Source organism: Arenimonas sp. (assembly GCF_041913985.1).
In the GTDB taxonomy this organism is placed as follows: Bacteria; Pseudomonadota; Gammaproteobacteria; order Xanthomonadales; family Xanthomonadaceae; genus Arenimonas.
Genome location: NZ_JAYSEG010000012.1, coordinates 1 through 84699, shown reverse-complemented (window position 1 = coordinate 84699; position 84699 = coordinate 1). Strand labels below are relative to the sequence as shown.

At 69.8% G+C, this 84699-nt stretch carries 83 protein-coding genes and 6 tRNA genes; 51 read left to right on the top strand and 38 right to left on the bottom strand.

Going from position 1 to position 84699, the window contains the following annotated elements; all coding sequences use genetic code 11:
• Positions 1-113: 113 nt before the first annotated feature.
• Positions 114-524: a hypothetical protein gene (locus tag ACE3Q2_RS06130; RefSeq protein ID WP_374473401.1), complete on the top strand. Its 411-nt coding sequence runs from the start codon at positions 114-116 to the stop codon at positions 522-524.
• 10 nt (positions 525-534) lie between these two features.
• Here the strand turns inward: ACE3Q2_RS06130 and ACE3Q2_RS06125 are convergent, their stop codons facing one another.
• Positions 535-1668, bottom strand: coding sequence for a PQQ-dependent sugar dehydrogenase (locus tag ACE3Q2_RS06125; RefSeq protein ID WP_374473400.1), 1134 nt, complete (start codon positions 1666-1668; stop codon positions 535-537).
• Positions 1669-1700: 32 nt separating this feature from the next.
• The gene (locus tag ACE3Q2_RS06120; RefSeq protein WP_374473399.1) at positions 1701-2291 is read right to left on the bottom strand and encodes an arylesterase; all 591 of its coding nucleotides are present in this window, start codon (positions 2289-2291) and stop codon (positions 1701-1703) included.
• Between the two features lie 93 nt (positions 2292-2384).
• On the opposite strand from ACE3Q2_RS06120, the gene ACE3Q2_RS06115 reads away from it, so the two are divergent.
• Together ACE3Q2_RS06115 and ACE3Q2_RS06110 are read left to right on the top strand one after the other, a co-directional pair.
• Positions 2385-3086 (top strand): ABC transporter ATP-binding protein, encoded by a 702-nt coding sequence (locus ACE3Q2_RS06115; RefSeq protein WP_231696112.1) that lies wholly within the window; start codon positions 2385-2387, stop codon positions 3084-3086.
• Positions 3083-5578, top strand: coding sequence for an ABC transporter permease (locus tag ACE3Q2_RS06110; RefSeq protein WP_374473398.1), 2496 nt, complete (start codon positions 3083-3085; stop codon positions 5576-5578). Before ACE3Q2_RS06115 ends, ACE3Q2_RS06110 begins: the two co-directional genes overlap by 4 nt.
• 3 nt (positions 5579-5581) lie before the next feature.
• On the opposite strand, the gene ACE3Q2_RS06105 is transcribed toward ACE3Q2_RS06110, so the two are convergent.
• Together ACE3Q2_RS06105 and ACE3Q2_RS06100 are read right to left on the bottom strand one after the other, a co-directional pair.
• A complete protein-coding gene (locus ACE3Q2_RS06105) occupies positions 5582-6070 on the bottom strand; it encodes a DUF456 domain-containing protein (protein ID WP_374473397.1) in 489 nt (162 codons plus the stop codon).
• Between the two features lie 67 nt (positions 6071-6137).
• Entirely contained in the window at positions 6138-6641 is a 504-nt protein-coding gene (locus ACE3Q2_RS06100) for a fasciclin domain-containing protein (protein WP_374473396.1), read from the bottom strand.
• Between the two features lie 181 nt (positions 6642-6822).
• Here ACE3Q2_RS06100 and ACE3Q2_RS06095 point away from each other — a divergent pair, with 181 nt between their 5' ends.
• Positions 6823-7659, top strand: a complete 837-nt coding sequence (locus ACE3Q2_RS06095) for a serine aminopeptidase domain-containing protein (protein ID WP_374473395.1) — start codon at positions 6823-6825, stop codon at positions 7657-7659.
• Here the strand turns inward: ACE3Q2_RS06095 and ACE3Q2_RS06090 are convergent.
• Both ACE3Q2_RS06090 and ACE3Q2_RS06085 read right to left on the bottom strand, forming a co-directional pair.
• Positions 7649-8047 (bottom strand): cytochrome c, encoded by a 399-nt coding sequence (locus ACE3Q2_RS06090; RefSeq protein ID WP_231696117.1) that lies wholly within the window; start codon positions 8045-8047, stop codon positions 7649-7651. The genes ACE3Q2_RS06095 and ACE3Q2_RS06090 overlap by 11 nt on opposite strands.
• Positions 8048-8117: 70 nt before the next feature.
• Positions 8118-8582, bottom strand: a complete 465-nt coding sequence (locus tag ACE3Q2_RS06085) for a glycine zipper 2TM domain-containing protein (protein WP_231696118.1) — start codon at positions 8580-8582, stop codon at positions 8118-8120.
• A gap of 89 nt (positions 8583-8671) precedes the next feature.
• Here ACE3Q2_RS06085 and ACE3Q2_RS06080 point away from each other — a divergent pair, with 89 nt between their 5' ends.
• Positions 8672-9457: a ThiF family adenylyltransferase gene (locus ACE3Q2_RS06080; RefSeq protein ID WP_374473394.1), complete on the top strand. Its 786-nt coding sequence runs from the start codon at positions 8672-8674 to the stop codon at positions 9455-9457.
• Between the two features lie 17 nt (positions 9458-9474).
• Here the strand turns inward: ACE3Q2_RS06080 and ACE3Q2_RS06075 are convergent, their stop codons facing one another.
• The gene (locus ACE3Q2_RS06075; protein WP_231696120.1) at positions 9475-10236 is read right to left on the bottom strand and encodes a TatD family hydrolase; all 762 of its coding nucleotides are present in this window, start codon (positions 10234-10236) and stop codon (positions 9475-9477) included.
• Positions 10233-10475 (bottom strand): DUF6116 family protein, encoded by a 243-nt coding sequence (locus ACE3Q2_RS06070; RefSeq protein ID WP_231696121.1) that lies wholly within the window; start codon positions 10473-10475, stop codon positions 10233-10235. Before ACE3Q2_RS06070 ends, ACE3Q2_RS06075 begins: the two co-directional genes overlap by 4 nt.
• Positions 10476-10614: 139 nt before the next feature.
• On the opposite strand from ACE3Q2_RS06070, the gene ACE3Q2_RS06065 reads away from it, so the two are divergent.
• The 4 genes from ACE3Q2_RS06065 (at position 10615) to ACE3Q2_RS06050 (ending at position 15788) form a co-directional block, all read left to right on the top strand.
• Positions 10615-11298, top strand: coding sequence for a glycine zipper 2TM domain-containing protein (locus tag ACE3Q2_RS06065; protein ID WP_374473393.1), 684 nt, complete (start codon positions 10615-10617; stop codon positions 11296-11298).
• Positions 11299-11439: 141 nt separating this feature from the next.
• Positions 11440-12603 (top strand): acyl-CoA dehydrogenase family protein, encoded by a 1164-nt coding sequence (locus ACE3Q2_RS06060; protein ID WP_231696122.1) that lies wholly within the window; start codon positions 11440-11442, stop codon positions 12601-12603.
• Positions 12604-12610: 7 nt separating this feature from the next.
• On the top strand, positions 12611-14872 hold the full coding sequence (locus tag ACE3Q2_RS06055; RefSeq protein ID WP_374473392.1) for a thiamine pyrophosphate-dependent enzyme: 2262 nt from the start codon (positions 12611-12613) through the stop codon (positions 14870-14872).
• Positions 14873-14888: 16 nt separating this feature from the next.
• On the top strand, positions 14889-15788 hold the full coding sequence (locus tag ACE3Q2_RS06050; protein ID WP_374473391.1) for an adenylate/guanylate cyclase domain-containing protein: 900 nt from the start codon (positions 14889-14891) through the stop codon (positions 15786-15788).
• Between the two features lie 15 nt (positions 15789-15803).
• Here the strand turns inward: ACE3Q2_RS06050 and ACE3Q2_RS06045 are convergent, their stop codons facing one another.
• Together ACE3Q2_RS06045 and ACE3Q2_RS06040 are read right to left on the bottom strand one after the other, a co-directional pair.
• Positions 15804-16691, bottom strand: a complete 888-nt coding sequence (locus ACE3Q2_RS06045; protein ID WP_374473390.1) for a phosphate/phosphite/phosphonate ABC transporter substrate-binding protein — start codon at positions 16689-16691, stop codon at positions 15804-15806.
• A 67-nt stretch (positions 16692-16758) separates the two neighbouring features.
• The gene (locus ACE3Q2_RS06040) at positions 16759-17628 is read right to left on the bottom strand and encodes a folate-binding protein YgfZ (protein WP_374473389.1); all 870 of its coding nucleotides are present in this window, start codon (positions 17626-17628) and stop codon (positions 16759-16761) included.
• A gap of 24 nt (positions 17629-17652) precedes the next feature.
• Between ACE3Q2_RS06040 and ACE3Q2_RS06035 the strand changes: the two genes are divergently transcribed.
• From ACE3Q2_RS06035 to ACE3Q2_RS05915, 25 genes are all read left to right on the top strand, one after another.
• A complete protein-coding gene (locus ACE3Q2_RS06035) occupies positions 17653-17829 on the top strand; it encodes a DUF1674 domain-containing protein (RefSeq protein WP_374473388.1) in 177 nt (58 codons plus the stop codon).
• Between the two features lie 57 nt (positions 17830-17886).
• Positions 17887-18288, top strand: a complete 402-nt coding sequence (gene sdhC / locus ACE3Q2_RS06030; protein WP_231696127.1) for a succinate dehydrogenase, cytochrome b556 subunit — start codon at positions 17887-17889, stop codon at positions 18286-18288.
• Complete coding sequence (sdhD, locus tag ACE3Q2_RS06025) at positions 18285-18662, top strand: succinate dehydrogenase, hydrophobic membrane anchor protein (RefSeq protein ID WP_374473387.1); 378 nt, start codon at positions 18285-18287, stop codon at positions 18660-18662. Before sdhC ends, sdhD begins: the two co-directional genes overlap by 4 nt.
• A 7-nt stretch (positions 18663-18669) precedes the next feature.
• Positions 18670-20460, top strand: coding sequence for a succinate dehydrogenase flavoprotein subunit (sdhA, locus tag ACE3Q2_RS06020; protein ID WP_374473386.1), 1791 nt, complete (start codon positions 18670-18672; stop codon positions 20458-20460).
• 19 nt (positions 20461-20479) lie between these two features.
• Positions 20480-21262, top strand: a complete 783-nt coding sequence (locus tag ACE3Q2_RS06015) for a succinate dehydrogenase iron-sulfur subunit (protein WP_043800942.1) — start codon at positions 20480-20482, stop codon at positions 21260-21262.
• A 10-nt stretch (positions 21263-21272) separates the two neighbouring features.
• Positions 21273-21521: a succinate dehydrogenase assembly factor 2 gene (locus ACE3Q2_RS06010; protein ID WP_374473385.1), complete on the top strand. Its 249-nt coding sequence runs from the start codon at positions 21273-21275 to the stop codon at positions 21519-21521.
• The gene (locus ACE3Q2_RS06005) at positions 21484-21933 is read left to right on the top strand and encodes a hypothetical protein (RefSeq protein ID WP_374473384.1); all 450 of its coding nucleotides are present in this window, start codon (positions 21484-21486) and stop codon (positions 21931-21933) included. Before ACE3Q2_RS06010 ends, ACE3Q2_RS06005 begins: the two co-directional genes overlap by 38 nt.
• 6 nt (positions 21934-21939) lie before the next feature.
• Positions 21940-23184, top strand: a complete 1245-nt coding sequence (locus ACE3Q2_RS06000; RefSeq protein ID WP_374473383.1) for a lipoprotein-releasing ABC transporter permease subunit — start codon at positions 21940-21942, stop codon at positions 23182-23184.
• Complete coding sequence (lolD, locus tag ACE3Q2_RS05995; protein ID WP_374473382.1) at positions 23177-23881, top strand: lipoprotein-releasing ABC transporter ATP-binding protein LolD; 705 nt, start codon at positions 23177-23179, stop codon at positions 23879-23881. The genes ACE3Q2_RS06000 and lolD overlap by 8 nt, the downstream gene beginning before the upstream one ends.
• Before the next feature lies 1 nt (position 23882).
• Positions 23883-26402 carry a DNA internalization-related competence protein ComEC/Rec2 gene (locus ACE3Q2_RS05990; protein WP_374473381.1) on the top strand — a complete coding sequence of 840 codons (2520 nt, stop codon included), beginning with the start codon at positions 23883-23885 and terminating at the stop codon, positions 26400-26402.
• Positions 26290-26916, top strand: a complete 627-nt coding sequence (locus tag ACE3Q2_RS05985) for a MotA/TolQ/ExbB proton channel family protein (protein ID WP_231696135.1) — start codon at positions 26290-26292, stop codon at positions 26914-26916. Before ACE3Q2_RS05990 ends, ACE3Q2_RS05985 begins: the two co-directional genes overlap by 113 nt.
• Positions 26913-27335: a biopolymer transporter ExbD gene (locus ACE3Q2_RS05980; protein ID WP_231696136.1), complete on the top strand. Its 423-nt coding sequence runs from the start codon at positions 26913-26915 to the stop codon at positions 27333-27335. Before ACE3Q2_RS05985 ends, ACE3Q2_RS05980 begins: the two co-directional genes overlap by 4 nt.
• A complete protein-coding gene (msbA, locus tag ACE3Q2_RS05975; RefSeq protein WP_374473380.1) occupies positions 27332-29086 on the top strand; it encodes a lipid A export permease/ATP-binding protein MsbA in 1755 nt (584 codons plus the stop codon). The genes ACE3Q2_RS05980 and msbA overlap by 4 nt, the downstream gene beginning before the upstream one ends.
• Entirely contained in the window at positions 29083-30075 is a 993-nt protein-coding gene (lpxK, locus tag ACE3Q2_RS05970) for a tetraacyldisaccharide 4'-kinase (protein WP_231696138.1), read from the top strand. The genes msbA and lpxK overlap by 4 nt, the downstream gene beginning before the upstream one ends.
• Positions 30068-30841, top strand: a complete 774-nt coding sequence (kdsB, locus tag ACE3Q2_RS05965; protein ID WP_374473379.1) for a 3-deoxy-manno-octulosonate cytidylyltransferase — start codon at positions 30068-30070, stop codon at positions 30839-30841. The genes lpxK and kdsB overlap by 8 nt, the downstream gene beginning before the upstream one ends.
• A 17-nt stretch (positions 30842-30858) precedes the next feature.
• A complete protein-coding gene (locus ACE3Q2_RS05960; RefSeq protein WP_374473378.1) occupies positions 30859-31320 on the top strand; it encodes a low molecular weight protein-tyrosine-phosphatase in 462 nt (153 codons plus the stop codon).
• A gap of 28 nt (positions 31321-31348) precedes the next feature.
• The gene (locus tag ACE3Q2_RS05955; RefSeq protein WP_374473377.1) at positions 31349-32770 is read left to right on the top strand and encodes a redoxin domain-containing protein; all 1422 of its coding nucleotides are present in this window, start codon (positions 31349-31351) and stop codon (positions 32768-32770) included.
• The gene (uvrC, locus tag ACE3Q2_RS05950; RefSeq protein WP_374473376.1) at positions 32767-34608 is read left to right on the top strand and encodes an excinuclease ABC subunit UvrC; all 1842 of its coding nucleotides are present in this window, start codon (positions 32767-32769) and stop codon (positions 34606-34608) included. The genes ACE3Q2_RS05955 and uvrC overlap by 4 nt, the downstream gene beginning before the upstream one ends.
• Positions 34609-34627: 19 nt before the next feature.
• Positions 34628-35188: a CDP-diacylglycerol--glycerol-3-phosphate 3-phosphatidyltransferase gene (gene pgsA / locus ACE3Q2_RS05945; protein ID WP_231696143.1), complete on the top strand. Its 561-nt coding sequence runs from the start codon at positions 34628-34630 to the stop codon at positions 35186-35188.
• A 57-nt stretch (positions 35189-35245) separates the two neighbouring features.
• A tRNA-Gly gene (locus tag ACE3Q2_RS05940) sits at positions 35246-35321 on the top strand.
• 81 nt (positions 35322-35402) lie between these two features.
• Positions 35403-35476 (top strand) — tRNA-Cys (locus ACE3Q2_RS05935).
• Between the two features lie 74 nt (positions 35477-35550).
• A tRNA-Leu gene (locus ACE3Q2_RS05930) sits at positions 35551-35637 on the top strand.
• A gap of 15 nt (positions 35638-35652) precedes the next feature.
• The gene (locus ACE3Q2_RS05925; protein ID WP_374473375.1) at positions 35653-37284 is read left to right on the top strand and encodes an FMN-binding glutamate synthase family protein; all 1632 of its coding nucleotides are present in this window, start codon (positions 35653-35655) and stop codon (positions 37282-37284) included.
• A 51-nt stretch (positions 37285-37335) separates the two neighbouring features.
• Positions 37336-37410, top strand: a tRNA-Val gene (locus ACE3Q2_RS05920).
• 337 nt (positions 37411-37747) lie between these two features.
• Positions 37748-38314, top strand: a complete 567-nt coding sequence (locus ACE3Q2_RS05915) for a Panacea domain-containing protein (protein WP_374473374.1) — start codon at positions 37748-37750, stop codon at positions 38312-38314.
• 489 nt (positions 38315-38803) lie between these two features.
• Here ACE3Q2_RS05915 and ACE3Q2_RS05910 read toward each other — a convergent pair whose 3' ends face one another.
• The 14 genes from ACE3Q2_RS05910 to ACE3Q2_RS05845 form a co-directional block, all read right to left on the bottom strand.
• On the bottom strand, positions 38804-39760 hold the full coding sequence (locus ACE3Q2_RS05910; RefSeq protein WP_374473373.1) for a hypothetical protein: 957 nt from the start codon (positions 39758-39760) through the stop codon (positions 38804-38806).
• Positions 39761-40536: 776 nt separating this feature from the next.
• Entirely contained in the window at positions 40537-43284 is a 2748-nt protein-coding gene (locus tag ACE3Q2_RS05905; protein WP_374473372.1) for a class I SAM-dependent DNA methyltransferase, read from the bottom strand.
• 566 nt (positions 43285-43850) lie between these two features.
• On the bottom strand, positions 43851-44267 hold the full coding sequence (locus tag ACE3Q2_RS05900) for a hypothetical protein (protein WP_374473371.1): 417 nt from the start codon (positions 44265-44267) through the stop codon (positions 43851-43853).
• A 365-nt stretch (positions 44268-44632) separates the two neighbouring features.
• Positions 44633-44932 carry a sigma factor-like helix-turn-helix DNA-binding protein gene (locus tag ACE3Q2_RS05895; RefSeq protein ID WP_374473403.1) on the bottom strand — a complete coding sequence of 100 codons (300 nt, stop codon included), beginning with the start codon at positions 44930-44932 and terminating at the stop codon, positions 44633-44635.
• 95 nt (positions 44933-45027) lie between these two features.
• A complete protein-coding gene (locus ACE3Q2_RS05890; protein WP_374473370.1) occupies positions 45028-46233 on the bottom strand; it encodes a hypothetical protein in 1206 nt (401 codons plus the stop codon).
• 259 nt (positions 46234-46492) lie between these two features.
• Entirely contained in the window at positions 46493-47899 is a 1407-nt protein-coding gene (locus tag ACE3Q2_RS05885; protein ID WP_374473369.1) for a replicative DNA helicase, read from the bottom strand.
• The gene (locus tag ACE3Q2_RS05880; RefSeq protein ID WP_374473368.1) at positions 47889-48491 is read right to left on the bottom strand and encodes an ATP-binding protein; all 603 of its coding nucleotides are present in this window, start codon (positions 48489-48491) and stop codon (positions 47889-47891) included. Before ACE3Q2_RS05880 ends, ACE3Q2_RS05885 begins: the two co-directional genes overlap by 11 nt.
• 157 nt (positions 48492-48648) lie before the next feature.
• Positions 48649-49449 carry a YdaU family protein gene (locus ACE3Q2_RS05875; protein WP_374473367.1) on the bottom strand — a complete coding sequence of 267 codons (801 nt, stop codon included), beginning with the start codon at positions 49447-49449 and terminating at the stop codon, positions 48649-48651.
• Positions 49439-49684, bottom strand: a complete 246-nt coding sequence (locus ACE3Q2_RS05870) for a hypothetical protein (RefSeq protein WP_374473366.1) — start codon at positions 49682-49684, stop codon at positions 49439-49441. The genes ACE3Q2_RS05875 and ACE3Q2_RS05870 overlap by 11 nt, the downstream gene beginning before the upstream one ends.
• Positions 49685-49968: 284 nt before the next feature.
• Entirely contained in the window at positions 49969-50151 is a 183-nt protein-coding gene (locus ACE3Q2_RS05865) for a helix-turn-helix transcriptional regulator (RefSeq protein WP_374473402.1), read from the bottom strand.
• A gap of 294 nt (positions 50152-50445) precedes the next feature.
• Positions 50446-50676 (bottom strand): hypothetical protein, encoded by a 231-nt coding sequence (locus ACE3Q2_RS05860; protein ID WP_374473365.1) that lies wholly within the window; start codon positions 50674-50676, stop codon positions 50446-50448.
• 21 nt (positions 50677-50697) lie between these two features.
• A complete protein-coding gene (locus tag ACE3Q2_RS05855; protein WP_374473364.1) occupies positions 50698-51885 on the bottom strand; it encodes a tyrosine-type recombinase/integrase in 1188 nt (395 codons plus the stop codon).
• Between the two features lie 230 nt (positions 51886-52115).
• Positions 52116-54608, bottom strand: a complete 2493-nt coding sequence (locus ACE3Q2_RS05850; protein WP_374473363.1) for a cation-translocating P-type ATPase — start codon at positions 54606-54608, stop codon at positions 52116-52118.
• Positions 54592-55449, bottom strand: coding sequence for a hypothetical protein (locus ACE3Q2_RS05845; protein ID WP_231696146.1), 858 nt, complete (start codon positions 55447-55449; stop codon positions 54592-54594). Before ACE3Q2_RS05845 ends, ACE3Q2_RS05850 begins: the two co-directional genes overlap by 17 nt.
• A 152-nt stretch (positions 55450-55601) precedes the next feature.
• On the opposite strand from ACE3Q2_RS05845, the gene ACE3Q2_RS05840 reads away from it, so the two are divergent.
• Positions 55602-55922: a hypothetical protein gene (locus ACE3Q2_RS05840; protein ID WP_231696147.1), complete on the top strand. Its 321-nt coding sequence runs from the start codon at positions 55602-55604 to the stop codon at positions 55920-55922.
• Positions 55923-56002: 80 nt separating this feature from the next.
• Here the strand turns inward: ACE3Q2_RS05840 and ACE3Q2_RS05835 are convergent, their stop codons facing one another.
• Positions 56003-56296, bottom strand: a complete 294-nt coding sequence (locus ACE3Q2_RS05835; protein ID WP_231696148.1) for a DUF1244 domain-containing protein — start codon at positions 56294-56296, stop codon at positions 56003-56005.
• 37 nt (positions 56297-56333) lie between these two features.
• Between ACE3Q2_RS05835 and folD the strand changes: the two genes are divergently transcribed.
• The 8 genes from folD (at position 56334) to tadA (ending at position 64487) form a co-directional block, all read left to right on the top strand.
• Positions 56334-57209, top strand: coding sequence for a bifunctional methylenetetrahydrofolate dehydrogenase/methenyltetrahydrofolate cyclohydrolase FolD (folD, locus tag ACE3Q2_RS05830; RefSeq protein WP_231696149.1), 876 nt, complete (start codon positions 56334-56336; stop codon positions 57207-57209).
• 30 nt (positions 57210-57239) lie between these two features.
• Positions 57240-58118 carry a TRAP transporter TatT component family protein gene (locus ACE3Q2_RS05825; RefSeq protein WP_374473362.1) on the top strand — a complete coding sequence of 293 codons (879 nt, stop codon included), beginning with the start codon at positions 57240-57242 and terminating at the stop codon, positions 58116-58118.
• Between the two features lie 17 nt (positions 58119-58135).
• Positions 58136-59125, top strand: coding sequence for a TRAP transporter substrate-binding protein DctP (gene dctP, locus ACE3Q2_RS05820; RefSeq protein ID WP_231696151.1), 990 nt, complete (start codon positions 58136-58138; stop codon positions 59123-59125).
• Entirely contained in the window at positions 59125-59622 is a 498-nt protein-coding gene (locus ACE3Q2_RS05815; RefSeq protein ID WP_231696152.1) for a TRAP transporter small permease, read from the top strand. The genes dctP and ACE3Q2_RS05815 overlap by 1 nt, the downstream gene beginning before the upstream one ends.
• Positions 59619-60899 (top strand): TRAP transporter large permease subunit, encoded by a 1281-nt coding sequence (locus ACE3Q2_RS05810; protein WP_231696153.1) that lies wholly within the window; start codon positions 59619-59621, stop codon positions 60897-60899. Before ACE3Q2_RS05815 ends, ACE3Q2_RS05810 begins: the two co-directional genes overlap by 4 nt.
• A 72-nt stretch (positions 60900-60971) precedes the next feature.
• On the top strand, positions 60972-62429 hold the full coding sequence (gene guaB, locus ACE3Q2_RS05805; RefSeq protein WP_231696154.1) for an IMP dehydrogenase: 1458 nt from the start codon (positions 60972-60974) through the stop codon (positions 62427-62429).
• A gap of 16 nt (positions 62430-62445) precedes the next feature.
• On the top strand, positions 62446-64014 hold the full coding sequence (gene guaA / locus ACE3Q2_RS05800; RefSeq protein WP_374473361.1) for a glutamine-hydrolyzing GMP synthase: 1569 nt from the start codon (positions 62446-62448) through the stop codon (positions 64012-64014).
• On the top strand, positions 64011-64487 hold the full coding sequence (gene tadA / locus ACE3Q2_RS05795) for a tRNA adenosine(34) deaminase TadA (RefSeq protein WP_231696188.1): 477 nt from the start codon (positions 64011-64013) through the stop codon (positions 64485-64487). The genes guaA and tadA overlap by 4 nt, the downstream gene beginning before the upstream one ends.
• Before the next feature lies 1 nt (position 64488).
• Here tadA and ACE3Q2_RS05790 read toward each other — a convergent pair whose 3' ends face one another.
• Positions 64489-64956: a DUF2721 domain-containing protein gene (locus tag ACE3Q2_RS05790; protein WP_374473360.1), complete on the bottom strand. Its 468-nt coding sequence runs from the start codon at positions 64954-64956 to the stop codon at positions 64489-64491.
• A gap of 65 nt (positions 64957-65021) precedes the next feature.
• Between ACE3Q2_RS05790 and orn the strand changes: the two genes are divergently transcribed.
• Positions 65022-65585, top strand: a complete 564-nt coding sequence (gene orn / locus ACE3Q2_RS05785) for an oligoribonuclease (RefSeq protein WP_231696157.1) — start codon at positions 65022-65024, stop codon at positions 65583-65585.
• Positions 65586-65591: 6 nt separating this feature from the next.
• Here the strand turns inward: orn and ACE3Q2_RS05780 are convergent, their stop codons facing one another.
• The gene (locus ACE3Q2_RS05780; RefSeq protein ID WP_231696158.1) at positions 65592-66491 is read right to left on the bottom strand and encodes a mechanosensitive ion channel domain-containing protein; all 900 of its coding nucleotides are present in this window, start codon (positions 66489-66491) and stop codon (positions 65592-65594) included.
• The gene (gene ppsA / locus ACE3Q2_RS05775; protein WP_374473359.1) at positions 66491-68863 is read right to left on the bottom strand and encodes a phosphoenolpyruvate synthase; all 2373 of its coding nucleotides are present in this window, start codon (positions 68861-68863) and stop codon (positions 66491-66493) included. Before ppsA ends, ACE3Q2_RS05780 begins: the two co-directional genes overlap by 1 nt.
• A 161-nt stretch (positions 68864-69024) precedes the next feature.
• Between ppsA and ACE3Q2_RS05770 the strand changes: the two genes are divergently transcribed.
• The 5 genes from ACE3Q2_RS05770 (at position 69025) to ACE3Q2_RS05750 (ending at position 71396) form a co-directional block, all read left to right on the top strand.
• Positions 69025-69846 (top strand): pyruvate, water dikinase regulatory protein, encoded by an 822-nt coding sequence (locus ACE3Q2_RS05770; RefSeq protein WP_231696160.1) that lies wholly within the window; start codon positions 69025-69027, stop codon positions 69844-69846.
• A 41-nt stretch (positions 69847-69887) separates the two neighbouring features.
• Positions 69888-70385 (top strand): DUF1249 domain-containing protein, encoded by a 498-nt coding sequence (locus ACE3Q2_RS05765; RefSeq protein ID WP_374473358.1) that lies wholly within the window; start codon positions 69888-69890, stop codon positions 70383-70385.
• A gap of 43 nt (positions 70386-70428) precedes the next feature.
• Positions 70429-70504, top strand: a tRNA-Ala gene (locus tag ACE3Q2_RS05760).
• Positions 70505-70524: 20 nt separating this feature from the next.
• Positions 70525-70600 (top strand) — tRNA-Glu (locus ACE3Q2_RS05755).
• 76 nt (positions 70601-70676) lie between these two features.
• Positions 70677-71396 carry a 4'-phosphopantetheinyl transferase superfamily protein gene (locus ACE3Q2_RS05750; protein WP_374473357.1) on the top strand — a complete coding sequence of 240 codons (720 nt, stop codon included), beginning with the start codon at positions 70677-70679 and terminating at the stop codon, positions 71394-71396.
• Here the strand turns inward: ACE3Q2_RS05750 and ACE3Q2_RS05745 are convergent.
• On the bottom strand, positions 71342-71749 hold the full coding sequence (locus ACE3Q2_RS05745) for a MerR family transcriptional regulator (protein ID WP_231696163.1): 408 nt from the start codon (positions 71747-71749) through the stop codon (positions 71342-71344). The two genes, ACE3Q2_RS05750 and ACE3Q2_RS05745, sit on opposite strands and share 55 nt — an antisense overlap.
• Before the next feature lie 151 nt (positions 71750-71900).
• Here ACE3Q2_RS05745 and ACE3Q2_RS05740 point away from each other — a divergent pair, with 151 nt between their 5' ends.
• A complete protein-coding gene (locus ACE3Q2_RS05740; RefSeq protein WP_374473356.1) occupies positions 71901-74903 on the top strand; it encodes an autotransporter outer membrane beta-barrel domain-containing protein in 3003 nt (1000 codons plus the stop codon).
• A gap of 19 nt (positions 74904-74922) precedes the next feature.
• Positions 74923-75918 carry an NADPH:quinone reductase gene (locus tag ACE3Q2_RS05735; RefSeq protein WP_374473355.1) on the top strand — a complete coding sequence of 332 codons (996 nt, stop codon included), beginning with the start codon at positions 74923-74925 and terminating at the stop codon, positions 75916-75918.
• An 18-nt stretch (positions 75919-75936) separates the two neighbouring features.
• Here ACE3Q2_RS05735 and ACE3Q2_RS05730 read toward each other — a convergent pair whose 3' ends face one another.
• From ACE3Q2_RS05730 to ACE3Q2_RS05690, 9 genes are all read right to left on the bottom strand, one after another.
• Positions 75937-76422, bottom strand: a complete 486-nt coding sequence (locus ACE3Q2_RS05730) for a DUF411 domain-containing protein (protein WP_374473354.1) — start codon at positions 76420-76422, stop codon at positions 75937-75939.
• Positions 76423-76439: 17 nt separating this feature from the next.
• Positions 76440-77753 carry a multicopper oxidase family protein gene (locus tag ACE3Q2_RS05725; protein WP_374473353.1) on the bottom strand — a complete coding sequence of 438 codons (1314 nt, stop codon included), beginning with the start codon at positions 77751-77753 and terminating at the stop codon, positions 76440-76442.
• Complete coding sequence (locus ACE3Q2_RS05720) at positions 77750-79330, bottom strand: TolC family protein (RefSeq protein WP_231696168.1); 1581 nt, start codon at positions 79328-79330, stop codon at positions 77750-77752. The genes ACE3Q2_RS05725 and ACE3Q2_RS05720 overlap by 4 nt, the downstream gene beginning before the upstream one ends.
• 96 nt (positions 79331-79426) lie before the next feature.
• Complete coding sequence (locus ACE3Q2_RS05715; protein WP_374473352.1) at positions 79427-79762, bottom strand: CopL family metal-binding regulatory protein; 336 nt, start codon at positions 79760-79762, stop codon at positions 79427-79429.
• Positions 79763-79844: 82 nt separating this feature from the next.
• Entirely contained in the window at positions 79845-80333 is a 489-nt protein-coding gene (locus tag ACE3Q2_RS05710; protein ID WP_231696170.1) for a macro domain-containing protein, read from the bottom strand.
• A 90-nt stretch (positions 80334-80423) separates the two neighbouring features.
• Positions 80424-81074: a glutathione S-transferase family protein gene (locus ACE3Q2_RS05705; RefSeq protein ID WP_374473351.1), complete on the bottom strand. Its 651-nt coding sequence runs from the start codon at positions 81072-81074 to the stop codon at positions 80424-80426.
• Between the two features lie 64 nt (positions 81075-81138).
• Entirely contained in the window at positions 81139-82395 is a 1257-nt protein-coding gene (locus ACE3Q2_RS05700; RefSeq protein ID WP_374473350.1) for an MFS transporter, read from the bottom strand.
• On the bottom strand, positions 82392-82841 hold the full coding sequence (gene cueR, locus ACE3Q2_RS05695) for a Cu(I)-responsive transcriptional regulator (protein WP_231696172.1): 450 nt from the start codon (positions 82839-82841) through the stop codon (positions 82392-82394). The genes ACE3Q2_RS05700 and cueR overlap by 4 nt, the downstream gene beginning before the upstream one ends.
• Before the next feature lie 13 nt (positions 82842-82854).
• Positions 82855-84699, bottom strand: a 1845-nt coding sequence (locus ACE3Q2_RS05690) for a copper-translocating P-type ATPase (RefSeq protein ID WP_374473349.1), incomplete at its 5' end; no start/stop codon positions are given.

The window sequence follows — 84699 nt, the reverse complement described above, 5'->3', positions numbered from 1 at the left end:
TGCACTTCATGACCTCATTGTAATCTATGAGGCTATGTTTGTGTGGTTTTTAGTATGTCTGCTGCCTGGGCACCACGCTGCGCCAGGCCGGTTCGCGCGAGGCCTTCCTGGCCGTGGACCGTGAGCTCGTGCTGCGGCTGGGCGAAGTGGCGCGCCGCCTGGGCGCACGCCACGCCATCCTGGTGTCCTCGGTGGGCGCCAGCGCGCAGTCGGGCAATTTCTACCTGCGGGTGAAGGGCGAGGCCGAGCGCGGCCTTGCCGAGCTGGGCTTTGAACGGCTGGACCTGCTGCGCCCCGGGCTGCTGCTGGGGGAACGCGCCGAGCGGCGCCGGGCCGAGGGCCTGGGCCAGCACCTGGCGCCACTGGCGAATCCGCTGTTGCTGGGCGGCCTGCGTCGCTACCGCGCCATCGCCGCCACCGACGTGGCGGATGCCGCGTTCGCACTGCTGCGGCGAGGCGACGAGCCCGGCCGCTTCGTGCACGAATTCGATTCGCTGCGCGCGCTGTCGCGCGGCGCCGCCTGAGGCGCGCCGCTTACTTCGCAACCAGCCCGACGCGCAGCAGCTTGCCCTTGGGCGCGTCGGTCAGCAGGTAAAGGTAGCCGTCCGGCCCCTGGCGCACGTCGCGGATGCGCTCGCCGAGGTCGGTGAGCAGGGCTTCCTCGTGCACCACCTTCTCGCCGTCGAGCTCCAGGCGCACCACGCGCTGGAAGGCGAGGGCGCCGACGAACAGGTTGCCCTTCCAGGCCGGGAAGCGGTCGGCGGTGTAGAAGGCCAGGCCGCTGGGCGCGATCGAGGGCGTCCAGTGGTGGATCGGCTGCTCCATGCCGGCCATCTCGGCCTTGCCCGAACCGATCGGCGCGCCGCTGTAGTTCACGCCCAGGGTGATCACCGGCCAGCCGTAGTTCTTGCCCGGCCCCGGCACGTTGAGCTCGTCGCCGCCGCGGGCGCCGTGTTCGGTCTGCCAGAGCTTGCCGGTCTGCGGATGCAGGGCCGCGCCCTGCACGTTGCGGTGGCCGTAGGACCAGATCGCCGGGATGGCATCGTCGCGGCCGGCGTAGGGATTGTCGGCGGGGATGGAGCCGTCGCGTTCGATGCGGAAGATCTTGCCCTGGCCCTTGTCGAGCAGCTGCGGGTTGTCCCAGTTGCCGCGGTCGCCGCTGGTCACGTACAGGCGGCCCTCGCGGTCGAACACCAGGCGCGAGCCGAAGTGCTGGCCGGCGTCGAGCTTGGGCAGCTGGCGGAAGATCACCGACACCTCCTGCAGCGCGCCGTCCACCAGCTTGCCGCGCGCCACGGCGGTGCCGGCGCCGCCGTCGCCCGGTTCGGCGAAGCTGAGGTAGATCCACGGCGCCTTGTCGAAGTCCGGGTCCACGGCGACGTCGAGCAGGCCGCCCTGGCCGCGTGCCCACACTTCCGGAACACCGGCCACCGGCTCGGAGAGCCGGCCGTCGGCGTCGACGATTCGCAGGCGGCCCGGACGCTCGGTCACCAGCTTGCGGCCGTCGGGCAGGAAGGCCAGGCCCCAGGGGTGCTCCAGGCCTTCGGCGACGGTGCTGACTTCGAGGGTGCCCTTTTCGCTGGGGAACTGGCTGGCGGCTTCGGCCGGGCCACGCGCGCCGCAACCGGCGATGGCGGCGGCGAGCAGGACGGCGAGGGGAGTCTTCATGGACGGGCTCCGGTGTCGTTCTGGGAGGGGATTCAGCGCAGCAGCGGCTCGAGCGCCGGCCACACGTGGTCGCGCAGGCGCGGCTGGGCCTCGGCGACGGGGTGCAGGTTGTCGGCCTGGAAGGCCTCGCGCTCGGTGGCGATGGGTTCGAGCAGGAAGGGCAGCAGGGCCGCGCCGTGCGCCTTCGCCAGTTCGGCGTAATTGCGTTCGAAGCCCTGGGTGTACTGCGGCCCGTAGTTCGGCGGCAGGCGCATGCCCACCAGCAGCACGCGGGCGCCGGCCTGCTTGGCGGCGGTGATCATGCGTTCGAGGTTGGCGCGGGTCTGGGCCAGGTCCAGGCCGCGCAGGCCGTCGTTGGCGCCGAGTTCGATCACCACCACGGCGGGCTGGTGCCGCGCCAGTTCGGCGGCGATGCGGCTGGCGCCGCCGGCGGTGGTTTCGCCGCTGATGCTGGCGTTGGCGACGCGCCAGCCGGGGTGGCTGGCCTGCAGCTTCTTGCCCAGCAGCGCCACCCAGCCCTGCTCGGGGGCCAGGTTGTAGGCGGCCGAGAGCGAGTCGCCCATCACCAGCACCGTGCGTTCGGCCGCGGCCGCCCACGCCGGCAACAGCAGCGACAGTGCCATCAGTAGGGCCATGACTCCCCGTTGAACCCCGGTGCGCCATGCTCCATATCGTGTATTCATTCCACCGACTCCTGAATTCGAATCGAGGACAGCATGGCCGACAGCCCCGGAACGCCCGCCAACCCGCGCGACGCCCTGCACGTGGAGCGCCTCGGCAAGCGGGTGCCGCTGCCCTCGGGCGACCTGACCATCCTCGATGGGGTCGGTTTTACCATCCCCCGGGGTGAAGCGGTCGCGATTGTCGGCGCCTCCGGTTCAGGCAAGAGCACGCTGCTGTCGCTGCTGGCCGGCCTGGACGTGCCCAGCGAAGGCGAGGTGCGGCTCGACGGCGAGCCGCTGTCGCGCCTGGACGAGGACGGCCGCGCCCGCGTGCGCGGCGAGAAGGTGGGCTTCGTGTTCCAGAGTTTCCAGCTGCTGCCCTCGCTCACCGCGCTGGAGAACGTGATGCTGCCGCTGGAGCTGCGCGGGGACGACGACGCGGAAGGCCCGGCCCGCGCCATCCTGGGCCAGGTGGGCCTCGCCGAGCGCCTGGGCCACTACCCGCGCCAGCTTTCCGGCGGCGAGCAGCAGCGCGTGGCGCTGGCCCGCGCCTTCGTCACCCGGCCCTCGGTGCTGTTCGCCGACGAACCCACCGGCAACCTCGACACCCGCACCGGCCAGGCCATCATCGAACTGCTGTTCAAGCTCAACCGCGAGGCCGGCACCACCCTGGTGCTGGTCACGCACGACGAGCAATTGGCCGCGCGTTGCCGCCGCGTGCTGCGCCTGGATTCCGGCCGGCTGGTGTCGGCATGAAGTGGGCCGGCCTGGCCTGGCGCCAGTTGCGCCGCGACCTGGCGTCGGGCGACGTGCGCATCCTGCTGGCCGCGCTGGTGCTGGCGGTGATGGCGGTGTGCTCGGTGGGCTTCGTCACCGACCGCGCGGAACGCGCGCTGGCGCTGGAAGCCAACCGCCTGCTGGGCGGCGACGTGGTGCTGCGCGCCGACGAACCCATCGGCGAAGCCTTGCTCGAAGCGGCGAAGGCCCCGGGCCTGGCGCAGGCGCAGACGCTGTCCTTCAATACCATGGTGCGCGCCGGCGAGTCGCTCAAGCTCGGCGACCTCAAGGCCATGGGCCCCGGCTTCCCGCTGCGCGGGCGCTTCCGCATCCAGGACCGCGCCGGCGGCCCCGAGGCCGACGCACCGGACGTGCCGGCGCCGGGCACGCTCTGGCTCAGCCGCGCCGGCGCCGACGCGCTCGACGCGAAGGTGGGCGACACCATCGGCATCGGCATGAGCGAGCTGCGCCTGGCCGCGCTGGTGGTGCAGGAGCCCGACGCCGCGCTCGACTACTTCAACACCGCGCCGCGCGTCTTCATCAACCTGGCCGACCTGCCGGCCACCGGCCTGGTGCAGGAAGGCAGCCGCATCACCTACCGCCTGGTGGTGGCGGGCGAGGCGGGCGCGGTGGAAGGCTTCACGGCGTTCGCGCGCGAGAACCTCGGCCGCGGCCAGCGCCTGGAAACCGCCGGCGAGGCGCGCCCGGAGATCCGCCGCGCGCTCGACCGCGCCGACCGTTTCCTGGGCCTGGCCGCCCTCATCTCGGTGGTGTTGGCGGCCGTGGCCGTGGCCATGGCCGCGCGCCGCCACAGCGCCCGCCACCTGCAGGGGTCGGCGGTGATGCGCTGCCTCGGCGCCAGCCAGTCCACGCTGGTGGGCATCCACGTGGGTGAACTGCTGCTGCTGGGCCTGCTGGGCAGCGGCATCGGCGTGGCCCTGGCCTTCGGCCTGCAGTGGCTGGTGGCCGACTGGCTGCAGGAGGCGCTGAAACTCTCGATTCCCGGCGCCAGCTGGCGCCCCGCGCTGGAAGGCCTGGGCGTGGGCCTGACGGTGTTGCTGGCCTTCGGCGTGCCGCCGGTGCTGGCGCTGCGCCGCGTGCCGGCGCTGCGCGTGCTGCGCCGCGACCTCGACCCCACCGAGCCCAGCGCCTGGGTGGTGGCCCTGGCGGGCCTGGCCGGCCTGGCCGCGCTGCTGTGGTGGAAGGCCGGTTCGGCCACGCTGGGCACGGCCATGCTGCTGGGCATCCTGGCCACGGTGGCGGTGCTGGCCGCGCTGGCCTGGGCGCTGATCGCTTTGCTGCGCCGGCTGCGTTCGCGCCTGCGCGGGCCCTGGCGCTACGGCCTGGCCAATGTCAGCCGCCGCGCGGGGGCGTCCATCGCCCAGGTGTCGTCGCTGGGCCTGGGCCTGATGGCCCTGCTGCTGCTCACCTTCGTGCGCACCGACCTGCTCGACCGCTGGCGCGACGCCATGCCGGCCGACGCGCCGAACCGCTTCATCATCAACGTGCAGCCCGACCAGGTGCCTTTGGTGCGCGAGTTCCTGCAGGGCCAGGGCATCGCCGAACCGGAGCTGTTCCCGATGATCCGCGCGCGCCTGAGCGAGGTGAACGGCCAGCCCGCCAGCGGCGCCAACTACGAGGAAGGCAGCCGCGCGCGCCGCATGGCCGAGCGCGAGTTCAATCTGTCGGTGGCCGAGGCGCTGCGCGCCGACAACTTGGTGACGGCGGGTGAGTTCTGGACCGGCACGCCGGCGAGCCCGGAGCTGTCGGTGGAAGAGGAGTTCGCCGAGTCGCTGGGCTGGAAGGTCGGCGACGAGGTGGCCTTCGACATCGCCGGCGCGCGCTACGCCGGCCGCATCACCAGCCTGCGCCGGGTGGACTGGGAGAGCTTCCGGCCGAACTTCTTCGTGCTCGGATCGCCCGGTTCGCTGGACGGCTACTCGGGCAGCTTCATCACCGCCGTGAAGGTGGCGCCGGAAAAGACGCGCTTCACCGCCGAGCTGGTGTCGGCCTTCCCGAACCTGTCGGTGATCGACGTGGACGCGGTGCTGGCGCAGGTGCGCGGCACGGTGGAGCAGGTGTCCACGGTGGTGGAGGCGGTGTTCGCCTTCTCGCTGGTGGCGGGCCTGCTGGTGCTGCTGGCGGCGGTGAGCGCCAGCCAGGACGAGCGCCTGCTCGAGGGCGGCGTGATGCGCGTGCTGGGCGGCCGTGGCGGCCAGTTGCGGCTGGCGCAGGCTTCGGAGTTCGCGGCCATCGGCCTGCTGTCGGGGCTGGTGGCGGCCATTGCCGCCTCGGTGCTGGCGGGCGTGGTGGCGCGCCAGGTTTTCGAGCTGCCGTGGAGCCCGGACTGGGCGCTGGCGGCCACCGGCGGCGCGGCGGGCATGCTGGCCGCGCTGCTGGCGGGAATGTGGGCGACGCGGCGGGTGGTCAACGCGCCGCCGTCGGTGACGCTGCGCGAACTGCAGTCCTGAGGCTCAGTCCACCAGCAACGCCAGCCCGAACAGGCCGAGCATCGCGAAGGCCAGGCCGAGTTTGAAGATCGCGCCGAGCAGCAGGCCCATCCAGGTGCCGAAGCCGATCTTCGAAGCGTGTTTCCATTCGCGGCCGTGCGCGATTTCCCCCAGCGCGGCGCCCAGGAAGGGCCCGGCCACCAGGCCAGGCAGGCCGAAGAAGATGCCGATGAAGCCGCCGATGCCCGCGCCGAACAGGCCCTTGTTCGAGGCGCCGACGCGGCGCGCGCCGGCGAGGCTGGCCAGCAGGTCCACCACGATCGACACCAGCACCAGCACGCCCAGCACCGCCAGGGTCCAGCCGCCGATGTGGCGGAAGCCGCCGGCCCAGGCGGCCAGCAGCATGCCCGCGTACATCACCGGCAGGCCCGGCAGCACGGGCAGCACCGTGCCGAGCAGGCCGACCACGATCAGCGCGCCGGCCACCACGTACCAGGTCGTGAGCAGGTCCATGGCCGGAGCATAACAAGCGAACGGCCCGCCGAAGCGGGCCGTCCGGGGAACGCGTGGAGCGCGGCGGTCAGTCCGGCAGGATCACGGTGTCGATCACGTGGATCACGCCGTTGCTGGCGGCGATGTCGGTGGCGGTGACGGTGGCGTTGTCCACCTTCACGGTGCCGCCCTCGACGGTGATGTCGGCGGCCTGGCCGTTGACGGTGGTGGCGGTGTCGAGCTTGACCACGTCGGCAGCCTTCACCTTGCCGGCGACCACGTGGTAGGTGAGGATCGCGACGAGCTTGTCCTTGTTCTCGGGCTTGAGCAGGTCCTCGAGGGTGCCGGCGGGCAGCTTGGCGAAAGCCTCGTCGGTGGGCGCGAACACGGTGAACGGGCCCTCGCCGCTGAGCGTCTCGACCAGGCCGGCGGCCTTGACCGCGGCGACCAGGGTTTCGAAGTCCGCGTTGCCGGCGGCGACGTCGACGAGGGTGCCGGCCGGCTTGGCCTCGTCGTGGTGGCCGGCGAGCGCCGGGGTGGCGACGGCGGCGGACAGCATCAGGGCGAGCAGGGACTGGCGAAGCAGGGTCATGGGGTTCTCCTGGGGTTGGGTGCCGGGGGAGGGCACCTGCGCAGCATTGCGCGCGGCGTGTCGTGGCAAGGTCGCGGCGGCGTCAATCGCGCGTCGCGGCCACGTGCAGGTGGCGTGATTCGCCCTGCCGCGGGCGTGGCGCGCCCGCTATGCTTCCGTTCCCAACGCTGATGGCGCCGCCATGCTTCCTGTCGAAACCCCGCTTGTCGCCGCCGATGGCCATCGATTCCCGCTGCGCGTGTTCGCGCCTGCCGGTGCGCGCGCCGGATTGCTGTGGCTGCCCGCGCTGGGCGTGCCGGCGCAGAAGTACGACCGCTTCGCCGCGGCGCTGGCCCAGGCCGGCGTGGCCGTGGCCGTGCATGAGTGGCGCGGCATCGGCGGCAGCGCGCTGCGTGCGCGCCGCGGCGTGGACTGGGGATATGCCGAGCTGCTGGGCCAGGACCTGCCGGCCAGCGTGGCCGCGCTGGACCCCGCGGTGCGCTGGTCTTTCGGCGGCCACAGCCTGGGGGGCCAGTTCGCCGCCATGGCCGCGGCGCTGTCGCCAGGGCGAAGCGCCGGACTCGCGCTGGTGGCCACCGGCGTGCCCGACGCGCGCACCTTCCCGGCCTGGGAGCGCCTGCTGATCTCGGCTTTCTCGCGTTTCCTGCCGCCGCTCACGCGCGCCGTGGGCTACTACCCGGGGCAGCGGATGGGTTTCGCCGGCCGCGAGGCCGGCCAGCTGATGCGGGACTGGGCCCGGACCGTGCGCACCGGCGTCTATGCCGGCTACGGCACCGGCCGGCCGCTGGAAGAAAGGCTCGGCGAGCTGAAGCTGCCGGTGCTGGCGCTGCGCTTCCAGCACGACTGGTTCGTGCCCGAGGCCTCGCTGCAGGGCCTGGTGGCCAAGCTCGGCGCGGGTCCGCGCCGCTGGGAGCTGTTCGACGACGCGCGGCTCGGGGCCCGCGCCGACCACTTCCGCTGGATGCGCGAACCCGGCGCCGTGGCGCCGGTGGTCGCGGAGTGGCTGCTCAGCCCTTGAAGTCGCGGTGGCAGGCCTGGCAGCCGCTGTTGACGCGGTTGATGGCCACGCCCGCGGCGGCGCAGTCGGCCGGCGGCGTCGCCAGCGCGGCGTCCAGCGAGGCGCGCAGCACGGTGGAGTGCTGGATGAAGCGCTCGTCGTCCTGGGTGGGCAGGAAGGCCGGTTCGAGGTCGTTGGCCAGGTGGCGCAGCGTCTGCAGGCGCGGCGTCAGGTCGGTGGCGGCGCAGCGGTTTTGCTTGAGCGACTGGTCCAGGCCTTTCATCTGCGCGGCCATCACGGCCATCACGCCGTTGGGGTAGGCGGTGCCCTGGCGCAGCGCGTTCATGCCGATGACGGTGAGCAGGAAGCCGGCCAGCAGGCCGACCAGGACCAGGATCAGGGAACGCATGCGGGAAGCTCCGGGCGAAAAAAAAAGACCGCCGGGACGATACCACGGCGGTCTTTCCCGGGCAGCGGGCTCAGCGCAGCGGGATGATGCGGGTGCCGTCCACGCGCACGTAGGCGCCTTCGCGGATGCCGTTGCCCAGGCCGTTGCGGTTGATCACCACCAGGCGGCCGTCGTCCATGCGCACGTGCACGTCGTAGGTCTGTTCGTTGACCTTGTTCTCGATGGCGTTGCCGGCCACCGCGCCGGCGACCGCGCCCGCCACCGTGGCGGTGTTCTTGTTGCCCTGGCTGCCGTGCTTGGGGATCTCGCGGGCGGCCACGGCGCCGACGATGCCACCCAGGATGGCGCCGGTGCGGCTGTTGTCGCGGGCGCCGTAAACCACTTCGATGCGTTCGACGCGGCCGCAGTCGTGGCAGCGCTGCGGCTCGGAATAGCCATAGCCCCGGTCGTAGCCATAGCCCGACGAGCGCGGCTGGCTGGCACAGGCGGACAGGGTGAGGGCGAGGGCGGCGGCGATCAGCAGGGGGGTCTTCATGGCGCTCTCCTTGGGACGGGAACCTCGCGACCGAACCTAGGCGCCCCTGCCTGAACTCCGGCCGACCGGGCGGCGGGTAGAATGGCGGCATGGCTTCCTCCCGATTCGCCGGCATCGACCGGCTTTACGGCCGCGGCGCGGCGCAGCGGCTGGCGCAGGCGCAGGTGTGCGTCGTCGGCCTCGGCGGCGTGGGCTCGTGGGCGGTGGAATCGCTGGCGCGCAGCGGCGTGGGCCGGCTGGTGCTGGTGGACGCCGACGACGTCTGCGTCAGCAACACCAACCGCCAGCTGCACGCGATCGAGGGCCAGTACGGCCGCAACAAGGGCGAGGTGCTGGCCGAGCGCTGCCGCGCGATCAACCCCGGCATCGAGGTCGAGGTGGTGCCGCAGTTCCTGGTGTCGGCCAACCTCGAAGCGCTGCTCGACCGCGGCCACGACGTGGTGCTCGACGCCTGCGACAGCCTCAGGAGCAAGCTCGAGATGGTCGCCTGGTGCCGGCGCCGCAAGCTGCCGCTGGTGGTCTGCGGTTCGGCCGGCGGCCGCACCGACCCCACGCTGGTGCGCGTGCGCGACCTCTCGCGCACCGAACACGACGCCATGCTGGCCCTGGTGCGCAAGCGCCTGCGCGCCGACTTCAATTTCCCGCGCAACCCCGACCGCTACTTCGGCGTGCCGGCGGTGTATTCGATGGAAAACGTGAAGTACCCGCAGGCCGACGGCAGCGTCTGTGGCGTGCGGCCGCAGGTGGGCGCCGACGCCGCGCTCAAGCTCGACTGCGGCGCCGGCCTGGGCGCCGTCACGCACGTGACCGGCACCTTCGGCTTCGCCATGGCCGGCAAGGCGCTGGAGCTGATCCTCAAGGCCAAGGCCCGCTGAGGCGGGCGGGGCGTTCGCTAGCCGAACAGGCGTTCGGCGTTCGCGCGGGTCGCGGCGGCGACGTCTTCCGGGGCCTGCCCGCGCAGCTGCGCCACCACCGCCAGCACGTTCGGCAGGCGGCCGGGTTCGTTGCGTTCGCCGCGGTGGGCGGCGTCGGGCTGGTCGGGAGCGTCGGTTTCCAACAGCAGCCATTCGATCGGCATCGTCGCCACGGTGCGGCGCAGGCGCTGCGCGCGCTCGAACGTGACGGGACCGCCGATGCCCAGGTGGAAGCCCAGGCCGAACAGCTGCCGCGCCTGTTCCTCGCTGCCCGACCAGCTGTGCACCACGCCGCGCAGGCCGCCGACCCGGCGCAGCGAGGCGATCACCTCGTCCACGGCGCGGCGCGCGTGCAGCACCACCGGCAGGTCGAACTCCCGCGCCAGTCCAAGCTGGCGCTGGAAGTAGTTGCGCTGCGCGTCGGGGTCGAGGCCTTCGACGAAGAAGTCCAGGCCGCACTCGCCCACCGCGGCGGGGCGTTCGCGCCCCAGCCAGTCGGCAAGCGCGTCGAGATCGCCTGGCTGGTGGCGGTCCAGGAACATGGGATGCAGGCCGTAGGCCGGGCGCAGGCCCGGGTCGGCCGCGCACAGCGCCCTGATCTTCGACCAGCTTTCGCGATCCACCGCCGGCAGCAGCTGCCGGGTGACGCCGGCGGCGCGGGCGCGGGCCAGCACCTGCTCGCGGTCGGGGTCGAATTCGACCGCGTCGAGGTGGCAGTGGCTGTCGTACAGCAGGCTCATTCGCGCCGGGCTTCACCGTCGATGACCTGGCCCTTGGGCGGCGCCGGCGGTTCGTCGCGGCGCTTCCAGCTGGCCAGCACCAGGGCCGCCAGTGCGGTGACGATCTCGTCGATGAAGGGCAGGGGGTCGAAGGGCCAGAGCCAGCTCACCAGCATCAGCGCGATCGTGAGCTTGAACAGCGTGGGGAAGCGCAGCCGGGAGGCGAAGCCGACCAGCGGGCCGGTGAGCGGGTGGGGCATGGCGGGCTCCTGCAGGGGGCGTGCCGGCGAAGTTAACATGCGGTGACGGCGCCGGCCGTGCTTTCGGGCGCCGTTCAGGCGGCCTGCGCGAGGCTCCCATCGCGACGGCGGGGAACCGCCGCCAAACGAGGACAAGACCATGAACAAGACCGTATTGGCCGTGCTGGCCGGCATGCTGGTGGGGGGTGGTGCCATCGCCGCCTACCAGACGTTCGCGACCCCGTATGCCGAGGTGGTGTCGTCCACCCCGATCACCGAGAAGGAGCCGATCTACGGCGAGGTGGTGTCTTCCACCGCCATCACCGAGATGCGCACCGGCTCGCGCCAGGTCTGCGAGGACCGCGTGGTTGAAAAGCGCCAGCCGGAACGCTTCGGCGACAAGGACGGCATGGTCGTGGGCGCCGTGGTCGGCGGCCTGCTGGGCAACCAGGTGGGCGGCGGCGACGGCCGCAAGCTGGCCACCGTCGCCGGTGCCGTGGGCGGTGCGTACGCCGGCCGCGAGATCGACCGCCGCCACACCGGCGGCAAGAAGTACACCGAGGTCGAGCAGGTCTGCCAGACCGTGACCGAGCCGCGTGAGGAGATCGTCGGCTACGACGTGACCTACCGCAGCGAGGGCGAGCTGGGCAGCGTCCGGGTCGATTCCAAGCCCGGCGACCAGGTGCTGCTGGGCGAACGCGACAAGATCGTCGGCTACGACGTGACCTGGCGCTACGAGGGCCAGACCGGCAGCCTGGTGATGGCCGAAGACCCGGGCGACCGCCTGCCGGTGGAGAACGGCGTGATCGCCGCCACCGGCGCCACGACCCCGCCCAGGGGCTGACGCGCTCCTCCCCCCGCGTCGCCCCCGGAGGGCCGGCCGAGAGGCCGGCCCTTCTTCATGGGGCTGACCGCCGACGGGCTGCCGGCCGGCCCGGGAAACGGCTAAAATCCCGGTTTTCCCGTCCAGCGAAAACCCCAAGCCATGGCCCTGAACCCGACCGACCTGTTCGACATCCGTTCGCTGCTCTCGGAAGAGGAGCGCATGATCCAGGACAGCGTCGCCCGCTTCACCGACGAAAAGGTGCTGCCGATCATCGGCGACTGCTTCGACCAGGGCCGCTTCCCGAAGGAATTGGTGCCCGAGATCGCGGCCATGGGCCTGCTGGGTTCCTCGCTGCCGGAGAAGTACGGCTGCGCCAACCTCAACGCCGTCAGCTACGGCTTGATCTGCCAGGAGCTCGAGCGCGGTGATTCCGGCATCCGCAGCTTCGTCTCGGTGCAGAGCTCGCTGTGCATGTACCCCATTTACGCGTACGGCTCGGAAGAGCAGCGCATGAAGTACCTGCCCGGCATGGCCCGCGGCGAGATCATCGGCTGCTTCGGCCTGACCGAGCCGCACGGCGGCTCCGACCCGGCCAACATGAAGACCACCGCGAAGCGCGACGGCGGCGACTGGGTCATCAACGGCGCCAAGATGTGGATCACCAACGGTTCGCTGGCCGACATCGCCATCGTCTGGGCGATGACCGACGAGGGCATCCAGGGCTTCATCGTCGAGAAGGGCACCAAGGGCTTCGACACCCAGGTCGTGCACAAGAAGATGAGCCTGCGCGCCTCGGTCACCTCGGCGCTGTTCTTCGACGGCGTGCGCGTGCCCGACAGCCAGCGCCTGCCGAACGTGAAGGGCCTCAAGGGCCCGCTCGGCTGCCTCAGCCAGGCCCGCTACGGCATCACCTGGGGTCCGATCGGCGCCGCCATCGCCAGCTACACCTCGGCGCTGGAGTATTCCAAGACCCGCATCCTGTTCAACCGCCCGATCGCGGCCACCCAGTCGGTGCAGCTGAAGCTGGCCGACATGGCCCGCCGCATCACCCTGGCGCAGCTGCTGTCGCTGCAGCTCGGCCGCCTCAAGGACGCCGGCACGCTGCAGCACTCGCAGGTGTCGCTGGCGAAGTGGAACAACTGCCGCATGGCGCTCGACATCTCGCGCGAGGCGCGCGACATCCTGGGCGGCGCCGGCATCACCACCGAACACCCGCCGATCCGCCACGCGCTCAACCTCGAGTCGGTCATCACCTACGAGGGCACCGAGACCGTGCACCAGCTGGTGATCGGCCGCGAAGTCACCGGCATCAACGCGTTCTGAGCGCCCCATGACCGCGCCCCTGATCCCCGCCCGCCACAAGGACGTCAACCGCGCCAAGGTCTGCGACGACAACTTCGTCGAGTTCGTGAAGGGCTGGTCGGGGGCGCCGCAGCACCGGCCGGCGCCGCACGAGCCGGTGCTCGACGGCAGCGCCTGCACGGCCGAAGACTTCCTGGCACTGTTCGAATCGCAGCTGGTCTCGCGCCACCTCGACCTGATGGCGCGCGTGCTGCGCGTGCAGCAGAAGGTGTTCTACACCATCGGTTCCTCGGGCCACGAGGGCAATGCCATGGTGGCGCGCCTGACGCGACACACCGACCCGGCTTTCCTGCACTACCGCTCGGGCGGCTTCATGGCCGAGCGCTTCCGCAAGCTGCCGGGCATGGACCCGGTGATGGATTCCGCGCTCAGCTTCGCCGCCAGCAAGGACGACCCGGCCTCGGGCGGCCGCCACAAGGTGTGGGGCAGCAAGCCGCTGTGGGTGCTGCCGCAGACGTCGACCATCGCCTCGCACCTGCCCAAGGCGCTGGGCACGGCCATCGCCATCGAGCAGGCGCGCCGCATCGGCCATGAGCTGCCGATCCCGCAGGACTCGATCGCCATCTGCAGCTTCGGCGACGCCTCGAGCAACCACGCCACCGCCCAGACCGCCTTCAACACCGCGCAGTGGACGGCCTACCAGAAGCTGCCGGCGCCGGTGCTGTTCGTGTGCGAGGACAACGGCATCGGCATCTCGGTGAAGACGCCGGGCGGCTGGATCAGCAACGCCTTCCGCCACCGCGACGGCCTGGACTACTTCTTCGCCGACGGCCTCGACCTGGCCGAGGGCTACGGCCAGGTGCAGGCCGCGGTGGAGCACTGCCGCCGCACGCGCCGCCCGACCTTCCTGCACCTCAAGACCACTCGCATCATGGGCCACGCGGGCACCGACTTCGAGATCGAGTGGCGCAGCTTCGAGGAACTGATGGCGGTGGAGGCCACCGACCCGCTGCTGCGTTCGGCCGAGATCGCGCTGGTCTCGGGCCTGATGTCGAAGGACGAGCTGCTGGCGAAGTACGAGGCCATGCGCGCCCGCTGCTTCGCCGCCGCGGAGGAAGCCGACCGCCGTCCGAAGCTCACCGAGCTGGCCGACGTGATGGCGCCGCTGGCGCCGTACACGCCGGACAAGGTGGCCGCCGAGGCCGCCCGCAGCGACTACGCCGACAAGCGCCTGGCGGTGTTCGGCGGCGAAGCGAAGCTGCCCGAGAACCAGCCGCCGAAGCACCTGGCCATCCAGATCAACCAGGCCCTGCACGACCTTTTCTGCAAGTACCCGGAAACGCTGCTGTTCGGCGAGGACGTGGCGCAGAAGGGCGGCGTGTACACCGTCACCAAGGGCCTGCACAAGGCGTTCAAGAACGCCCGCGTGTTCAACACCCTGCTCGACGAGACCATGATCCTGGGCCTGGCCCAGGGCTACGCCAACATGGGCATGCTGCCGATGCCCGAGATCCAGTACCTGGCGTATTTCCACAACGCCTGCGACCAGATCCGCGGCGAGGCCTGCAGCCTGCAGTTCTTCTCCAACGGCCAGTACCGCAACCCGATGGTGATGCGCGTGGCCTCGCTGGGCTACCAGCGCGGCTTCGGCGGCCATTTCCACAACGACAACTCGATCACCGCGCTGCGCGACATCCCCGGCCTGGTGGTCGGCTGCCCGAGCCGCGGCGATGACGCCGCCACCATGCTGCGCACGATGATGGCCCTGGCGAAGGTGGACGGCCGCGTCTGCGCCTACCTCGAGCCGATCGCGCTGTACATGACCAAGGACCTGTACGAGGCGGGCGACGGCCAGTGGCTCACCAGCTACCCGGCGCCGGACCAGGCCATGGTGCTGGGCGAGGAGCGCGTCTATGCGCCCGAGGCCCGCGACCTGGTGATCTTCACCTTCGGCAACGGCGTGCCCATGAGCCTGCGCGCGGCGCGGCGCATCGAGGCGGCCAAGGGCTGGAAGGTGCGCGTGGTCGACCTGCGCTGGCTGCAGCCGCTCAACGGCGAGGCCATCGCCCGCCATGCCGGCGAATGCGCCCGCATCCTGGTGGTGGACGAGGGCCGCCGCTCGGCCGGCGTGGGCGAGGGCGTGATCACCGCGGTGGTCGAGGCCGGCCACGGCGCCAAGCCCCTGCGCCGGGTGGTGGGCGAGGACACCTACACCCCGCTGGCCGGCGCCGCCTTCCTGGTCATTCCCAGCGACGACGACATCGTGGCCATGGCCGAGCGCCTGGCCTGATATCGTTCTGCTGGACATGAGCCAGTCCCGGCCCCAGACGATCCTCTTCGCCGACGTCAGCGGCAGCACCCGGCTGTTCGAAACCAAGGGTGACGTCGAGGCGCGGCGCCTGATCGCGCTGGTGCTGGGGGCGCTCACCCAGGTCTGCCAGCAGCACGGCGGCCGGGTCATCAAGACCATCGGCGACGAGATCATGTGCACCTTCCCGGCCGCCCTCAACGGCGTGCTGGCGGCCTGCGACATGCAGCGGCGCCTGGCCCGCGACATCGACTTCGTGCGCGACAGCCTGGCCGTGCGCATCGGCCTGCACCACGGCGACGCGCTCGAGGAAGCCGACGGCGACGTCTACGGCGACGCGGTGAACACCGCCGCCCGCATGGCCTCGCTGGCCAAGCGCGAGCAGGTGGTGACCACGGCCGCCACCTACGACAGTCTCTCGGGCCGGGCGCCGGAAGCGCGCAGCCTGGGCAAGGCGCGGGTCAGCGGCAAGCTGCTGCCCATCGCCATCGTCGACCTGGTCTGGCAGGAGGACACCTCCGGCATGACCATGGTGCAGAGCTCGGTGCGCGCCGCCGCCGAGGAAGGCGAGGGCGCGGCGGTGCTGCGCCTGCGCCACCGCGGCCGGGTGATCGAACTGGGCCCGCACTCGGAACCCTTCTCGATGGGCCGCGAACCGGGCAACGGGCTGCAGGTGGAGGCCGACTGGGTCAGCCGCACGCACGCCACCATCGAATACAAGCGCGGGCACTTCACGCTCTCGGACCGCTCCACCAACGGCACCTACGTGCGCATCGGCGAGGACGACGAGCTCAAGCTGCACCGCGACGAACTGCACCTGCGCAAGTCGGGCACCATCAGCCTGGGGCAGGGCATCGCCGTGAACACCGGCGATGCCATCCAGTTCGACCTGGGCTGAAGCGCCCCGCCGGGCTCAGTCCTCGGCCTGGACCTCGATGCCGCCGAGCGCGTCCTCGTCGATCTCCACTTCCTCCACCGGCGCCGGCGCCGGGGCCGAGGGCTTGGCGCGGTAGCCGAACACGCCGGCGAGCAGCTTCTCGCTGCCGGCATAGGCGTCGTTGGAGGTTTCGACGAACTGGCTGGCGCCGAGCTCGGCCAGCACTTCGTAGAGCGCGGCGTCCTCGTGCAGCTTCAGCATGGCCGCGGACACCGCCTCGCGCACGTCGTTGGGCACGGTGCCGGCGGCGCTGAGCGTACGGCCGGTGAACTCGCGCGATTCCGACACCACCACCAGGTTCGGGTAGAGCTGGGCGATGTAGTTGGGCACCATCGCCGCCTCGGTTTCCTGCGAGAAGATCATCTCCACGCCGTCGCGCCAGTTCGAGGCCACCGACTTGATTTCGGGCTGGGCGATCGGGTTGCGGTAGATCTCGCCCAGCAGCAGGTAGCCCATGCTCGGCGCCGGCATGCTGACCACGCGGTAGCCGATCAGGCCCGAAGTACCGCCCTCGGCGATGGCCGCGTCGGCCAGCAGCGAGTAGCGGGTGGGCTCGGCCACGCGCACCAGCGGCGTGAAGCCCAGGCGGTCGATGCGGTAGCTGGTGAAGTGCGCTTCCTCGAAGGCGAAGTCCACCTTCATGCCCGCGCGCAGGTCGCGCCAGTACACGTGGTAGTTCGCCGCCGTCTTGAGCTTGAAGGTGTGGCCGGTGCTGGCCGAGAGGTAGTCGAGCAGCGGCTTGTAGACCAGCTGCGCCTGCGCGGGCGGGTAGTTCGGTTCCACCGCGAGGGTGTAGTCGGCGGCCAGCGACGGCGCTGAGACGAAAGCAAGTACGAAGGCCGCTAGGCCACGGATACGCTTCATGTTGGACTCCTCCCTTGCGGCCCGATATAGCAGATAGGGCCGGGGGACGCCAATCGTGACGCAGGCCTCAGGCGGGGCGGTGCAGGCCTTCACGCAGCGGCAGGCGCCCGCAGGGGCGGCCGCCGGCGGCCAGGTCGGCCGGGGCGTCCGCGCCCAGCACGGCCAGCCCCTCGCGGCCGTCGGCCGTGGCGGACACCACGGTGCCGACGGCCTGCCCGGCGGCGTCCACCGCCAGCCCGGGCTGCAGGCCTTCGCCGGCCAGGCGCACCAGGCCGCGCTTGGCCTGGCCCAGGTAATGGGTGCGGGCGACTATCTCCTGGCCCGGGTAGCAGCCCTTCTTCAGGCTGAAGGCGGCGAGGCGCTCGAGCGAGAGCATCTGCGGGGTCCAGGCCTCGCGCTGGCCTTCGGGCAGGCGCGGCAGGCCATGTTCGAGGTCGGCGGCGAGCCAGGCCGCCTGCGCGGCCAGGTCGGGCGCCGCCAGCGCCGGGTGCCCGGCCGGAAGCAGCCACAGGCCGCGTGGGCCGCCTTCGCCACCCATGTCCAGCGCCAGGCCTTCGTCGTCGCCGTCCAGCACCGCGTCCGGCGCGGGCACGCCGGGCGACGGGCCCGCCGCGGCGACCCAGGGCAGCGGCTGCAGCGCCACCTTGCTGCGGAACACGAAGCGTTTCAGCCTCGTCGCCAGTTCGTCCGCGGGGAAATCGGGCAGCACCATCAGGAAACGCGACGGCGCCAGGTGGACGAGCGCGAACAGCGCCACCACGCGGCCCTTGGGCGTCAGCAGGCCGTTCCAGTGCCAGTGGCCCGGCGCCAGCGCGGCCACGTCGTTCATCGACTGCGCCTGCAGGAAGGCCGCGGCATCGGGGCCCGAAACCTCCACCACGCCGTGGCCGGGCAGGGCATGGCAGGCGTTCGCGGCAAGGTTTGGCTTGAACGACATGGGTGCGGGACTTAACATTAGGGAATGGCGAACGAGCCGCGAATCATAGGCGAAACAGCCGCATCCCCCGAGCCCCTGCCTGGCCAGCCCCCGACGGGTTCGCCGGGCGAGGCGCCGCCGGCGGAGCTCGGGGGCCGCGACGGCCCCGAGCCCACCCGCTACGGCGACTGGGAGAAGAACGGCCGCTGCATCGACTTCTGACATTCCGCCGACATCCACCCCGGCATCCTCCACATTCCACCGAGACGAGCGCAGCCCATGGCGACGCCAAAACGACCGCTGTCCCCCTTCATGCTCGGAAGCTACTACCGCTTCCAGCTCACCAGCCTCAGCTCGCTGATGCACCGCGCCACGGGCGTGGCGCTGGCCGTCGGCTCGCTGCTGCTCGCCGCCTGGCTGGGTGCTGCCGCCGCGGGCCCCGAGGCCTTCGCGACCATGAGCGCGCTGCTGGGTTCGCTGCCGGGCAAGGTGGCGCTGTTCGTCTTTTCGGCCTGCCTGGTCTACCACCTGCTCAACGGCATCCGGCACCTCGCCTGGGACGCCGGCCACGGCTATGAAATCCCCAAGGCCTACGCCAGCGGCTACGCCGTGATGGCGCTGTCGGTGGTGCTCACCGCGGTGCTCTGGTACTTCGGCCTCAGCGCGGGAGGTGCGGCATGAGCCTGCGCAACCCGCTCGGCCGGGCCAAGGGCCTGGGTTCGGCCAAGGACGGCACCACCCACTGGTGGCACCAGCGCCTGAGCGCCATCGCGCTGCTGCTGCTCACGCCCTGGTTCGTCATCCTGATGGTGGGCATGCTCGGGGACGACCTGGCCATCGTGCGCGCCACGCTGGCGCAGCCGGTCACCGCCATCCTGATGGTCGCCTACCTGCTGTCGTTGTTCTGGCACGCCCGCCTGGGCCTGCAGGTGGTGATCGAGGACTACCTGCACGGCGGCGCCGAACTGCTGGCGCAGGTCATCGTGAAGTTCGTCTTCGCCCTGGCCACCATCACCTCCCTGCTGGCCATCGGCCGCATCGTCTTCACTGCCTGAGGCCGCCATGACGTCCGCCTACAAGATCCACGAGCACACCTACGACATGGTCGTCGTCGGCGCCGGTGGCGCCGGCCTGCGCGCCACCTTCGGCCTGGCCCAGAAGGGCCTGAAGACCGCCTGCATCAGCAAGGTCTTCCCGACCCGTTCGCACACCGTGGCGGCGCAGGGCGGCATCTCGGCCGCGCTGGGCAACATGGGCGAGGACGACTGGCGCTTCCACTTCTACGACACCATCAAGGGCTCGGATTGGCTGGGTGACCAGGACGCCATCGAGTACATGTGCCGCGAGGCCATCCCGGCGATCATCGAGCTGGAACACCAGGGCGTGCCGTTCAGCCGCACCGAGGAGGGCAAGATCTACCAGCGCCCGTTCGGCGGCATGACCACGCACTACGGCAAGGGCATCGCCCAGCGCACCTGCGCCGCCGCCGACCGCACCGGCCACGCCATCCTGCACACGCTGTACCAGCAGTCGCTGGCGCACTCGGCCGAGTTCTTCATCGAGTACTTCGCGCTCGACCTGATCATGGACGAGGAGGGCGCCTGCCGCGGCGTGCTGGCGCTCGACATGGCCAGCGGCGAACTGCACCTGTTCCGCGCCCAGGGCACCGTGCTGGCCACCGGCGGCTACGGCCGCGCGTACTTCTCGGCCACGTCGGCGCACACCTGCACCGGCGACGGCGGTGGCATGGCGCTGCGCGCCGGCCTGCCGCTGCAGGACATGGAGTTCGTGCAGTTCCACCCGACCGGCATCTACGGCGCCGGCTGCCTGATCACCGAGGGCGTGCGCGGCGAAGGCGGCATCCTGCGCAATTCCAACGGCGAGCGATTCATGGAGCGCTACGCGCCCAACGCCAAGGACCTGGCCTCGCGCGACGTGGTGTCGCGCTCGATGACCATCGAGATCCGCGAAGGCCGCGGCGTGGGCCCGAAGAAGGACCACATCCACCTCGACCTGACCCACCTCAACCCGGCCGACATCCACGAGAAGCTGCCGGGCATCGCCGAGACCGCCAAGATCTTCGCCGGCGTCGACGTGACCAAGCAGCCGATCCCGGTGCTGCCGACCGTGCACTACAACATGGGCGGCCTGCAGACCAACTACCACGGCGAAGTGGTCACGCTGAAGAACGGCAACCCCGACACCGTCGTGCCGGGCCTGTACGCCATCGGCGAGGCGGCCTGCGTGTCGGTGCACGGCGCCAACCGCCTGGGCTCGAACTCGCTGCTCGACCTCGTGGTGTTCGGCCGCGCCGTGGCCAACCGCTGCGCCGAGACCATCAAGCCGGGCGCGCCGCACAAGTCGCTGCCGGCCTCGGCCTGCGACAAGTCGCTGGCCAACCTCGACAAGCTGCGCAATGCCAGCGGCGGCACGCCCACCGCCGAGATTCGCGACACCATGCAGCACGTGATGCAGAACAACGCCGCGGTGTTCCGCACCGGCGAAACCCTGCTCGAGGGCGTGCAGAAGATCCGCGAGGTGGTGAAGTCGTTCGAGGACGTGCGCGTTTCCGACCGTTCCCTGGTCTGGAACTCCGACCTCATCGAGACCCTGGAACTGCAGAACCTGCTGGGCCAGGCCGTGGCCACCATGGTTTCGGCCGAGAACCGCAAGGAATCGCGCGGCGCCCACGCCCGCGAGGACTACCAGGAGCGCGACGACGCGAACTGGCACAAGCACACCCTGTGCTGGGTGGACGAGGCCGGCAACACCACGCTCGACTACCGCCCGGTGCACATGTACACGCTGAGCAACGACGTCGAAGTGGTGCCGCCGAAGGCCCGTACCTACTGACCTCCCAGGAATCGAGAAAATGGCTGAGTTCACCCTCCCGAAGAATTCCAAGGTCACCAAGGGCAAGCACTTCCCCGCGCCGGGCGCGAAGAACGTGCGCACCTTCAAGGTCTACCGCTGGAACCCGGACGACAGCGCCAACCCGCGCACCGACACCTACGAAGTCGACATGGATTCGTGCGGCCCGATGGTCCTGGACGCGCTGATCAAGATCAAGAACGAGATCGACCCCACGCTCACTTTCCGCCGCTCCTGCCGCGAAGGCATCTGCGGTTCGTGCGCGATGAACATCGACGGCACCAACACGCTGGCCTGCACCAAGGCCATCGACGAGTGCGGCGGCAAGGACGTGCCGATCTACCCGCTGCCGCACATGCCGGTCATCAAGGACCTGGTGCCGGACCTGAGCCACTTCTACGCCCAGTACGCCTCCATCAAGCCCTGGCTGCGCACCCAGAGCGCGGCCCCGGCCAAGGAGCGCCTGCAGTCGAAGGAAGACCGCGCCAAGCTCGACGGCCTGTACGAGTGCATCCTGTGCGCCTGCTGTTCCACCAGCTGCCCCAGCTACTGGTGGAACGGCGACCGCTACCTCGGCCCCGCCATCCTGCTGCAGGCCTACCGCTGGATCATCGATTCGCGCGACGAGGACACCGGCGCCCGCCTCGACGACCTCGAGGACCCGTTCAAGCTCTACCGCTGCCATACCATCATGAACTGCGCCCGCACTTGCCCGAAGGGCCTGAACCCGGCGCGGGCCATCGGCGAGATCAAAAAGCTGATGCTGCAGCGCCGCGGCGCCTGAGGCGGCCCCGGTGAGCGACGACGCCGAACTGCGACGGCTGCGCTGGCGCTGCCGTCGCGGCATGCGCGAACTCGACCAGCTCATGCTGCGCTACCTCGACGGCCGCTGGGCGGCGGCGGACGAGGCCGAGCGTTCGCTTTTCCTACGCCTGCTCGACACCGAGGACGATAAGCTCTGGCGCTGGTTCATGGGGCGCGAACGCCCGGAGGACAGCGGCCTCGATGGCATCGTCCAGCGCATCATCGACCTTCCGCATTGACTGGCGGCCCTCGCGCTGGCTGCCGCGGGCCTTGCGGCTGCTGGGCCTGCTCGCCGCGCTGTCGGTAATGCTCAGCGCCTTGCCGGCGGGCGTGCGCTGGCCCCTGGCGGCGCTGGCCGCGCTCGAAGGCTGGCGGCTGGCGCGCCGGGTGCAGCGCGGGCCGCCGTGTTCCATCGTCGGCGGCCCGTGCGGCCTGCGCATCATGAACGGCAGCGAAGAGGGCGCGCCGCTGCTCGCCCCGCGCTTGCGCGAACAGGGCCCGCTCACGCTACTCTGCGCAGGCTTGCCCGGTGGCCGCGTGCTGCGGCTGGCCTGGTGGCCCGACACGCTCGACGCGGCCGGCCGCCGCCAGCTCCGGCTCGCGGTGGCCAGCCCCCGCCATGACCCCATCCTGCCCGCCGTGGCAGCCTAGGACCCCATGTTCCAGCCCCTGCCATTCTCGATCGGCCTGCGCTACCTGCGCGCCAAGCGCCGCAACGGCTTCATCTCCTTCATCTCGATGGCGTCCATCCTGGGCATCATCATCGGCGTCATCGCGCTCATCACCACCATCGCGGTGATGAGCGGCTTCCAGCAGGAGCTGCGCGACCGCATCCTGGGCATGGTGGCGCACGCCACCGTGTCCGGCCTCGACGGCCCGCTGCAGGACTGGCCGCGCGCGGTCGAGCTGGCCGGGCAGGACCCGCGCGTGCTCGGCGCCGCGCCCTACGTCGAAACCGAATCGCTGGTGCAGGGCCTCAACCGCCGCGGCGCCATCATCCGCGGCGTGCTGCCCGAGCTCGAGCCGCGGGTGTCGGAGCTGGGCGAGAAGATGGTCCAGGGCTCGCTGGCCGACCTCAAGCCCGGTGGCTACGGCATCGTGCTGGGGCGCGAGCTTTCGCTCATGCTGGGCGCGGGCGTGGGCGACGCCGTGAACGTGTACATCTCCGAATCCACCGTCACGCCGCTCGGCGCCATGCCGCGGGCGCGGCGTTTCACCGTGGTGGGCATCTTCGAGGCCGGCGCGCAGGAGTACGACCTGGGCATGGCCCTGGTGCACCTGCAGGACGCGCAGAAGCTGGGCCGGATGGGCGAGGGCGTCACCGGTGTGCGCCTGAAGCTCAACGACCTCTGGCAGGCCTGGCCGGTGGCGCGCGACCTCAGCGACCGCCTCGACGGCGCCTACCGCGTGCGCGACTGGACCCGCGACCACGCCAACTTCTTCCGCGCACTGAAGATGGAAAAGACGGTGATGTTCATCCTGCTCTCGCTGGTCATCGCCATTGCCGCCTTCAACCTGGTCTCTTCGCTGGTGATGCTGGTGCAGGACAAGCAGTCCGACATCGCCATCCTGCGCACCCTGGGCCTGTCGCCCGGCGGGGTGATGCGGGTGTTCGTCGTTCAGGGGCTGGTGATCGGCGTGGTCGGCATCGCCATCGGCGTGGCCGGCGGCGTCCTGCTGGCCAGCAACCTCTCGCACGTGGTGCGCTTCATCGAGGGCCTGGTCGGCGCCGAACTGATGCCGTCCGACGTGTACTACATCTCCGGCGTGCCCACCCTGGTGGACCCGATGGACGTGCTTTCGGTCGCCGGCGTGGCCTTCGTGCTGTGCCTGCTGGCCACGCTTTACCCGGCCTGGCGCGCCTCGCGCACCGACCCCGCCACGGCGCTGCGTTATGAGTGAGGCCGCGAACATGGACGTCGTCATCCGCTGCGAGAAGCTCGGCAAGACCTACGAGGAAGGCGACCTGCGCACGCCGGTGTTCGACCGGCTGGAACTCACGGTGCGGCGCGGCGAAACCGTGTCCATCGTCGGTGCCTCCGGCGCCGGCAAGAGCACGCTGCTGCACCTGCTCGGAGGCCTGGACAGCGCCACCTCCGGCGAGGTGTACGTGGCGGGCCAGCGCATGTCGGCCCTGGGCGAACGCGCCCGCGGCGAGCTGCGCAACCGCGCGCTGGGCTTCGTCTACCAGTTCCACCACCTGCTGCCCGAATTCACCGCGCTCGAGAACGTGATGATGCCGCTGCTGATCCGCGGCGAAGCCGTGGCGGCGGCGCAGGCCCCGGCGCAGGCGCTGCTCGAGCGCGTGGGCCTGGGCCATCGCCTCGGCCACAAGCCGGGCGAACTTTCGGGCGGCGAACGCCAGCGCGCCGCCGTGGCGCGCGCCCTGGTCACGCGCCCGGCCTGCGTGCTGGGCGACGAGCCCACCGGCAACCTCGACGAGAAGACCGCCGCCGGCGTGTTCGAACTGATGCTGGAACTCAACCGCGAGCAGGGCACCGCCCTGGTCATGGTCACCCACGATCGCCGCCTGGCGCGGCGACTGGATCGAACCCTGGAACTCACCCAGGGACAGCTGCGACCCCTGACCGAGGGCTAGCGTGCCGCCCGCGCGGGGCGCCGCGCCGGCACCGTTCGGGCTGGCCGTCGCCGCCGGCTTGCTGGCGGGCGTGCTGTGGGTGCAGGGGCTCGCGGGCCTGCCGGAGCGCCCCTGGCAGCTGGCCTGGGGCTTCGCGGGTTTGCTGCTGTGGTGGCGCGGCGAATGGCTGCGTCCGCTGGGTGCGGCCTTGGTGGGCATCGCCCTGGCCGCCGCCCACGGCGCGGCCGCGCTGCAGGCGCAGTTGCCGCTCTCGCTGGCCGGGCTGCCACTCGACGTGGAAGGTGTCGTCACCGGGCTGCCAACGAGGCACGAAGATGCCACGCGTTTCCTGTTCACCGTCACCGAAGGCTACGGCCGCGCCTCCGCGCTGGCGGGCCGCACCGTGCGGCTGGGCTGGTTCGTGGAGCCGCCCGACGTGCCGCCCACGCTCGAACCCGGCAGCCACTGGCGGCTGCGCCTGAAGCTGCGCCCGCCGCGCGGGCTGGTGAATCCCGGCGGCGTGGACGTGGAGCGGCGCGCACTGGAGCAGCGCATCGCCGCCACCGGGCACGTGCTCGACCCGGGTGAGGCGCGTCTGATCTCGCAAGGGCAGGGCCTCGACGCGATGCGCGCGGCGCTGTCGGCGCGCATCGCCGCGGCCGTCCCCGGCCCTGGCGCGCGATTCGTGCAGGCCCTGGCACTTGGCGACACCCGCGGCCTCGACGACCACGACTGGGAAGTGCTGCGCGCCACCGGCCTGACGCACCTGATCGCCATCTCCGGCTTCCACGTGGGTCTCGTCGCCGGCTTCGGCGCGCTGCTGGGGCAGGGCGCCTGGTGGCTCTTCCCTTCGCTGGGGCGCCGGCTGCCGCGGCCGCAGGGCGCCGCCGCGTCGGCGCTGCTGATGGCCGCGGCATACACCGCGCTGGCCGGCTTCGCATTGCCCACCGTGCGCACCGCGCTGATGATTGCCGTGGTTGCACTGGCCCGCCTGCTGCGCCGGCCGCTGGGCACGGGCGACGCGCTGGCGCTGGCGGCCGTGGCCATCCTGCTGGCCGACCCGCTCAGCGTGCTGGCGCCGGGCTTCTGGCTCAGTTTCCTCGGCGTGGCCTGGCTGCTCTGGTGCCTTCCCGCCGGGCGCGGGCAAGGCTGGTGGAAGCCCTTCCTCGGCGCGCAGGCGGTGGCCATGCTGGGGCTGCTGCCGCTGGGCGTGTGGTTCTTCCAGCAGGCTTCGCTGCCGGGACCGCTGGTGAACCTGGTGGGCATTCCGTGGATCAGCCTGGGCGTGGTGCCGATGGCGTTGCTGGGCATCGCGCTCTCGCCCTTCAGCAAAGGCGGCGCGGCGCTGGCCTGGCAAGCGGCGGCCGCGCTGATGGATGCGCTGTGGTGGGCGCTCGAGCGCATCGCCGCCTGGCCAGCCGCACTGGCGTGGTTGCCGGCGCCCACGCCGCTGGCGGTCGCGCTCGCGCTGGCCGGCGTGTTCTGGCTCCTTTTGCCACGCGACGTGCCCGGCCGGCACCTGGCGCCGCTGTTGCTGCTGCCGCTGCTGTGGCCGGCGCTGTCGCGTCCCGCGCACGGCGAGGCCGAACTGGTGCTGGTGGACGTCGGCCAGGGCCTCTCGCTGCTGGTGCTCACCGAACACCACGCGCTGCTCTACGACGCCGGCCCCGCGCCGCTGCGCGGCGTCGACGCCGGCGAGACAGCGGTGCTGCCCACGCTGCGCGCCCTCGGCGTGCGCCGGCTCGACGCGCTGGTGGTGAGCCACGGCGACAACGACCACGCCGGCGGCGTGCCGGCCGTGCTGGCGGGCATGCCGACGGGGGCCGTGTACGCGCCCGAAGGCTGGGCCCGCCCCGGCATGCGCCGCTGCGAGCAGGGCGGGGACTGGACCTGGGACGGCGTGCACTTCCGCTGGCTGCACCCGACGCCGTATTTCCCCTACCTGCGCAACGACAGCAGCTGCGTGCTGCGCATCGAGGCCGCCGGCGCCAGCGCGCTGCTGCCGGGCGACATCGGCCGCCATGTCGAGGCGCGGCTCGCCAAACTGCCGCCGGCGGCCATCCGCAGTGAGCTGCTGGTGGTGCCGCACCACGGCAGCGACACCTCCTCGAGCCTGGACTTCCTGGCCGCGGTGCGGCCCTCGCTGGGCCTGCTGCCGGTCGGCTACGAGAATCGCTTCGGCCTGCCCAAGCCGCAGGTGCTGGCGCGCTACGACCGCTATGGCGTGGCCCTGCTCGACAGCGCCGGCAGCGGCGCCATCCGGCTGCGCCTGGGTCGCGGCGGCGTACAGGTGCTCGAACGCTGGCGCCAGGACCACCCGCGCTGGTGGCGCCATGCCACCCCCGGTGGCGGCACAGGCTATGCTATCGGCGACCCCCCAACGGCAAAGGTGAGGCGTGCTGGAACTGATCAAAGCAGGCGGCTGGGTGATGGCGCCGATCATCGCGCTGGCCGTGCTGGCCCTGGCCATCATCCTCGAACGCTTCTGGAGCCTGCGCCGGAAGGAAGTGCTGCCCCCGGGCCTGGGCGAGGAGGTCCGTGACTGGGCCCGCGGCCGCGAGCTCGACCCCAAGCACATCGACATCCTCCGCCAGAATTCCCCGCTGGGCGAACTGCTGGCCGCCGGCCTGGACGTGCGCCACCGCCCGCGCGAGATCATCAAGGAGCGCATCGAGGACGTGGGCCGCCACGTGGCGCACCGGCTCGAGCGTTTCCTCAATACCCTGGGCACCATCGCCGCGGTGACGCCGCTGCTGGGCCTGCTGGGCACCGTGTTCGGCATGATCCAGATGTTCCTGGGCATCCTCACCTCGGGCGTGGGCGACGCCAACAAGCTCGCCGGCGGCATCGGCCAGGCGCTGATCAGCACGGCGGCGGGCCTGTGCGTGGCGATCCCGGCGGTGATGTTCCACCGCTACCTGCGCGGCCGCGTCACCGAGTACATCGTGGACATGGAAAAGCAGGCCATCGCCCTGCTCGACGCGCTCGACGAGGCCCCCTCGGCCACGCCCGGCAAGCCGCCCCGGGCGACCAAGGCCCGGGGTGGCGCCGCATGAAGCTGGGTTCGGGCCGGGTGCCCGACGAGCCGGAGATCAACCTCGTCTCGCTGATCGACGTGGTGTTCTGCCTGATCATCTTCCTGGTGGTCACCACCACCTTCGACCACCGCTCGGCGCTCAAGATCGTGCTGCCCACCACCCAGTCCAGCGCCGAGGTGGACGCCGCCGAACCGCTCACCGTGCTGGTGGACGCCGACGGCCGCTTCTTCATCGGCAGCAACGAAGTGCTCAAGCGCGACGCCACCTCGCTCAAGGAAGCCATCGCCCGGGTGGCCGGCAGCGACCGCGAGCGCCCGGTGGTGGTGCGCGCCGACGCCCGCGCCGACACCCAGGCGCTGATCACCGCCATGGACGCGCTGGGCCAGCTGGGCTTCACCCGCATTTCCATCGCCACCACGCCCGAGGCGCGGCCTTGAGCCGGGAAACGTCGGCCTGGGTGATCTACCGTCGCCTGCTCCAGCGGGCGCGGCGCTATTGGCCGCTGCTGGCCGCGGCGGGCGTGGGCATGCTGTTCGAGGCGGGGGCCGCCGCGGCCTTCACCTGGATGATGAAGCCGATGGTGGACGAGACCTTCGTCGCCCAGAACCCCGACATGCGCTGGACGATCCCGCTGGCCATCGTCGCGCTGTTCCTGGTGCGCGGCGCGGCCACCTTCGCCACCGACTACGGCATGGCCCGCACCGGCCGCAGCGTGGTGCGCGACCTGCGCGAGGACATACTGGCCAAGTACCTGCGCCTGCCCAGCGTGCGCTTCGACCGCGAACCGGTGGCGGCCATGGTCTCGCGCCTGAATTACGACACCGAGCAGGTCACCCAGGCCAGCTCGGACGCCATCAAGGTCATCCTGACCGACACGCTCACCATCGTCGCCCTGCTGGGCGTGATGCTCTATTACAGCCCGCGCGTCACCCTGGTTATGCTGGTGCTGGCACCGCTGATCGCCGGCATTTCCTCGGTGGTGGGGCGCCGCTACCGGCGCATCAACCGCGGCATCCAGGACGGCGTGGCGAACATGGCCCAGATCGCCGAACAGGCGCTGTCGGCCCAGCAGGAAGTGAAGATCTACGGCGCCCAGGAGTCCGAGCACGGGCGCTACCGCGAGCTGGTGGGGCGGAACCTGCAGCTGGGCATCAAGGTCGAATCGACCCGTGCGGCGGCTTCTTCGATGGTGCAGATCCTGGCTGCCACCGGCCTGGCGGTCATCCTGCTGGTGGCCGGCCACGAGGCCAGCCGAGGCCGCATGACCGCCGGCAGTTTCGTGGCGCTGCTCACCTCGATGATGGCGCTGCTGCCTTCGCTCAAGCGCATCACCAACGTGCAGGGCCTGGTGCAGAAGGGCGTGGCCGCGGCCGAGCGGCTGTTCGCCATCCTCGACGAACCCGACGAGGACGACCGCGGCACCCGCCCGCTGGTGCGCGCCCGTGGCGAGCTGGAATTCCGCGACGTGTCGGTGACCTACCCGGGCCAGGACGCGCCGGCGCTGTCGGGCCTGTCCTTCAGCGCGGCGCCGGGCACGGTCACGGCCATCGTCGGCCGCTCGGGCAGCGGCAAGTCCACGCTCATCCGCCTGCTGCCGCGCTTCTACGAAGCCACCGGCGGCCAGGTGCTCGTCGACGGCCACCCGGTGGGCGAGTACCGCCTGGCCGACCTGCGCCGGCAGATCGCCATGGTGGGCCAGCGGGTGATGCTGTTCGACGACACCGTGGAAGCCAACATCGCCTACGGCGCCGCGGCCGGCACCGACCCCGAACGCATCCGCGCCGCGGCCCGCGACGCCAACGCGCTCGAATTCATCGAACGCCTGCCGGGCGGCCTGCAGGCGCACATCGGCGAGAACGGCGGCCTGCTCTCGGGCGGCCAGCGCCAGCGCCTGGCCATCGCCCGCGCCATCCTCAAGGACGCGCCCATCCTCATCCTGGACGAAGCCACCGCCGCGCTCGACACCGAATCCGAGCGCCTGGTGCAGGACGCGCTCAACCGCCTCATCCCCGACCGCACCACGCTGGTCATTGCGCACCGGCTGTCCACCGTGGAGCACGCCGACCAGGTGCTGGTGCTCGACGGCGGCAGGCTGGTGGAGCAGGGCACGCACGCGCAATTGCTGACGCGCGGCGGCCTGTACGCCCACCTGCACCGCATGCAGTTCCGCGAGACGGAGGCCGGGTGAAAGCCGCGCTCGAGTACTGGCTGCTGCGGCGCTGGTACGGCGGCGTGGCGCCGGGGCCCGGCCTGCGCCTGCTCTCGCTGGTCTACCGCGGCCTGCTGGCGCTGCGCGCCGCGCTCTACCGGCGCGGGCTGCGGCGCGTGCACCGGCTGCGCGTGCCGGTGCTGGTGGTGGGCAACCTGGTGGCCGGCGGCAGCGGCAAGACCCCGCTGACCATCGCGCTGGCGCGCGCCCTGGCCCAGCGCGGCTGGCGGCCCGGCATCGTCAGCCGCGGCTACGGCCGCCGTTCGCAGGAGCCGGTGCGGGTCACGCCGCACCTGCCGCCCGAGGTCTGCGGCGACGAGCCCCTGCTGATCGCCCGCCGCACCGGCCTGCCGGTGTTCGTGGACAACGACCGCGTGGCCGGCGCACGCCGGCTGGTGGCCGAAGGCTGCAACCTGGTGATCGCCGACGACGGCCTGCAGCACTGGCGCCTGGGCCGCGACATCGAGATCGAGGTGGTGGACGGCCAGCGCCGCCACGGCAACGGCCGCCTGCTGCCGGCGGGCCCGCTGCGCGAACCGGCCGGACGGCGCGTGGATTTCCGCGTGGTCAACGGCGGCGCGGCGGGCGAGGGCGAATGGCCCATGCGCCTGCGCCTGGGCGAGGCCGAGCCGCTCGACGGCGGCGCCCCGCGCCCGCTGGCCGTGTTCGCGCCGGGCCCGGTGCATGCCCTGGCCGGCATCGGCAACCCGGGGCGCTTCTTCGCCTCGCTGCGCGAGGCCGGCCTGCAGCTGCACGAACACCCTTTCCCCGACCACCACGCCTTCCTGGCCGCCGACCTGCGCTTCAGCCCGCCGCTGCCGCTGCTGATGACCGAGAAGGACGCGGTGAAGTGCGTGGATTTTTCCCTGGCCAATGCCTGGTTCGTGCCGGTGGACGCGGAGTTGCCCGCCGCGCTGCTGGACGCCATCGCCGGGCGCCTGGCCGACTGGAGCCCCGTGAATGCCTGAGCCCGATTTCATCGTCGCCATCCCCGCGCGCTTCGGCGCCTCGCGCCTGCCGGGCAAGCCGCTGCGCCTGATCGCCGGCACGCCGATGGTGGTGCACGTGGCGCGCCGCGCCCTGGCCGCCGGTGCCCGCGAGGTGGTGGTGGCCACCGACGACGCCCGCATCGCCGAGGCCCTGCGTGGCGAGGCGCTCACCGTGTGCATGACCCGCGCCGACCACGCCTCCGGCACCGACCGCCTGGCCGAATGCGCCGACCAGCTCGGCTGGGCCGACGACACCATCGTGGTGAACCTGCAGGGCGACGAGCCCTTCGCGCCGCCCGAGGGCATCCGCGCCGTGGCCGGCGTGCTCGCCGCCGGCACCGCCGGCATGGCCACGCTGGCCGCGCCCATCGAGGACGCCGAAACCCTGTTCGACCCCAACGCCGTGAAGCTGGTGCGCGACCGCGCCGGGCACGCGCTGTACTTCAGCCGCGCACCCATTCCCTGGCAGCGCGACCGCTTCGCCCGCGACCGCACCACGCTGGGGCAGGGGCCGGTGCTGCGGCACATCGGCATCTACGCCTACCGCGCCGGGTTCCTGCGCGAATTCACGCGGCTGGCGCCCGGCGAGTTGGAGACTCTGGAGGCGCTGGAGCAGCTGCGCGTGCTCGAGGCCGGCCACCGCATCGCCGTGGGCCTGACGCCCGTACCGTTTCCGCCCGGCGTGGACACCGAGGCCGACCTGGCGCGGGCGGAGGCCCGCTTCCTGGCCGGAAAACAACTTTAAGTAGTTCTCCTAAAGCATTGAATATATTGTTCGTTTGCATGGGCAATATCTGCCGTTCGCCCCTGCTTGAAGGCTGGGCGGCGCACCTGCGCGCACAGTCGCCGGTGGCGTATTCGGTGGACTCGGCCGGCACCGGCGGCTGGCACGCCGGGCAGCCACCCGATCCGCGCGCCATAGAGGCGGCCCGCCGCGCCGGCGTGGACATCAGCGGCCAGCGCGCCCGCCAGCTGCAGTACGCCGACTTCCAGCGCTTCGACCTGGTGCTGTGCGCCGACCGCGACAACCTGGCGGCGGTGAAATCGCTGGCGCCCTCGGCGGCGAAGGGCCGCATCGCCCTGGTGCTGGACTGGAGCGGGGTGAAGCGCAACGGCGAAGTGCCCGACCCTTACTACGGCACGACGCGCGATTTCGACCAGGTCTGCGCGCTGGCCCGCGAGGCCGCCGACGGCTTGCTGCGGCGTTTGGCCAGGGAGGCATAATGCCTTCGTTCCCCCGGACAGCCCCCGCATGAACCCAGCCCTGGTCGCCGCCCCCGAACTGCAGCCGAGCCTGCAGTGGCTCAATGCCACGCCGCAGCGCATCGAGGCCCAGCGTGGCCGGGTGCTGGCCCTGGTGTTCTGGAACGCGGCCTCGGCCTACTGCCACACCCTGCTCGAAGACCTGGTGCGGCTGCAGGCGCGCTTCCCCGTGGGGCTGTCGCTGCTGGGCATCCACCAGCCCAAGTTCGACTCCGAGCTCGACGGCCGCCTGGTGCTCAAGGCGGTGAACCGCCTCGGCCTGCCGTTCCCGGTAGCCAACGACCGCGGCTGGACCACCTGGCAGCATTACGGCATCCAGGGCTGGCCCTCGGTGGCCCTGATCGACACCCGCGGCCGCCTGCGCCAGGTGTTCACCGGCGACGACCAGTCCGGCGCCATCGACGCCGCCGTGCAGGGCCTGATCGAGGAAGTCGGCGGCGCCGTCATGGCCGGCGAACCCGCCCGCCGCACCGGCGCCGAGCCGCGCCTGCCGCTGGCCTTCCCCTCGGGCCTGGCCGTGGGCGAGAACCACCTGTACGTGGCCGACACCGGCCACCACCGCATCCTCGAATGCACCCATTCGGGCCGCGTGCTGCGCGAATTCGGCACCGGCCACGGCGACCTGGTGGACGGCGCGCCGGAAGACGCCGCCTTCCGCCTGCCGCGCGGCCTGTGCCTGGTGCGCGAATCGCTGTACGTGGCCGACACCGGCAACCACGCCCTGCGCCGCATCCGCCTGCTCGACGGCGTGGTCGAAACCCTGCTGGGCAACGGCCGCGCCGGCCCCGTGCGCGAGGGCAGCGGCAAGGCCGCCGAACTGCCGCTCAACCAGCCCTGGGACGTGGTGGGCACGCTCGACCGCATCTACATCGCCATGGCCGGCACCAACCAGATCTGGGAATACGAGCTGGGCGGGGCGAAGCTGCGCCGCGTGGCCGGCTCGGGCGAACTGGGCATCGCCGACGGTCCCGCCGCCAGCGCCATGTTCGCGCACCCCGCCGGCCTGGCCCAGGTGCAGCAGACGCTCTACATCGCCGACGCCGCCAGCTCGGCCATCCGCAGCCTGCAGGTGGCCCAGGGCCAGGTGCAGACGCTGGTGGGGCAGGGCCTGTACGAATTCGGCGACGAGGACGGGCAGCGCCGCGAGGCCCGCCTGCAGTTCCCGCAGGCCATCGCGCTCGACCCGTCCAGCCCGGTGCTGTGGATCGCCGACAGCTACAACGGCAGCCTGCGCCGCCTGCGCCTGGGCGGCGGCGACGTGGCCACACACCCGCTGTCGCACGCGCTCGAGCAGCCCGCCGCGCTGGCCACCGGCCCCGGTTCGCTGTGGATCGCCAACACCGGTGCGCACGAAGTGCTGCGCTACGACCTGGGCAACGGCAAGCTGGCGCGGCTGCCGATCGGCGAATGACCGCGCAGGCCGGCGATGCCGCCGCGTTCGACGGCAAGGACTACGTCCGCAAGCTGACGCCGGCCCCCGGCGTCTACCGCATGCTCGGCGCCGACGGCAGCGTGCTCTACGTCGGCAAGGCCGCCTCGCTGAAGAAGCGCGTGGCCAGCTATTTCCTCAAGGAACAGCCCTCGCGGCGCATCGCCCTGATGGTGGCGCAGATCGCCGGCATCGAGGTCACGGTGACGCGCACCGAGAGCGAGGCGCTGATCCTCGAGAACCAGCTGATCAAGTCGCTGCGGCCGCGCTACAACGTGCTGCTGCGCGACGACAAGAGCTACCCGCAGATCCTGCTCACCGACGAGACCTGGCCGCGCCTGGCCTACCACCGCGGCCCGCGTTCGCTGCCCGGGCGCTACTTCGGGCCTTACCCCAGCTCGGGCGCGGTGCGCGAGACGCTGGACCTGATGTTCAAGCTGTTCAAGCTGCGCAGCTGCGAGGACAGCGTGTTCCGAAACCGCAGCCGGCCCTGCCTGCAGCACCAGATCGGCCGCTGCACGGCGCCCTGCGTGGGCCTGGTGCCCACCCGCGAGTACGACGCCACGGTGCGGCGCGCCGCGCTGTTCCTGGAAGGCCGCAGCACCGAACTGGTGGACGAGCTGGGCAAGGCCATGGAGGCCGCCAGCGCCCGGCTGGAATTCGAGCAGGCGGCGCAGCTGCGCGACCAGATCGCCGCCATCCGCCGCATCCAGGCCCGCCAGTACGTCGAGGGCGAGCAGGTGGAGATGGACGTGCTGGCCTGCGTGCTCGACCAGGGGATGGCCTGCGTGCTGCTGATGGCCTTCCGCAACGGCTTCAACCAGGGCACGCGCAGCTATTTCCCCAAGACCAACGGGGTGGAGTCGCCGGAGGAGGTGCTGGGCGCGTTCGTCTCGCAGCACTACCTCGAGCAGCGGCCGCCGCGCGAGATCGTGCTCAGCCACGCCATCCCGGACCTGGAGCTGCTGCAGGAAGTCTTCACCGGCCAGGCCGGGCGCAAGGTGGAGCTCAAGGCCTCGGTGCGCGGCGAACGCGCGCGTTACCTCGACATCGCCAAACAGAACGCCGCCCTGGCCCTGGCCACCGAAATCGGCAGCAGCGCCAGCCAGCGCGCCCGCCTGCTGTCGCTGCAGGAGCTGCTGGAGCTGCCCGAGCCGCCCAAGCGCATCGAGTGCTTCGACATCAGCCACACGATGGGCGAGGCCACGGTGGCCTCCTGCGCGGTGTTCGACGCCGAGGGCCCGGTGCGTGGCCAGTACCGGCGCTTCAACATCAGCGGCATCGAGCCGGGCGACGACTACGCCGCCATGCACCAGGCACTGGAGCGGCGCTTCAGGCGCGGGGTGGAGGAGGGCGTGCTGCCCGACCTGCTGCTGATCGACGGCGGCAGCGGCCAGCTGGCCCAGGCCCGCGCGGTGCTCGACGAGCTGGGCGTGCGGGGCGTGGCCATGGTGGGCGTGGCCAAGGGCGAGGCCCGGCGCGCCGGCCACGAGGCCCTGGTGCTGCCCGACGGCCGCGAACTGCGCCCGGGCGCGGCCTCGCCGGGCCTGCAGCTGGTGCAGCAGGTGCGCGACGAAGCCCACCGCTTCGCCATCACCGGCCACCGCGGCAAGCGCCAGAAGGCGCGCGAGACCAGCCGCCTCGAGGACATCCCGGGCATCGGCCCGCGCCGCCGTGCCAGCCTGCTCAGGCATTTCGGCGGCCTGGCGGGGCTGAAGGCCGCCGGCGCGGAGGAAATTGCCCGGGTCGAGGGCGTCAACGCCGCGCTGGCGCAGCGGATCTACGCCGCGCTGCACGGACTTGAGCCACAATCGCCCTGAGCCCGCGCCCGGACGCCCGATGACCCTGACCATCCCGACCATGCTCACCATCTTCCGGATCATCCTGATCCCGGTGATGGTGGTCGTCTTCTACCTGCCCTACGGCTGGACCAACATCGCGGCGGCGGCGGTGTTCATCCTGGGCGCGGTGACCGACTGGCTGGACGGCTGGATCGCCCGGCGCTACGGCATGTATTCGGCCTTCGGCGCCTTCCTCGACCCGGTGGCCGACAAGCTCACGGTGGCCTTCGCGCTGCTGCTGGTGGTCGAGCGCCACGACACGCCTTGGATGGCGCTGCTGAGCGCGGTGATCATCGGCCGCGAGATCACCATCTCGGCGCTGCGCGAGTGGATGGCGCAGATGGGCGCGCACGGCCTGGTCAAGGTCGCCGGCCTGGGCAAGCTCAAGACCATCGTGCAGATGACCGCCATCAGCTGCCTGCTGTTCCAGGAAGACCTGTGGCTGCTGCCGGTGTTCAAGCTGGGCGAATGGCTGCTGGCCATCGCCGCCGCCCTGACCCTGTGGTCGGGCTGGGATTACCTGCGGGCGGCCTGGCCCACCATGCGCAGGAAGGGCTGAATTCGAAAAAGGGTGTTGACAGCCGGCGGGGGAATCCCCAAAATGTGCGTCTGTTCCGCGGGAATAGCTCAGTTGGTAGAGCACGACCTTGCCAAGGTCGGGGTCGCGAGTTCGAGTCTCGTTTCCCGCTCCAGTTCGACACAAAACCCCGCCCGTCGGGGTTTTGTTTTTTCCGGGCCAGCCGCGCTAAGCTGCTCGCCCATGCAAGACACCCGGCCGGGTGGCAGAGTGGTTATGCAGCGGACTGCAAATCCGCGTACGCCGGTTCAATTCCGACCTCGGCCTCCAAACTTGAAGCCCCGCCTCGGCGGGGCTTTTTTCTTTCTGGCGGCAGCAGCGCGCTTGCGGCAACATCGCGGCAGGCCCGGGTGGCGAAACTGGTAGACGCATGGGACTTAAAATCCTCCGGCCGCAAGGCCATGCGGGTTCGACTCCCGCCCCGGGCACCAGCTGAGGAGACGCCGATGCTGCCTTCGCGCTACTGGCCTTTCGCCGCCTGCCTGCTGCTGGCCGTGGGTTCCGGCGTGGCGCTGCTCTACACGCCGTTGGCCGGCTGGGGCCTGGCGGTGTTCGGCGCGCTGTCGCTGGTGGGCCTGTGGGACCTGCTGCAGAAGAAGCAGGCGCTGCGGCGCAATTTCCCGCTCACCGCGCACTTCCGCTACGGGCTCGAGTCGATCGGCCCCGAGATCCGCCAATACTTCATCGAGTCGGACACCGACGAGCGGCCGTTCTCGCGCCAGCAGCGCGCCATCGTCTACCAGCGCGCCAAGGACGTGCTCGACAAGCGCCCGTTCGGCACCCAGCGCGATGTGTACGGCGACGACTACGAGTGGATCAACCATTCCATGCGTCCCGCGCGCATCGAATCGCACGATTTCCGCATCGCGGTGGGCGAGGGCAGGGCCCAGGCCTACGAGGCCAGCGTGTTCAACATCTCGGCCATGAGCTTCGGTGCGCTCTCGGCCAATGCCATCCGCGCGCTCAACGCCGGCGCGAAGCGCGGCGGCTTCTACCACGACACCGGCGAAGGTTCGATTTCGCGCTACCACCGCGAACACGGCGGCGACCTGGTGTGGGAAATCGGCTCGGGCTACTTCGGCTGCCGCGACCCGGAAGGCAATTTCGACGAGGCGCGCTTCCGCGAGAACGCCGTCGACCCGCAGGTGAAGATGATCGAGCTCAAGCTCAGCCAGGGCGCCAAGCCCGGGCAGGGTGGCATCCTGCCGGCGGCCAAGGTGAGCGCCGAGATCGCCGAGGCGCGCGGCGTGCCGCAGGGCGTGGAGTGCCATTCGCCGGCCGCGCACGGCGCGTTCTCCACGCCCATCGGCCTGCTCGAGTTCATCGAGCGCCTGCGCACGCTGTCGGGCGGCAAGCCCACCGGCTTCAAGCTGGCCATGGGGCACCCCTGGGAATGGTTCGCCATCGCCAAGGCCATGCGCGAAACAGGCATCACGCCCGACTTCATCGTGGTGGACGGCGGCGAGGGCGGCACCGGCGCAGCGCCACTGGAGTTCACCGACCATGTGGGCGCGCCCATGCGCGAGGCGCTGATGCTGGTGCACAACACGCTGGTGGGCCTGGACCTGCGCAGCCGCGTTAGGGTGGCGGCGGCGGGCAAGGTGGTCACCGCCTTCGACATCGCCCGCACGCTGGCCCTGGGCGCCGACTGGTGCAACGCCGCCCGCGGCTTCATGTTCGCGCTGGGCTGCATCCAGTCGCAGAGCTGCCACACCGACCGCTGCCCCACCGGCATCGCCACCCAGGACCGCCACCGCCAGGCCGCGCTCGACCCCGTCGACAAGGCCACCCGCGTCCACAATTTCCACCGCAATACCCTGGTGGCGCTGAAGGAACTGCTGGCCGCGGCCGGCCTGACCCATCCCTCGCAGCTGGGGCCGGAGCACATCGTGCGCCGGGTCTCGTCCACCGAGGTGCGTTCGCTGGCCACGCTGCACCGCTTCGTGGCCCAGGGCCGGCTGCTGGAAGGGGTGCCGACGGGGCACCCGGTGTTCGAGGTGTTCTGGGACAAGGCCCGGCCCGACAGTTTCGCGCCCCCGTCCGAGGCCGCGGCCATGCTGGCCACCAAGCTGCGCTAGGCCGGCGAGTTGACCGTTCCGGGCCGCCCGCGTAAGATTCGCGGCTCCTTGGGGCGGTTAGCTCAGCGGTAGAGCACTGCTTTCACACGGCAGGGGTCACAGGTTCAAATCCTGTACCGCCCACCAAGGAAAACAAAGACTTGGGTCATTTCGACTGACTAAGACAGTTCTTTGTACGGAAACGATACGGAATACGTACCCGGACCGTCCCATCTACCTTCCCCTCGAGAATGGCCTTGGTGACCGCGGTCACTGGCCTTTTTGCGTGGGGCTGTTATAAGGGAAATGACTGCAGGGAGGCTGTTGGCCTGCAGGAGAGTCAGGCGAACAAGGGTCGTGGATTGGGGGGATTGACCCCGACGCGACTGGATGTGACGGCGACGCATGCCCGCTTGGGTCGCTATTTAGGGGGTGGTAGCGGGCGGCGTCCGAACTGGGGAGGCGGATGCAGATGGAGTCGGCCATGCGCGGCCATGCGACAGCGCCCACTCGGGCATTGGACGTTTATAAGGCGACTGCAGTTGTTGCCTTTCTCGTCCAGGGTACCGGCGAGTCCATGTACCCAGTTATGAAGATGCTCTATTTGGCTGACAAGCTCCATCTGGAGCGCTACGGCCGCTTTATTGTGGGCGACTCTTATGCCGCAATGAAGGAAGGGCCTGTCCCGAGAGGGACCTACGACCTGATGAAGCATGTCCGCGGTGAGCCACAAGCTATTCCCGGTGCCGACCATGCGCGCACTGTTCTTGCTTACGAACCTAATCACCAGCTTCGCTTGCTTGCTGATCCTGACCTTGAGCAGCTCAGCGATAGTGAAGTTGAGTGTGTTAGTGAAGTGATTGAGCTCTACAAGAGCTTTGGCAAGTGGGGGATTCGTGATTTATCCCATGACGATGCGTGGCGCGCAGCCTGGAGAAAGCGCATTTTCGCAAAGTCAATTCCGATGGAAATCGAGAGCATTGCCTCGGAGCTCCAAAACGCATCTGAACTCCTCGAGCACCTTCGAGATCCCCAGCCAGGATCTGCCTAAGGTCGCAGCGAGGAATTGGGATGCCCATAGCAATAGGCGATGTCTTTCTACTTCGATGCAATACATGTAGAGAGCCGAAACCGAAGTTCTTCGTCGTTGCATTGCTTGAGCCCTTTAGGTGCTTTCTTATAAACAGTGCTCCGACTGCCTTTCAGGCGAGCAGGCCAGAGCAAATGCTTGCGCTCGCTCCAATTCTGGCAAATCAGCATCCATTTCTCTCATACAACAGCTACGTTGGCTGTAACGAGCTGTTCGCCGAGTACTCACAAGCTGATATTGAGGCGGCAGAGGCATCCGATCCCTCTGTTCGTCTAGGCTCACTGCATCCGCACGCGCGAGCCGCTGTTGCCGCTGCATTAACCGGGAATAGATTCCTTCCGAAGCTATATCTGGCGAAGCTCCAGAACTCTTGGGTCTGATGGTCTCATCAACGCGTTTCGCGTCGTGCCAGATAGTCAGGTCTCATGGCCTTGATGGCTGAGCGCAGTGTTAGTCATTCCCATAGTCTGGCTCCCACTCAATCTCTCTCTCAGATTCGACGATGTAGGGCTCGTCTAGCCCAGCGAAATACGCCTCCTCATCATTGAGGTGGAGTCCGCATGTTGAGCATGCGAACTCGGCGATGTCGTAAATCTTCTCGATGCTCTCCCAACCGAGCTCCATTTCGGACTGGTCTTCGGCCAGGAGTGTCTCGGAGTGATTTCCTCCGGACACGCCAAAGCATTCGCACGCTGGGCATTCAGTGAGCCAATAGCACTCAAATCCGTCGTAGAGCTCAGATCGTCCAGCCTGGACCGGATCGCGGGCCTCTGATTTGCTTCTTGCCGCATTCTGTTGAGAAATCTTTGGAAATAGCTCGAGGAACTGTTCCTTGTGTTCAACGATACGAACAGAGACAGAGGCTTTGCGAGCATCTCGAGCATTTTGCAGAACCGTCTTAGAAACAATTGCACCGTCCGATCCAAGCCAGTCTTCAAATGAACGATTCATGGTCGCTAGCATCAGCTCGGCTGCGTACCAGAAATCAGGCTCCCAACGCCCATGATCTCCGGAAGTGAATGGGAGATCTCCAGAGTGGAGATAGGCGTTTCGGGCCTCAGATAGCTTCTTGCACGCCTTGTATACGCTATCTCTGAAGCGAGGAGCCAAGTGCTTCATGCGCGCGTAAGCGGCTTCCGCGCCAATGGTGGCTACGCGCGTCTCAACCGCGAGGCCGGCTGCTGCAAGGAGTGTGTTCTCGTTCTTCTTCACATCAACAATTAGGCTGGGGTGGCGGGAGGCTAGGGCTGCTTTCGCCAGCAGCTCAAGCGCAATCGCCGCACTCAGCGGGAACAGGCTCATGTCAGTGGAGTTTCGGGCCGTAAGAGCGGATGCAACAAAATGCTGTGACTTCGCAAAAAGCGCATCTGGGGAAATTCCTGCTGGTACGTTGGTCTCACTGCGCATGCGCGACTCCATCTGTTGTCAGGGCTCTCAGAATTGCTCGCCCGTCTGATAACGAAGAATCGAGGCGCCTATGAAGGAACTTCCAGTTATCGACAATGATCACGCGCCCTCTTATCCAGTCTATGGGCCGACTCCAGCTCGCCTCTGACTGTGTCGAGGATAGGCTGGTTAGAATCTCATCGCCTTCCTTGGTCAGAGGTCGCATGCACCCGGGATCAAGGCGTGCAAAAGGACGATCCTTCTGCAAGATCGTAGAGATGAAGCTGCGGTTCCCGTTTATGTAAGCGAACGGTGTCGTGTGCAGTCGATCAGAAATTCGCCAAATCGGGAGTGATGATAGAGATGTGATCTCTGTCGCTGCTGGCTGGCGCCCAGGATCGAGGCAGCCCAATATCATCCATCGTGCGGGAATTGTGAGATGAGCAGTATCTATGTGCCAAGGGAAAGTACCAAGGCCATAGACAGCCGTTAACGAAGGGCCAAGCGCAGCGCTGGCGTGTCGTGGTTGAAGCAATTCAATGTCAAGTCCGCGTCGCCCCTTAATGACCGAGCCAGCCCTTTCCGCGATTGCAGCTATCTCTCGTCTCAAGGAGGGCTCATCAATAGAACCGAAGTCCATGACGCAAATACCTACGCGCAGCGCCTCACTTAGAGGTTCGGCGGCAAATGATGGCGCGGGGCTCGGAATATCTCGGCTGGACTGGTAACGATGGAGCATGATCTCTTTGTCTTTGAATTGCTCGTCAACCCCAGGTTGATGGTTCGGCTATCCCAATCTAGGTGCGCGTCTTGGATAGCTTGGTCCGATACTGCTCAAACAGAAAGGCGGCGCGCTCAGCTTCGGTGTCCAATTTTGGCGCCTTATTGCCTGCGCCCCTCTCTGAGGCGGAGTACGCGGTGGCCACTGCTCTATCAAGTGCCGTGTGCGCCTTAACAAGCGCGGAGGGCATGCTGCGTGGGTCATAGAGCTGTGCGAGAGTCGAGTCCATGAACGCCGATCGAGCAGCGAGAACGCGATTCGCTGCTTCTTCTATGCGGTCTCTGTGTCCGTCTATGTTCCCTTCTGGCCAAGGAAAGTTGTTGTAAACGACATCTTTGGAGTACCTGAAGTCACTCTTTAATCGGCCGCAGGTATGTCGCACCCACGTCATATGCATCTGAGAACTGAGTACGCCAAAGTGGTAGCGAGTTGCATCGGGAACCACGAAGACTAGATTGTTTGCGATCACGTCAGGCTTCATAAATCCTATTGGTATGTAGGCTCGGCGCTCAGACGAGACTCCTGGGACCAAGAGGTAATCAGTACTAGGCTGCGCTATTTGGCAGAACAAGGAAGGGGTCTTCGCGAAGTTTCTTGTTGAGGCCGCTTTGCTCAATAGCCGAAACTTTCTCGTCAGCTCAATCCTCTCAAGTACCTGTGGCAGTTGGTGCAGCTCAGCCGGTGTTATCCCGTCGAGCCATAGGCACCAGCGTTCCTTCCCATTAAGAAATTCATCTGAACCAACATACGGTCTAATCCAGCGGATTGCGTGCGGAGACCGCTGAATTAACTCCTCCATTTCGGCGCGCGAAAGAAGTAAGTTACCTCCATCGCGCGGCATGCTACCGAAGCGCATTACAGGAACAGGGCAGAGCGGGCGTGCCCTGTTCTCGACGATTATGTTAGGGGCGTCGATCAAATAGGGGCTGATGTTGGTTGCCGGAAGTGCATGCGGGTCGCTGTCGAGCGCCGCATAATCGTAAATGGTCTTGTGCGGCTTTCCGAAAGCAGCGAACCCGACAATGATGCAATGAACGGCTGCAATTCCGCGTGCTTCGTTTGACCACTTGAAGGTTCTGTGAGCGAAGTTGATCTCTATTCCAAAGCGGTCGAGCATCGGCCGCCATAGAATCCCCACCTGTTCCCCCTGACAAATCGAGTTGGTCGAGACGAAGCCGACTTCAATTCTCGTGCCGGCGATATACTTTGCGGCGAGCCAGTACCACGCGGAAACGAAGTCAAGAACGCCTGATCCGTCCAGGTCAGATAGCGCATGAGAGAACGCATTTCGGGCGCGGTCATTCATTACCATGGCGCCGGAGAACGGGGGGTTTCCGAGGATGTAGTTCAGTTGACTGGGGTCGATCAGGGTCTTCCAGTCCAGCTCCAGTGCGTTGCCGTGCACTATGGTTGCCGACTTTTTCAGTGGGAGTCTGACCACGTTTTCCCCGAACTGCTCTGAGAGCAGTAGGTTCATCTGATGGTCCATGAGCCACATGGCCACTTGGGCAATCTGGGCCGGGAACTCCTCTATCTCGATTCCGTAAAACTGATCGACATCGACTAGTGCGTGGTCCTGCACATGAGCTAGCACCGATTGCTGGGTGGCGAACCGACGCGTCAGGATTTCCCGCTCGAGCTCTCGGAGTTCCCGATAGACCAGAACTAGGAAGTTGCCACAGCCGCAGGCCGGGTCGAGGAAGCGCAGGCTGGCCAGCTTTCGATGGATATGATCCAACTTCTTTGGATCATTCTTCGCCTTGGCCAAGTCTTCCTTTAGCCCATCCAGGAATAGGGGGCCAATGAGCTTTAGTATGTTCTTCTCACTTGTGTAGTGCGCTCCGAGGTTGCGGCGCGCCTTCGCATCCATGACGGATTGGAACATGGAGCCGAATATTGCTGGGCTGATTCGGCTCCAATCGAGGGCGCTGGCCTCAAGGAGCTGATGGCGCATGGCCGCATTGAAATCGGCCAAGGGGAGCATCTCTTCGAACAAGCGGCCATTTACGTAGGGAAGTTCGGCTAGTTGCTCATCCAGTGTCTTCTGGCGACGGTCGGTTGGCGTATTGAGCACTTGGAATGCTCTTCCAAGCCACATACCAAGGTCGGACCCGTCAGCGGATGTTCGCTGCGAGATAAGTTCGTGGAACGCGTATCTGGGGAAGATGCCGGTGTCATCCGCAAAGAGGCAGAAGAGCAAGCGAACCAGAAGTACCTCGAGGGCGTGCCCGGAGTATCCCGCTGCGTTAAGCGCATCGTGAAGCTTACCCATTCGTTCGGCAGCTTGGACGTTGACCGGGTCTTCTTCTTTGAAGGTGCGTACCTGGTAGCCGCTTATGAATCCAAAGCAGCGAACGTTCTTGTGGAGCTCCGCGAGCGTGAACTCCATGGGCGCCTCATCGCCCTCAAGATCGTAGAGACGGAAGCGGGCAAAGTCCGAGACCAGCAAGTAGCGGGGGAGCTCCGCATCTGTGAGGCCTTGGAAGTAGTCCTTTGCCTGAGTGTGGGCCCGGTCGAGATCCTTGCCTTTGGATTTGTGCTCTACCAGGAGCACACCCTTCCAGAGTAGGTCGATGAATCCGTCTTTTCCGTCTAGCTTTTTCACCTTGCGTTCGAAGGTGGCCACACGCCGGCGGCTGACTCCAAACACATTGAAAAATCCGTCCCAGAAGGATTTGGCCTCGGCGTCCTCGGAGGCTTCGTCGGCCCACTCGCGCGAGAATTTCAGCGCGCGATCGCGAATTTCGTTCCAGCTCAGTGGCATCCCGCCATCCCCATTCCCACCCGAAGTCTGAGAATAGCCCAGCACCCGGGTAGGGCGAACAATGGCACCCTGGCGGCGTAAGAGAGATTTTCTTGCATGGACCTAGGTAAGGGGCCCCTCTTCAGGCAGTACCTTCTAGGTCGAGCTGAGGCTATCCCGTAGTTCGGGGGGGCTGGCGCCTCCGTCTTTGGCTGCTAGCGCATGAGGCTTGGCACGTGGAAGTGTCGGGCTCGCGACGTAGGTACCGTTGTGCAAAGGCTTGGTTTGGTCCCGGCTCCGGACGACCTGAAGTGTGACCTTGGCGCCTGATGGGATGTCAGGGAAGAGCGCGAACTGGTCGAGGAGACCCATGCGGTAGATGAGCCGCCCGGTAACGGCGTCGACCTCAGGCTCTGGGAACTGGTCGCGATTGCTCTCGCTCGAGGTCATAGTGCGCCGCCGCCTTGAGGTGCACCCCCTGGGCGAGACGACCGTCGGGCTACGATTGCCCGGGGTGGGACCCCGCTGAGGGTGCGGCCGAAACGATAGGCCGGCAGCGGGAGGCAGTCAACTTGGGAGGCAATACCTCAGCAGAGGAGTGCGAAGCCCTCAATGACGGTTCGGTATAGGAACCAGATGAACAGGCTGCACCCAGCAGCTAGCCCCGTAGTCGCCGAGACAAGGAACGTCCACAGCCAGTGACTCATTTGTCGGTCGAGCTTCGCTAGGTACTCGGCATTGCTCAACTTCCCTGCCATGACCAGCGGCAGGTACTTGCCCTGAATATACGCCTTGGCCAGCTCCACAATGATGAACACCAGAAGCGAGATGGTGATTAGGAGGCCAGTCGAAGCAAAGAGCCATCCGGACATCAGGCCTTTAGTCTGGACCCAGAGGGTGAAGAACGCGCCGTAGCCGATCACCATTACGAGCTGGGTGTAATGGGAGTAGGCGGCCATTTGTTCTCTCGCCTCGTCGCTTGAGTTGGAACGCTGCTGCAGCATGGCAATTTGTCTCCCAAATTCGAGTCTGAGCCGTTGGTCGCGCTGGTCGAGGTGTGCCCCAAGTTTGCGGGCTCCCTCCTGCTGCGCACGGCGCGCTTCGCGCCTCCGTTCCTCGGGACCTCCTCGGTCGACCACGTGCCGCCCCCATAGTGTTGGCTCTCATAGCGGGAACGTCCCCGGCCACCACAGAAGGCCAGGATAGGGGGCTGGATTCGCTCGGGCGCTCGAAAGGCATGAACTGCCCCTGGCCGCGACAGCGCCTCGCGCGCGCGCGCGAGGACCGCCCATATGTGGCACAGGTGGATACCAAGGCTCGCGGCGCCTCCCTGGTGGCGGCCGGACGACAGCGTGGCGGAAACTTGACGCTATTCCGACACGCCACCATGGCATTTAGGGCGTCGGCCTCCGGGCGCCAATCTGGCGGCACGCCGGCGCAGGGTGGCAGTGGTGGCGGCCTTGTGGATAAAGAGCATTTCCATCCCGTACTGGAGCAGGTATCCGTGGACACCTGCAGCGCTGGGGTTGTCCGTTAGATGGCGCTCCACAGTTCGTATCGAGACTCCCAGTCTCTTGGCGATCTCGGCGTGCGTCAGTCCGCACCAGACCGCCAGAGACCGCAGGTAGCCAGGTTCGGGGCAAAAGCGGCTGGCATCTGGCGCCCGCATACAGGTCAGTCCGCGAGACTTGGCGACCTGTTCGATGAGGGCCAGGCGGTTGGCAGCCTGGCGCCCCTCAGTCGCTGTCTTGTCGCGAAACGTGGTCACAGCCCACCGCCAGGCGCACCGTAGGTGGCGCGGTAGTAGGCAGCCAGCTCCGCCTCGGACTTGCGGGGGTTCTGCTTCCGTGCCGCCTCGAGGAAAGCATCCAGCGACGGGCTCGGCCTTCCCCCGCCATCCTGGCCAAGCAGGGGCCGGTAGAGTGGATTCGCGTCCAACCCCGCCAGTGCTGCGGCCTTCTCCTCTGGCGAAGCCAGGGAGCCGGCAATGGTCTCCCGCTCGGCGGTGTATGCCTCGAGCAGGTCCTTGGGGGTAAGACGCCCGTTGTCCTCGGGCAGAGGCATCCGGATCGGCTTGCCGGTGGGGTCGGTCACAGGCGTCGCCTGCTCGCCGCGGCGAAGCAGCAGGGTGCCGTCGCTGCCGACAACCTCTCTTCCCTCGCTCTGCGCGAGCTCCAGCAGCTCCCGCTGGCCATCTTGCGTCTGCCGTTGGAACCGTGACCGGGCGGCCGCCTCCTGGGCTTCCAGGCCATGCCGCACCGCACCGACCGCGCCGGCGTTGATGGCGTCGCCGGCGCCGCGCTGGAACTGGCTCTCGGCGCCGGTCAGGGCGGCCATCTGGCCGGTCAGGGCCGCGGCCTCGGCGGCGCGCGCGCTCGGACGGCCCTTGTTGAAGTAGCTGCCCTGGCTGTTGGCCAGCCGGCGTATCAGCTCGTCCTGGGTCGAGCCAGGCCGCAGCCCGCCCGCCACGTTACCGCGCACCAGGTTGGCCACGTCGCGCTGCGCGGCGACCGCCGGGGCCACGGCGGCGTTGGCGTCGAAAGCCGAGGCTGGCGCGGGCTCGGTGCCTCGGCGCAGGGACGGGGTGGGCGTTGCCGCGGCGGTTTGCACGCCGCCGGCCCCGGCGACGCTGACGGTGCGCCCATCGCTGAACGTGAAACTGTTGGGGTCGCCGGCGCGCGGCGCGGCGCTCGCCGCCGGAGCGGCAGCGGCCACCACCGGCGCAGCGGCAGGAGCATTGTTGGCCGGGTTGTCGAAGTTGGCCTGGGCCAGCGAGCGGCCCCCGCGCGGCGCGGCCGCGCGTGGCGGGCCGCCGGCGCCAACGACCTGCAGGCCAGCGCTGGTGTCGCGCACTCTCGGCATAGTCAGGGTCGGAGCGGGCATGGGCGACGGGCGGCCCGCTAGGCCCGCCGTGAACTGCGCGGTCGTGTCGGCGACTGCGCGCACGGGGGCGGTCACGGTGTTGGCCACGCGCTCGAGTCCGCCGGCGCCAGCGTTCACCGCACGAACCAGGCCGCTGCGCGCGGCAGTGCCCGCTTGGCGTGCCGTGGTGGCGGCCCGCTGCCCGGCCGCAGTTGCGCCAACTGCGCTGGTCGGCGCAGTCGCGGGGGGAACCGGCGCACGGGTCAGGCTGGGCCTGCTCGGACTGCTCGGAAGGCCAGCCACCAGTCGATCAGCTTCCTCTTGATAGAACGGATCCGTAGCCATGTGTAGCTCTCCCGTTGGTTAGTTAGGTGTCCTTGCCCATCTGCCGCTCTAACGCTGTCCTGCCTCTGCTTTGCAGCCGGGTCGGGGTTGCGCCCCCAGTCGGTTCCGCTGGCGAGCTCACGGCCTCGAACCTGCAGTAATCGAGTTGTGCCCGCACGTAGGCCGTTCCAGTCGGGCCGTCCCGGCGCTTGGCGACGATCAGCTCAGCCGGCGCATCGCTGCCCGGGTCATGGGCTTGCGGGCGGTGGCAGAGGATCACCGTGTCTGCATCCTGCTCGATCGAGCCGGAGTCGCGGAGGTCGGAGAGCTGAGGGCGCTTGTCCTGTCGCTTGTCAGATTCCCGGTTGAGCTGGGATAGCAGGACCACAGGAGCATTGAGTTCGCCCGCCAGCAGCTTCAGCGCGCGCGTTGCCTCACCGATTGCCAAGTCCCGCCTGTCTGCCTTCCGCAGTGCGAGGAGCCCCAGGTAATCCACGATCACCAGGGTGGCGCCCAGCTCCGAGCGCGCGCGCCTGCATTCGGCAAGCAGCCCAGGCAGGGTGAGTTCGCGGGGGCCCGTCAACCAAAGCTGGCAGTCCTTTACGTCGCCCACTGCCCGCGTGAGCCGTGCCCAGTCCGGATCATCCAGGCGATGTGGCGCCTGCGTCAGGGCGTGATGCGACACCCTGGCTCGGCTGGCCAGCAGTCGCAGACCGAGCTGCTCTGTGGCCATCTCGAGCGAGTGGAAGTGAGTGGGGCGCCGAAGGTCGAGTCCCACGTGCTCGGCGATGTTGAATCCCAGGGTCGACTTTCCTGAGCCGGGACGGCCTGCGATGACAATGAGCTGGCCGGGCTTGAGCCCTCCGGTGTAGTGGTCAAGGTCTGGGATTCCGGTGCTAAGCCCTCCGGCATCGGTGGCCCCGTCGTAGCGCGCGGCGAGCTCGTCCCACGCGGCCCTCGCGGCTTCACCGGCGTGGAGCCACGTCGTGGGCCCACGCTGAACGATTCGGTCCACCTCAGTGCGGAACGCAGCGGCGAGTTCCCCGGGAGTCCTATCTCTGGGCTCTAGCGCTTGGTGGGCAAGCCGCGCGCCCAGGTCCGCGAGTTGGCGGCTCTGGGAATAGTCTCGGACGATTTCGCTGTAGGCACGAATGTTGGCCGCGGAAGGCGTGTTGCTGGCCAGCTCGACCAGATATGAGGGTCCTCCGATCTGCTCAGCCAGCCCCTTCGCCTCGAGCCATTCGCCCAATGTCACCGCATCGAACGGCTGCCGCTTCTCACTTAACGCCCGGATTGCGCGGTAAATGAGGCGGTGGGCGTGCAGGTGGAAGTCGCCCTCGAGCAGGGAGTCTCCGATCACATCCAGCGCGTCCGGGTCCAACATGAGACCGCCCAGGACCGCTTGCTCGGCTTCAGGGGCGTGATTTCGGCCGGTGCGGTTACCGTCCATTGCGGCCTCCGGTGGCTCCGTGGCGAAGTGAGCCCCAGGCGCAGCCCAGCGTCTGCATGGTTGCCTTTACGCGATCCGACAACGGCGCGCCCAGGTGCTCCCAGAGGGTCGGGGTTTCCCCCGGCAGGTCGGGCAGGTTCGAGACAAGGATCGTCGGTCGCTGGTCCGCGTAGCGACGATCGAGCACGGCGGTCAGGACCCTCGCCGGAAACTCATGGCTGCCTTCGGCCCCCAGTTCATCCAGCACCAGGAGATCCGCCGTTTCGACAGCCCGGTAATTGTCCTGGCTGCGGGCCCGGTCGAACGCCAGCTCCACCAGGTCCGCCGCGCGCGCATATCTGACGCCTATGCCGTATCGCTCGCGTACCGCCTGAGACAGTGCGCAGGCCATGGTCGTTTTGCCGGTGCCAGGCGTGCCGATGAACAGCATTCCTGTTCCCTCCGCCTCGTGGCGCGGGAACGTCTCGAGATAGTTGTCGCAGGCAGCCAGAACTCGGCGGTGGTCTTCGCACGTGCCGCGCATGGCCTGGAACTGCAGGCCGCGGAACCGGCGAGGGAAGCCTGAGAGCTCGTCGGCCTGGACGCGGGCCACGCTGGCCTCGGCCGCGGCGCGGCGCCGATCCTCTTCGAGTAGCGCGTCCCGACAGGTGGGGCAGGGCCTGGCGATTTGCCCCCAGGGCCCTTCAACGGCCCTTGACGCGGCGCCGCAGCGGGGGCACGAGGCCGGCGCGATCCGGGTCTGGAGTTGCTCAGCCATTGGCCTTCTCCGATTCGGAGGCGGGTTCGACTGGCAGCTCCGGCGGGCGCGGGTAGCGGCTCGCGTCGCCAGCGCGCGCGGTTGGCAGCGCTCTCTGTGGCTGCCGGTTCATAGTCGGCGACCGCGAGGACTGGGAACGTCTGGCTCGAGCCGTTGTGACAGCCCAGGGGAACGGGTTGCTCTTGCCGGCCTCGAGACCCTCCTTGGCAGTTGCTGCCAACTCTTCGGGGGTGACACCTTCGGCCAAGGCGGCCAGCAGGTCCGGGTGTGCGGGATTGGTTCGAGCACAGCCCGCATCGCGCATCAGCCTGCACGCACGGCCAGCGGGGCTCTGGCCGCTGGCGTCGATGGGTGTGTGGATTGTGGGTTGTGGTTCTTGGGTAGTGGATAGTGGCTTATGGATAGCATTGCACTTGGTGTCCTTGTGCAATGCATTTGCATCAGGCTCCTTACCCCAGCGCGCCTGGGCTGCATCCTGCCGCTTTCGCGAGACGCTTTGCATCGCTGCCAGCTCCCGGTCGACCCGGCTCTGGCGATAGTGCCCATCCCTGAGTTCGAAGAACTCAGCAAGAATCTCTGCCACCGCGTTCTGCTCTGCTCGAGAACCTGCCCGCGTCAAGGCGTGGATCCGGCTCAGGTCTCCAGGGAGACGGCCGTCGAGGGCGTAAGCGAGGTCGAGCAATCTGGTGTAGGCGCCGTCCTGAAGCATCGTCAGGTGACCCGCGTCTGTTTTGTAGTCGCCGATGTGCCGCTTGTAGTAATGGGCGCGCTGCCTTGCCTTCTCAGTGGCCACGGCACAACTCCTCGCGCGTGATGGCGCGACCAGCTCTGGACGCCAGGAGGTGGTCGGTGAGCAAGCTCACCAGCGGCGCAAGTTCGTCCGGGTAGATGATCAGGCGCTGCCCGTTCCCGCACTGGGAATACCACTCCACCGTTGCCATGCCGGAGCGGAGGCACATGACAGTGAGCGGTCCGATGGTCGTGGTGGACACCGGGTTGTCGAGCTCGTCCGCGAGCTGGTGGTTCATCGTGTCACCCGGGGTTTGGGCAAGCCCGTGATGGCATCCACCTGCGCGGGGTCCCGAGCCTCAAGCACCCGCCGGCGAAGCTGGCGAGACGTGGCGGACTCCCTGTAGTTGGGGTCGTAGAGGCACTCATGCGCCTCGGCGATCTGGGCCAAGCAGTGCTGGCTGGGGGCGCGCTGACGCCGGTTCGGTGCCGGCTTTGCGAGAGGGTTCACTGGCCGCAGCACGCGGGCACCAAGATCGAAGTGCGTGGTCATCTCGACGGGCTCCTGGTCCGGGCCAGCCGCTCAGGCGGCCTGGTCCTTGGAGGCTTCGACCCGCTCAGCGATCCAGCGGTCGATGGCGTGGCTGTCCCAGCGGGAGCCGCGGTGACCCGGAAGGACGCGCACCTGGGCGGGGAACTCTCCCTGAGCGATTAGCCGGTAGATGGTGGCTCGCTTGAGGCCAACGCGCTCCATCACCGCACTCATGCGAAGGAGGGAGCGGGGATTCGTCGACGTGCCGACGGAGTCAATCGTGGTTGAGGCGTGCATGTTTTCCCACCAGGGAGTGAAGGAGTCTCTAGACTTTCACAGTCACCTTTAGGGACAGGTACAGAGCGCCGCGCTTTTTAGTGAGTTTCTGGGAGCAAATAGCTTAAAAATCAACCACGTACCTGGTCTATCGACTTGTCCTCCCTGTGGAAGAACTCTTCCTGGAACGGACGGATCAGGCCGAGGGTCCGGTGAAGCGTCGATTGCATCCCAGGCCGCAACGAATGGACCTCAATCCTTCGCTGTTCTGGTGGGGAGTCTTCTGCTACGAAGTCCGATCGTCTGAGTGACCCCGCAGAACATGCCGAAGTCAAAGTCGGCCTCGGACCCGTCGGTGGGGTTCAGGTATCCGTAAAGATGCTTGCGGGCAAGTCTGCGCGCGCGGATCGGTTCAGAGCGGGAGAGGCGCGCGCCGAAGTGGAAGCCCACCCGAAAGTTGGGACTTGAAAGAATCGAGTTCATGGTTGCCTCCTTGGACTTGGTTCAAGCAGGGTTGAGAGAGAGCTGGGCCAGGGCCTCAGCGGCGCGTTCGCGGCGAAGCTGTCCGTAGTGGCGCTCGATCATGGCCACGCTGGTGCCGCTAACCTGGGCCACCGTGAGCAGGTCCAGCCCCCCGGTCACCAGATCGGTGATGGTGCTGTGGCGGATGGTGTACGCCGTCGTCGCCTCCGGTAGACCGGCTTCGGCTGCGGCCTGCTTGAGGGGACGCTTCCAACTGTCCTTGTCCCAAGGGCGCCCGTCCGGGCGCGCGAGCAGCGGAGCGCCCGGCAGCTTCCCCCGGGCCTGTCGCTTCAGGAAGTCGCTGGTTGCGTGGGGCAGGAGGATGCTGCGCCCCCCGCCCGCCTTGTCCGACTCGATGCGCACAGTCCTCTGGCGCGGGTCGAAGTCCTTGACGGCCAACTTGGCCAGGGCGCCCGGGCGAATGGGGAGGTAGCAAAGAGCCTCGACGAAAGGCCGAATCTCGGGCTCGAGCTTCTCGATCAGCGCGCGGCGTTGATCCTTGTCGAGGTAGACGTTGCGCCTGCCGCTGGCCTTCTCCGGCTTCAGGGCTGCCCTCCAGGCCACGTCGCTGAGCACGTAGCCGTCCGCCAGGGCCATTCGCAGGGCCGCCCGGACGGGCACCAGGTCCCGGTTGAGGGTGGCTGCCGAGCGTTCTCGGGTGCGCACCTCGGCGTCTCGCTTGGTGCTCCGGCTAACCAGGGCCGGTCGGCCGGACAAGCGGTCACGCCAGCCCTGCAGATCGTGTCGACGGAGCTTTGGCAGGGGGATGCGTGCGATCGGGTCAGGGAAGACGTATCGCCGGAAGCGAGCCAGGGCTTCGGCCTCGTACTTGGCCCCCTTCTTCTTGCCCACTGCGGCCGCATACCGCTCGCAGGCCTCTAGGACGGTTAGAACCTCGTGCTGTCCACCACCGCCCAGGTGGCGGAACCATTCCTGGGCGTCCTTCAGCGCTGCGCCGTAACGAACTGAGGCGGGCAGGGTGCCGTAGTCCCCCAGGGCCTTGTAACGCTGCTTCCTGGTCGCTGGGTCATAGGCACGTGCCAGCCAGGTACCTCCCTGTGCCGATGCCGTCCTGCGGAAGCCCAGGTGCTCGCCGGTGGCCAGGGCCGCCCAGTACGGCTCACGCCTGGCGGCGAGCTTCTCCCGTGTGGCCACTCGAGACAGGTCCATCCGCGAGCTCCGTTTCGTACGCCGGAAGGGGCGTACGGAAAGAGTACGGAAAACATAGGCGGACAATCAAGAGACGGAGGTAGACTAAATCCCTGTATTTATGCGGCTCATGGACAAGGGGAGACCCTATAGCCCATCCTTCACACGGCAGGGGTCACAGGTTCAAATCCTGTACCGCCCACCAAGTCCCGAAAAGGCCCGGCATTGCCGGGCCTTTTTGTTTTCCGGGCTCAGGCGGCCCGGGCGTGGCGGCCCAGCACGCGCTGCACGCCGGCCAGCGGCTTGAACAGCTCCAACGCCAGGCCGCCGGCCAGGCCCAGGGCGGCGGCGCGCAGGGCGTCGCCGGGCGAGGGCAGTCCGAAGTCGAACAGCTCGCGCAGCGCCGGCACGCCGATGCAGGCGCCCAGCACCAGCGCGGAACCGCCGGCGATGGCGGCGTAGGCCCGGCCATTGCCCTGGGTCCAAGCACCGCGCCGGTGCGCCAGGCTGGCCACCAGCGCCAGGTTGCCCACGGTGAGCGAGAGCATGGCCAGCGTGCGCACCACGTCCTGCGGCAGGCCTTCGGACTGGCCGATCAGGTAACTGGCCAGGCAGGCCAGCAGCAGCACCGCGCCGAGGCCGGCGGAGAGCATCAGCTGCGAAGCCCCGACCAGCGGTTCGCCCAGCGGCCGCGGCGGCTGCCGCATCAGGTCGGGTTCGTCCGGCTGGCTTTCGAAGGCGATCGAGCACATCGGGTCGATCACCATCTCCACCAGCACCACGTGCGCCGGCAGCAGCAGCGGCGGGAAGCCCATCAGCAGCGGCAGCACGGCCAGGCCGGCGATGGGCACGTGGATGGCCACGATGTAGAGCATCACCTTGCGCAGGTTGTCGAAGATGCGGCGGCCCTGGCGCACGGCGGCCACGATCAGGCCGAAGTCTTCCTCCACCAGCACCAGCGGCGCGGCCTCGCGGGCCACGTCGGTGCCACGCTTGCCCATGGCGATGCCGATGTGCGCCGACTTCAGCGCGGGTGCGTCGTTGACGCCGTCGCCGGTCATGGCCACCACCTCGCCGCCGGCCTTGAGCGCGTCCACCAGGCGCAGCTTCTGTTCGGGGCGCACGCGGGCGAACACGCCAGTGCTGGCGGCGGCGCGGGCGAAGGCGGCGTCGTCCAGCGCCGCGAGCTGTTCGCCCAGCAGCACCTCGTCGCTGGCTGCCAGGCCGGCCTGGCGGGCGATGGCGCGGGCGGTGGGCGCGAAGTCGCCGGTGAGCATCACCACGCGCAGGCCGGCCTCGCGGGCCTCGGCCACGGCGGCCGGCACGCTGGCCCGCAGCGGGTCTTCGAAGCCGACCAGGCCGCGCCATTGCAGCGGCAGGTCCTGCTGGCTGGCGGGCAGGGCGCCGTCCAGTTCGGCCTCGGCCACGCCGAGCACGCGCAGGCCGTGGGCCGCGGCGTCGGCGGCGCGCGCGTGCACGGCCTCGAGTTCGGCGGCGGACAGGCCGCAGAGGCGCGCCACGGCCTCCGGCGCGCCCTTGGTGGCCACGCGCAGGCGGCCGCCGTCGCCGGCGTGGGCCACGCTCATCGCAGGCAGTTCGGACGTCAGCGGCAAGTGCGCCGTTTCAGCCTGGGTGGCGCCATGGCCTTCGATGGCCTGCAGGGCACGGTCCATCGGGTCCATCGAGTGCGCGCGGCTGGCCAGCACCGCGGTGCGCAACAGCGCCTGCTGCGCGGGCGAAAGCGCCGCGGCGGAATCGAGCCGCGACGCGTCCCGGCCGTCGTCGAGCCAGGCCACGCGCATGCGGTTCTCGGTGAGCGTACCGGTCTTGTCCACGCACAGCACGGTGGCCGCGCCCAGGGTTTCCACCACCGCCGCGCGCCGCACCAGCACGCCCACGCGCGCCATGCGCCAGGCGCCCAGCGCGAAGAACACCGCCAGCGCGAGCGGGAATTCCTCGGGCAGCATCGCCATGGCCAGCGCGATCGACGAGAGCAGGCCCTGCACCCACTCGCCGCGCACAAGGCCGTGGAAGAGCAGCAGCGACAGGCTCACCACCAGGGCGAACAACCCGAACAGGCGCACCAGGCGCGCGGTGTTGCGCTGCAGGCGGGTGGCTTCGATGCCGATGCTGCCCAGGGCCTGGCCGATCTGGCCGCTGCGGGTGGCGGTACCGGTGCGCGTGACTTCCGCCAGGCCGGAGCCGGCGACGACCAGCGTGCCCGCGGCCACCTCGCCGTCCTCGCCCGGCGCGCCGGGCTGCTTGTCCACCGGCATGCTTTCGCCGGTAAGCAGGGATTCGTCCACCTGCAGCGACTGGGCCGAGAGCAGCGGGCCGTCGGCCGGCACGCGGCTGCCTTCCTCGAGCACGATCAGGTCGCCGGGCACCACCTCGCCGGCGGGGATGCGTCGCACGCTGCCTTCGCGCAGCACCACGGCCAGCGGCGCGCCGAGCGCGCGCAGCGCCTCGAGTGCGCGTTCGCTGCGGCGCTCCTGCACCACCACCAGGCCGATGGTGACCACCGCGAAACCGGCCAGCAGGCTGCCTTCGGCCGGTTCACCGAGCACGAGGTAGGCGCCGGCGGCCAGCGCCAGCAGCAGGAACATCGGCTCGGTCATCACCTGCGCGGCGATGCGGCCCACGCCGCGGCGCGGGGGCGGCGGCAGTTCGTTGCGGCCGAAGCGGGCGAGGCGGCGGGCGGCCTCGGCCTCGTCCAGGCCCTGCGGTTTATTCGAGCTGGGCACGGGCGAACTCGGCGTCCAGGGCCTCCATGGCGTCCCGGGGCTTGAGCTTGCCGGCCTTCTCGAAGGCGTTCGCGGCCTGGTCTTCCTTCTTCTCGCCGTGCAGCAGCAGGAGCAGGTTGGCGTGCTCCACGTGGGCGATCGGCGAATCGGGCGTGAGCTTGAGCGCGGTGGCCAGGTGTTTCTCGGCCTCGGCGGCCTTGGCGCCGTAAGTGAGGCCGCCGACCAGGGCGCCGACCTTGTCGATGATCTCGGCGTGGTACAGGCCCAGCGCGGTGTGCGCCTCGGCGTGCCTGGGCGCCAGCTCCAGGGTCTTTTCCAGCGCCTTGCGCACCTTGGTGGCCAGGCCCAGCTTGAGCGCCTTGGCGATCGAGATGCCCTGGCTGTAGCGGCCCATGGCGTGGGCGTAGCGGTAGTGGCTGTTGGCTTCGCCGGGCAGGGCGGCGATGGCGGCCTCGGCCAGCTTGCCGGCCTGTTCGTAGCGCCTGAGCTGCTCGTCCTCGTCGTCCACCAGGTGGGTGGCGTGGATGGCGATGGCCTTGCAGGCCACCGAGGCGCCCACAGGGCCCAGCGCCTGGCCGGCCTCGAACGCCTGCTGGAAGTCGCCGCGGTGGAAGGCGCGCCAGGCCTCCTGCAGCGCTTCGGCCAGTTCCGCGGCTTCCATGCCCTTGGGCGCGGCCTTTCCCGCCGCCTTGGCCAGCGCGGCGGCGCGCTTGTCGTCGGGGAAGGGTTCGGCGTCGCCGGCGTGCAGGCCCGGCCAGGCCTTCCTGAGCTTGTCGCCGGCGTAGTCGAAGGCCTTGGCGTCGTGCGGGAACTTCGCCCAGGCGGATTTCTTGGCGGCCATGCAGGGGGGACTCCATCGCGGGGATGCGGGCAGCATCGCCCGACCTCCCGCGCCCCGCAAGCCGGCGCCGGCTCTAGTGTGAAAACTCGGGGCGGGGCGGCGAGACTCGGATGCGAAACGGGCCACCCTGGCCCATCCCCACGAGGTTCGCCATGACCCGTCAGACTTCCCCGCGCCGCCGTCGTCCCGCCCCCGTCGCCATCACGCCGCGTGCCGTGCTGCTCGCCGGCCTGGGCGCCGCCTCGCTGGCGCGCAAGCGGGCGCTGAAGCAGATCGCCAACGCCGAAGCCCTGCGCGCCCGCGCCGATGCCGCCGCCGTCCAGGCCGGTCGCCAGGTGGCGAAGCTGCGCAAGCAGGCCGCCGGCTTCGCCGCCCAGGCCCAGGCCGAGTTCGAAGCCCGCTTCATCCAGCCCAAGCGCCGCCCGCGCCCCGCCGCGCGGCCGGCCGCCGGCCGCGCCCGCAAGCGCGCCTGAGCCCCCGTCTCTCCTTCCCGTCAGTGGGAATTCGATGCCCCGGCCACCCGGCCGGGGCGTTTTTTTATGCCGCGGGGCGCTCAGCCGTGGCGGCGCTGCGCGGCCTCGAAGGCGGCCAGCTGCTCCGGCGTGGCCTCGCGCTGGTAGCGCGCCTTCCATTCGGCGAAGGGCATGCCGTAGACGTGCTCGCGCGCCTGCTCCTTGTCCATGGCCACGCCGGCGGCCTGCGCGGCCTCCTGCAGCCAGTTCGACAGGCAGTTGCGGCAGAAGCCGGCCTGGATCATCAGGTCGATGTTCTGCACGTCGCTGCGTTCGCGCAGGTGCGCGAGCAGGCGACGGAAGGCGGCGGCCTCGAGGGCGGTGGTGTCGTTCATGTGGCGGTCCTCGGGGGGGTTCGGGGATAATCGTGCCATGACCGCCCGCATCCTCGACGGCAAGGGCATTGCCGACAAGCTCCTGGACGACCTCGCGCAGCGCGTGAAAGCCCGCGTGGCCGCCGGCAAGCCGGCGCCCGGCCTGGCCGTGGTGTTGGTGGGCGAGGACCCGGCCTCGGCGGTGTACGTGCGCAACAAGCGCCGCGCCGCCAAGAAGGTGGGCATCCGCGCGGTGGATTACGACCTGCCGGCCCACACCACCGACGCCGAGATCTCGGCGCTGATCGACCAGCTCAACGCCGACCCGTCCATCCACGGCATCCTGGTGCAGCTGCCGCTGCCCGGCGGCCGCGACGGCAGCCACCTGATCCACCGCATCGACCCGCGCAAGGACGTGGACGGATTCCACCCGGAAAACGTCGGCCACCTGGCCCTGCGCCAGTTCGGCCTGCGACCCTGCACGCCGCGCGGCATCACGACGCTGCTGGCCTACACCGACCGCCCCGTGCGCGGGCAGAGCGCCACCGTGGTCGGCGTGAGCAACCACGTCGGCCGGCCGATGGCGCTGGAATTGCTCATTGCCGGCTGCACCACCACCTGCTGCCACAAGTTCACCCCGCGCGAGGTGCTGCAGCGGCACGTGGGCGAAGCCGACATCCTGGTGGTGGCGGTGGGCCGCCCCGGCCTGGTGCCGGGCGAATGGGTGAAACCTGGCGCGGTGGTGATCGACGTGGGCATCAACCGGCTCGAGGACGGCCGCCTGGTCGGCGACGTCGGCTTCGACGCGGCCTTCGAGCGCGCCTCCTGGATCACGCCCGTGCCGGGCGGCGTGGGCCCGATGACGGTGGCCACGCTGATGCAGAACACGCTGGAAGCCGCCGAAGCCTTCGATGCCGCCTTGGCGTCATCTTGACCGGCCACACTGGAGCCTGACGCCATGCGAATGCTCCGACCCGCCCTGACCCGACTGCTGCTGGCCGGCCTCGTGGCCCTGGCCGCGGGCGGCTGCGCGGCGGTGATGGGCAAGGCCAGCGACCGGCTTGCCGGCAACCTCGGCGCCGCCGTGCTCGCCAGCGACGACCCGGCCACGGTGCGCGACGGCCTGCCGGCCTACCTGCTGTTGCTCGACGGCCTCATCGCCGGCCAGAAGCCCGGCAAGGCCGCCAACGCACCGCTGCTGTTCGCCGCCGCCCAGCTCAACGGCGCCTACGCCGGCAACTTCACCGGGGGCGACCAGGCCCGTGCGCGCCGCCTCGCCGCCAAGGCCATGGACTACGCGCGCCGCGGCACCTGCCTGCAGGACCCGCGCCTGTGCGAAACCATCGAAGGTCCGGTCGAACCCTTCCTCGAGGCCGTGGCCGCCGCGCCGGCGAAGCGCGTCGACACGCTCTACGCCCTGGGCGCCGCCTGGGCCGGCCAGCTGCAGGCCAACAGCGACGACTGGGCCGCCATCGCCGAACTGCCCAAGGTGCAGGCCCTGCTCGAGCGCGTGGTCGCCATCGACCCGGCGCACGACCGCGGCATGGCCCGCGTGTACCTGGGCGTGCTGCATTCGCTGCGGCCCGAATCCATCGGCGGCAAGCCGGAACTCGGGCGCCAGCACTTCGAGGCGGCCATCGCGCTCAGCGGCGGCCACAACCTCTACGCCAAGACCCTGATGGCCGAGTACTACGCGCGGCTGGTGTTCGACCAGGCGCTGCACGACCGGCTGCTGGCCGAAGTGCTGGCCGCCGAACCGCGCCAGCCCGGCTTCACCCTCATGAACGTGCTGGCCCAGGAGCGTGCGAAAGCGCTTCAGGCCAGCGGACGCGACTTCTTCTGACCGCCCCCGAGGCCCCCATGCTGCGCCGGACCCTGTTGCTGCTGCTCGCCCTGTGCCTGTCCGCCCCCGCGGCCGCGCAGACGCTCAAGATCGCCACGCTGGCGCCCGACGGCTCGGCCTGGATGCGCGAACTGCGCGCCGCCGCCGCCGAGGTGAAGCAGGGCACCGGCGGCCGGGTGGAGGTGAAGTATTTCCCCGGCGGCGTGATGGGCAACGACGCCGTCGTGCTGCGCAAGATCCGCCTGGGCCAGCTGCAGGGCGGCGTGCTGACCTCGAGCGAGCTGTCGATGGTCTATCCCGACGCCACCGTGTACAGCCTGCCGTTCCAGTTCTCCGGCTGGGCCGACGTGGACAAGGTGCGGCCGGTGGTCGACCCGATGCTGGCCAAGGGCTTTTCGCAGCACGGCCTGCACATGCTCGGCGCCTCGGGCGTGGGCTTCGCCTACCTGATGGGCAACAAGCCGCTGCGCAGCCAGGCCGACATGGCCGGCGTGAAGCTGTGGGTGCCCGCCAACGACGCCATCGCCATCCGCACCTTCGAGATCGGCGGCGTGAACCCCATCCCGCTGCCCATCGGCGACGTCTTCACCAGCCTGCAGACCGGCATGGTGGACACGGTGGCCAACACGCCCAGCGGCGCCATCGCGCTGCAGTGGCACGGCAAGCTGCGCAGCCTGGTGGACCTGCCGCTGAGCTTCGTGGTGGGCTACCTGGTGGTGGATGACAAGGCCTGGAAGAAGCTCTCGCCGGCCGACCAGGCGGTGGTGCAGAAGGCGTTCGACGGCGCCGCGCAGCGGATGGACGCCAACGTGCGCCGCGACGACGTGGCCGCGCTCGAGGCGCTCAAGAAGCAGGGCCTGGTGGTGACCACGCTCGACGCGGCCGAAGCGGCGCGCTGGCGCGGCTTCGGCAAGCAGGTCACGGCCGAGATGGAAGCCAAGGGCGAGATTTCACCGCAGGTGCTGGCCGCCCTTCGCCAGGCCCTGGCCCAGCCCGGGGCACGTTGATGGCCGAGGGCGGGGCCGCCCGCTGGCTGTCGCGCCTGCATCGCGCCGAAGACGGGCTGCTGGCCGGCCTGCTGGGCGCGCTGCTGCTGCTGTCGGTGGGGCAGATCGCCCTGCGCGTGTTCTTCGACGCCGGCCTGGCCTGGGCCGAGCCGCTCAGCCGCGCCGGCGTGCTGTGGCTGGCGCTGCTGGGTGCGCTCGGCGCCACCCGCGGCCACAAGCACATCGCCATCGATGCGCTGCCGCGCGTGCTGCCGCCGCCGGCGCGCCGCGTCGCCTGGGCCGTTGCCCACCTGGCCGCGGCGGGCATCTGCGCCGCGCTGGCCTGGTTCGGCGCCGGCATGGTGGGCTTCGAGCGCGAGGCGCCGGTGCCCTTCATCGCCGGCATCCCGAGCTGGGTGCCGATGCTGGCGCTGCCGGCGGGCTTCGGGCTGATGGCCCTGCGCTTCGTGCTCTCGGCCCTGGCCGCGCCGCCGCTGGAAGGCGAGGGCGGCGCATGAGCCTGGCGCTGGGGCTGGCCATCATCCTGGCGCTGGCGGCGCTGGGCATGCCGCTGTTCGCGGTGATCGCCGCGGTGGCGCTGCTGGGTTTCCACCTGGCCGGCTACGACCTGGTGGTGGTGGCGGTGGAGTTCTACCGCCTCGGCGACATGCCGGGCCTGATCGCCATTCCACTGTTCACCCTGGCCGGCTACCTGCTGGGCGAGAGTGCGGCGCCCAAGCGCCTGGTGCGGCTGTCGAACGCGCTGCTGGGCTGGCTGCCGGGCGGGCTGGCCATCGTCGCCATCGTCGCCTGCGCCTTCTTCACCGCGTTCACCGGCGCCTCGGGCGTGACCATCGTGGCGCTGGGCGCGCTGCTGTACCCGGCGCTGCGCCAGGCCGGTTATTCCGAGCGCTACAGCCTGGGCCTGGTGACCTCGGCGGGCAGCCTGGGCCTGCTGTTCGCGCCCTCGCTGCCGCTGATCGTCTACGGCTTCGTGGCGGGGCAGGTGGGCGGCGAGACGCCGGTGACCATTCCCGACCTGTTCCTTGCCGGCCTGGTGCCGGGGCTGCTGATGGTGGCGATGCTGTCGGCCCACGCCATGTGGGTGGGCCGGGGCATTCCCCGGGCCCGGCACCGCTTCGACGCCGGCGAGCTGGCCCTCTCGCTGCGCGAATGCGCCTGGGAGCTGCCGCTGCCGCTGATCGTGCTGGGCGGCATCTATTCGGGCGAGCTGGCGGCCAGCGAGGCCGCGGCTGTGACGGCACTTTATGTTTTGGTCGTAACCGTATTGATTAAAAAGGAAATAAGACTTCGCAGCCTGCCCGGCGTGATGGCCGAGTCCATGCGCATGGTGGGCGCCATCCTGCTGATCCTCGGCGCCGCCCTGGCCCTGTCGAACTGGCTGGTGGACCAGGAAGTACCCACCACGCTGTTCGAGGCCCTGCGCGAGCACGTGGACAGTCCCTGGGTGTTCCTGGGCCTGCTCAACCTGTTCCTGCTGGTCGTGGGCATGCTGCTCGACATCTTCTCGGCCATCGTCATCCTCACGCCGCTGCTGCTGCCGGTGGCGGCCGGCTTCGGCATCCACCCGGTGCACCTGGGCGTGGTGATGCTGGCCAACCTGCAGCTGGGTTACTTCACCCCACCGGTGGGCATGAACCTGTTCATCGCCGCCTACCGGTTCAACAAGCCCATCGGCACCCTGGTGCGGGCCTGCCTGCCGTTCTTCCTGATCCTGGGCCTGGCGGTGGCGCTGCTGACCTGGTGGCCGGGGCTGAGCCTGGGGCTGCTGTAGGACACAGCAACCCAGCCGCCGGAGGGGCCGAGCGGCTATAATGTCGCGCTTCCCATCCCCCGGAGCCGCTCCATGCTGCGCATCCAGGCAGAAGCACTGACGTTCGACGACGTCTCCCTCGTTCCCGCCCATTCCGCGGTCCTGCCCAAGGACGTCAGCCTCGCCACGCAGCTCACGCGCGGCATCCGCCTGAACCTGCCCATCGTGTCCGCCGCCATGGACACCGTGACCGAGGCGCGCCTGGCCATCGCCATGGCCCAGCTCGGCGGCATCGGCATCATCCACAAGAACATGTCGCTGCAGCAGCAGGCCGCGCACGTGCTGCAGGTGAAGAACTTCGAAGCCGGCGTCATCCGCGAGCCGTTCACCGTGACGCCGCAGACCACCATCGGCGAGGTGATCAAGCTCACCCGCGCCCGCAACATCTCCGGCGTGCCGGTGGTGGACGGCGGCCAGCTGGTGGGCATCGTCACCAGCCGCGACATGCGCTTCGAGAAGAAGCTCGACGACCCCGTGAAGAACATCATGACCCGCAAGGAGAAGCTGGTCACGGTGCGCGAGGGCGCCAGCGACGACGAGGTGCTGCAGCTGATGCACAAACACCGCATCGAGAAGGTGCTGGTGGTGGACGACGGCTTCGCGCTGCGCGGCCTGATCACCGTCAAGGACATCCAGAAGGCGCGCGACAACCCCAACGCCGCCAAGGACGCCGACGAGCAGCTGCTGGCCGGCGCCGCGGTGGGCGTGGGCGGCGACACCGAGGCGCGCATCGAGGCGCTGGCGGCCGCCGGCGTGGACGTGGTGGTGGTGGACACCGCGCACGGCCACAGCCAGGGCGTGCTCGACCGCGTCGCCTGGGTGAAGAAGAACTACCCGAAGCTGCAGGTCATCGGCGGCAACATCGTGACCGGCGACGCCGCCCTGGCCCTGATGGACGCCGGCGCCGACGCCGTGAAGGTGGGCGTGGGCCCCGGCTCGATCTGCACCACCCGCATCGTCGCCGGCGTGGGCGTGCCGCAGATCACCGCCGTGGGCATGGTGGCCGACGCGCTCAAGGGCCGCATCCCGCTGATCGCCGACGGTGGCATCCGCTACTCGGGCGACATCGCCAAGGCCCTGGTGGCCGGCGCCAGCTGCATCATGATCGGCGGCCTGTTCGCCGGCACCGAGGAAAGCCCGGGCGAGATCGAGCTCTTCCAGGGCCGCAGCTACAAGAGCTACCGCGGCATGGGTTCGCTGGGCGCCATGGAGCTGGGCAGCAAGGACCGCTACTTCCAGGACGCCTCCGACGCCGACAAGCTCGTGCCCGAGGGCATCGAGGGCCGGGTGCCGTACCGCGGCCTGCTGCGCAACATCGTGCACCAGCTGGCCGGCGGCCTGCGTTCGTCCATGGGCTACGTCGGCTGCGCCACCATCGAGGAGATGCGCACGCGGCCCAAGTTCGTGCGCGTCACCAACGCCGGCACCCGCGAAGCCCACGTCCACGACGTGCAGATCACCAAGGAACCGCCCAACTACCGCATGGGCTGAGGCCAGGACGCCACACATGACCGACATCCACGGCGACAAGATCCTCATCCTCGACTTCGGCGCGCAGTACACGCAGCTCATCGCCCGCCGCATCCGCGAGTTCGGCGTCTACTGCGAGATCTGGGCCTGGGACCACGACCCGGCCGAGATCGCCGCCTGGGGCGCCAAGGGCATCATCCTCTCGGGTGGCCCGGAATCGACTACCGAGGCGGGCTCGCCGCGCGCGCCGCAGGCGGTGTTCGACGCCGGCGTGCCCCTCCTGGGCATCTGCTACGGCATGCAGACCATGGCCATGCAGCTGGGCGGCATGGTCGAGGGCGGCCACCACCGCGAGTTCGGCTATGCCGAGGTCGAGGTCACGGCCGAATGTTCGCTGCTCGACGGCCTCAAGGACCACGCCGGCAGCCCGCCGCGCCTGGACGTGTGGATGAGCCACGGCGACCGCGTCACCCGCATCCCCGAGGGTTTCGAGGTTACGGCGCGCACCGCCTCGGTGCCCATCATCGCCATGGCCGACGAAGCCCGCCGCTGGTACGGCGTGCAGTTCCACCCGGAAGTGACCCACACCAAGTCGGGCGAGCAGATGCTGCGCCGCTTCGCGGTGGAGATCTGCGGCTGCGCCACGCTGTGGACGGCGGCCAACATCATCGAGGACCAGGTGCAGCGCGTGCGCGCCCAGGTGGGCGACGACGAGGTGCTGCTGGGCCTGTCCGGCGGCGTCGACTCTTCGGTGGTGGCGGCGCTGCTGCACAAGGCCATCGGCGAGCGCCTGACCTGCGTGTTCGTCGACACCGGCCTGCTGCGCTGGCAGGAAGGCGACCAGGTGATGGCGATGTTCGCCGAGCACATGGGCGTGAAGGTGATCCGCGTGAACGCCGCCGAGCGCTATTTCGCGGCCCTGGCCGGCGTTTCCGACCCGGAGGCCAAGCGCAAGATCATCGGCCGCCTGTTCGTGGAGATTTTCGAGGAGGAGTCGGCCAAGCTCAGCAACGTGAAGTGGCTGGCGCAGGGCACCATCTACCCCGACGTGATCGAGTCGGCCGGTTCCAAGACCGGCAAGGCCCACGTCATCAAGAGCCACCACAACGTCGGCGGCCTGCCCGAGCACATGAAGCTGGGCCTGGTGGAGCCGCTGCGCGAGCTGTTCAAGGACGAGGTGCGGCGCATCGGCGTCGAGCTCGGCCTGCCGCGCGAGATGGTCTACCGCCATCCGTTCCCGGGCCCCGGCCTGGGCGTGCGCATCCTGGGCGAGGTGAAGCGCGAATACGCCGAGATCCTGGCCCGCGCGGATGCCATCTTCATCGAGGAGCTGCGCAAGGCCGGCTGGTACGATAAGACGTCGCAGGCCTTCGCGGTGTTCCTGCCGGTGAAGTCGGTGGGCGTGGTGGGCGACGCCCGCGCCTACGAATGGGTCATCGCGCTGCGCGCGGTGGAGACCGTGGACTTCATGACGGCGCACTGGGCGCACTTGCCCTACGACTTCCTTGACACGGTTTCTCGCCGCATTATCAATGAGATACGCGACATTTCTCGCGTAGTGTATGACATCAGCGGCAAGCCGCCCGCGACCATCGAGTGGGAATGAGCGCGCCGCGCAGCGACGAAGACTGGATGCGCCACGCGCTGGCGCTGGCCGACCGGGCCGAGCAGGAAGGCGAGGTCCCGGTGGGTGCCGTGCTGGTCGGTCCCGGCGGCGAGCTCGTCGCCGAGGGCTGGAACCGCAACATCGGCGAGAACGACCCCACGGCCCACGCCGAGATCGTGGCCCTGCGCCGCGGCGGCCAGGCCCTGGGCAACTACCGGCTCACCGGCTGCACGCTCTACGTCACGCTCGAGCCCTGCGCCATGTGCTCGATGGCCATGGTGCATGCGCGGCTGGCGCGCGTCGTCTACGGCGCCAGCGACCCCAAGACCGGTGCCGCCGGCAGTGTCTTCAACCTGCTCACCGACTCGCGCCACAACCACCGGCTGCAGGCCGAGGGTGGGGTGCTGGGCGAAGAGGCCGGTGCGCGCCTGACCGACTACTTCCGCCGCAAGCGGGCCCGCCCGGGGCTCTGACTCAGTCCTTCCGCGCCCGCCGGGTGACTTCCAGGTCCAGCTCGGCGCTGAAGTTGCGCACCGCCAGCACCACCTCGAGCGTCAGGAAGAAGCTCGCCGCCAGCAGGCCCAGCACGCCGGCCACCGCCAGGATCGTGGGCGCCAGGCCCAGCCGGAAGCCGCTGAAGGCGTCCACCGCCAGCGCCAGGCTGGTACCCACGAAGCAGCCCAGCGACACGTAAAGCATCACGCAGGCGCGCAGCACGTGCTTGGAGCGCACACGGTGCCGGCTGATCTGCAGCTCGAGTTCGGGGCGGTGCTGGGGCGAACTGCCATCGAGCTGGCCCACCAGCGAACGCAGGCGGTCCACCACGCGCGCCAGGCGGTTGTTGGCCGAGATCAGCAGCGAACCGGTGGCCGCCATCAGCAGGGCCGGGGCCAGCATGGACGAGAGGATGCGGTAGTGGTCCAGGTTGTCCGCGGGGAACATGGTCGCGCCTGCGTGGTGGGACACGCGGAGTATGATGCGGCCACACTCACTGCCGCCATAGCCCCATGCCCGCCCACGAACAGAACCTGATCTGGATCGACCTCGAGATGACCGGCCTCGACCCCGACACCGATTCGGTGCTCGAGATCGCCACCCTGGTCACCGACAGCCAGCTCAACGTGCTGGCCGAAGGCCCCGAGCTGGCCATCCACCACCCGCTGGCCCGGCTCGAGGCCATGGACGAGTGGAACCGCGGCACCCATTCGCGCTCGGGCCTGTGGCAGCGCGTGCTCGACAGCACCGTCACCATGGCCCAGGCCGAGGCGATGACCGTGGCCTTCCTGGCCGACTGGGTGCCGGCCGGCAAGTCGCCCATCTGCGGCAATTCGATCTGCCAGGACCGGCGTTTCCTGGTGCGGCACATGCCGCGGCTGGAGCGCTACTTCCACTACCGCAACCTCGACGTCTCCACGCTCAAGGAACTGGCGCGGCGCTGGGCGCCGGACGTGCTGGCCGGGGTGGGGAAGGTGGGCGCGCACACGGCGCTGAGCGACATCCGCGAATCGGTGAAGGAGCTGGCGCACTACCGCCAGCACATGGGCAAGCTCGGCGGCCAGCCGGCGCCCTGAGCCCGCTCAGCCGCGGTCGGGGTCTTCCACCGCCGCCGTGATCTGCGCCAGCGGGCGCCCGTCGGCGTCGTGGTGGTAGACGTGCAGGTCGCGCTGCGGGAAGGGGATGGACACGCCCGCCTGGGCGAAGTCGCGGTGGATGGCTTCGGTCAGGTCGCTGCGCACGGCGACGAAGTCCGGCGTCTTCACCCAGGCGCGCAGCACCAGGTTGACGCTGCTCTCGCCCAGGCCGCTCACCAGCACGTCGGTTTCCGGCGTGGCCAGCACCCGCGGGTGCGCCTTGGCCAGGCCAAGCAGCACCTCCCGCGCATGGCGGATGTCGTCGCCGTAGCCCACGCCGACCGGCAGGTCGATGCGGCGCTCGCCGCGCGAGGTGAAGTTGACGATGGGCGAGGTGGTGACCTCGCTGTTGGGCAGCGTGATGTCGTGGTTCTGGTAGGCGCGCAGCACGGTCTGGAAGATGCCCACGCGCTCGACCACGCCCTCCTGGCCGGCGATCTGCACGGCGTCGCCGGCGCGGAAGGGCCGCAGCACGATCAGCATCACGCCCGAGGCGATGTTCGAGAGCGAGTCCTTCAGCGCCAGGCCGATGGCCAGGCCGGCGGCGCCCAGCACCGCCAGCAACGAGGTGGTGGGCACGCCCAGCGCGTCGAGCGCGGCCACCAGCACCACTACCAGCAGCACCACGTAGGCGATGTTGCGCAGGAAGTCGCGCAGGATCAGGTCCATGCCGACCCGCGTCATCACGCGGTCCAGGCCCTTGGACAGCAGGCGCGCCAGCCACATCCCGACCAGGGCGATGGCCAGCGCCACGCCGATGCGCCACAGCCATTCCGAGGAGGCCAGGCGACCCAGCAGGTCGCCTGCGTTGCCGGTGATCTCGGCGAGCGAGGCCGGTGCCGCCATCAGCCGGCCTTGAGCTTGGCCAGGCGCAGCCAGGTGTCGATGACGGTGTCGGGGTTGAGCGACACCGACTCGATGCCCTGCTGCATCAGCCACTCGGCCAGGTCAGGGTGGTCGGACGGGCCCTGGCCGCAGATGCCGATGTACTTGCCCTTGGCGCGGGCGGCGCCGATGGCCATCGACAGCAGCTTCTTCACCGCCGGGTCGCGCTCGTCGAACAGGTGGGCGACGATGCCCGAGTCGCGGTCCAGGCCCAGGCTGAGCTGGGTGAGGTCATTGGAGCCGATCGAGAAGCCGTCGAAAAGCTCGAGGAACTCGTCGGCCAGCAGGGCGTTCGAGGGCACCTCGCACATCATGATCACCTTCAGGCCGTTCTCGCCGCGCCTGAGACCGTTGGCCTCGAGCGCCGCGATCACCGCGCGGCCCTCGTCGAGGGTGCGCACGAACGGGATCATGATCCAGCAGTTGGTCAGGCCCATCTCGTCGCGCACCTTGCGCACGGCCCGGCACTCGAGCGCGAAGCAGTCGCGGAACTCGGGGTGCACGTAGCGGGAGGCGCCGCGGAACCCGATCATCGGGTTTTCCTCGTGCGGCTCGTAGGCCTTGCCGCCGACCAGGTTGGCGTATTCGTTGGACTTGAAGTCGGACAGGCGCACGATCACCGCGTTCGGCGCGAAGGCCGCGGTGAGGGTGGCGATGCCCTCGGCCAGGCGGTCGACGTAGAAGCTCACCGGGTCGGCGTAGCCGGCGGTGATCTGGTCGATCTGCTTCTTCAGGTCGGCCGGCTGCCTGTCGTACTCGAGCAGGGCGCGCGGGTGCACGCCGATCTGGCGGGCGATGATGAATTCCAGGCGGGCCAGGCCGATGCCCTGGTTCGGCAGCTGCGCGAAGTCGAAGGCGCGCTCGGGGTTGCCGACGTTCATCATGATCTTCAGCGGCGCCGGCGGCATGTTGCCGAGGTCCGTCGTGGTGACCTCGAAGCCCAGCTTGCCGGCGTAGATGTAGCCGGTGTCGCCCTCGGCGCAGCTGACGGTCACTTCGGCGCCGTCCGGGATCGACTGCATGGCGTCGCCCGTGCCCACCACGGCCGGCACGCCCAGCTCGCGGGCGATGATGGCCGCGTGGCAGGTGCGGCCGCCGCGGTTGGTGACGATGGCGGCGGCGCGCTTCATGATCGGCTCCCAGTCGGGGTCGGTCATGTCGGCCACCAGCACGTCGCCGGGCTGGAACTTGCTCATCTCGGCCAGGCTGCGCACCACGCGGGCGGTGCCGGCGCCGATCTTGTGGCCGATGGCGCGGCCTTCGCTCAGCACTTCGCCGCGGGCGGCGAGGGCATAACGCTCGATCTGGGTGGCGTGGGCGCGCGACTTCACCGTTTCCGGGCGCGCCTGCACGATGTAGAGCTTGCCGGTGTTGCCGTCCTTGGCCCACTCGATGTCCATCGGGCGGCCGTAGTGTTTTTCGATGACCAGCGCCTGGCGCGAGAGCTCCTCGACGTCGGCGTCGGTGACCGAGAAGCCGCGGCGCAGGTCGGCCGGGGTGTCCTCGATGCGCACGCGCTCGCCGGGCTTGTCCGAATACACCATGCGGATCAGCTTGCTGCCGAGCGTGCGGCGCAGGATGGCCGGCTTGCCCGCCTGCAGGGTGGGCTTGTAGACGTAGAACTCGTCGGGGTTCACCGCGCCCTGCACGACCATTTCGCCCAGGCCGTAGCTGGAGGTGACGAACACCACGTCGCGGAAGCCCGACTCGGTGTCGAGCGTGAACAGCACGCCCGAGGCGCCGATGTCGGAGCGCACCATCAGCTGCACGCCGGCCGAGAGGAACACGTCCTCGTGCTTGAAGCCGTGGTGCACGCGGTAGGCGATGGCGCGGTCGTTGTAGAGGCTGGCGAAGACTTCCTTCACCTTGTGGACGACGTCGTCCTCGCCGGTGACGTTGAGGAAGGTTTCCTGCTGGCCGGCGAAGCTGGCGTCGGGCAGGTCCTCGGCGGTGGCGGAGGAACGCACGGCCACGGCCAGGTCGGCGGCGCCGGCTTCGGCGCAGAGCTTGCGGTAGGCGTCGCGGATGGCCTGGTCGAGCTGCGGCTGCAGCGGGGCGTCGATCACCCAGGCGCGGATCTCGGCGCCGGCGGCGACCAGGGCGTCCACGTCCTCGACGTCCAGCGCGCCCAGGCGGTCGTAGATGCGCTGGTGCAGGTTATTGTGGGCGATGAACTCACGGAAGGCGTGGGCCGTGGTGGCGAAACCGCCGGGCACCGAGACGCCGAGATGGGCCAGCTGGCCGATCATCTCGCCGAGCGAGGAGTTCTTGCCGCCGACCTGGGCCAGGTCGGAGAGGCGGAGTTCGTGCAGCCAAAGGACGTCGGCGTTCAATGCGGTCTCCGTGCGCTCGGGAGTGGGGGCGGCCAGAGCGGCGGGCCCCGCGTGCGATGGGTTCAAGCTGTATATGATGCGACCCGAGGGCAAGCCATACAAGCTTGAATTGGCTAGGGATTCGTGCGCCGGGAGGCCGGCGCCGCAGGCGAGGGCAGGGCATGGAAGGCGTTCGGCCGATTTTCTACGTTTCCGACGGCACCGGCATCACGGCCGAGACCATCGGCCACAGCCTGCTGACCCAGTTCAGCGGGGTCGAGTTCGCCAGCCGGCGCATCGCCTTCGTGGACAGCGTGGAGAAGGCCGAGGCCGCCGTGGCCGAGATCCGGGCCGCCGGCGAGGCCACCGGCTGCCGCCCGGTCGTGGTGAACACCGTGGTGGACGAGCAGCTCAACGCCCTGCTGGCCGGCAGCGGCGCCCTGATGCTGGACGTGTTCGCTCCCTTCATCAGCCCGCTGGAGCAGGAGCTGGGCCGGGTGCGCCACCCGCGGGTGGGCCACGCCCACGGCCTGGTGGACTTCGCCGCCTACGAGCAGCGCATCAACGCCACCAACTACGCGCTCACCCACGACGACGGCATCGACATCCACTACGACGACGCCGACGTCATCCTGGTGGGCGTGTCGCGCTCGGGCAAGACGCCCACCTGCCTGTACATGGCCCTTCACTACGGCGTGAAGGCGGCCAACTACCCGCTCACCGTCGAGGACCTGGAGGGCCGGGAACTGCCCCGGCGCCTGCGCGCCCACCGCCGCAAGCTGTTCGGCCTGACCATCGACCCGGCGCGCCTGCAGCAGATCCGCCAGGAGCGCCGGCCGAACTCGCGCTACGCCACCCTGGAAACCTGCCGCACGGAAGTGCTGGCGGCCGAGGCCATGTTCCGCCAGGAGAACATTCCGGTGCTGAGCACCACCCACACCTCGATCGAGGAAATCGCCGGCAAGGTGCTGGCGAACCTGGGCATCCACCGGCACATGTTCTGAGCCCCGCGGGCCGGCGCCGGGCCGCGTGCTAGCATCGGTCCATGCCCGCCACTCGCCTGAAAAACGGACTGCCCCGGCTCGGCCGCTTCGAGTGGCTGATGGGGCTTTACGGCGAGAATTTCCTGCGCCTGACGCGCATGTTCCAGCCGCAGGCGCTGGCCGAGGGCCGCTACGTTTCCCACGTGCCCGGTGGCCTGGAGCTGCAGGTGGACGTGCTGGCCCAGCACCCGTACACGGTGGAACTGCGGCTGAGCTACCGCATGCTCGACGCGGCCACCGGCCAGCCCGACCCGTCGGCCTACGTGCGGCTTTACCGCGACGCGCGCCAGGCCGAGGTGACGCACTGCTACGTGGGCCGCCACTGGCAGGACGTGCTGGGCCTGCGCCCGAGCGTGCAGGCCATGGTCAGCCACCGCCTGCGCATGAACAGCTTCTTCAACAAGTGGCTCGACTATCTTGAAGGGCAGGGGCACGGCCCCCACACCCTGTCGGACACCGGCGAAACGCCGGCCGACAAAAAAAGTGCGGCATGTGCTTGACGAAGTCCGGACGCATGTCTAAACTTTCGCTTCTTCCTTCGGTGGGGCTATAGCTCAGCTGGGAGAGCGCTACAATGGCATTGTAGAGGTCATCGGTTCGATCCCGATTAGCTCCACCACCGAATCAAAGCGGCACGCTGTCCCCATCGTCTAGAGGCCTAGGACATTACCCTTTCACGGTAGCGACCGGGGTTCGAATCCCCGTGGGGACGCCATCATCAGTGATGTCCAGAAAGCCCGGCTCCGGCCGGGCTTTTTCTTTGCCTGTCGCCTGGTGCGAAGATGCCCGCCATGCCCTCCGTTCCGCCCGAACACGACGTGCTGCTGGCGCTGGCGCCGATCGCCTCGGTGCCTGCCCGTGCCGACTGGCTGGGCGGTGAAGAGCGCGGCCGGCTGGCCGCGTTCGCCTCGGGCCCGCGCCGCGCGCAGTTCCTGGCCGGGCACGTGCTGGCGCGGCAGCTCGCGGTGGACTTCGCCGGCGGCGAGCCGGCGGCCTGGCATTTCCACATCGGCCCGCAGCAGCGCCGCGAATTGCTGGGCCCCGGCGGCCTCAGGCTCTGCCTGTCGCTCAGCCACAGCCACGACCAGGTGGCCGCCGCGGTGTCGGCGCGCCCGATCGGGCTCGACCTGGAACTCTCGCCGGAGCCGCGCGACTGGGCCGGGCTGGCGCAGCGGCTGTTTTCGCCGGCGACGGCCGCCTGGGTGCTGGGCGAGAGTGATGCCGGCCGTGACCGCCGTTTCCGCCAGGCGTGGGCGCTGCTCGAGGCCCAGGGCAAGCGCAGCGGCGAGGGCGTGCAGCGGGCGGCGTTCCGGCGCCAGGACCTGCGGCCCGCGGAGGCCGGCGAGGCCGAGGCGCTGTGCTGGCCGGTGGGCGAGGGCGGCCTGGCCCTGGCCGGCTGGCGCGGGATGCGGATGGGCGGAAAACACCGGCCGGCGGGGCCGGCCTCCGGCTGGGACTACCCGGCCTGGACAGGCGCCGGTTCGCCCGCGAGCAGGCCCACCAGGGCATGACCGGCCATCGCCGCCGGCGGTGAATCCAGCAGCTGTTCCAGCCGGCGGCGGTTGGCCTGGATCTCGTCCTCCTGCCGGCGCAGTTCGCGCAGGCGTTCGGCCACCAAGGCCTCGATCGCGCTGCTGCCGCAGGGGCCCAGGCGCGAGAGTTCGATCAGCCGGCCGATGTCGACGATCCGGAAACCCAGGTCGCGGGCGTTGCGGATGAAGCGAAGGGTGCGGATCTCCTCGGCGCCGTAGTCGCGGTGCCCGGACTCGCGCCGCCGCGGCGAATGCAGGATGCCCTGGGCTTCGTAGTGCCGGATCATGCGGGCGCTGAGCCCGGTGAGCTTGGAAACCTTGCCGATGTTCATGGCACCGATTCTCCTCGGCCGGCCCCCCGCGTCGAGTGCAGCCAGCGCCATTCCGGTTGCCTTCCGGTGGTTACTTCCGGCTATTGAACCTGCCACGGTGGCAAGCCCCAGCATCGAAGCCCCCGAAGGCTTCGAACCCTGGAGAACACGCTTGGATACCCGCCGTCCGCCGCACCGCCACACCCGCCACGCCAACGCCGCCCGCCGCACGCCGCTGGCCCTGGCCATCGCTTCGCACTGGCGCGGCGCCGCCCTGGGCCGGGTCGCCTTCGCCGGCCTGGTCGGCCTGGCCATGCTGCAACCGATGTCCGCGCACGCCGCGGAGGAATGCGGCGCCGCCGCGCCCGGCGGCTCGGTCACATGCGCCCCCGGGACCGACCCTTACACCGGTATCGACTACCAGGGCGTGCAGGACTTCGAGGTCGTACTCGGCAGCGGCGCGCAGGTGCACGGTTCGGTGGCGGTGATGGGCGACGGCGAGGTGCGCTTCATCGCCGAGTCCGGCACGGAAGTGGTCGGCGGCGTCGCGCCCGCGATCGAGGTGGCCTCCACCAGCGGCCGCGTCACCGTCGTCGCCGACCAGGTGCAGGGCGGGCTGCACGGCATCGCCGCGCTCTCGGGCGGCGGTGACGTGAGCGTGGTGGCCGACCGCGTGGCGGCCGACATCGCCATCCAGGCCGAGAGCTTCGCCGGCAATGTCAGCGTCGTGGCCCGCGAGGTGCACGGCGGCCCCGGTGGCGCGGGCGTCGTGGCCGGCACCGTCACCGGCGACATCGGGGTCTCGGTGGACGAAATCCACGTGCAGGACGCGCTCTACAGCCAGGGCGTGTTCGCCATTTCCGACAGCGGCGCCATCGCCGTGGACGTCGGCAGCATCAGCATCACCGGCCACCGCAGCGAGGGCATCCGCGCGCTGACGACCAGCGGCGACATCGACATCACCGCCGGCGACGTCTGGATGGACGGCGGCGAGATCGTCGGCATCTTCGCCGGCAGCGACACCGGCGACGTCCGCATCGAAGCCGGCAACATCGGCGTCTTCGGCGACGTGGCCCGCGGCATCTTCGTCGACACCTACGCCGACATCGACGTGCGCGCCGACAGCGTGCAGACCAACGGCTTCATCGCCGACGGCGTGCAGCTGATTTCCCTGGACGGCGACATCCGCGCCGAGGTCGGCAGCATCGAAGCTGGCGGCGACTGGTCCACCGGCATCAGCGCCGAAACCGGCGGCTCGGTGCATTTCGAGCTGGGTACGGTGCGCACCTACGGCGAGTACAGCGCGGGCGTGGGCGCCTTCGCGGGTGGCGACGTGTCGATCGCCGTCGACCGCATCGAAGCCTTCGGCAACGGCTCCTCGGGCGTCGTGGTGGGCACCGGCGAGGGCGACCAGCACCTGGTGGTGGGCAGCGTCATCACCCATTACGAGGGCGGCGACCTGGCCGCCGCCATCGCCACCAGCACCTGGTCGGGCAATACGCGCATCGACGTGCTCGACGAAGTGGTGGCGCTCAACGGCCCGGCCATCCTGAGCGAGAGCATCGAGGGCGGCGTGCACGTGGACGTGCGCGAGAACGCCTTCGTGTACGGCAGCCTGGCCGGCATCATGGCGCATTCTGGCACCGGCACCCGCGTGGACATCGCCGGCATCGTGCTGGGCGGCGAAGGGCCTTCGCTGCAGGTCAGCGGCGGTGGTTCCGACATCCGCGTCGCCTCCACGGGCCGGCTGTGGGGACCGTTCCAGCTGAGCGAGGGCGTGGACGTGCTCGCCAACGACGGCCGCATCTACCTCGAAGGCAGCAGCGACTTCGGCGACGGCGCCGACCGGCTGGTGAACCGCGGCCTGCTGGCGCTGGCGCCGCTGGCCGGCCCGGCCACCTCGGTGCGGGTGGAGGGACTGGAGCGCCTGGAGAACGCCGGCCGCATCAGCCTCGTGAACCAGCACACCGGCGACCTGATGGCATTCTCGGGCGAACTGGTCGGCGGCAGCGCCTCGCGCGTCGCGCTCGACGTTTCCCTGCTGGGCGGCGGCAGCGCCGACACCCTGGAAGTCGGCACCGCCTCGGGCCGCACGGTGATCGAACTGAATCTGCTGCAGTCGGCCAGCGGCCTGGGCCTGGACGGCCCGGTGCTGGCGCGGGCCACCGGCGCGGCCTCGGGCGACGAGTTCATGCTCGCGCAGACCAGCTTCGGCTTCATGGACCTCGGCCTCGACTTCGACGCGGTGGACCGCACGTGGTCGCTGGAAAGCGAGCTCGGCGAGCGCGCCTACCGCACTGCCTTCCTCGCCGACGGCGCGCGCGAACTGTGGCGGGCCGGCGTGGACGCCTGGTCGAACGGCCAGCGCGGCAGCCGCGAGGACGGCGTTTCCGGCTGGGTGCAGGTGCTGGGCGGCGACACCGACCACGAAGGCCGCGCCCGCAGCGTGCAGGGCCGCCGCGACGTAGCCTGGGACGGTTCGCACGACGGCGTGCAGGTGGGCGTGGAGTATGCCGCCGGGCCGTGGCGCGTTGGCGCGCTGGGCGGCACCGGCCGCTCCGACATGCGCTTCGGCAACGGCGACCGCAGCGAGTTCGACGGCCAGCACATCGGCGCCTATGCCGGTTGGGAAGGCGCAAATGGCTGGTACGGGCAGGCGTTGCTGCGCGCCGACTGGCTCGACCTCGATACCCGCTGGGCCAGCGTGGGCATCCACGGCGGGCAGGACGCACGCGTCGTCGGCACGGCGCTGGAATTCGGCCGCCGCATCGCGGTGGGCAGCCTGTGGCTGCAGCCGTCGGCGAACCTGCAGTGGACCGACGTGGACCTGCCGGTGCTGGCCGGCACCGCGGGCAGCGTGGACCTGGCGGGCGGCAGTTCGCTGGCGGCGGGCATCGGCCTGGCGCTGGGCAACGACGCCGCGCGCAGCACGCTTCCGTTCCAGTGGACCGTGGACGTGACGCTGGGCCGCGATGCCGGCGACGACGGCGAAGCGCGCCTGGACATCGTGGACGACACGGTGCTCGTGGCCCGCGACGGCGCGTCCACGCAGGGCCAGCTGGGCCTGGGCCTGTCGAAGCGTTTCGGCCGGACCGAGCTCGGCGCCCGCGTCGAGCAGGCCTTCGGCGACACCGAGGGGCTCGGCGGTATGCTTTCCGCCCGCGTCCGCTTCTGACGCCCGCCGGGAGGCTGCCATGCGCAAGGTCGTCTACACCCGCACCGGTCCCGCCGCGGACGTGCTTGCCCTGGCCGAGGCGCCGGTGCCCGAGCCGGGGCCCGGCGAGGTGCGCGTGCGCATCGCGTTCTCCGGCGTGAACCCGTCCGACACCAAGAGCCGCGCCGGAACGCGTTCGCCGGCGCTGCCATTCCCGCAGGTGACGCCGCACAGCGACGGCGCCGGCGTGGTCGACGCCGTGGGCGAGGGCGTCCCTGCACATCGCGTCGGCGAACGGGTCTGGCTGTGGAACGCCGCCTGGGGCCGCCCCGACGGCACCGCCGCGGAGTTCGTGGTGCTGCCGTCGGCGCAGGCCGTGCGCCTGCCCGCGGGCGTGCCGCTGGACGCGGGCGCCTGCCTGGGCATTCCCGGGCTCACGGCCTGCCACGCCGTCACCGGCTATGGCGGTGTCGCCGGCCAGCGCGTGCTGGTGGCCGGCGGTGCCGGCGCCGTCGGCCATTACGCGGTGCAGATGGCGCGCCTGGCGGGCGCCGCGCAGGTGATCGCCAGCGTCAGTTCGCCGGCCAAGGCCGCGCTGGCCCTGGCCGCCGGCGCGCACGCGGTGGTGGATTACCGCCGCGAGGACCTGGTGGCCCGCGTGATGTCACTCACCGGTGGCGAAGGCGTGCACCGCGTCATCGAGGTGGACCTGGCCGCGAACGCCATGCACGACTTCGCCATGCTGGCCACGGGCGGCCTGGCCGTCGTCTACGGCAGCGGCCATCCCGAGGCGCGGGTACCTTTCGTGCCGGGCATCCTGAAGAACCTGCAGCTGGCCTTCTTCATCGTCTACCACCTGGCGCCGGCCGACCGCGAACGCTGCGAACGGCAGCTGGAACGGTGGCTGGCCGAGGGTGCGCTCAGCCACAACATCGCCCTGCGGCTGCCGCTGGAGCGCGTCGCCGAGGCGCACGAAGCCGTCGAGTCCGGCCAGGTGGCCGGCAACGTGGTGCTGGCGGTGTCCGGGGAGGCCTGAGCCTCCCCGGCAGCGGGATTACCGCGCGTCGCCGTGCCGCGCGAAGGGCGAGGCCTTGCCCTCGGGACTGATCAGCTCGACGGTGTACGGCTGCACGCGCCCGTCGGGCGTTTCCATGCCCGGCGAACCGGCCGGCATGCCCGGCACGGTGAGCCCACGCGCCTTCGGGCGCTCGGCCAGCAGGCGCTTCACGTCGGCGGCCGGCACGTGGCCTTCGACGAAGTAACCGTCCACTTCGGCGGTGTGGCAGGAGCCCTTTGCCGGCGGGATGCCGACGCGCTGCTTCACCGGTCCCATGTCCTCGGTTTCCACCACGCGCACCTCGAAACCCTCGGCGCGCATGTGTTCCACCCACTTCAGGCAGCAGCCGCAGTAGCGGCTCTTGTGCACGGTGACGATGGGAAGGGGGTTGTCCACGGGGCTGGTGTTCGGCGTCGCCGCGGTGGCGACGGGCGCGGCGAGCAGGCAGGCCAGCAGGGCCAGCGTGTTGCGGAAGGTCTTCATGGTCTTTCTCCTCGGGATCAGGTCGTCTTGCGGCGCACGGGCGCGCCGTACGCGGGGTCGCTGCTGACGCGGCGGGCCACGGTGCCGGGCGGGTTGCGGTACCAGCCCGGGTCGCTGAAGTCACCCGGCGCCTGGTCGTCGCGCACCTTGAGCACGGTGAACATGCCGCCCATCTCGATGTTCCCGAACGGCCCCTTGCCGGCCATCATCGCCAGCGTGTTCTCGGGGCCCTTCATGTGGCCGCTGTCGGTGTGTTCCTGGTGCTCGGACATGCCGTCCTGGCCCATGGCCATGTAGCCCGGCAGCATGCGGCGGATCTTCTGCTCGACGCCCGATTGGTCGACGCCCAGGGTGTTCGGGATGTCGTGCCCCATCGGCCCCATCGTGTGGTGCGACATGTGGCAGTGGAAGGCCCAGTCGCCGGGCACCGCGGTGAATTCGATGTCGCGCATCTGGCCGACGCCGACGATCTCGGTCACCTCGCGCCGCCATTGCGCCTTCGGCCAGCGGCCGCCGTCGGAGCCGGTGACCTCGAACTGCACGCCGTGCAGGTGGATCGGGTGGTTCCACATGCTCAGGTTGCCCACGCGGATGCGCACGCGTTCGCCCGTGCGCGCCACCATCGGCTCGATGGCCGGGTAGACCTTGGAGTTGAAGGTCCACAGGTCGAAATCCTGCATCACCGCCGGGTCCGGCCGGCGGGTGCCGGGGTGCAGGGCGAAGTTGTGCAGCAGCAGGGCGTAGTCGCGGTCCACGTGGTCGCCGCCGCGCGGGTGGATGATGAACAGGCCCATCATGCCCATGGCCATCTGCACCATCTCGTCGGCGTGCGGGTGGTACATGTGGGTGCCGTGCTGCACCAGGTCGAATTCGTAGGCGAAGGTTTCGCCCGGGGCGATCTTCGGCTGGCTCAGGCCACCGACGCCGTCCATGCCGCTGGGCAGGATCAGCCCATGCCAGTGGATGGTGGTGGGTTCGCGCAGGCGGTTGGTGACCAGGATGCGCACGCGGTCGCCTTCCACCGCCTCGATCGTGGGGCCGGGCGTGCCGCCGTTGTAGCCCCAGCACAGGGCCTTGGAGCCTGGCGCGAATTCGTGTTCGAACTCTTCGGCGACGAGGTGGAATTCCTTCACGCCGCCGACCATTTTGTGCGGCAGCGACCAGCCGTTGAGGGTGCGCACCCTGCCGCCGTCGCGGCGCGGCGGCGCTGGCGTGGCGTCGGGCAGGGCATGGCCTTCATGGCCGCCCGACTGGGCGAGCGCGGGCACCGCGGTGCCGGTAACCAGGCCGGCACCGGCGCCGATCAGCAGGTTGCGTCGGGTGAGCTTCATGGCGTGGCTCCGTGGTGGTGGGCGTGTTCGTCTTCTTCCGCGGCTTCGGCTTTTTCGGGCGCCGGCTCCGGGCTGGCCGCGTCGTGCTGCGAGTGGTCCATGCCCTCGTGCTTCGAATGATCCATGCCCTGGTGCTGCGAATGGTCCATGCCTTCGTGCCCACCCGGCGCCGGGCCGAGGATGTCCTGCACGCCCGGCGTGCGCTCGCCGATGCCGGCGTCGCTGGGCAGGCGCTGGCCGACGGCGTGCGCCAGTTCGACGCGCGCCAGCCAGTAGTCGCGCACGGCCTCGAGGTAGGCCTGGTAGGCGTCGTACTCGGCCACCTTGGCCTGCACCAGTTCGAACACGCCGATCAGCATGAAGTTCTGGCGCTCCTGCTGGCGGGCCACGATGGCCTCGCGCTGCGGCACCAGCGATTCACGATGGGTGGCGACGACGCGGCGCAGGGCCGACACGGTTTCCGCGCCCTGGCGCACCGCGTGCTCGCTGGCCAGCTCGGCCTGCGCCACCCGCGCCAGCGCGCCGGCCAGCTGCGCCTCGGCGCGCGCCAGCTTGCCCTGGCCCTGGTTGAACACCGGCAGTTCCAGCGAAATGGACGGCCCGCGCAGACGCCCGCCGTCGGCTTCCTTTTCGCGTTCGTAGCCGACCTCGCTGCCGCCGAGCCAGCGCAGCTTGCGGGTGATGCCCAGCGCATCGGCCAGCACCTCGGCCTCCTGGCGCGCCGCCAGCAGTTCGAGGTTGCCCTCGCGGGCCAGCGCCGCCAGGCGTTCCGGCGCGTCCTCCTCGGGCACCGGCAGCGGCAGGGTGTCGCTGGCCTGCCAGGTCGTTTCCTCGCCGCGCAGGCCCAGCAGCGTGTGCAGGGCCAGGGCCTTGCGGCCGGCCTCGGCGCGGGCCTGCAGCGCGTCGATGCGCGCCTCGCTGGCCACGGCCTGTTCCTGGCGCAACTGCAGTTCGCTGATGTTGCCGGCGTCGAAGAAGCGCTGGGCCAGCTCGGCGCTGGCGTCGGCGCCCTCGGCCACCGCCTCGCGCATCGCCGCCACCTGGCGCGCGGTGACGTGTTCGTACCAGGCCGCCTCGACCTCGGCCACCACGCCCAGCACGGCGGAGGCGATCTCGAGCCTGGCGCGTTCGTATTCGGCGCTGGCGAGGCGGGCGCGCATCGGCAGCACCAGCAGGTCGAGCAAGGGCAGGGACAGGCCGGTGCTGCGTTTCTCGCCGCCGCCGTCGACCGACAAACGCGAGAGCGAGAGGCGCGGGTTCTCCACCTGCACGGCCTCGATCACCTCGGCGCGGGCCAGGCCCAGGCGCGCGTATTCCTCCTGCAGGCGCGGGCTGCGCAGCATGGCCACGCGCAGGGCGGCGTCGAGCGTCATCGGGCGGGCGAGCAGCGGCGCGATGGCGGCGTCGCCGTCGTCGGCGCGGCCAGCCTGGGCGGCCCAGTCCACGGCCGGGCCACCGCGGGCCTCGAGCAGGGGCGTGATGTCGTCGCCGCGCGGCTGCGGCGACAGGGTGGCGCAACCGCCGAGGACGGTGGCCAGCGCCAGCGCCAGGCCGGCGCGGGCGAATGCAATGGTCATGGTTCGATCTCCGGTGTTTCGGTCCCGGCACGGCCGGGTGGCCCGGCGGATGCCGGGCGCGTCGCGGGGTGGCGGGCAGGCGCCCGCCGTTGGCGATCAGGCGATGGGAGGTCGGATTTCGGGCGCCGCGCGGGTGGCGGGCAGGAGACGGGTGGCAGGGCGTTCGTCGACGCCGCGCACGGCCAGGTGGGGCAGGGGCGCCGGCACCGCGAAGGCGACCGGGGCGTGGTGCAGGCAATCGCAGGCGCAATTGCCGTCGTCGCAGCAGTCGTCCGCGGGCGGGGCGACGAGGTCACCCGCCATGTCGTGGCAGGGCGAGGCCATGGCGGCGTCGCCCGAAGGTTCGCTGGCGCTGGCCATTCCGGGTGCCAGGCCGCCGGCCAGCAGGGCCAGGACAAGCATCAGGTGGGCGAGGGTGCGCAGCAGCGACATGCGGTGAGTCTACAACGGGTGCGGTGAAACCAGCGTGGCGCCTGACCCCGTTGGAAGGTCAAGCGCCACGCCCGCCGCGGGCTTACAGGCCTTCCTTGGCCGGCTCGCCCTTGTGGTAGGTCTCGTACACGATCACCGGGATGTCGAGGCCGCCGAGCTGCTGCTCGATCAGCGGCTTCACCTCGGCCCAGTCCAGGCCGCCGACGCCGGTGGCCAGGCGGGGCAGGGCCAGGCTGGTCCAGCCTTCCTTCTGCACTTCATGCGCCAGCGCGCGCAGCGCATGGTTCACGTTGGCGGTGGTGGCGCGGCCCGGCTTGGCGCCGTGGCCGTAGGCCCCTTCCTGGGTGAACAGCGCGACGATGCGCGCGCCGCCGGCGCCGCCCCAGGTCCACAGCGAGCCCGGCTTGGGATGGGTGGACTGGCAGAAGTGGCGGAAATCCTTGTACATCGCCGGCGAGAACTCGCGCAGCGAATGGGCCAGGCCCTGGTTGAAGTCGTCGTTGGGTGCGACGCCGTGGGCGATGACGCTGGCCTGGCTGAGCAGGATGTCGCCGGTGACGTAACGGATCATGTGAACTCCCTGGCACGGTGGCCGTCTCTGGTGGGTTCCATGGTCCGCCCGTCCGCGGCCGCCGGCCTTGACCGGCATCAATCCGGGCGCTCAGTCGGTGAGGCGCTTGAGGCTGTCCAGGCGCACGCCCTCGCGGGCCACCACCTCGGCCAGGGCCGGGTGCTGCGACAGGTGCAGGCGCAGGGCCTCGCAGTGCGGCCCGAGCCCCTGCGGCGCCACGGCGGCGCTCCAGCGCAGGAACACCGCCGTGTAGAAGGCCAGGAAGCCCGTGGGTTCGCCCGGGCCCCAGCTGCCTTCGCCCAGCCGCCGGTCGAGCTCGGCGTAGAACTCGAGCAGGCGGCGGGTGGCCGTGGCCTTGAGCGCGTCGTGCGCGGCCGGGTCGTCGGAGAACCAGCCGGGAATCCAAAGGGCGCGGTAGATCGGGTGGATGTCGCTGGACAGGCGCTGGATGGCGGCCATGGCGAGCGCGCGGTCGAGGTCGCCGTGCGGCAGCAGGCCGGCTTCCGGGAAGCGGCGGTCGAGGAAATCGGCGATGGCGACGGCTTCGGTGATCGGGCGGCCTTCGACCACCAGCGTGGGCACGCGGCCCTGCGGGTTCAGGCGCAGGTATTCCGGCGCCAGCTGCAGCTTCTGGCGCAGGTCCACGTTCACCGCCTCGTAGGCGGCGCCGGCGTGTTCGAGTGCGGCGTGAACGGCCAGGGAGCAGGCGCCGGGGGAATAGAACAGGACGAATTCGTGCATGGGAGGGGGATGTCCGGGGACGGAGGCGGGGTGCGCCATGCTGCGCCATGACGGCATGGGAAGGTCAAGGCCCGCCGCGGCGCAGGCGCGGATGGGTTTCCTCGCCCAGCCAGGCCAGCAGCGCGCCCGAGGCGAACATGGCCAGGGCCACGAACCAGAACGCGACGGCCATGTCGCCGCCCAGCTGCGCGGCCAGGCCCAGGCCCAGCGCGCCCAGGGCGTACCCGAGGTCGCGCCAGAAGCGGTAGATGCCGATGGCGGAACCACGCCAGGCCGGCGGCGCCACGTCGGCGACGGCGGCCGACAGGTTGGGGTAGAGCAGGGCCATGCCCAGGCCCGTCACCGCGGCCGAAACGCTCCACCAGGCGACGCCCTGGCCCAGCACCATCAGGGCCACGCCGCCGCCACAGGTGAACATGCCCAGCACGTTCGGCCACTGCCGGCCCACGTGGTCTGAGAGTTTCCCGGTGAACAGCTGCGAGCCGCCCCACGCCAGGCCATAAACGCCGACCACGCCGCCGACCGCGGCCAGGCTGAGCCCACGCTGGTAGAGGTACAGCGGCAGCATCACCCACACCAGCGCGTCGACGAATTTTTCGACCAGGCCGGCCTGGCACACGGCCATCAACCGGCGGTCGCTCCAGGAAACGCGCGCGAAGACTTCCCAGGTGCCGGGCACCGGCGTGTCGTCGGTGAGTGCGTGGCGTGCCGCGTCCTGCCGGGCCCAGGGCAGGGTGTCCTTCACCCAGGCCAGCGTCAGCCCCAGCGCCACCAGCACGGTGCCGCCGCCGAACACCAGCAGGCCGGGGCGCGCGCCCAGCACGGTGGCCAGCCAGGCCGTGGCCAGGCCTGCCAGCGCCACGCCGGCATATCCGGCGAATTCGTTGAGGCCGATCGTCAGCCCGCGTTCGTCGGGGCGGGTGAGGTCGAGCTTGGAGGTCTGGGTCATCGACCAGGTCAGGCCCTGGTTCACGCCCAGCAGCATGGTGGCGAAGACGATCCAGCCCCAGTCCGGCGCGAACCACACCAAGCCCGGGATGGGCAGCGCCACCAGCCAGCCCAGCATCAGCACGCGGCGCCGGCCCAGGCGTTCGGAGAGCCGGCCGGCGACGAAGTTCATGACGCCCTTCACCACGCCGAAGGCGATGACGAAGGTGCCCAGCAGCAGGAAGGAGCCGCGCGGCACGCCGAACTCGGTTTCCGCCAGCGCCGGCACCACGGTGCGCATCATGCCCAGCGTCAGGCCCACCAGCAGCACCTGCAGCAGCTGGTGCAGGAACTGCACCACGTTCGGGCGGATGCCATGCACCAGCGCGTTCAATGGCAGGGCCCGGCGAGGTCGTCGAGGATCGGGCACTCGGGACGATGGTCGCCATGGCAATGCGCGGCCAGTGATTGCAGCGTACGCTGCATGGCCTGCATCTCGGCGATGCGCGCGGCCAGGTCATCGGAATGCGCCTGCGCCAGTTGCTTCACCTCGGCGCTGCTGCGGTTCGGGTCGCCCCACAGGCCCAGCAGCACCTCGATCTGCTTCATCGGGAAGCCCAGGTTGCGGGCGCGGCGGATGAAGCGCAGGCGGTGCAGGTCGGCGTCGTTGTAGAGCCGGTAGTTGGCGAAGGTGCGGCTGGCGGGCGGAATCAGGCCGATGGCCTCGTAGTGGCGGATCATCTTCGCGGAAACCCCGCTGAGCGCGGAGGCTTCGCCGATGTTGTGCAGGCCCTGTTCCTTGGCTTCGGAAAGCTCGGGACGGATGGCGTGGCGTGCCATGGTGTTCTCCGTGTCAGTGCCGCGCACGCGGCGACCAGCGCCGCAGCAGCAGGGTGTTGGACACCACGCTGACGCTGGAAAGCGCCATCGCGGCCCCGGCGACCACCGGGTTGAGCAGGCCGGCCGCGGCCAGCGGGATGCCCACCAGGTTGTAGATGAAGGCCCAGAACAGGTTCTGGTGGATCTTGCGGGTGGTGCGGCGCGAGATGTCGATGGCGTCGGCCACCAGGCGCGGGTCCGGGCGCATCAGCGTGACACCGGCGGCGTGCATGGCCACGTCGGTGCCGCTGCCCATGGCGAAGCCGACGTCGGCGGCGGCCAGCGCCGGCGCGTCGTTGATGCCGTCGCCGACCATCGCCACGCGGCCGTCGCGGCCCAGGGCGCGGACGTGCTCGGCCTTTTCGCCGGGAAGCACTTCGGCCATCACGTCGTCCGGCGCGATGCCAAGCGACGCGGCGACGGCGTTGGCCGCGCCGCGGTTGTCGCCCGAGAGCATCACCGTGCGCAGGCCCATCGCATGCAGCGCGGCCACGGCTTCGGCGGCCTCGGCGCGCGGCGGATCGCCGAAGGCCAGCAGGCCGCGCAGGGCGAAGCCCGCGTTGGTTTCCACGGCCAGCCACGACACGGTGCGACCCTGCGCCGCGAGGCGCTGCGCGGCCGCGTCGAGCGGCGCCGTGGGGACGCCGTGCTCCTGCATCAGCCGGCCGCTGCCGAGCAGGTGCCGGCGGCCGTCGACGTGGCCTTCGATGCCGCGCCCCGCGATGGCGGTGATGCCGGTGGCCGGCGCCACGGCGAGCTTCGCCTCGCCGGCGGCGTCGAGCACCGCGCGGGCGAGCGGGTGTTCGCTGCCCGATTGAAGTGCGGCGGCTTCCCGAAGCACCGCGTCGGGGCCGGCGTCGAGCGCCTCCACGGCCACCACGCGCGGCCTTCCGGCGGTGAGCGTGCCGGTCTTGTCGAAGGCCACGGTGCGCAGCCCGCGGGTGGTTTCCAGCGCCTCGGCGTCCTTGATCAGGATGCCGGCGCGGGCGGCGACACCGGTGCCGGCCATGATGGCCGTGGGCGTGGCCAGGCCCAGGGCGCAGGGGCAGGCGATGACCAGCACGGCCACGGCGTTGAGCACGGCCTGGGTCCAGTCGCCGCTGGCGAAGCCCCAGCCAAGCAAGGTGGCGAGGGCGACGGCCACGACCACCGGCACGAACACCGCGCTGACGCGGTCGACGATGCGCTGGATCGGCGCCTTCTTCGCCTGCGCGTCCTCGACCAGGCGGATGATGCGCGCCAGCGCCGATTCCGCGCCCACCGCCGTGGTGCGCAGCACCAGGCGGCCCTCGGCGTTCACCGCGCCGCCGGTGACACGGTCGCCGGGTTCCTTGGCCATGGGCAGCGATTCGCCGCTCACCAGCGACTCGTCGCTGTGGCTGCGGCCTTCGATGACCTCGCCGTCCACCGGGATCCGTTCGCCCGGCAGCACCACCACGTGGTCGCCGACGCGCACGCTCGCCACCGGCACTTCCTGCTCGTGCCCGCCGGCGTGGCGCACGCGCGCGGTGGCGGGGCGCAGCGCCTGCAGCGCGCGGATGGCCTCGGTGGTCTGGCGCTTGGCGCGCGCCTCGAGCCACTTGCCCATCAGGATGAGCGTGATGATCACCGCCGAGGCTTCGAAATACAGCGGCGGTTCGCCGTGGTGCGGTTTGGTGAACAGCAGGTGGTAGAGGCTCAGGCCGTAGCCGGCGCTGGTGCCCAGCGCGACCAGCAGGTCCATGTTGCCGGTACGGGCCTTCAGCGCACGCCATGCGGCACGGTAGAAGCGCGCGCCCAGCCAGAACTGCACCGGCGTGGCCAGCGCCAGCTGCCACCA

Excerpts from the sequence above, each read along its gene's own strand:
- ACE3Q2_RS06095 (WP_374473395.1), top strand. The coding sequence starts at position 6,823 with ATGCTTCCTGTCGAAACCCCGCTTGTCGCCGCCGATGGCCATCGATTC.
- folD (WP_231696149.1), top strand. The coding sequence starts at position 56,334 with ATGACCGCCCGCATCCTCGACGGCAAGGGCATTGCCGACAAGCTCCTG.
- ACE3Q2_RS05735 (WP_374473355.1), top strand. The coding sequence starts at position 74,923 with ATGCGCAAGGTCGTCTACACCCGCACCGGTCCCGCCGCGGACGTGCTT.
- ACE3Q2_RS06120 (WP_374473399.1), bottom strand. The coding sequence starts at position 2,291 with ATGGCACTGTCGCTGCTGTTGCCGGCGTGGGCGGCCGCGGCCGAACGC.
- ACE3Q2_RS05915 (WP_374473374.1), top strand. The coding sequence starts at position 37,748 with ATGCGCGGCCATGCGACAGCGCCCACTCGGGCATTGGACGTTTATAAG.
- ACE3Q2_RS05845 (WP_231696146.1), bottom strand. The coding sequence starts at position 55,449 with ATGGCCGCCAAGAAATCCGCCTGGGCGAAGTTCCCGCACGACGCCAAG.
- ACE3Q2_RS06055 (WP_374473392.1), top strand. The coding sequence starts at position 12,611 with ATGACCGCGCCCCTGATCCCCGCCCGCCACAAGGACGTCAACCGCGCC.
- ACE3Q2_RS06015 (WP_043800942.1), top strand. The coding sequence starts at position 20,480 with ATGGCTGAGTTCACCCTCCCGAAGAATTCCAAGGTCACCAAGGGCAAG.
- sdhD (WP_374473387.1), top strand. The coding sequence starts at position 18,285 with ATGAGCCTGCGCAACCCGCTCGGCCGGGCCAAGGGCCTGGGTTCGGCC.
- ACE3Q2_RS05840 (WP_231696147.1), top strand. The coding sequence starts at position 55,602 with ATGACCCGTCAGACTTCCCCGCGCCGCCGTCGTCCCGCCCCCGTCGCC.
- ACE3Q2_RS05705 (WP_374473351.1), bottom strand. The coding sequence starts at position 81,074 with ATGCACGAATTCGTCCTGTTCTATTCCCCCGGCGCCTGCTCCCTGGCC.
- dctP (WP_231696151.1), top strand. The coding sequence starts at position 58,136 with ATGCTGCGCCGGACCCTGTTGCTGCTGCTCGCCCTGTGCCTGTCCGCC.
- ACE3Q2_RS05895 (WP_374473403.1), bottom strand. The coding sequence starts at position 44,932 with ATGCGGGCGCCAGATGCCAGCCGCTTTTGCCCCGAACCTGGCTACCTG.
- ACE3Q2_RS05855 (WP_374473364.1), bottom strand. The coding sequence starts at position 51,885 with ATGGACCTGTCTCGAGTGGCCACACGGGAGAAGCTCGCCGCCAGGCGT.
- ACE3Q2_RS05865 (WP_374473402.1), bottom strand. The coding sequence starts at position 50,151 with ATGAGTGCGGTGATGGAGCGCGTTGGCCTCAAGCGAGCCACCATCTAC.
- uvrC (WP_374473376.1), top strand. The coding sequence starts at position 32,767 with ATGACCGCGCAGGCCGGCGATGCCGCCGCGTTCGACGGCAAGGACTAC.
- ACE3Q2_RS06005 (WP_374473384.1), top strand. The coding sequence starts at position 21,484 with ATGGCATCGTCCAGCGCATCATCGACCTTCCGCATTGACTGGCGGCCC.
- ACE3Q2_RS06105 (WP_374473397.1), bottom strand. The coding sequence starts at position 6,070 with ATGGACCTGCTCACGACCTGGTACGTGGTGGCCGGCGCGCTGATCGTG.
- ACE3Q2_RS06115 (WP_231696112.1), top strand. The coding sequence starts at position 2,385 with ATGGCCGACAGCCCCGGAACGCCCGCCAACCCGCGCGACGCCCTGCAC.
- ACE3Q2_RS05900 (WP_374473371.1), bottom strand. The coding sequence starts at position 44,267 with ATGCTGCAGCAGCGTTCCAACTCAAGCGACGAGGCGAGAGAACAAATG.
- ACE3Q2_RS05955 (WP_374473377.1), top strand. The coding sequence starts at position 31,349 with ATGAACCCAGCCCTGGTCGCCGCCCCCGAACTGCAGCCGAGCCTGCAG.
- ACE3Q2_RS06000 (WP_374473383.1), top strand. The coding sequence starts at position 21,940 with ATGTTCCAGCCCCTGCCATTCTCGATCGGCCTGCGCTACCTGCGCGCC.
- ACE3Q2_RS05790 (WP_374473360.1), bottom strand. The coding sequence starts at position 64,956 with ATGTTCCCCGCGGACAACCTGGACCACTACCGCATCCTCTCGTCCATG.
- ACE3Q2_RS05715 (WP_374473352.1), bottom strand. The coding sequence starts at position 79,762 with ATGTCGCTGCTGCGCACCCTCGCCCACCTGATGCTTGTCCTGGCCCTG.
- ACE3Q2_RS06110 (WP_374473398.1), top strand. The coding sequence starts at position 3,083 with ATGAAGTGGGCCGGCCTGGCCTGGCGCCAGTTGCGCCGCGACCTGGCG.
- ACE3Q2_RS06045 (WP_374473390.1), bottom strand. The coding sequence starts at position 16,691 with ATGAAGCGTATCCGTGGCCTAGCGGCCTTCGTACTTGCTTTCGTCTCA.
- ACE3Q2_RS06060 (WP_231696122.1), top strand. The coding sequence starts at position 11,440 with ATGGCCCTGAACCCGACCGACCTGTTCGACATCCGTTCGCTGCTCTCG.
- guaB (WP_231696154.1), top strand. The coding sequence starts at position 60,972 with ATGCTGCGCATCCAGGCAGAAGCACTGACGTTCGACGACGTCTCCCTC.
- ACE3Q2_RS06070 (WP_231696121.1), bottom strand. The coding sequence starts at position 10,475 with ATGCCCCACCCGCTCACCGGCCCGCTGGTCGGCTTCGCCTCCCGGCTG.
- ACE3Q2_RS05925 (WP_374473375.1), top strand. The coding sequence starts at position 35,653 with ATGCTGCCTTCGCGCTACTGGCCTTTCGCCGCCTGCCTGCTGCTGGCC.
- ACE3Q2_RS06050 (WP_374473391.1), top strand. The coding sequence starts at position 14,889 with ATGAGCCAGTCCCGGCCCCAGACGATCCTCTTCGCCGACGTCAGCGGC.
- ACE3Q2_RS05905 (WP_374473372.1), bottom strand. The coding sequence starts at position 43,284 with ATGCCACTGAGCTGGAACGAAATTCGCGATCGCGCGCTGAAATTCTCG.
- ACE3Q2_RS05980 (WP_231696136.1), top strand. The coding sequence starts at position 26,913 with ATGAAGCTGGGTTCGGGCCGGGTGCCCGACGAGCCGGAGATCAACCTC.
- sdhA (WP_374473386.1), top strand. The coding sequence starts at position 18,670 with ATGACGTCCGCCTACAAGATCCACGAGCACACCTACGACATGGTCGTC.
- ACE3Q2_RS05750 (WP_374473357.1), top strand. The coding sequence starts at position 70,677 with ATGCCCTCCGTTCCGCCCGAACACGACGTGCTGCTGGCGCTGGCGCCG.
- ACE3Q2_RS05710 (WP_231696170.1), bottom strand. The coding sequence starts at position 80,333 with ATGATCCGTTACGTCACCGGCGACATCCTGCTCAGCCAGGCCAGCGTC.
- ACE3Q2_RS05870 (WP_374473366.1), bottom strand. The coding sequence starts at position 49,684 with ATGAACCACCAGCTCGCGGACGAGCTCGACAACCCGGTGTCCACCACG.
- orn (WP_231696157.1), top strand. The coding sequence starts at position 65,022 with ATGCCCGCCCACGAACAGAACCTGATCTGGATCGACCTCGAGATGACC.
- ACE3Q2_RS05815 (WP_231696152.1), top strand. The coding sequence starts at position 59,125 with ATGGCCGAGGGCGGGGCCGCCCGCTGGCTGTCGCGCCTGCATCGCGCC.
- kdsB (WP_374473379.1), top strand. The coding sequence starts at position 30,068 with ATGCCTGAGCCCGATTTCATCGTCGCCATCCCCGCGCGCTTCGGCGCC.
- ACE3Q2_RS06080 (WP_374473394.1), top strand. The coding sequence starts at position 8,672 with ATGGCTTCCTCCCGATTCGCCGGCATCGACCGGCTTTACGGCCGCGGC.
- pgsA (WP_231696143.1), top strand. The coding sequence starts at position 34,628 with ATGACCCTGACCATCCCGACCATGCTCACCATCTTCCGGATCATCCTG.
- ACE3Q2_RS06040 (WP_374473389.1), bottom strand. The coding sequence starts at position 17,628 with ATGTCGTTCAAGCCAAACCTTGCCGCGAACGCCTGCCATGCCCTGCCC.
- tadA (WP_231696188.1), top strand. The coding sequence starts at position 64,011 with ATGAGCGCGCCGCGCAGCGACGAAGACTGGATGCGCCACGCGCTGGCG.
- ACE3Q2_RS05860 (WP_374473365.1), bottom strand. The coding sequence starts at position 50,676 with ATGAACTCGATTCTTTCAAGTCCCAACTTTCGGGTGGGCTTCCACTTC.
- ACE3Q2_RS05765 (WP_374473358.1), top strand. The coding sequence starts at position 69,888 with ATGCCCGCCACTCGCCTGAAAAACGGACTGCCCCGGCTCGGCCGCTTC.
- ACE3Q2_RS05910 (WP_374473373.1), bottom strand. The coding sequence starts at position 39,760 with ATGCGCAGTGAGACCAACGTACCAGCAGGAATTTCCCCAGATGCGCTT.
- ACE3Q2_RS05885 (WP_374473369.1), bottom strand. The coding sequence starts at position 47,899 with ATGGACGGTAACCGCACCGGCCGAAATCACGCCCCTGAAGCCGAGCAA.
- ACE3Q2_RS05770 (WP_231696160.1), top strand. The coding sequence starts at position 69,025 with ATGGAAGGCGTTCGGCCGATTTTCTACGTTTCCGACGGCACCGGCATC.
- ACE3Q2_RS05730 (WP_374473354.1), bottom strand. The coding sequence starts at position 76,422 with ATGAAGACCTTCCGCAACACGCTGGCCCTGCTGGCCTGCCTGCTCGCC.
- ACE3Q2_RS06125 (WP_374473400.1), bottom strand. The coding sequence starts at position 1,668 with ATGAAGACTCCCCTCGCCGTCCTGCTCGCCGCCGCCATCGCCGGTTGC.
- ACE3Q2_RS05835 (WP_231696148.1), bottom strand. The coding sequence starts at position 56,296 with ATGAACGACACCACCGCCCTCGAGGCCGCCGCCTTCCGTCGCCTGCTC.
- ACE3Q2_RS05725 (WP_374473353.1), bottom strand. The coding sequence starts at position 77,753 with ATGAAGCTCACCCGACGCAACCTGCTGATCGGCGCCGGTGCCGGCCTG.
- ACE3Q2_RS05780 (WP_231696158.1), bottom strand. The coding sequence starts at position 66,491 with ATGGCGGCACCGGCCTCGCTCGCCGAGATCACCGGCAACGCAGGCGAC.
- ACE3Q2_RS06075 (WP_231696120.1), bottom strand. The coding sequence starts at position 10,236 with ATGAGCCTGCTGTACGACAGCCACTGCCACCTCGACGCGGTCGAATTC.
- ACE3Q2_RS06035 (WP_374473388.1), top strand. The coding sequence starts at position 17,653 with ATGGCGAACGAGCCGCGAATCATAGGCGAAACAGCCGCATCCCCCGAG.
- ACE3Q2_RS06100 (WP_374473396.1), bottom strand. The coding sequence starts at position 6,641 with ATGACCCTGCTTCGCCAGTCCCTGCTCGCCCTGATGCTGTCCGCCGCC.
- ACE3Q2_RS05745 (WP_231696163.1), bottom strand. The coding sequence starts at position 71,749 with ATGAACATCGGCAAGGTTTCCAAGCTCACCGGGCTCAGCGCCCGCATG.
- ACE3Q2_RS06090 (WP_231696117.1), bottom strand. The coding sequence starts at position 8,047 with ATGCGTTCCCTGATCCTGGTCCTGGTCGGCCTGCTGGCCGGCTTCCTG.
- ACE3Q2_RS05810 (WP_231696153.1), top strand. The coding sequence starts at position 59,619 with ATGAGCCTGGCGCTGGGGCTGGCCATCATCCTGGCGCTGGCGGCGCTG.
- ACE3Q2_RS05825 (WP_374473362.1), top strand. The coding sequence starts at position 57,240 with ATGCTCCGACCCGCCCTGACCCGACTGCTGCTGGCCGGCCTCGTGGCC.
- cueR (WP_231696172.1), bottom strand. The coding sequence starts at position 82,841 with ATGGCACGCCACGCCATCCGTCCCGAGCTTTCCGAAGCCAAGGAACAG.
- sdhC (WP_231696127.1), top strand. The coding sequence starts at position 17,887 with ATGGCGACGCCAAAACGACCGCTGTCCCCCTTCATGCTCGGAAGCTAC.
- guaA (WP_374473361.1), top strand. The coding sequence starts at position 62,446 with ATGACCGACATCCACGGCGACAAGATCCTCATCCTCGACTTCGGCGCG.
- ACE3Q2_RS05720 (WP_231696168.1), bottom strand. The coding sequence starts at position 79,330 with ATGACCATTGCATTCGCCCGCGCCGGCCTGGCGCTGGCGCTGGCCACC.
- ACE3Q2_RS05985 (WP_231696135.1), top strand. The coding sequence starts at position 26,290 with ATGGCGCCGATCATCGCGCTGGCCGTGCTGGCCCTGGCCATCATCCTC.
- ACE3Q2_RS06065 (WP_374473393.1), top strand. The coding sequence starts at position 10,615 with ATGAACAAGACCGTATTGGCCGTGCTGGCCGGCATGCTGGTGGGGGGT.
- lolD (WP_374473382.1), top strand. The coding sequence starts at position 23,177 with ATGAGTGAGGCCGCGAACATGGACGTCGTCATCCGCTGCGAGAAGCTC.
- ACE3Q2_RS06085 (WP_231696118.1), bottom strand. The coding sequence starts at position 8,582 with ATGAAGACCCCCCTGCTGATCGCCGCCGCCCTCGCCCTCACCCTGTCC.